The organism is Aeromonas sp. 602658 (assembly GCF_049173005.1).
GTDB classification, from domain to species: Bacteria; Pseudomonadota; Gammaproteobacteria; order Enterobacterales; family Aeromonadaceae; genus Aeromonas; species Aeromonas veronii_A.
In genome coordinates this window covers 1-93,001 of record NZ_JAAKRF010000015.1, presented here as the reverse complement: position 1 = coordinate 93,001, position 93,001 = coordinate 1, and the positions used below count along the sequence as shown (strand labels likewise).

Here is a 93,001-nt window from a genome sequence, read left to right as displayed (position 1 = left end):
TGCGCCGTGCTGATGGTCTCCCACGACCTGCATCTGGTGATGGCCAGCACCCACGAGGTGATCTGCCTCAATCGCCACGTCTGCTGCCATGGCGAGCCGGAAAGCGTGGCCCGCCATCCCGAATTTGCCCGCCTGTTCGGGCGCCCGGAGCAGGAGGTGCTGGCGGTCTATACCCACCATCACCACTGCGACGGCGAACACCATCATCATGAACCGCAGGCCCCCGTCATCCGCCTGCCTTCTCGCAACAACGCTCACAGTAAATAGCGCAAGCAACAGGACATTCAAGTGGACAGCTTTCTGTTATACGCCCTCGCGGCCGGTCTCGGCATTGCCCTGCTGGCCGGCCCCCTAGGTAGCTTCGTGGTATGGCGCAAGATGGCCTACTTTGGCGACACCCTCTCCCACGCCTGCCTGTTCGGCATCGCGCTGGGCATCCTGCTGCAGGTCGATCTCACCCTGGCGGTGGTGGTCTGCTGCCTCGCCATGGCGATGCTGCTGGTGATCATGAGTCGCAACCAGCAGGTGGCCACCGATACCCTGCTCGGCATTCTGGCCCACAGTGCCCTGTCCCTCGGTCTGGTTACCTTGAGTTTTATGGATAACGTGCGGGTGGATCTGATGGCCTACCTGTTTGGCGACCTGCTCTCGGTACAACCGATGGACCTGCTCTGGATCTACGGCGGTGGCGCGCTGGTACTGCTCACCCTGTGGCGACTGTGGGATCCCCTGCTCTCCATGACCATCTCGGAAGAGCTGGCACGAGTAGAGGGGATCCGGGTCGATGTGCTGCGCTGTGTATTGATGCTGCTGATCGGGCTGGTGATTGCCGTGGCGATGAAGTTTGTCGGGGCGCTGATCATCACCTCCCTGCTGATAATCCCCGCCGCTACCGCCCGCCGCTTCAGCCAGACGCCGGAGCAGATGGCCGGCTTTGCCGCGCTGATTGGCTGTCTCGCCGTGCTGGGTGGATTGACCCTCTCCTGGTATCAGGACACCCCAGCTGGGCCTTCGGTCGTCGTCTGTGCCACCAGCCTGTTTGTGCTGAGCCAGTTCAAGAGAGCGTAACGGTGCAGGCTAGAGCGGCATGCTCTGGCGTGTCTCCATCATCAGCCACTGGCGCAACCGGCTGATGGCGGGCTCATGGGCCCGCGAGCGCTTGCAGGTAAAGTAGAAGGCATCCCCCGTCTCCAGCTGGTGTACCGGCAAGGCCACCAGCTGGGGATCATCGGGCCGCAGCATGTAGTCATTCACGAACGCCACCCCCTGATCCCAGGCCGCCGCCTCCATCGCCAGCAGCACATGGCTGAAATGGTGCATCCGCGCCTCGTCCGGGATCACCAGCCCGCCCGCCTTGGCCCAGCGCTGCCAATCCTCGCCCCGCGCCTTGTAAATGGACTGCACCGACAGCAGCGGCAGCTGCCAGATGGCCTCAGGCCACTCACCGCTGACCTGCTGCAACAGACGGCGACTGCAGACCGGAAAGAGCCGCTCCTGATAGATAAGATCGTGGCAATAGCCACGCCCGTGGGGTGAGACTGTGATAAAGCAGTCCGCCACTCTATCGGAGAGTTCGGGGTCTTCCGCCACCATCTCCAGACTCAAATCCAGCTCGGGGTAGAGCTGGCGCAATCCAGCCAACCGCGGGATCAGCCACTTCACCGCAAACGAGCTGTAGACCGCGAGCCGGACTCGCATCTCGCCGCCCCCGCGCAACTGTTCGCTGCTCTGGGCAATCTGGCTGAGCCCGGCGGCAATTCCCTCGAAATAACTCTCCCCCTGGGTTGTCAGCGAGAGCAGCCGCCCCTGACGCAGCAGCAAGCGCTCACCCAGAAAATCCTCCAGCAGGCGGATCTGGTGGCTGACCGCACTCTGACTGACGTTCAATTCAAGGGCGGCACGAGAGAAGCTGAGCAGCCGGGCCACCACCTCGAAATATTGCACCGCACGCAGGGGAGGAAGCTTCATTATCTAAATATCTCATGAGTGGTCATTTTTTATCATTTTACTGGATATCAACCGGCACGCTACCCTCCGCTCATCTGAAGTGGGAGGTGGTATGAATGCAGTAGGGATCGGCATCCTTTATCTAGTGCTGGGCAATATGGTGGCGGTTTTTTCCGATGCGCTGGTCAAGGTGCTGGAGCCGGATCAGCCCATCTTCCAGTTTGTCTTTTTCCGCCAGCTCTCGGCCGCCATTCTGCTGATGCCCTGGCTGCTCTGGTCATGGCGCCGCAACCCACCGGTGGCCATCAAGTGGCACCTGCTGCGGGCCCATATTTGGGCGGTCGGCGTCTGCCTGATGGTGGTGGCCCTCACCCGCTTGCCGCTCGCCACTGCCAATGCCCTCTTCTATGCCGCCCCCCTGATGATGGTGCCGCTGGCAGTGTGGATGGCGGGGGAAGCGATCTCGCGCCAGAAGGTGCTGACCGCTGTTATCGGGTTTATCGGGGTACTGATCGTGCTGCGCCCGACCGAAGTGAACTGGGCCGCGCTGGCGGCGCTCGGGGTGGCGCTGTCGATGGCGCTCAACAATCTGCTGATCAAGCGGATCCCGCTTAAGCAGCCCATCGCCCAGACCCTGTTTTTCACCAACGTGCTGAGCATGCCCTTCATTCTCGCGCTGGCCTTGTGGGAAGGGGGCGACTGGCAGTGGCAGATGTGGTGGCCCGCCTTCGGCTCCTCGGCGCTGATCATGGTCTATGCGGGATTGTGCGTGGTGGCCTATCGCAAGGCGGAGGCGAGCAAGATCGCCTCGGCGGAGTACACCGGTCTGCTGATGGCGGTAGCCATCGGGGTATGGCTGTTTGACGAGCAGCCGGGTCTGCCGCTGCTGCTGGGCTGTATCTGTATCGTCCTGCCGCTTATCGCCATGGCGCGCAGCAAGCCAAAGCCGCTGGCCGAGCCAGCGGTCTAATACTCAGGGTCGTTTCAGCAAAGGGGCGACCCTTTGCTGCAGATGAGGGATGACCTCCTGCTCGAACCAGGGATTCTTTTTGAGCCAGAGGGTGTTGCGCGGTGAAGGGTGAGGCAACGGCAGCCAGCCTGGGCCATAGTCAGCCCAGCTGCGCACCGTGTCGGTGAGCGATCCCTTGGCAGCTCCCCGCAGGTAATGGGCTTGTGCATACTGGCCGATCAGCAGGGTCAGTTCGATATTGGGCAACAGCATCAATACCTTGTCGTGCCAGGTGGGCGCACATTCTGGGCGCGGCGGCAGATCGCCGGATTTTCCCCTGCCGGGATAACAGAGCCCCATCGGCATGATGGCGATGCGGGATTCGTCGTAAAAGGTGGCCTTATCGACCCCGAGCCACTGACGCAGCCTGTCACCGGAGGGGTCATCCCACGGGATACCGCTGGCATGCACCCGGGTGCCGGGCGCCTGACCGATGATCAGCAAGCGGGCACTCTCGGCCCCGCGGATCACCGGACGAGGCCCCAGCGGCAGATGAGCCTCACACAGACGGCAGGCCCTGATTTGCTCAAACAACTTATCGATTCGCTGCATGACGTTGATAGTAACAGCATTTCCCTGTTTTCCCTCTTGTGGAAACAGGGCGCGCCCCCTACTATCGCCATGAGTGTTTAATTTAATAAACGGACAATAATGAAAAACTGGCTAGGTACCGGCACCGCGACCCTCTCCTTCATCCTGTGGGGGATGCTGCCGCTCTATTATCAATTCATGCCTGAGGTCAACATGTGGGAGCTGATCTCCCACCGGGTGCTCTGGTCTGTGGTGCTGCTGGGTGCCCTGTTTTTGCTGCTTGGCCACAAGGTGCCCTGGGCACAACTGCGCAGCGAGCCGCGCCAGCTCGGCCTCATTCTGCTGGCGGGCCCCGTGATGTCCATCAGCTGGTGCATGTTCACCTGGTGCCTCACTACCGGGCAAGTGCTGACCACCAGCCTCGCCTTCTTTATGACCCCGCTGTTCAATATCGTATTCGCCGTCATCTTCCTCAAAGAGCGACTCACCCCGCAAAAGCATCTGGCGGTCGCCCTGGCACTAGCGGGGCTCGCCTACATGCTCTTCTGCTACGGCCAACTCCCCTGGTTCTCCCTCATCATGGGGGCCAACTTCGCCTGCTATGGCCTTATCAAGAAGAAGATCCACTACGACACCGGCACCAGCCTCTATCTGGAAGCCATGGTGCAACTGCCCGTCGCGCTGATCATCATCGGCACACTGGCGTGGCACGGGGAAGGGGCATTCGTGAACGGGGATTTGGCCGACAAGCTGCTGCTGATGGGCAGTGCGCCCGCTACTCTGCTGCCGGTGGGGCTCTTCTGCTATGCGGTGGCGAGAACCCGGATGAGCACGGTGGGGCTGCTGCAATATATCGAGCCCAGCCTCGCCTTCCTGCTTGCCATCTACTGGTTTGGTGAGGCGCCGGACCCCATCAAGGCGGTCGGTTTCGCCTTTGTCTGGGCAGGTCTGCTGGTGAGCCTGTTGCCGCTGCACCGACTCAAGCGCCGCCCTCAGGGCTTACCGCGATAGGACTCCAGCACCTTGTGCCAGCGGGGATCCTTGTCCATCTGCTCGGCGATGTCGTTGAGGGTGGCATGCAGCTCTGGGCGAGATTTGGGCAGCAGGATATGGCGGGTATAGCTGGATTGGGGGAATGGCGAGATAAACAGCTTGCCCTGATAGTGGTTTGAGTCGATGAAAAAGCCCAGCGCGGAGCCAGGCACCATGGTCACATCGATGCGGCCGCGCACCAGCAGCTCAAGATTGGTCTTCACCTTCTTGGCATCGTGACGCTCCAGCTCTCCCCTTGCTGCCGCATCGTCGATCCCCTGATAGCGGTAGCCCTCCACCCCGCCGAACACCAATCCCTTGAGGGAGTCGGGTCCGCGATAGGTGATCGGCTTGTCGATGTTCGAGATTAGCTCGTTGGTGTCGCGCATCACCGGAAAGGTCCAGAGATAACGCTCGCGATGGGGATCCCCTACCCAGGCGGGATTGACCCAGACCACCAGGCCATCAAAGTCGGGATCCGCCATCTCCAGCGCCAGCCGGGCGCGATTAACCAGCCAGAGCTCGATTCTGGGTTCCCCCCCCAACTTTTCATTGAGATACTTGACCAGCTCGCGGCTCAGCCCTGCATCCACTCCGGTATTGAAGGGCGGATGCTGATGGTAATCGTAGAGACGGATCGTCTCCCCCAGAGCCGGGACCGACAACAGTAACCACAACCAAAACCAGACTCTCATCGCACCTCCTTGAGCTGCCTCTGAGTTTGGCACAGAGAATTTGAATGAGAGAACCCGCGACCACCACTCCAGCGCCGCAACCATCCGCCCCTTCCCGCTGGTCTGTCTATATGGTGCGTACCGCCACCGGCCTGCTCTATACCGGGATCAGCACGGATCCGCTGCGCCGCCTGCGCCAGCACCAGAGTGGCAAGGGCGCTCGCGCCCTGCGCGGCAAGGGGCCACTGACGCTGGTGTGGCAACAGGAAGTCGGCGAGAAGGGGGCAGCCCTGCGCATCGAATATCGCCTCAAGCAGCAGCCGAAATCCTTCAAGGAGCAGCTGATCCACAGCCCGGCACTCTGGCAGAGCTGGAGCCCCCAGTGGTTACCCGCAGCCACCCAGCCTTGAGGACGACAGGCAAAAAAAGGCCACTCGATGAGTGGCCGGAAAGGGGAAATCAGGGAGCATCACACAACGTCTTGCACAACCTCAGGCGGGTTAGAGGTAGGTATTGGAACGCTTGCTGCGGTTGCTGATCAGCCAGCAAACCGCCAGCACCAGCAGCAACCAGGGGGCCAGCTTGATGATCAGAGCAAGCATGCCGCCCAGTGCCCCAAGCAGCACGAACAGGCCGCTCACCAGCAACATGGCTACCAGGGTAAAACCGGTCAGTGCCATGACCAGCAGCACCACCAGCAAGATGAAAAATTCCAGCATAACTTGCTCCTTATCAGTACCTTGTCTGCCGGCTGATCAACCCTTGGGTCAATCCAGCCAGCGTTTCAATTCATAACGGGGCGGCATCACCAGCACCGCCAGCAGATAGGCAGCCAGAGCCAGCGGCGGCACCAGGATCAGGGCGAGCAGGGCCACCACCCGCACCGTGACTCTGGAGACCCCCAACCGCCTGGCAATCCCGGCGCAGACCCCGGTCAGCTTGCGATGCACCAGATCCTTGGGCCAGGGGCTCATGATTACACCTCCGCCTTCTGGCCTTTGAGGCGAGCCAGCTCGCGCTCGATCTCGTCATTGAGCTCCAGCTCGCGGAACTGGGCCTCCAGCGAGGGATTCTGCCCCAAGGTGGCCGCCTCCAGCTGGGCTTCCAGCTGATCGACCCGGCCCTGAAAACCATCAAAGCGCGCCATCAGCTCATGCATCCGCTGGTTGTCCACCTGGGCGCGAGCACGAATGCGGCTGTGGGCCGTCTGCTCGCGCAGGGTCAGCAGTTTCTGCTTCTCGCGCGCCTCGGTCAGCTTGGCTGCCAGCCGCTCGCTGTCGGCGGTGAGCTGGGCCAGCACCTCGGCCACCCGAGCCTTGTCCTGCTCCAGCTGTTCACATTTTTTGACCTCCGCCAGCTTCTCGGTGAGGGCGGCGCGGGCCAGATCCTCACGTCCCTTCTGGATGGCGAGCTCGGCCTTGGCCGACCACTCCAGGATCTGCGCCTGCAACGCCTGCTGGTGACGCTCCAGCTGCTTCTGTTCGGCAATCACGCGGGCGGCCTGGGTTCGCATCTCGACCTGCACCTGCTCCATCTCTTCGATCATCAGGCGCAGCATCTTCTCCGGCTCTTCACTCTTGTCGAGCAGGCTGTGCAGGTTGGCATTTATCACGTCAGTCAGGCGGCTGAATACGCTCATGGTCTGGCTCCTTGTTGATGGGATGGCTATCTCTTCCCATAGCATTACAAGAGCCGTACCAAGAAAAATTATTGTTGTTTTACATATAGATGGGAATTTAATGAGGAAATTCAAGAAGGGTTTATTGGTGAAAATAGCCAACCAGGTGGTGATTTTCACCAACAAAAAAGGGAGCCTCTGGCTCCCTTGTCGATTCGTCTGCGCTATCCGTCAGGCGGCGTGGCTGTGGCCCAGCTTGCTGTCCAGTTCGGCCAGCTTGGCCTCCATCCGGGCGCGGCAGGTGTCGGAGAGATCGCGAATGCCGCTGGCACCGTGCTCCTTGCTGCAGACCGGCGCCATCACTTCCACCAGCACTTCGCCGTTGTCCCAGCGATTGAGGTCGACCTGACCGAAGTAGCTGGAGCAGACGATGGGCACCACGGGCACTTCAGCCTGTACCGCAGTGTGGAAAGCGCCCGCCTTGAATGGCAGCAGGCCACGTCCCTGGGAGCGTGTCCCTTCCGGGAACATCCAGATGGAGGTGCCGCGGTTCTTGATGCGATCCACCACCTGACCTATGGTGCCGATGGCACGGGAGCGGTTGGAGCGGTCGATCAGCACGTTGCCGGAAAGCCAGAAGATGAGGCCGAACAGCGGCAGCCAGAGCAGGCTCTTCTTGCCCACCGCCACCACACCGGGCTGCACCGCACCGGTCACGGTGAAGATGTCGAAGTTGCTCTGGTGGTTGCAGACGTAGACCGCCGGGCCGACCGATTTGACCTCGTCGGCCACCGTCACCTTGACTCGCAGCCCGATCAGCGGGCAGACCGCGTGATACATGCGGGCGAAGACATAGACGTTGTTGGGATGGCGCGGACGAGCCAGACAGAGCAGCAGGCCGAACAGGAACCAGAAAATGAGCAGCAGACCAAGCAGCAGCACACGGGCAATTTTGAGCATCGAACACCTCGAGTTTTAACTCGGCGCAGTATACTGATCCCCCTTTTAGCGAACAAGCGTTCGCCAAACAGAACCGACCACCCTCCCCGTCGCGCCACCCACAGTACTGCTCATCAATACGCCGCCGACTTGCCCCACCCGTCATTGGTCGTTAGGATGGCCCCATCTTGATGGACGGGGCGAACATGATGTTGCAACAACGGGTAGCGAAACATCTCCTGCTGCTGGTCTGCCTGCTGGTGCTCAATTGTGCGGCCCAGCCGCTGGCCCGGCTTGCCCTGCTCGATCACGCCCTCAGCTGTCAGACACTGCCCGTTCCAGGCTCGGCAACGGATCAAGAGGATGCCAAACCGGCCAGCCCGCAGCCCACCAGCTGCCAGCTCAACGGCAAGTGGCTAAGCGCCGCCACCCTGCTCTGCGTCGAACAGCTCTTCTTTGCCGTGGCCGTGCTGATCGCCCTGCTGGCTCCCCTTTGGCGCTACACACCGCCACTGCCCCCTCCCAGAGTCATCTCGCCGCCCGAGCGGCGTCTGCACCTCACCCTCTGCGTCTGGCGGGAATGAGTTCGGCAGCGTTCTTTCGTTAGCTGTCACTCAATTTTTGCGAGACCAAAAAGATGTCGAATCTCTTCAAGGCGGCCCTGCTACTGGGCGGTCTGCTGTGGCAATCCATGGGATTGGCCAGCGACACGGGCTGGCTCACCAGCCCACAGAATGATCACGCCCGGGTACGGCTGCAGGCCGACCGCAGCACGGCAGATCAGACCCGCATCCTGCTCGATGTCGAGCTGGAGTCAGGCTGGAAAACCTACTGGCACAGCCCGGGCGAAGGGGGCATTGCCCCCCAGATCCTGTGGGACGAGCCGGTCGGTGCCTTTCAGTGGCGCTGGCCGGTGCCACGCCACTTCGAGGTAGCCGGGCTCAACACCCAGGGTTATCAGGGTGAGGTGACCTTCCCTCTGAGCCTCAACTATCCCGCCGGGCAACCGCTCAAGGGGACTCTACGCCTCTCCACCTGCAGCAATGTCTGCATCCTGACCGACTTTCCCTTCACCCTCTCGGTGGATGGGCAGGCCCCGGCCGACTTCGATTTTGCCTGGGCGAAGGCGATGAGTACCCTGCCCCAGCAATTGCCTGCCGCAACCCGGGTCGAGCTCGGTTATCAGCACAACCAGCTGCAACTGCGCGCCGAGCGGGCAGAAGGTTGGCAATCACCAGCGCTCTTTATCGACGCTCTGGAGGGTGCCGAATTTGGCAAACCGGCGCTTGAGGTCGAGGGCAACACCCTGATCGCCCGGGTGCCGGTGAGCGATGGTTGGCAGGGGGATGCGCCGGATCTGCGCGGCCAATCCCTCGGCCTGCTGCTCACCAGTGGCGAGCAGGCGTGGCAGGGCAAGGGGACGATCGGCGCGCCACTCGCAATGCCCGGCCAGAGTCATTCGCTGTTCTGGTTGCTGGGAGCAGCGCTGCTCGGCGGCCTGATCCTCAACCTGATGCCCTGCGTGCTGCCGGTGCTGGCGCTCAAGCTGGGAACTGTGTTGCAACATCAGAAGCGTGAACAGGGAGCGGTGCGCAAGCAGTTCCTCGCCGCCAGCGCCGGGATCATCGCCTCCTTCTGGGTGCTGGCGGCCATGAGCAGCCTGCTGCGCGCCACGCAAGGGGCCGTCGGCTGGGGCATCCAGTTCCAGAGCGCCGGTTTTATCGGCTTGATGGTGCTGGTCACCCTGCTGTTTTGCGCCAACCTGTTGGGGCTGTTCGAGATCCGCCTGCCCAGCGCCCTCTGCACCCGCCTCGCCACCAGCGGCGGCAACGGCCTCGGCGGTCACTTCCTGCAAGGGAGCTTCGCCACTCTGCTGGCGACCCCCTGCTCGGCACCCTTTCTCGGCACTGCAGTGGCCTTTGCGCTGGCGGCGCCGATCGGCCAGCTCTGGCTGATCTTCACGGCATTGGGGATTGGCATGAGCCTGCCCTGGCTGCTGGTGGCAGCCCTGCCACGGCTCGCCCTCTGGTTGCCGAAACCGGGGCGCTGGATGAACCATCTGCGCATCCTGCTCGGCCTGATGATGCTGGGCTCCAGCCTCTGGCTCACCAGCCTGCTCGACAACCATCTCGGCAGCTATGCCACCGGCTGGCTGATGGCTGCCATGCTGCTGGCACTGCTGGCTGGCATCATCTGGCGTTACGGCATCCGCGGCTTCACGCTGGCGATCGCCCTCACCGCCCTGATTGGCAGCCCCCTGCTGCTGAGCGGCGCCTTTAGCGCGCAGGGCTCGGCCAGTGTTGACAAGGTGGTCTGGCAGCCGCTCTCTGAACGCGCCATCACAGATGCGCTGGCCCAGAACAAGCGGGTCTTTATCGATGTCACCGCCGACTGGTGCGTCACCTGCAAGGCCAACAAATACAACGTGTTGCTGCGCGATGAGGTGCAACAGGCCCTCTCGGCCCCCGATGTGGTGGCCCTGCGCGGCGACTGGAGCAAACCAAGCGACACCATCGCCGCCTTCCTGCGTAAGCGGGGCGCGGCTGCGGTTCCCTTCAACCAGATTTACGGCCCGGAGTTGCCGCAGGGGGTCACGCTGTCACCCCTGCTCGACAAGGACGATCTGCTGACCACATTGCACAAGGCTGGCCTGCTTCAGGCTGGCACCACCCGATTTTAAGGAGTAACCATGAAACCGACTCTGAGCGCCCTGACCCTGCTGGCCTCCCTTTCCGCAGCCCTGCTGGCTCCGGCCCTGCACGCCGCCCCCTTCACCCCGGAGCAAGAAGCGCGCATCAAGGAGCTGATCCGCGAGACCCTGATCGCCAACCCCAAGATCCTCGACGAGGCCGCCGAATCCTGGGAGAAACAGAACGCGGCAGCCCAGGAGGCGCAGCTTGGCAACTTCATCAAGGGCAACAAGGATGTGCTGTTCAACAGCGCCACCAGCCCGCGCCTCGGCGCCAAGAACCCCAAGCTGACGCTGGTGCTGTTCACCGACTACAACTGCCCCTACTGCAAGCAGTTCGATCCCCAGCTGACCAAGCTGCTCAAGGCCTATCCGGACGATCTGGGACTGGTGATCAAGCTGCTGCCGTTCAAGGGGCAGACCTCCGCCAAGGCGGCCCAATACAGCCTGACCCTGTGGCAACAGGATCCCGCTCGCTTCCTCACCCTGCACGACAAGCTGATGAGCAAGCAGGGGATGCTGACCGAGGCGGACATCAACAAGGCGCTGGCCGCCACCGGCAACACCGCGCTCAAACCGGCCGCCAAGGCGACCGAGGAGCTGCGCAACAGCCTGCGCATCGGCACCATTCTGGGGGTACAGGGCACACCGGCGACGCTTATCGGCAACCAGCTGGTACCGGGCGCCATCCCCTATGAGGAGCTGGAGCAACTGGTGCAGGCCGAACTGGCCAAGCAGGGGTAAGGGATGGCCACCAATCCTCAACCCCGCTGGCGCCGCTGGGGCAAGGAGGCGCTCTGGCTGCTGCTGATGGCGCTGATCATCTCGACCCTGCTCGATCTGTGGCGCAGCCCAACCCTGCCAGAGGGGGCGATGAGCGCCCCCGTCACCCTGCAGAATGGCAGCAGCACGGATCTCGCCACCCTGAGTCAGGGCAAGCCGCTGCTGGTCTACTACTGGGCCAGCTGGTGCGGTGTCTGCCGTTTCACCACCCCGGCGGTACAGCAGCTGTGGCAGGAGGGTGAAAACGTGCTGACGGTGGCGCTGCGCTCCGGTAATTCGGAACAGTTAGCCAAGGGGATGAGCAAGAAGGGGCTCACCTTCCCGACCCACAACGACGAGTCGGGAGCGCTGGCCGCCCAGTGGCAGGTGGGGGTCACCCCGACTTTTCTCGTCATCAAGGATGGGACGCTTGTGAGCAGCACCACCGGCTGGAGCTCGAAGTGGGGCCTGCAGCTGCGGCTCTGGTGGGCGTCGCTCTAGCCACGCAACAACATTGCCTTCAACAGGGCCATCCCACCGGATGGCCCTTTTTTATGCCGACATTTTTATCCTGACATCAGGCGGGGAGCTGCATCCCGCGCACCTGAGCCAGCAGGGCGGTCACCGCCGCCGAGCGCAACGCATCGGGGGCGTAGCAGAGCCCCACCCGCCGCTTGAAGGAAGAGGCCGCCAGCTCGGCGACCGTACAGCCGTGCGGACAGAGGGAACGAGGCAACCAGGCGATCCCCGCCCCGGCGGCCACCATAGTCGCCGCCAGTCGCAGCGACCCCGCCCGCCGTGGATAGAGGGGCGCCTGATTGCCGAGAATGGCGATCAGCCGCAGGTGAGAGTCATGGCGCGGGCAGGTGACCCAAGGCTCGTCCGCCAGCGCATCCGGGGTGAGCGATCCCTTGCCCGTCAGCGGGTGATCCGGCGGCAGCACCAGCACAAACTCCTCCTCCAGCAGGGGGATAAAGAGCTCGTCACCGCAACGCAGGGATTCACACCCTAGCCGCACATCGCCACAGCCCCCCTCCTCCAGAGTCAGCAGGATCTCCTCGTGGGCGAGCGCCCCTTGCACCAGCGCCCCCACCACGCCATCGCCAAGGTCTGCCTCAATCCCCACCGTCAGCTCGAGACAGGGGGAGGTTTCACGAAACTCGCGGGCGAGAGAGTCGGTATCGGCGATCAGCCGCTTGGCGCGGGGATAGAGCCGGTGCGCCGCTTCGGTCCCCTCCACCCCGCGCGCCTGCCGCACAAACAGGGTCACCCCCAGCTCATCCTCCAGCGTCTTGATGGTGGTGGAGAGGGTGGGCTGGGTAATGAAAAGGCGGGTGGCGGCCGCCGTGATGTTGCGCTCCTCGAAGACAGCCACAAACGCACGCAAGGTTCGCACATCCATAGAATTCACCTATACCAGACAGTCATAAAAGCCATTTTTCACGGCGACACGGGGCAAATATAGTGACTTACCTGCCACAAGGCATCCCAATTTTCTATATCAGCGTCTATCAACACTGTCAGGAGCCATCATGCGCCATCTATCTGTCATCGGCCTCGGGGCCATGGGCTCCGCCCTCGCCACCACATTGCTCAAGGCGGGCCATCCGGTCACCGTCTGGAATCGCAGCGCCGCCAAGGCAGCCCCGCTGCAAGCGCTGGGTGCAACACTCGCCCCCTCGGTTGACGCAGCCATCGCCGCAAGTGATATCACCCTTGTCTGCGTCGATAACTACGCCGTCAGCCAGCAGTTGCTGGACGAGGCGAGCGATGCGGTGGCGGGCAAGCTGCTGGTGCAGCTCTCCACCGGCAGTCCGCAGGGGGCCAGAGCGCTGGAGAGCTGGTGCCACGCCCGCGGCGCCCGCTATCTCGATGGCGCCATCCTCTGCTTCCCGGATCAGATCGGCACCACTGATGCCAGCATCATCTGCTCCGGTGCCAGCGCTGCCTTTAGCGAGGCCGAGCCGGTGCTGCGCCTGCTCGCCCCAACCCTCAACCATGTGGCCGAGGCGGTTGGCGCCGCCGCGGCGCAAGATTGTGCCGTCGCCGCCTACTTTGCCGGTGGCCTGCTCGGTGCTCTGCACGGCGCGCTGATCTGCGAGGCGGAAGGGTTGCCGGTAGCCAAGGTGTGCGCCCAGTTCAGCGAGCTGTCGCCGATTTTGGGGGGCGATGTGGCCCACCTTGGCAAGACGCTGGCGAGCGGCGATTTCGATCACCCCTACGCCAGCCTGAAAACCTGGAGCGCCGCCATCAGCCGCCTCGCCGGTCACGCCACCGATGCCGGGATCGACAGCAGCTTCCCGCGCTTTGCCGCCGATCTGTTTGAGGAAGGGGTGGCGCAAGGATTTGGTCAGCAGGAGGTCTCGGCTCTCATCAAGGTGCTGCGGGCGCGCAATGGAGCAGCACAATGAACGAGCAGACCAACCAACCCCAAATTGCACTGGTCACCGGCGCCGCTGGCGGGATTGGCCGCCAGCTCTGCATCGGGCTGGCCGAGGCGGGTTATCGGGTGATCGCCACCGATCTGGCCCCTCACGCTTTCGACCATCCCGAGATCCACTTTCATCCCCTCGACTTGCGCGATGAGCAGGCCATCGTGCGGCTCTTTGCCGAGGTTAGCGCGCAGCATGGCGGCATCCATCTGCTGATCAACAACGGCGCCATCAGCAAGTTCCACACCCGCTTCGAGGATCTGAGCGCAGCCCAGTTCGATCAGGTGATGACGGTCAATGTGCGCGGCGCCATGCTCTGCGCCCGCGCCTTTGTGCAGGCCAACCGCGGGTTGCCCTATGGCCGTATCATCAATATTGCCTCCACCCGCTGGCAGCAGAACGAGCCGGGTTGGGATGCCTATGGCGCCTCCAAGGGGGCGCTGGTCGCCCTCACCCAGTCCCTCGCCAACTCACTGGCCGACTACCCCGTCACGGTCAATGCCATCAGTCCGGGCTGGATCCAGGCGGAGGATTACCACACCCTGACCGAGGCGGATCACCGCCAGCACCCGAGCGGCCGGGTCGGGCGCCCCGACGACATCACCCGCGCTTGCCTCTTTCTGGCGGATCCCCAGAACGACTTTATCAACGGTGCCAATCTGGTGGTCGATGGCGGGATGAGCAAGAAGATGATCTACCACACCTCCGCCTCCTTCTGGGAGGAGTAACCCCTGCGGCGGCAGCCTCGCCCCGGCCTGCCGCCCATGCCTTTCCTGCCCGTTTTTTCATCGCTTTTGCCCTGCCGCCCTTGCACTGGCCAGACCGACTGGCAACAATAGACGCTCAACTGACCCCTCTTCATTTCGCCCGTTAATTGATCGCCCAACTCATCGCGTTGGCGGGCTGTTTCCGTTAAAATGACGGGTTTTTGCCGTGCCTGGTTTGCCAATCCCCACCATCAGGCACTCGCAGCGTGAATCCTATGATGCCAGTGATGCAGGATCTGCCATGAACAACTACTTTCGGGTGCTGGGCGTCAAGTCCAACGCCAGCGAAAACGACATCAAGAAAGCCTATCGTCGGCTGTCGAACCAGTACCACCCCGACAAGCTGCACGGGGCCAGTGAAGAAGAGAAAGAGCAGGCAGCCATCAAGCTGCACCAGGTAAAGCAGGCCTATGAAGTGCTGTCCGATCCGAAACAGCGGGCCGCCTTTATCAAGGATTTCAACAACGTCATCGTGACCGACCCCGCCTCCGCCATGCAGGAGATGTGGGATCAGTTCTACCCCTGAAACAGCAGGCAGAAAGAGCAACTATGCAAAAGAGATGGGACCAGGCGCGGCTCAAGTCGCTGCAAAGCGATGCCAGCGAAAACATCGGATCCTACCGGGATCAGGACGACCCCAAGGGGCTGGAACAGTTCACCGACCAGATGAAGAGCCTGCTGCTGGCCGACATGAGCATGCTGGAGTTTATGCCCGAGTATCTGCCGCTGGCCCTCTATGGCCGGGTGCAGTTCCCGGCAAAGGCCAAGTCGCAGTGGAACAAGTGGCTCGCCAGCGGCGAGCAGCCAAGCTGGGACGAGTTCAAGGTGAGCGTCGGCTTCAACAACGCCGCCCTGCCGCTGGTCAAGGCGGTGCGGGCCCAGAGCGAAGATCAGCTGATGGAAGCCTGCGCCGTGCTGTTCCTGCTCGACAACCCGCTGCCGCGCGGTAGCCACCGCGGCGATGACGACTATGAGCTGCGCGACGAAGAAGATGAAGACGGGGAAGATGCCGACGCCGACTACCATGGCGGCAGTAACCGCTATGGTGATGACGACGGCGATCAGGATATGTACGACGAAGTCCGTTTCTAATTGGGGCAAGGCATGAGCAACAGTCTGATAGAAATTACCGCCATCGAGATCAAAGAGCTGGCCGTTATCGAGCCGAAGCAGGCCAGCGAGAAGTTCGAGCTGATCGCCAAGACCATGTCTGACGACCAGCTGGCAGAAGTGATTGAAAACATTGATATCGTTACCCTGACCCAGATCAACGGCCAGCACGATATCTCCTTCCCCTCCATCATCTCCGAGCTGATGACCCCGGAGCGGATCCGCGACATCGTCTGCCAGCAGCCGCTCTACTGGGAAGAGGCGATCAAGAACAACGCCGATGAGCTGCAACAGCACACCTTCGACTTCCTCAACTACCTGATCCGCACCCAGGATAGCGAAGCCAAGCAGCGCGAGATCCTCGAGTGCGTGGCCGAAGATCCGGCCGGTCTCTTCTACCTCGCCATCCCCTTTATCGAGTTCTATCGCGGCGATCGCTATGAAGAGGACGAAGGCTATCGAGACGTGTTACATGCCGAAGAGGAAGATCTTGAAGAGTCCCAGCGTTACAGCGAACGCCAGCAGAGCGAGGATCTCCACGACTACGCGCTGGATGACCCGCGCAGCCTCTTGATGCTCATTCGCGAGCTGACCCCCGAGGTGGAGAAAGCCATCAAGGCGCTGCTGCGCAACGAGCACTCAACCTGGGATGGCATCATCAACAAGTTTGCCGCCGAGCTGGTGATGCAGGCCAAAGAGAAGAACAAGGTCGAGGAAGACGAGTACGGCGACGTCGACGACATGTTCAGCTTTCTGGATTAAGGAGCCCATTCATGCAGTTAGTCATTCGCGATGCCAACCAGGGCCCCTTTCTGACCCAGGTGCTGCGCTTTGGCCGCGACAACGAACTCTTGAGTCAGCAGCAGCTGGCCGCCATCAAGGGCAAGGCGGTGCTGATGAGCCTCAAATTCGCCGACAAGTACTACAACAAGTACAAGATACACCTGCTGGAGCAGGCCGCCCACGACGTCATCGGCGTGGTGAGCCTCGGCCTGCAGGAGCTCTCGGCGCGGGATCCGGCCAAGGCGCTGGCGCTGCTGCAGGCGCCGGAAGGCCCCATCAAGCCCTTCCAGAAGGGCTGGTCGATGCTCATTACCGTCAGCCCCAAACAGGCTGGCAACAGCCTCTACGGTGACGTGGATGCGCGCCTGCTGGACAAGATCTCGAGCCCGCCCGATGTGGAGGAGTGGCAAGGGTGGCAAGAGTACGAGAAGGCGCTGACCGAGCACAACAAGAGCCGCCTGATGGAGCTCATCGACCAGCACTTTTTCGCCTGCGAGAGCGACCACCCCACCATGGAGGACAAGCTGGCCGAAGCGCTGCTCTACCGCATCCTCTGCGGCAAGGGCAGTGGCGCCGCCCCGCTCAAGGTGAAGCAGGATCTCAAGCGCAAGCTGGCGCGGGAGATTGAGCTCGACGAGAGCTGGTACGACACCGACTACCTCGCCGCTCAGCTCGCCCTGATGCTGAACGCGCTGCCCGCCGACATGGCCGCCGCCCTGCGCCAGGAGCTGAGCCCGGGCTTTGTGCCCAATCTGCTGCACACCCTCGGCTTTGTGCGCCAGTACCAGCTGCTGCAAAAAGAGAACGCCTCGCCGGAGAAGCTCGACAACGTCGAGATGCGCGCCGGTCTCAAGCACCCGCTGCTCGGCTGGCCGCTCTACCACAACTTCTAGGGCACGCTTCGCCGCCTCTGTTGTTGCCCCCAATGTGGGATAACCCAACGCCCGGCCCGCCGGGCGTTGTTATATCTACGTCATCAGCCCCCACGATTGACGTAACAAATCGGGATGCAACCAGTTCAGATGGCTTCATTCAAACCTTGTTCGCAGCTATACTGCGCCCCTGATTCAGGGCTGAATAAACCGGTCATAATACAGGTCAGATTTTTATGCTGCTGCCACTTTTAATGCTTATCAGCGCCAATACTCCGCTACTGTCAGATACCCGCCTTTATAAAGAAGTCGCCAATAATTGTAAAAATGTAGATTTTGGAAATTGGCAACATCCGACCAGAAAGGTATTACTGGAACGAGGCGTTATATTAAAGAGAGTCGAGTTATGTAACGATGGTAAATATCCAATCTATCATGTTCGACTCCCGTATGACCCGGGTGGGCAGACTCAAGATTATTTCAACCCACTCTATGTGGCCATGTACGGAGCCAACGGAAAATGGCCATATGCCATGGTCGATGAGGAAGGAACCATTGTGTATATGACCTATCGGAAAGGTTCTATTATCACACCGGACTACGAGCTTTTCTCACCATAATCAGATTTTATCTCTGAGGGAAATACTAAAGGCAAGCAAAGGAAATATATTTCCCTAAAAGATAGCATCACGATTTACAGCTCCAAAATGCTCTGGTTGATATATTATCAGGCTATCTTAAGTCACCTATCTGTCGAAACTAATATTTACCACGTTATTACAACAAGAATATATATTATTCCCCTGCGATGAAACGCTCAACAATCCCCCACACCATCAGGCTCTGATCAAGCCTTTATTTTCAATATTTATTCACTCAACGGGTGAAACTGAATAAATAAGCTACCACTCAACATGTCGGCGGCGATGGCGAAAAGGCAGCCAAAAGCGGGATGGCGATCTCACTATTAAATCAGTCAAGGCCATAAAAGGCTCCGTTTAACCCCTCTCAATATGATTGCAGCCCTGCCAGCGCCAGCATCCCTGAAACAAAAACCGCATAAAAAGGCGGAATAGATCAATAAAAAGCAATTAATCGCGCCGGATTAAATTTCAGGTATGGCTATTTGCACCGCTTGGCCGCTAAATGACAGACCGGCCTTTAGACCAGCATGGAAGCGCACAAGGCTAGCCGGCAGCAGACCGGTACGCTCTCAGGACGAGTTATGACTTTCTTCTCTCACAGGAGACAGACCGTGAGCGCTTCGAATCAACACCCCACCATTCTCCCCGGCTCCGGGGCGCTGTTCTTTATCCAGACCTTCTCGACCCTGGGGTTTGCCGTGCTCTACTCCACGCTGGTGCTCTACGCCACCAAGCGGCTCGGCTTCAGTGAATCCCAGGCCAACGCCATGATGGGGGTCTTCGGGGCCTTCAACTATGGCCTGCACCTGTTTGGCGGTTATCTCGGCGGACGCTACCTCAGCAACCGCAACCTGTTCGTGATGGGGATGGTGCTGCAGGTGATCGGCTGCTACTTCATCGCCGAGATGGGGATCACCGGCCTCTACTGGGGACTCGCCATGTTCCTCACCGGCAGCGGCCTCAACGTCACCTGCCTCAACATGATGCTGACCCAGCGCTTCGCTCCGGATGATCACCGCCGCGAGAGCGCCTTCCTGTGGAACTACGCCGGGATGAATCTGGGCTTCTTTATCGGCTTCACGGTGGCGGGCTACTTCCAGCTCACCGAGGATTACCGCACCCTGTTCCTGTTTGCGACGCTGGGCAACATCATCGCCATCATCGCCACCTTCGCCTGCTGGCCGATTCTGGCGGATATCAGCACTCCACTGCGCCATGTCAAAGGGAGCGGCTTCTACCGCCGCATGCTGGCCGGTATCGCCATTCTGGCCATGCTGGTGCCGGCGCTGCGCCTGCTGCTGACCCACGCCAGCTTCAGCGGCAGCTTCGTGCTGATCCTGGGCGCTGTAGTGCTGGTGCTGCTCTGCGTTATGACCGCCCGCCACCCGGACGCCGCCGAGCGCAGCCGCATGGTGGCCTACCTGATCCTCGCCCTCGGCTCCCTCATCTTCTGGTCGCTCTACCAGCTGGCGCCCATGGGGCTGATGCTCTTCTCCGAGCACAACATCAACCTCAATGTGTTCGGGCTGCGGGTCGCCCCCCAGTGGATCCAGAACATCAACACCCTCGTCATCGTCATCGGTGGCCCCCTGATGGCGCTGCTGTTCAAGCGACTGCGTGAACAGGGCTGGAATATCGACATCCCCTCCCAGTTTGCCGCCTCCCTGTTCTGCATGGGGCTCGGCATGCTGGTGCTGCCGCTCGGCATCCATCTGGCGGGGGCCGACGGGCTGGTCGCCTTCAAGTGGATCGCCATCAGCTATGTGCTGCAGAGCTTTGGCGAGCTGCTTATCTCCCCCATCGGTTACGCCATGATCGGCAAGCTGGCCCCCGCCAGCCTGCAAGGCTTGATGATGGGCTGCTGGATGATGGTGACCGGCATCGCCTCGGTGCTGGCGGGCTATGTCTCCGGCGCCATGCCGCAAAATATCGGCAGCACCCCGGTCGCCACCAACCCGGGTTACAGCTCGGTATTCAATATGCTCGGCTGGGGTTCGCTGGCAGGCGGCGTGGTGTTGCTCCTGCTGGTGCCCCGCTTGCGCCAGCTGATCGCCTCCAAAATCACCCCGTCACCGGCAGCGACAGCCATTCCTGTCTAATCGGGTTCGGGCCAGCCATTTCAGTGGCCCCTGCCAGTGCGAACGGTTGAATCGGCAACGCAGCTGATAATGCAAGGGGCCCCGCCATCATGGATGGCGGGGCCCTCTCTTTTGGCGGGATGGATAGCTCTTTTTCAGGTTGGCAACCTTGCGCTTGCTATGGTGTTTACCCCTATCGTCGGCTCCCCTCACCCTAACCCTCTCCCAAAGGGAGAGGGGATCAGCACCTGCCACTCTGTAGCCGAAGCTGTCACGCTTAGCTATCACGCCATACCACGGTCACTATCAATGGCTGCGATCTCTGCTCCCTGCTCCCACTCTTTGCCATAGATAAGGGGAGAAGAGTCGGGGATGAGGGGAGCAAACCATCGACATGCAGCAGAACGTTAAAGAAAACAGAGAGAAGTAGGGTCGATTAGCGAAGCGTAATCGTCCACACCGCAATCTCGGTGGCTATAGACATAGAGAAGAGATCAGCTGGAGCACCAGCAGAATTACGGCAACCGGTTTTCGCGATCGTCTGATTACGCTTCGCTAATCAGACCTACAGCCCTTCACTAATTAGATATATAATCCGCTATAGGGGCCAAAGATACGTTTACAATTTCTTCAGCACTAAATAATATGTACTTAAAGCATAGGAGGCACCATTGCAATCAACATTTAGGAAGTCGGAAAAACATGCTTTTATATTAAAGGCTGAAGACACAACGAAAATTTGGACAAAGCTGGAAAGCTACAATAAATCAGTAACCGCAAGTGTTACATTTAGTGATTCTGTAGTTAGAGAAGTTGACTCGTTGTCAGAGCTCTTAAGCTTTGAAAACTCCAATAGTAAGAAGTTTCTGCAGATTGAATTTAAAGCCGTTTCTTTTGACTGTGCTAATATAACGAGAGTTGAGTTGAGTGATAGCCAGTATAATCCAGTATCCATTTCGTCATCAGGTAATGATGAAATTGTTGCAAAGGTAGCATCTGAAATACCAGAGATCATCAATGGATTGAAACCATGGTACTCAAAGGCAAGCCGTATAGATATATCTATCTTATTATGCATACTCTTAGCGATAGGTGGAATGCTCATTACCCTCATGATTCCTGAGTCAGATAAGAAAAAAGTAGTAACATTTATGGAAGCCATAACCCTTTTAGGGATTACTACTCTATTCTTTATCTTTATATATTATTTACACAAGATACTCACGGCTTTTAAAAACCATATATGTCCTATTGCAACATTTGCAATAGGACAGGGTTTACAGCGGTATAATTTACAAGAGAATATTAGATGGGGAGTTGTTATTGCACTGATAGTTTCAATGGCAGCCTCATTTTTATATGGTTTGGTTACATAAGCATTCATAAACAACCAATATAGAAATACTGCTTTTAATTTATAATGAAATACCGCTGCAAATTTAATTTAATTTTTTAATTATAGTGAGCAATATAATAAAGGGCGCTTTCGCGCCCTTCTATATTAATTACCTGTACAGATCTAGTTATCACCTGACACCGGCCTCAAACCGGTGTCTTGTTTACGCTACTTTAGCGTGTATGGTCGATTAGCGCAGCGTAATCGTCCGCGCCATTTGCCCATTGGTGTTTGGAAAACGGGAAGATAAGATGGGCTACAGCAGGATAGGGGCAACCGGTTTTCGCAATTGCCTGATTACGCTCCACTAATCAAACCTACGGCCCTACCAGAATGGCAGGCTTTACAACATATCGAAGAGGAGCTTCAAAGCCCTGTCTTTTTAGAGTATGTTTATCTTAGCCCAATTAAATCCACAATTAATATATTACATAGGAAAGCTATATGTATAAATATTTAAGCTCATTTTTTGATGAAATACTGACGGAACCTTCATTAAGAATGACACATGTAAGCTTATTAAATGATACTAATGAGAAAAAAACGCATAGCGATTACTCACAACTTATTAGTGAACTCCCAGCATTCAAATTCATTATCAATGAGTACAAAAAAAGAACTCCTCTTAAATCAGAAGAGGAATTAATAAAAGAGGCAAAGGAAATATCGCTAAGCATTATAAATAATGAAATTCAAAATATGGGGGTTATATCTCTTTGTCCAAACCCAACAAATGATATGATGTGGGGAATGTATGCGGACGGACAAGCCGGAGTTTGTGTAGAATACAATATTTCTGAATTTAGTAAAAACTATATGCTACACAAAGTGCAATACTGTGAGTCAAAATATAATGATGATTCTTTTGCGCCAGAAGGGATGTCATTACCCTATCTGTGGGATTATGTTATAAAAACTGCTTTAACTAGGAAGAAACCAAGCTGGAGCAATGAGGAAGAGTCCAGATTTATTATCAAACTATATGAAGCTGATGAAATTAGAGCAAGAGTACCATCCAGTGAACTGAGGAATTGTTTATTAAAGAATAATCACTCATATGTAGAACTCTCCGATGGCAGTTTAACTATTGAGCCTTACGGAAGTTTATCCTTAGGTGAAGTGGCAAAACACAAAGAAGTTCTCTGTCTAAAGAAATTGAAAAAAAATCATTTAAAGTCAATATGTTTTGGTGAAAATTCGCCCAAAGAACATATTGAAAGAGCAAAAACGATAATCCATTCTGATAGCGAAGTAAGGCATGTATCGCTATATATATTTAGTGATGGACAGATGCATAAAATAGACTGATTTACCGACGATGCTTTTATTAGATAGAAAGGGCGCTTTCGCGCCCTTCTATATTAATTACCCTTCCTGATTTTCTCCGGCAGCCGGTTCGGCACCGGCGGCGGGTTCAATCTCGATACGATCGACCCGCTGCAAACCGCGGGGCAGCTTGGCGCCACGGCGGCCGCGCTCGCCGCGGTAGTAGTCGAGATCAGAGGGTTTGAGGGTCAGTTTGCGCTTGCCGGCAAACAGGGTGACCGACTGGCCCTGCGGGATCACGGCAGCCATCACCACAAACTCCTCCCGCGCCTTCACGCGAGCAGAGGGGATGCTGATGAGCTTGTTGCCCTTGCCCTTGCCGAGCACCGGCAGGGTGTTCATCGGGAACAGCAGCATGCGACCCTCGTTGGAGATGGCCATGCAGAGATCGGTCTCCGGCGAGCCAATCTTCTGGGGTGCCATCACCAGACCCCCTTCCGGCACAGTGAGCAGCGCCTTGCCGTTCTTGTTCTTGCCGATGAGATCGTCATAGGTGCAGACAAAGCCGTAACCGGCGTCGCTGGCGATCAGATACGGCTCGCCTTCGTTGCCCATCACCAGATGACGCACCTCTTCACCGGCACCCAGCGCAAAGCGGCCGGTGAGCGGCTCGCCCTGACTGCGGGCGGAGGGCAGAGTGTGCGCCTCCAGCGAGTAGGTGCGGCCAAAGCTCGACAGGAACACCGCCTGCTGGTTGCTGCGGCCAAAGGCGTGGGTGAGGTAGTTGTCCCCCGCCTTGTAGGAGAGCCCCTCGACATCCACATCGTGGCCCTTGGCGGCGCGCACCCACCCCTTGTCGGAGAGGATGACGGTGACCGGCTCGCTCGGCACCAGTTCTTTCTCGGTCAGCGCCACGGCGGTGGCACGCTCCACCAGCGGGGTGCGGCGATCGTCGCCGTACTTCTCGGCATCGGCCAGCAGCTCTTTCTTGAGCAGGGTGTTGAGACGGCGCTCGGAGCCCAGGATCAGCTCCAGCTTGTCGCGCTCTTCGGCCAGTTCGTTCTGTTCGGCACGCAGCTTGAACTCTTCGAGCTTGGCCAGATGGCGCAGTTTCAGCTCGAGGATTGCTTCGGCCTGGGTCTCGGTAATGTTGAAGCGCTCCACCATCACCTTGCCCGGCTCATCCTCGGTGCGGATGATCTCGATCACCTCGTCGATGTTGAGGTAGGCGATCAGCAAGCCTTCGAGGATGTGCAGGCGAGCCAGCACCTTGTCGAGGCGGAACTGCAGGCGGCGACGCACCGTCTCGCGGCGGAACTGGATCCACTCGCTGAGGATGGTCTTGAGGCACTTCACCTGCGGCCGGTTGTCGAGGCCGAGGATATTGAGGTTGACCCGGTAGTTCTTCTCCAGATCCGTGGTGGCGAACAGGTGGGCCATCAGCCCCTCCACATCCACCCGGTTGGAGCGCGGCACGATCACCAGACGGGTCGGGTTCTCGTGGTCAGATTCATCCCGCAGATCGGTCACCATCGGCAGCTTTTTCGCCACCATCTGGGCGGCGATCTGCTCCATGATCTTGGCGCCGGAGGCCTGATGGGGCAGCGCTGTGATGACGATGTCGCCATCCTCCTCGCTCCAGACCGCCCGCTGCTTGATGGAGCCCTTGCCGGTCTCGTAGATTTTGCGGATATCGTCGCGCGGGGTGATGATCTCGGCGTTGGTCGGGTAGTCCGGCCCCTGAATGTGCTGCATCAACACATCCAGCCCCGCATTGGGGTTGTCGAGCAGCTCGGCACAGGCGTAGGCCACTTCCCGCGCGTTGTGGGGCGGGATGTCGGTCGCCATGCCCACCGCGATACCGGTCACCCCGTTGAGCAGGATGTGCGGCAGACGGGCAGGCAGCACCACCGGCTCCTTCATGGTGCCGTCGAAGTTCGGCGTCCACTCCACCGTGCCTTGTCCCAACTCGGAGAGCAGCAGCTCGGAGAAGCGCGACAGCCGCGCCTCGGTATAACGCATGGCGGCGAAGGATTTGGGATCGTCCGGCGCCCCCCAGTTGCCCTGACCATCCACCAGCGGGTAGCGGTAGGAGAAGGGCTGGGCCATCAGCACCATGGCTTCATAACAGGCGCTGTCGCCGTGGGGGTGGTACTTACCCAGCACGTCACCCACGGTACGGGCGGATTTCTTGTGCTTGGAGAGCGCCGACAGACCCAGCTCGCTCATGGCGTAGATGATGCGCCGCTGCACCGGTTTGAGGCCGTCGCCGATATGCGGCAGGGCCCGATCCATGATGACGTACATGGAGTAGTTCAAGTAAGCCTGTTCGGTAAAGGTGCGCATTGGCTGGCGCTCTACCCCGTCCAGACTGAGCTCGATAGCATCACTCATGTGATTTTCTCTTTCGGTTCGGGAGCCGCCTCAGGGCGACTCCGGCTAAATGCTTGCCAGCCCCGAGAGGGCTGGCCGACGGCTTAGATGATGGCGAGGTTGCCCTTCTCTTCGAGCCATTCGCGACGATCGCTCGCCCGCTTCTTGGCCAGCAGCATGTCCATCAGCTGCAGGGTCTCGTCAGCCGCATCCCCTTCACTCTCCCCTGCCGGATCCATGGTGAGCTGCACCAGACGGCGGGTGTTGGGATCCATGGTGGTTTCCCGCAGCTGTTTCGGGTTCATCTCGCCCAGGCCCTTGAATCGGGTCACCATCACCTTGCCCTTTTTCTTCTCGGCCTCGACCCGCTGCAGCACGCCGTTCTTCTCATCCTCGTCGAGGGCGTAGTAGACCTCTTTACCGATATCGATCCGGTAGAGGGGCGGCATGGCCACATAGACGTGGCCTTTCTCCACCAGCGTGCGGAAGTGCTTCACGAACAGGGCGCAGAGCAGGGTGGCGATGTGCAGACCGTCCGAGTCCGCATCCGCGAGGATGCACACCTTGCCGTAGCGCAGGCCGCTGAGATCCTCGGAATCGGGGTCAAGGCCGATGGCCACGGAAATATCGTGCACCTCCTGCGAGGCGAGCACCTGACCGGCCTCAACCTCCCAGGTGTTCAGGATCTTGCCGCGCAGCGGCATGATGGCCTGAAACTCGCGATCCCGCGCCTGCTTGGCACTGCCGCCCGCGGAGTCACCCTCCACCAGGAACAGCTCACCCTGCATGGGGTCGGCGCAGTTACAGTCGGTCAACTTGCCGGGCAGCGCCGGGCCTTGGGTAATCTTCTTGCGCACCACCGTCTTGGCGGCGCGCATCCGGCGCTGTGCGCTGCTGATGCAGATCTCGGCGATCTGCTCCGCCAGCTCGGTGTTGCTATTCAGGTAGAGGCTGAAGGCATCCTTCACCACGCCGGAGACAAATGCCGAGCTCTGGCGCGAGGAGAGTCGCTCCTTGGTCTGACCGGCAAACTGCGGATCCTGCATCTTGATGGAGAGGATATAGGCGCAGCGATCCCAGATATCTTCCGGAGTCAGCTTGACCCCGCGCGGCAGCAGGTTGCGGAACTCGCAGAACTCACGCATGGCGTCGAGCAGGCCCTGACGCAGGCCGTTGACGTGAGTACCGCCCTGGGCGGTGGGAATGAGGTTCACATAGGATTCGGCGAGGCATTCGCCCCCTTCCGGCAACCAGCAGAGCGCCCAGTCCACCGCCGATTGTTCGGAGCTGAACGAGCCGATAAAGGGCTGCTCCGGCAGGCAGGTGAACTGCTTGACCGCATCGACCAGATAATCCTTGAGGCCATCTTCGTAGCACCACTCCAGCTTGATGCCGGTGTTCTTGTCGAGGAACTTGATGGTGAGGCCGGGGCAGAGCACGGCCTTGGCTTTGAGCAGGTGCTCCAGCTTGGTGACCGAGAACTTGGGCGAATCGAAGTAGCTCGCCTGCGGCCAGAAGCGCACCCGGGTGCCGGTGTTGCGACGGCCGCAAGTGCCGGTGATGGTCAGCTCCTGCACCTTCTCGCCACGCTCGAAGGCGATGTCGTAGACCTGACCGTCGCGACGCACCGTCACCTCGACCCGATCGGAGAGGGCGTTTACGACCGAAATACCCACCCCGTGCAAACCGCCGGAGAACTGGTAGTTCTTGTTGGAGAACTTGCCGCCCGCGTGCAGCTTGCAGAGGATTAGCTCCACCCCGCTGACACCCTCTTCCGGGTGGATATCGACCGGCATACCGCGGCCGTCGTCGATCACTTCGAGGGACTGGTCTTCATGCAGGATCACCTCCAGATTGCGGGCGTGACCTGCCAGCGCTTCATCGACGCTGTTGTCGATGACCTCCTGGCCGAGGTGGTTGGGCCGGGTGGTGTCGGTATACATGCCGGGGCGGCGACGCACCGGTTCAAGGCCATTGAGGACCTCAATGGCATCCGCATTGTATTGAGTAGACATGGAGGGCCTTGCGAATTGACGTTTGGGGAGAATCTTACTCGTTGGGAGGGTATTGGACAAACTTGGCTGCGGGAAAGGGTGATCCGGAGGGGATTGTGCCCCTCCCAAGGCTGTTTCAGCTCCCCTCGGCGGGGCCCGGCAGCGCCTGTTGCAGCTGGGAGAGCGAACTTTGCAGCCGCCACACCATGCCTGCCAGCTCTCGCGCCGTGCCATCGCCATGGTTGGCCAGCCCCTGACTGATCCGCTGCAGCTCGGCCAGCGTGCGATCCAAGGAGGCGTGCTGCACCCCCTGCTCGGTGAGGATCCCCTTCAGGCTGCGGATACAGTTGTCGCGCACCAGATAGAGGGGGTGCTCGTCACCGCGCCACTGGCGCAGCTGCCAGACGATATGGCTGCAGTTGAGCAGCACCACGCCCCAGCGCAATACCCAGAGGCGGGCGGTCTGATCCTGACTCTGGCCGAGCTGGCTGATGCAGTGGTAGATGAGCGACTCGAACTGGCTCTCGCTCTGGCGCGGGGCGGGCTCCAGTTGCTCCATGAAGTGGCGGCGCAGGGAGCGGATGAGGCGGCGGCTCTTGCGCCGATCCGAGCTGGGTCGCAGCAGCTGAAACGCCAGCGCGGCGCTCATCACCCCCAGCATCTGGGCAAGGCTGCTGTTGATGAACTGCTGATAGTCGTAGCTGGGCGGATTGGTGATGGCGAGAAACGAGCCGAGCAGCACGATCATCTGGCCCCAGAGGCCCGCCTGCCGCACCTGCTGTTGTTTGCAGAGCTGCATGGTGAGCAGCGCCGGAAAGAGCAAGAGGCAGAAGATCCAGAAATCGTCGATGCGGATCATCAGGCCAAACTTGACCGTAAAGCAGATGAGGCTGAGCAGCAGGATCGCCCTGAGCATGGTGTTGGCCCCCTGAGCCGGCGCCGGGGTCGCCGAGTAGAGCACGCAGCAGATGGAGAGCATGGTGAGCGCCGAGCTGCCCGCATCCCACTGACTGTTGATCCAGAAAGTGCAACCGAGCAGCACGCAGAGGAAGGTGCGCCCGCCGTTGTAGGCGGCCTCCAGCGTGTCGGTATGGCTGGTGAGGGAGGTGTGACGGGGCGGCGCCGGCCACTCCTGATCGTCGTAGCGGGTCAACCGGTCGAGCCAGCGCTGGCACTCCAGATAGCTCCAGCAGAAGTGGCGCAGCCGCAGCAAAAAGGTGCGCAGCCGGTAATCATGCTCGCTGGTCGGCATCAGGGGAGCCAGCAACCTCGCGACCCGATACTTGTCGCACTCCGGCTTGCCAAGCTCGGCCAGCAGGGTGGCGAGCAGCGCCTGAATGCCTTCCGGTTGTTCCGGCCAGTTGTGCAGCATGCGGCGCTGGCTGGAGATAAGGCTGATCAGGCGCAGCTGGCGATGGAGCAGGAAGTTGAGCAGCCGGCTCTGGCGCCGCAGCCGGTGATGGCTCCAGACCGCCTGAATGCGTAGTACGTTCATGGTGAGGATCTGGCCGATCAACCCCTCGTGGGAGCTGCGTACCTCGTGCGTCATCTCCCCCAGCCAGAGCAGCTGGGCATGCTCCAGCAGGCGGGCTTGGCTCTTGCGCAGGGATTCCAGCAGGGTTTCGCTGTCGGAGGTGCTGGGCAGGATCATCATCATCAGACCGCCGCAGAGGATGCCGATGATCACCTCGCTCACCCGCGCCTGGGCAATATCGAAGATATGGTGGGGATCCGCCACATTGACGCAGGAGAAGGCGATGATGGCGGCAGTGTAACCGCCGAGGGCGAAGGCGTAGGAGACGTTGTTCTGATAGTGGTTGGATATGTAGGTGCACAAGCCCAGCCAGAGGGCGATGAGAAAGCTGAACAGCCAGGGATCGCTGATGCCAAGACCGGTGATCACCACCGCAGCCATCGCCCCCATCAGGCTGCCAACCACCCGCCCCAGACTCTTGCTGATCACCCCGCCCACAGTGGGAAAACTCACCACCGCGGCCGAGCTCATCGCCCAGTAGGGGGAGTCGAGCTGCAGCACGAAGGCCAGCCAGAGCGACAGGCACATGGCCAGCGCATTGCGCAGGGCATAGCGCCACTGCCCCCCTGTCGCCTTCCCCCAGGGGGTACGCAGCCAGAATGACTCGCTCACCCTACTCGCCAATGGTGATGGTGCAGGTGGTGCCGGCGATCAGCGTCATGTCCGCCGGCACATCCAGCAGCTTGATCCGCACCGGCACCCGCTGGGCCAACCGCACCCAGGGCACGTTGGGTTTGACGTCGATCAGCAGGCCGTTGCCGCCATCGACGCTCTGATCGTGGATGGCGCGCCCTATGCTCTCCACCTCGCCACGCAACCGCTGCTCACCACTGTAGAGCACCACTTCGGCCGGTTTGCCCGGTGCTATGTGGCCAAGCTTGGTCTCTTCAAAGTAACCCTGTACATAGAAGGAGTGAGTATCCACCAGCGCCACCAGCGGCACGCCGGCGCTGGCATAGTTGCCGACCCGGGTCTGCAGGTTGGTGATGTAGCCATCGCTCGCGGCATGCACCCGGGTCTTGGCCAGCGACCACTCCGCCTTCTCCAGATTGGCCTGTGCCACCTGATAGGCCGCCTGCATCGCCTGGGCATTGAGGCGCGCTTCGTCCATCGTCTCGGCTGAGATGACGCTGCGCGACAGGCCGCTACGGCGGTTCGCCTCGTGCTCGGCCTTGTCGAGATCCGATTTCGCCTTGGCCAGCGCCGCCCGGGCATTATCGAGGGCGATCCGGTAGGGCTCGGGGTCGAGCGTAAAGATCTCCTCCCCCGCCTTCACCAGCTGGTTGTCCTTCACCGCGATCTTGATGATCTTGCCCGACACCTCGGGGGTAATGCTGACCAGCTCGGCGCGCACCTTGCCATCCCGGGTCCAGGGCCCCTGCATGTAGTAGTTCCACAGCCACCAGCCCGCCGCCAGCGCCAGCGCGCAGACCAGCAGGGTGGAGAAGTATTTGAGGGTCGCGAGAGGTGATTTAGCCATGTAACAGCATCCATAGAGCGCCGCTGACGGCGAGGATAAAGAGGGAGAGATCCATCAACAAAGGGTGCCAGACATCCCCACCATAGAGCCAGTCACGCAGCAGATGGTGCACCGGCAGCCAGCAGAGCAGGCCGAGCAGCACCGCCTTGAACAGCGGCGGAAAGTAGAGAGAGGCGCCCAGTACCAGATCCGGCAGCGCAGAAGGAGTTGTCACAAACGTGCTCCCTGTTGGCAGTGAAGTTCAGAAGAGTTCGGCCATTCCCTGCCCCGGGCGAGGCAAAGTAAACAGGCCGCTAAAGATTAACACTGCCCCGCTGGGTGCAACAGGAACATATGAGCCCCTTTTGTTCAGACCTGTCGATCCGCTGGATGGTGCACGCCATCGCGCGTCGGCACCTCCCCCAGCTCGAACGGGTTCACTTCCTCAGATGTCAATCAAACAGGGTATCGCGCCGCCCCTGCAGCAAGTGCTCATGGAGGGTGCGCAACTGGGAGGCCACCACCCGATGGCAGGAGAGCGGGGGCAAGTTGTCGATGGGGAAGTACCCCGCCCCTTTGGTTTCATCGGTTTCGCCCAGCAGCTGGCCGCCGGTCACCTCGCACAGAAAGAAAGCCTTGTGCGCATGGGGCAGCTGGAGCGGATGAGGGTGTTTTAGCTTGTCGAACAGGGCCAGCAATTGCACTGCACGGCACTCAAGGCCGGTCTCCTCCACCACTTCACGCACCACAGCATCCGCCGGCGAGTCACCGATATCGCACCAGCCACCGGGCAGAGTCCAGCAGTCGTCGCTGCGCTCCTGTACCAGCAGGATATGGCCCGCATCGTTCTGAATGAAGGCCCGCACATCGAGCTTGGGGGTGGGATAACCGCTGTCGAGGGCAATCCAGTCGCTGATGGCTTCCGGCGCCAGCTCGCTCTGACTGGCGATAAGGGTCACTGTAGCCGCTCGCAGCGCTTCGAAACGGCCGATATCGAAGGGGTCTTTGGAGTAGGTGAGGCCCGCTTGCGCCGTGGCCAGTACCTGTTCCAGAAAGGCGGCCAACGGCGGTCGCATGATTAAAGCCCGAGGAAACGGATAATCTGGGCGGGGTAACGCTCGAACGCCACAAAGGCGTGGTTGCCGCCGCATTCCAGCGAGAGGCGGGCAAAGCGGTACTCATCCAGCGCCTTGCGATAGTCGAGCACCTCATCCCCCTGCTGTTGCAGGATCCAGAGTCGCTCCGGCACCGTCACCGGTACCGCCAGTGCCCGCAGCTCGTCCATATGTTCAGGCAGCAGTTCGTACTGCTCACCCGTATAGGGATTGGTTTGGGGGCCGAGGTAGTCACAGAGCAGCTCGTGCGGGCGCACCGCCGGATTGATCAGCGCGGCGCGGCAGCCGTACTGCTCGCTCACTCGGGTCGCCATAAAGCCGCCGAGGGAGCTGCCCACGGCGCCGAGCTTGAATTCACTACCATAACGCCCCTGCAGATCGGCGATGGTCTGCTCGATAGCCGCCCAGGCCGCCGCTGGCGTATTGGGCTGGGCCGGAATGATCACCTCGATGTCGGGCCGGTTGGCGGCCACCCAGGCAGCCATCTGCTGCGCCTTGGCGGAGCCCGGTGAGGAGTTGAAACCGTGCAGATAAAGGAGAACCGACTTCATGCAATGCTCTCCTCAATAACCGGTGGCGTTGGGGTCGGGCACAAACTGCCCCACCGGCAGGCGCCACACCTCGCTGGCCACCCGCCCATCCGGATAGAGGGTCAGATAGCGCCAGCCCGGGCCGGATTCATCCAGCGCGAAGCCGTCGGATAGCGGTTTGAACTGAATGCAAGTCGATGGGCTGGCAATCAGCCGCACCCCGCGGTGCACCTCGTCAAACTCCTGATGAACGTGGCCGAACAGGATGGTCTTCTGCTGCGGATGACGAGCCAGCACGGCGAACAGGTCGTCGGCATTCTTGAGATTATGCTGATCCAGCCAGGCGCAGCCCACCGGCACCGCCTGATGGTGCAGGGTGATAAGGGCGTGGCGATCAGGATATTGGCGCAGGGCGCGGTCGAGGGCAGCCAGCTGGTGATCGCCAATCATGCCGTGGGGTTTGCCGCGCACCTGGGTGTCGAGCAGGATCACCTGCCAGTGCTCGCCCACCAGCTGCTTGGATTCACTGATCCCGGCGGCATGGAGATATTCGGTCATCAGCGGGCTGTCATCGTGATTGCCGGGTAGCCAGTAGATGGGGCGGCCCAGGGGCGCCATCATGGAGGCGAAACGCTGATAGGATTCCGGACTGTGATCCTGCGACAGATCGCCGGTCGCCAGAATCACCTCGTAGGGGTGTTCATTGGCCTGCACCTGTTCCAGCACGGCGGCCAGACTCTCTGCGGTGCGCACAGCCAACAGCCGCCCTTCGGCACTCGCGAAGAGGTGGGTGTCGGTAATTTGCAACAGGCGCACACTGCCGTCCTGCGCCTGGGGGAGCTCTGTTTCCAAAATCACGCTTCTTTTTATTTGTTCAACTGGAGATATTGATCGGGCTGGTACCATGTCTGAGACAAAATTTTAGCCATTCGGCCAGAAACAGATTTACCTGCTCCTTTTCGTCCCGCTGGTGCATCTTTTTATTGGGATAATCATAACGTGGTTGCAAACGGGAAATCTGTTGCGCTGCACACACTTCCGCCATCCGCACATCATGATACAAACGAATCTCTATCTGGGCTTGTAAATATTCGGGCAATTCGGGGTTGTGCTGGCTCAGGATCACCTGATTGGTGAAGCGACTCTCGCCAATGATGGTGAGCTGGAACTGCAGATCGTTGCCGACCCGATAGCGGCGCTCGGCCCCGACTTCCCCATCAGGCGGCAGCAGTTTCATCAACGCCATGTAATTGACCTCGCAGGTACGCTGCAAGGACATCAGATCAGGCACATAGCGCCTGCTCTGTTGCAGGGTCAGCGCCACCTCAGCGATCTGCCAGCCAGCGGGCACGCAGCTCGCCATGGTTGAGGGCCAGCCACTGCAGGGCGATGACCGAGGCCGCATTGTCGATGCGTCCCTCTTTGAGCCAGGCGTAGGCCTGTTCGCGGCTCACCACGTGCACCCGGATATCCTCGCCTTCATCAGCCAGACCGTGCAGCCCCTCGGCCTTGCTGGCATCCACCTCGCCCACAAAGACCTCGATCCGCTCGGTGCTGCCGCCCGGGCTCACCAGATAGCTGATGGCATGCTCGCAGCGGGCAACCTCGATCCCGGCCTCTTCTACCGCTTCGCGACGCACCACCGCCTCGGCGGTCTCCCCTTCGTCGATGATGCCGGCCACCAGCTCCAGCAGCCAGGGGGTCGGGCTGGTCTCCATGGCGCCGATACGGAACTGCTCCACCAGCACGATCTGGTCGCGTACTGGATCATAGGGCAGCAGCGCGGCAGCATGGCCCCGCTCGAACAGCTCGCGCACGATGGGCTGGTTCCAGCCGCCCGCAAATAACCGATGCTGCAGACGATAGACATTCACCTTGAAGAAGCCGTTATATCCAGCTGATTTTTCAATGATTTTCACATCATCGGCGGCGTAATGCCGATCTTGCGGCAAGGGTTGCTGCGACATCCGGGGCTCCCGTCAGCTTGACTTGTATCAGTTTGACCATAAAATCCGAGGAACATGAATGAACGTTCATTCACTCGGCGTGCCATGGTAATGAGGGGTGGATTTTAGCAGCCACAGACCATTTGGCTAGGCGCGCGGGGAGAAAACTGCGTCCGGTTCTTGACGTTCCCGTCACCGGACCTGAGACTCTTAGCATTAAATTTTGCTTATAGTAGAGTGATTAAGCTGCAATCAAGCTTGGTCGGTGACAATATTTGCCTCTCCAGCAACCAGTTTGGGTTACTACATAAGGTTAAAACGATCTATGAAAAGAACACTTTTGTCAGTCATGGTGTTGCTGGGCGTCAGTGCCGGTGCCCACGCCGAAAACCTGCTCGATATCTATCAACAAGCCCAGCTGAAAGACCCGCAGTTGCTGCAGTCCAAAGCCGTTCGCGACCAAGCCTTCGAGAAGATCAACGAATCCCGAGCCCCTCTGCTGCCCCAGATCGATCTGGGTGCCGGGCTCAATTATCTGCAAAACAAGAACGACACCCAGAGCAATACCAACGCCAAGGGTGAGGTGACGCTGTCGCAATCCCTCTATCGTCGCAGTAACTGGGTCAATCTGGATATCAGCGAGAAGCAGGCCACCCAGTCTGATGTCGCCTACAACCTCGAAATCCAGAACCTGATGGTGCGCACCGCCAAAGCCTACTTTGATGTGCTCAAGGCGATGGATACCCTGGAGTTCGTCCGTGCCAACAAGGTTGCAGTAGAGCGCCAACTGGAGCAAACCCAGCAGCGTTTCGAAGTGGGCCTGACCGCCATCACCGACGTCCATGAAGCTGAAGCCTCCCGCGACCAGGCGCTGGCTGACGAGATCAATGCCGAAAACTCGCTGGACAACAGCTACGAGACCCTGCGCGAGCTGACCGGTATCGATCACCGCAATCTGGACGTGCTGAACACCGATCGTTTCAGCCCGCAGAAGACCGCCTTCGGCTCCGACAAGTGGCTGGAGCTGGCGCTGGACAAGAACCTGCAACTGCACAGTGCCCGCATCAGCAAGGACATTGCCAAGGAGCAGATCGATCTGGCCAAAACCGGCCATGAGCCGACTCTGGATCTGGGGGCCGGACTGCAAACCAGCAATACCGATTACAAGCTGGATAGTATTCAGAGCGGCGGCAATGACAATCAGGCCAATATCGGTCTGACCTTCAAGCTGCCCATCTACAGTGGTGGCGCCACCAGCTCCAAGGTAAAACAGGCTCAATACAACTACGTTGCGGCCAGTGAACTGCTGGAGAAGAACTTCCGCTCGGTGCAGAGCACAGTGCGCTCCTCCTACAACAACGTGAACGCCAGCATCGGCTCGGTTCGCGCCTACAGCCAGTCTGTGGTCTCCGCCGACAGCGCCCTGAAGGCAACCGAAGCCGGTTACGAAGTGGGTACCCGTACCATCGTCGACGTGCTGGACTCTACTCGCAAGCTGTACGAGGCCAAGCAGAAGCTCTCCGAAGCCCGTTACAACTACATTCTCAATATCCTGAGCCTGAAACAGGCTGCCGGTATTCTGGAAGCGCAGGATCTGGTGGAAGTGAACCAGGGTCTGATGCCTGCCACGGCAAAAGCCAAAGGCTGATAGCCGCTATCGGACATGAAAAAGGCGACCGCAAGGTCGCCTTTTTGTTATCCGTATTTCTGCCGGTTTGCTACCGCCGATAGTGAGCCCCGCCAGATTGCGGGGCTAGCAGAACGTTAGCCGCGCTCGCGGATCGTCTTGATGATGTCGGTGGTGGAGCAGCCATCCTCGAAGTTGAGGACGCGCACCTCACCGCCGTTGGCAGTCACTTCGGCGTAACCGGCGATATCTTCCGGCTTGTAGTCGCCGCCCTTGACCAGCAGATCCGGCAGGATCTCGGCGATCAGGCGCTGCGGGGTATCCTCGGAGAAGGGCACAACCCAGTCCACCGCGCCCAGCGCAGCCAGTACGGCCATACGGCGCTCGGTCGGGTTGACCGGACGACCCGGCCCTTTCAGACGGCGAACCGACTCGTCGGTGTTGACCGCCACGATCAGGCGATCCCCCAGCTTGCCGGCGTTGGCCAGATAGGAGACATGGCCGGCATGCAGGATGTCGAAGCAACCGTTGGTCATCACTACCTTCTCGCCGCGCAGACGGGCGGCACGAACCGCCACTTTCAGCTGGGCTTCGGACATGACGCCGAAGCCGGTCTCCTGCTCGGTGTAGAGGGCATTGGCCAACTCGACCGGGCTGACGGTAGAGGTACCCAGCTTGCCGACCACGATACCGGCTGCGGTATTGGCCAGCGCACAGGCTTCGTCCAGGCTCTTGCCTGCCGCCAGCGAGGTAGCCAGAGTGGAGATGACGGTATCACCGGCACCGGTCACATCATAAACCTCGTGAGCCTGAGCCGGCAGATGCAGCTCCGGCTGACCTTCGCGGATCAGGGTCATGCCGTTCTCGGAACGGGTGACCAGCAGAGCATCCAGCTCGAAGCGTTTGACCAGATCCAGCCCCTTGGCGACCAGCTCCTCTTCGCTCTTCACCTTGCCCACCACGGCTTCGAATTCGGACATGTTGGGGGTCAGCAGGGTGGCGCCGCGGTACTTCTCGAAGTCGGTACCCTTGGGGTCGACCAGCACCGGAATACCGGCGGCTCGGGCGCGCTGGATCATGCCGGGCACGTCGTTGAGAGCACCCTTGCCGTAGTCGGAGAGGATCATCACGTCGCTATTCGGCAGCGCCTGCTCGACCTTGCTCATCAGCAGGGTGGCATCGACGGAGTGGAAGGGCTCTTCAAAGTCCAGACGCAGCAGCTGCTGGTTGCGGGACAGCACCCGCAGCTTGGTGATAGTCGGGAAGTCGGCCAGACGAACGAAATCACAGGCCACCTTGACGCCAGCCATCTGGCCAGCCAAGGCATCGGCTGCCTCGTCCTGACCGGTCAGGCCAAGCAGCACAGCGTGAGCGCCAAGGGCGGCGGAGTTGAGGGCCACGTTGGCCGCGCCACCCGGGCGCTCCTCAATGTGTTCAACCTTGACCACGGGCACCGGCGCCTCGGGGGAGATCCGGCCGGTGGGGCCATGCCAGTAACGGTCCAACATGACATCGCCAACGACCAGAACGCGGGCTTTTTCAAACTCGGGCAGGGTGATCTTCATCTGTATCGACTCTCAAAACCTGAAAAATCAGTCGCCGATTTTATCACACTCTTTTATTTGAGGGAGAAAAAGCAAACCTGCGGTTTCCATTTAAAGGAAACCGATAGTTAGGATTCCCGTAACACCAGTGAACCACAATCAGCCCCTCTGACCAGCACATAGCCATTCGCCCCCGCCCCCCCTTTTCGGCTAGAATCCCCCGATTGTGTTTGCGAATAAGAGATTAGCCATGGCCCACGACAACGCTCCCCGCCTCGAGCCCCGCCTGTTTCATCCCCGTTACTGGGCCAGCTGGTTCGGCCTCGGCCTGCTCTGGCTGCTGACCCTGCTGCCGTGGCGCAGCCAGATGTGGCTGGGCCGTCAGCTCGGTCGCCTCGCCGCCAGGATATTGAAGTCCCGGGTGAAGATTGCCCGTCGCAATCTGGAGCTGGCGATGCCCGAGCTGACCCGGGATGAGCGGGAGAAACTGCTCAAGGCAAACTTCGAGAGCGTGGGCTGTGCCGTGTTCGAGGTGGGGATCGCCTGGTTCTGGCCAGACTGGCGGATGCGCAACCTGATGAAGGTGGAAGGGGAAGAGCATGTCATCGCTGCCATGGAAAAAGGTCAGGGCATGCTGCTGCTCTCCTGCCACTTCCTAACGCTGGAACTCAACGCCCGCTGTTTCGGGCTGGTGCGCCCCGGGGTCGGCGTCTATCGCCCCAACACCAACCCGGTGCTGGAGTATGCCCAGTACCACGGTCGCTGCGCCTCCAACAAATATCTGGTGGACCGGATGGATGTGAAGGGGATGATCAAGGCGCTGCGCAACGGCGACGCCCTCTGGTATGCACCGGATCACGACTACGGCAGCCACGCCAGCGTGTTCGTGCCCTACTTCGCGGTAGAGCAGGCGGCCACCATCACCGGCACCGCCACCCTGGCTCGGGTTAAAAACACCGTCACCCTGCCCTGCTACAACATCCGTACCAGCGAGGGTTACACCCTGCATATCGGGGCGCCGCTCGCCGACTACCCGAGCGGAGATGACATGATTGATGCCGCCCGCGCCAACCGCGAGATTGAAGCTGCGGTGCGCAAGGCGCCGGAGCAGTACATGTGGCTCCATCGCCGCTTCAAGACCCGCCCCTCCTCCGAGGATGCCGGCTTCTACTAAGCCGCAGCCCCCGACTGGGGCCAGATCACCAAAACCGACAAACCGCCTGCTGGCGGTTTGTTTTTATCTGCTGTCTGCCCTGCGCGGCAAGCAAGCACCCCGAACATCTGCCGCTCGATAACATCCTGCATGTTGGCGCCCATTCCCATCAACCGACCTCAAAAGAGACCCAATCACCGACCGTAAAAACTGAAAGCGGGTTACAAATCTATTGATTCATTGGCTAGTAGAGAGAAATTTCGATAGATCCATCGTCACTACCCGCTGATGAGTTATTGAGTGATTTGTCCCATTCGAATACAAAAACTGAATTTGTGAAGTAAATCACCTTTATGCAAAAGCACGGCAAAGCTGATTTAGTGATTTGGATCACAAGAAATGGTCATTAAAAATAGAAAAGATCGAAATGTAGCCGAATTACAGCGAGCGAATGTGATCTTCATCACTGGTTGGAGAGGGGGTGTGATGGGGTATCTGAGAGGTGGATCACAAGACACCCCGTTTTCAGCCTAATTTGATCACAAGCTGGTAGATTGAAGTTGCTTAGACGACAGGGATGGCGGTTCGGCAAAACCGGCCATCCCGACTACCACTATTAATCAAACAGGCTTAAAACGGGGTCCCGACATGTTATCACCGGATACCAAAGTCAAGATACAGAATTTTGGACGCTTCCTGTCCAATATGGTCATGCCCAACATAGGCGCCTTTATCGCCTGGGGCTTTATTACCGCCCTCTTTATCCCCACCGGCTGGCTGCCCAATGAAACCTTGGCCAAGCTGGTCGGCCCCATGATCACCTACCTGCTGCCGCTGCTGATTGGCTACACCGGCGGCAAGCTGATGGGCGGTGATCGTGGCGGCGTGGTCGGTGCCATCACCACCATGGGTGTCATCGTGGGGACCGACATCCCGATGTTTATGGGTGCCATGATGGTCGGCCCGCTCGGTGGCTGGGCCATCAAGCGCTTCGACAAGGCGATGGACGGTCGCGTCAAGAGCGGCTTCGAGATGCTGGTCAACAACTTCTCCGCTGGCCTTATCGGCATGCTGCTGGCGATCCTCGCCTTCTTCGTGATCGGCCCCTTCGTCAAGGTGCTCTCCGGCGTGCTGGCCGGTGGCGTCGGCTTCCTGGTGGATAACCACATGCTGCCGCTCACCTCCATCTTTGTCGAACCGGCCAAGATCCTGTTCCTCAACAACGCCATCAACCACGGCATCTTCTCGCCGCTGGGGATCCAGCAGGCGACCGAGCACGGCAGCTCCATCTTCTTCCTGATTGAAGCGAACCCGGGCCCGGGCATGGGCGTGCTGCTGGCCTACATGGTGTTCGGCCGCGGCGCCGCCAAGCAGTCCGCTGCAGGTGCCTCCATCATTCACTTCTTCGGCGGCATCCACGAGATCTACTTCCCGTATGTGCTGATGAACCCGCGCCTCATTCTGGCGGTGATCGCCGGCGGCATGACCGGGGTCTTTACCCTGACCCTGTTCAATGCTGGTCTGGTCTCCCCTGCCTCACCGGGTTCCATCTTCGCCGTGTTGTTGATGACGCCGAAAGCCTCCCTGATCGGGGTCGCCCTCTCCATCATCAGCGCTACTCTGGTCTCTTTCCTGGTCGCCGCCGTGTTCGTCCGCGCCCAGCAGCCGGAAGCCGACGAGGCCGATGCCCTCGGTGAAGCCACTCGCAAGATGAAAGCCATGAAGGGCGGCAAGCCTGAAACCGCAGCGGCCAAGAAGCCGGGCGGCGAACTGATGGCGGTGCGCAATATTGTGGTCGCCTGCGATGCGGGCATGGGCTCCAGCGCCATGGGCGCCGGCATGCTGCGCAAGCGGGTGCAGGCCGCCGGGCTCGATATCAGCGTTACCAACCGCGCCATCGATCAGCTCGACGATCAGGTGGACTGGGTCATCACCCACAAGGATCTGACCGAGCGGGCCCGTCGCCATGCGCCGAACGCTCACCATATTTCGCTCACCAACTTCCTCGACAACGGCCTCTATCAGGAGCTGGTACAGAGCCTGAGCCGCGCCGCCAACGATGACGTCGCCAACCCACAATTGCTGGTGGCCGCCAACGACGACAGCTACGAGCCGCAGGCAGCCGAAGTCTTTACCCTGAGCCATCATGACGTGCATCTGGGACTGAAAGCGGACAACAAGGAGGCCGCCATCCTGACCGCAGGCCGACTGCTGGCAGAGCGCGGTTACGTGGCGCCCGACTACGTCAACGCCATGCTGGAGCGTGAACAGCTGGTCTCCACCTACCTCGGCGAATCCATCGCCGTGCCCCACGGCACCATCGCCGCCAAGGAGTTTGTGAAGCGTACCGGCATCGTCATCTGCCAGTACCCGGCCGGGGTCGCCTTTGGCGAGGCTGCCGATGAGGTAGCGCGGCTGGTGATCGGCATCGCCGCCCGCAACGACGAACACATGCAGGTGATAACCCGCCTGACCAATGCACTGGATGAACCCGGTCTCATCGACCGGCTGGCCAGCACCACGGATCCCCAGGCCTTCCTGGATCTGCTGGGTGCCGAACAGGCTGCGTAATCATCTTTCATCGTCTTTGGTTCAAGAGGTTAATATCATGAAAACATTACATTTTGGTGCTGGTAACATCGGTCGCGGCTTTATCGGTAAAGTGCTGGCAGATGCCAGCCATCAGGTCACCTTCGCCGACGTCAACGACATCCTGATCGACCAGCTCAACCACCGTCAGGAGTACAAGGTTCATGTGGTAGGGGCGGATCAGAAACTGGACGTGGTGCGCAACGTGGCAGCGGTCAGTTCCGCCGGTCACGAGGTGATCGCCCGTATCATCACTGCCGATCTGGTCACCACGGCAGTGGGCCCCAACATTCTGGACAAGATTGCCAGCACCCTGGCCAAGGGGCTGCAAGCTCGCTTCGATGCCGGCAACCTGACACCACTCAACGTGATCGCCTGCGAAAACATGGTGCGCGGCACCAGCCACCTCAAGCGGGAGGTACTCAAGTACCTGCCGGTCGCGTATCATGCCACGCTCGAATCCTGTATCGGCTTCGTCGACTCGGCGGTGGATCGCATCGTGCCGCCCGCCGCGGCTGCCAACGATGACCCGCTGGAAGTGACGGTCGAGAGCTTCAGCGAGTGGATCGTCGACCAGACCCAGTTCAAGGGGGAGCTGCCACAGGTGGCGGGCATGGAGCCCACCGACAACCTGATGGCCTTCGTCGAGCGCAAGCTGTTCACCCTCAACACTGGCCACATCGTCACCGCCTATCTCGGCAAGCTGCGGGGCTACCGCACAGTGCGCGAGGCGATCGAGGATCCGGTGATCCGCAGCAAGGTACGCCGCGCCATGGAAGAGAGCGGTGCCGTGCTGGTGAAACGCTACGGCTTCGACCCGCGCCTGCACGCCGCCTACATCGAGAAGATCCTGGCCCGCTTCGCCAACCCCTATCTGGTGGACGAGATTGACCGGGTCGGTCGTCAGCCACTGCGCAAGCTGGCGGCGGGAGATCGACTGGTGAAGCCGCTGCTGGGCACCCTGGAGTACGGCCTGCCAAACGAGCAACTGCAGGAGGGGATCGCCGCTGCGCTCCACTATCGCAATGCCGATGACCCGCAGGCGGTGGAGCTGCAAGCCCTGCTGGCGGAGCTGGGCCCGGCCAAAGCGCTGGCCCGCGTCACCGGACTGGATGAAGAGAGCGAGGTGGTTCGCGCCATCGTCGCCCGTTACGAAACCCTGTAATGACCCTGCTTGCGGCGCATTCAGCCACCACTGATAGCGCGCCAAGCGCTTGAATGGCAAGGGAATGTGCCCCATATGATAAAAACCGGGAGAGAGGCTGACTCTCTCCCTGTCAGCTGGACCCAATGCACCTATGACCACACACCAGGAAGATGAAGTACTGGAACGACTGAACGAGCAGGATGGCCCCCGCGGCTTCTTTCTCGAAGCCGTGACCATCCTGGAAGAGGCGGTCGACTCCCTGATGCGACGCGCGTTTCGTCAGGAGGAGTATGCCGTCAAATACGCCATCGAACCCCTGCTCAACCAGAGCGGCCCCCTCGGCCAGCTGGAGGTGCGCCTCAAGCTCATCTTCGCCCTCGGCCTCATCTCACTCGAGCGCTATCAGGATATCGAAGCCTATATCAAGATCCGCGACTTTCTGGTGCGCGACCCCAAGGATTACCGCTTCAGCGACAAGCCGATCCGCGATCTGCTCGACCGCCTGCACGGGGTCAATCAAGGCGGCATGATGAAGCTGGAGCCCCCCGCCAGCGAAGAGGATTGGGCCTTCTACCAGATGCAGCTCAACCGGCTCGATCAGATGGTGCGCTCCGCACTGGTACTGGCGCTGGCCGACTGTGTCGGCGAGCTCCACAAGGAGAGCCCCATCTAATCCGGCCCCAAGGCCAACCCGTCACCACGGTTGGCGTCTGGCTGGCACCCTTCACACCACAGCCAGCCACCATGACGCCGACTGTCGCACATCTCCCCATCCCGGCCATGATGCACGCTCCTTCAGGTGTCAATCTGACCAACTTAGCCACTACACTAGCTCCATACTCATTGCCTGAATCGAGGTCTGCATGATTGCCCTCTCTCTGGCCGGGATCGCCCTGGTCTCCGTGCTGGCCCAATGGCTTGCTTGGTCGCTGCGGGTGCCCGCCATCCTGTTTCTGCTGCTCACCGGCCTGACTCTGGGCCCGGTCAGCGGCCTGCTCGACCCCGATGCCCTGCTCGGGGAGCTGCTGTTTCCGCTGGTCTCCCTGTCGGTGGCCATCATCCTGTTCGAGGGGGCGCTAACCCTCCATCTGGCCGAGCTCAAGGGGATCGGCAAGGTGGTGCGCAATCTCTGCTCCACCGGCATGCTGGTCAGCTTCGCCGTCATCGGCAGCGCCGGTTACTTCCTGCTGGGGCTGGACTGGCGGGTCGCCACCATGCTCGGCGCGGTACTGGTGGTAACGGGCCCGACGGTGATCGCCCCCATGCTCAACGTGATCCGCCCCACCCGGGAGGTGGACCGCATCCTGCGCTGGGAGGGGATCGTCATCGACCCTATCGGCGCCCTGTTTGCAGTGCTGGTGTTCGAGGCGGTACGCCTCGGCAGTCAGGGGGATCTCATCAGCCATACCCTGCTGGCGCTGGGCAAGACAGTGCTGGTCGGTTCCCTGATCGGGGTGGCGGCGGGCTGGCTCACCACCCTGCTCATTCGCAAGGACTGGCTACCGGTCAGCCTGCACAAGTTCGGCGTGCTGGCGCTGGTGCTGGTCACCTTCAGCCTCTCCAACTGGCTGAGCCACGAGTCCGGCCTGCTGGCGGTGACCGTGTTCGGTATCTGGCTCGCCAATCAGGAGGGGCTGGACCTAGAGGAGGTGCTGGCGTTCAAGGAGGATCTCGCGGTCATCCTTATCTCCAGCCTGTTTATCCTGCTGGCGGCGCGCCTCGATCTGGCCCAGCTCTGGCAACTCGGCCCCATGGTGCTGGCGCTGCTCTGCGTGGTGCAATTCGTGGCGCGTCCGCTCTGTATTCTGGTCTCGACCTGGGGCTCGGATCTCTCCTGGCGGGCTCGCGCCCTGCTGAGCTGGATCGCCCCACGTGGCATAGTCGCGGCGGCGGTCAGCGCCTCGTTCGCTATCAGCCTGCATCAGGCCGAGATCCCCGATGCCGACAAGCTGGTGCCGCTGGTATTTGCGGTGATCATCTCCACCGTGGTGCTGCAGAGCCTCACCTCGGCGCCGCTGGCCAGCCTGCTCAAGATGCGCCAGAGCGCCCCCAATACCTGGCTCATCATAGGGGCCAACTCGGTGGCTAGGGCCATCGGCAAGGCGCTGGCGGATCAGGGGGTGCCGGTACAGCTCTGCGATCCCGCCTGGGAGTTCTGCAAACAGGCACGGATGAGCAACCTCCCCTGCTACTTCGGCAACCCCCAGTCGGAACATGCCGAGCTGCACCTGCCGCTCACCAGCATCAGTACCGTGCTGGCCCTCTCCCCCAACCGCCACAACAACGCCCTCGGGGTGCTGCACTTCGCCCACCTCTATGGCGAGGAGCAGGTCTACTCCCTGCGCTCCAGCGAGCAGCACGGCAAGGCGAACCGGGAGAGCGCCACCTTCCGCGCTCGCCAGAACCTGTTTGGGCCCGATATCAACTATGCCAGGCTGAGCGGCCTGCTGAGCCGGGGTGGCCAGATCAAGGCGACCCGCCTGAGCGAGGCGTTCGACTGGGCCCAGTATCAGACCGCCAATCCCGGCGCCATCCCGCTGTTCATCATGGATGGCAAGGGCAAGCCCCAGATCGTTACCGGCCCCGTCACCCCGCAGGCGGGTGAGCTGCTGATCGCCCTGCAACCGCCCAGAGAACAGGGCGCCGAATGAGCGAAGCCAACAATAATCCGCTGATCGCCCCTCTGCTGGTGCTATTGCAACAGGCGGCGGGCAGCTACAAGGTGCACGAGCTAATGGCCTCCCTGCGCCAGCAGGGGGCAATTCCGGTACTGGCTGACGATGAGCAACTACAGCTGTTTCGGGTCAACTTCCTGATCATGAACGCCCTCTACCAGTTGCAGGCCGAGCTCTGGCAAGAGGGATGGTGGCTGGTAATCAGCACCCTGGATATCCGGCTCGAACCGCTGGCCGGGAATCAGGAGGCCAACCACGGCTTTGCCCTTGGCGAAAATCTGCGTAGCTACTATCTCGACTGGCAGGTGTTCTGGCAGACCGACCGTGCCGAAGTTGAAGCCCTGCTCAACCGCTTCTGGCGCGCTTATGACGGTGAGGGGCACAAAGCCGAGGCGCTGGCCCTGTTGGGGTTGAATGAGGGGGCGAGTCAGGAGGCGATCCGCCGCCGCTGGCGGGAGCTGGCATTGCAGCACCATCCGGATCGGGGTGGTAATGCCGAGACCTTTATCCGTATCCGCTGGGCCTGGGAGGTCCTGCGGGGATGATCCGGTTGCCGTCCGCACAAAGAGAGGCATAGACTGGAGCTGAATCCCCCTTCACAGGAGAGCATCATGACAGTCAGTGAACTTCGCAAGCTCTATCAACAACAGATCCTGCAAGAGGCCGAAATACTCCACGACGTGGCCATCCCCGGCTGGCTCATCGAATTCAGAGGCAATGATGGCGCTCTCTACGAGCTGACCGACACCCTCGGCTGCCCGGTCAGTTTCGATACGGTCGAGCAGGCCCGCGATCATGTGCATCTGGTAGCTGACTGCCCGATGCAGGTAGAACACCTCTATCGCTTCTTCGAACGTTAACTCAAACCGTCACATCTCACCCCTAGCCCCGGTGAGGCTTGTACCAGGCACATAGTCAGCACGTGCCTGCCACAGGCCTCCCCAGAAAAAACTGCTTCGATTTACTCGTGTTGCAGAGTACAAGTTGCACGCTATCTGGCATAGACAGCCATAAATCTGGCTATGGAGTGGCTATCTCTATGGTCACATGGACCAGCTCTTCATGTATCGCCAACCGCGCGCGGATCTCGCTGGCGGAGACAGGCGCAGTCATCAGCAGGGAGAGCACGCAGGCATACTGCTGCTGGCCCACCCGCCAGACGTGCAGATCGCGGATCTCGGCATCCGGCAGGTCGGCAATCACCTCACGGATCTCACCCACCAACGGGGTATCCATCTCGGCATCCAGCAGCACCCGACCGGAGTCGCGCAGCAGACCCCAGGCCCACACCGCCACCAGTACGGCCCCCACTATGCCCATCAGGGGATCCAGCCAGTCGGCCCCCCACAGCATGCCCCCCACCAGTGCCAGGATCGCCAGCACGGAAGTGGCCGCATCCGCCAGCACGTGGATATAGGCGGCACGCAGGTTGAGATCCTGATGGCCGTGGTGATCGTCATGGTCATGATGATCGTGGTCGTGATGCCCATGATGGTGGTCATGCCCATGATGGTGGTCATGCCCATGGCCGTGGTGATGATGGCCGTGATCATCCTTGAGCAGCCAGGCACAGGCCAGATTCACCAGCAGCCCCACCAGCGCGATGGCGATCGCCTGTTGATAGTGGATCGGGCTGGGATCGAGCAGCCTGAACACCGACTCGAACAGCATCAGCCCGGCCACCCCCACCAGCAGGAGAGCGCTGGTGAAGCCACCCAGCACCTCGATCTTCCAGGTGCCGAAGCTGAATCTGTGGTCGCGGGCAAAGTGGCGGGCGGCGCGGTAGGCCAGCACCGAGAGGCCGAGCGCCAGCGCGTGGGAACTCATGTGCCAGCCATCGGCCAGCAGCGCCATGGAGTTGTAGAACCAGCCGCCGCCGATCTCCGCCACCATCATGATGACGGTCAGCAGCATGGCCCAGCGAGTCTTCTGTTCGGCCAGCGGATTCCCTTCGTGGACGACGGGTTGGTGGCAGTGGGATGAGGCAAGGGATGACATGGATTTCTCCTGAGGACGACAATGCAATATACTATACCCCAGTATAGTTTTATTGATCGAGAGGATCCTGCATGTCACACACCATTCACGGTAAAAAGAAGCTGCTGGCACGGGTACGTCGCATCAAGGGACAGGCCGGTGCGCTGGAGCACGCGCTGGAGCAGGAGAGCGACTGCGCCGCCATTTTGCAGCAGATCGCGGCCATTCGCGGTGCCGTCAACGGCCTGATGCTGGAGGTGCTGGAAGGGCACATGCGTGAGCATCTGGGTGCCGAAGAGGCGACCCCGGCCGAGCGGCTGGAAGATCTGGATCAAGTAGTGCGGGTATTGCGATCCTATCTGAAGTAGGACCGGTGAATGAGGCTGCGGGCGACCCCGCATCATTCCGTTTACGGCTGTGTGGCGTCTGCCCGCCAGCCCCCGTCCCTTTCGGGCTTGAGCCACCGCCAGCTTTGCGCCATGATGTCCAGCCCGGCTGACCGCCGGTTTTACTGGACAGTCAATTTCAAGGATCCCCCATGTTTGAACACGTCGATGCCTATGCTGGCGACCCCATCCTGACGCTAGTCGAGACCTTCCACAAAGACACCCGCGAGCAGAAGGTGAACCTGGGGATCGGCCTCTATTACGACGAGCAGGGGCGCATTCCGCTGCTGCCGTCGGTGCAGCAGGCCGAAGCCCAGCGCGCGGCCGCCCCTGCCCCGCGCCCCTACCAGCCGATGGAAGGCGCCGCCAACTACCGCACCGCAGTGCAACACCTGCTGTTTGGTGCCGACCATGAAGCGGTCAAGGCGGGACGTATCGCCACCATCCAGACCATCGGCGGCTCCGGCGCGCTGAAGATCGGCGCCGATCTGCTCAAGCGCTACTTCCCGACCTCCGAGGTGTGGGTCAGCAATCCCACCTGGGATAACCACAAGGCGATGTTCGAAGGCGCCGGCATCAAGGTGCACGACTACCCCTACTACGATGCGGCCACTGGCGGCGTGCAGTTTGATGCGATGATCGACTGCCTGAGTACCCTGCCGGCCAAGAGCATCGTGCTGCTGCACCCCTGCTGCCACAACCCGACCGGGGTGGATCTCACCCGTGCCCAGTGGGATCGGGTGATCGCGCTGGTGGTCGAGAAGAACCTGATCCCCTTTATGGATATCGCCTATCAGGGCTTCGGCGACGGGCTGGAAGAGGATGCCTACGCCATTCGCGCCATGGTGGCCGCCGGCGTAAGCTTCTTCGTCAGCAACTCCTTTTCCAAGAACCTCTCCTTCTACGGCGAGCGGTGCGGCGGCCTGTCGGTCATCTGCAAGGATGCCGAAGAAGCCAGCCGCGTACTGGGTCAGATGAAGGCCACCGTGCGTCGCAACTACTCAAGCCCGCCCACCCACGGTGGCCAGATCACCGCGGCTGTGATGAGCCAGCCCGAGCTGCACGCCATGTGGGTCGACGAAGTGACCGAGATGCGCACCCGCATCAAGGCCATGCGCCAGAAGCTGTTCGAGGTGCTGAGCGCCAAGGTGCCGGGCCGCGACTTCAGCTACTTCATCAACCAGCGCGGCATGTTCAGCTACACCGGCTTCACCCCGGAGCAGGTGGACAGGCTGCGCGAGGAGTTCGCCGTCTATCTGGTGCGATCCGGTCGCATGTGCGTGGCGGGCCTCAATAGCCGCAACGTCGACTATGTGGCTGACGCCATGGCCGCGGTGCTCAAGGGCTAATCCGCATCAGCCCCGCTTTGGCGGGGCTTTCTTGTCTTGTCTCTTCCCTTCACTTGTGGAGTACTTATGGATCTGATCGCACTCTCTCGGCTGGGAGGTCGCCATCTGGTCACCCTGCATCTGCTGCTCGACAACCAGAGCGTCACCCGCACCGCCGAGCGGCTCTGCACCACGCCTTCCACCGTTAGCAAGACCCTCAACCAGCTGCGGGGTCTGCTGGGGGATCAACTGCTCTACCGCCAGGGCAACCAGCTGCTGCTCACCCCCATGGCCGAGCGACTGGCTCCCACCCTGCACCGGTTGTTGGGGGAGCTGAACGGCCTCACTCGCCAGAATGCCTTCAACCCCCAGCAGTGGCAGGGCTGCTTGCGGCTGGGATTGCGCGAGAGCGTGATGACCTGGCCGGTGGGCCCCATTCTGGGTCAGCTGATGAAAGAAGTGCCGGGCATGGTGCCGGAGATCTGGAACAAGGATGAGCAGGGGCTGGAGGCGCTGGCAGCGGGCAAACTCGACTTCGTGATCCTGCCCCATGACCAGAGCCAGCCGTTACCGCGCCAGCCCGGGCTGGTGTGGGAGACCCTGCGGGAAGAGAAACTGGTCTGTCTGCTGCGCAAAGACCACCCGGCGCTGGCCAAGCCCTGGGATCTCGATGCCTACCTGAGCTGGCGCCATATCGCCATCCGGGATCAGGAGCTGGCCAACCCCTTCTTCGAGCAGAGCCTTGCCCAGCAACAGGTGCGTCGCCAGATTGGCGCCACCCTGCCCGATTTTGCCAGCGCGGCGGCCCTGCTGCCCCAGACCGATCTGATCCTCACCGCCATCGGTGGCTGGGCGGCATGCATCGCCAGCCAGCCGGATCTGGAGCTGCGTCCGGCACCGTTCGATTACGGCAAGGTGAGTCACAGTCTGGTCTGGTATGGCCCGGCCGGTGATGGCTCGGCCCGCCACTGGTTCCGCCAGCGGATCCTGCAACTGGGTCGCGAGCTGGTCGAGCCCTGAGCCAGGTGACAGCGAGAAGAGATGGATGTTTCGCCACGGCGAAACATCCACGGCAATGAGGGATCAGGGACGCTTGGTATAAATGGGACTGGGGAAGGAGGCGACGTTGCTACCCAGATCCGTAATGCGGGCAGCCCCCTGCTTTTTCACCTGATCGATGCGTAACACCTGATGCATGGGGATAAGGGTGTGACGCACATCGGCAAATTCGCTCTTGAGCTTTTCATGGCTGGGATCGACGATAAGCGCCGTGTGGTTGTCCCAGACAAAATCGGCGATCTCGATAAAACCGAACAGTTGGCCCTGATTCACCTGGCGCACATAGACCTCGTAGCGCTCGTTGTGGCAAATAAACTGAACCCGATATAACGCCTTGCTTTCACTCATGATTTATCTGTGATGGAGGAGGGACGGATGGGCAATATCATAACGAGCCCCAAGGCCCCCTCCAATAGACAGAAGTCACAGTTGTGTGCTTTTACTACACAGCAAGGGAATCGATCAGACCTCTTCAGATCAGCGGTGGCAAGGTCACCGCCCCCACTCCCGCAGCACGCAACCGACTCGCCAGCCACTCCAGCTCGCTGCGGGTCGCCTCTGGCCATTGCGCAGCCTCCCCCTGTACCCCGTGGTGGCGAAAGCCATTGAGGCGAATGGGCACAGGCCCCAGCCGCTGCAAGAAGGCGGCGAGATCCGCGTCCAGCTCACCACTCGCATCCAGAAAATCGCTCTTGCCCGGCACGTGGAGCAGCCGCAGTTCGGTCAGCTTGCCGTGACTTGCCAGCAGTTGCAGCGATGCCAGCACCCGTTCGCGGCTGTAACCGGTCAGCGAGAGGTGTACCGAGTCACGCCACCCCTTGAGATCGAGCATGGCACCATCGAGCATCGGCAATAGCCGCTGCCAGCCGGTTTCGGCCAGCGAGCCGTTGCTGTCGAGAAGGCAAGTGAGATGGGCCAGATCCGGCGCGGCCTTGATGGCGGTAAAGAGCGCAACCACGAAGGGGAGCTGAGTAGTCGCCTCACCGCCTGAGACAGTAATCCCGCTCAGCAAGGGGCCGTAGCGGCGCAGCAGGGCCAGCACCTCGGCCACCGTCATGCTGGCGGTCTTGGGATTGGCACTGCGCGGGCAGGCCTCCAGACAGGCATCGCAATCGGTGCAGAGCGCCTCCTGCCAATTAACCTTACCTTCGCTCATGGAGAGGGCGCCACTCGGACAGACCGCAAGGCAGTCACCGCAATCGTCGCACAGCCCTATGGTGTGAGGGTTGTGGCAGCCGGGGCAGCGAAAGTTGCACCCTTGCAGAAACAGCACCAGCCGGTTGCCCGGCCCGTCGACACAGGAGAACGGCAGCACCCTGCTTACCAGGGCGCTGCGTGTTGGCAAGACATCAGCCATCGGTGCGAACTCAATACTCGCCGATAGTCGATTCGTGGGCGACCACTCGCGGCGCCCGCTGACGAATGGCGGTCACTTCACTCGCCTCCACACCAAGACAGGTGGTCTGCAAGCGCGACCCCTCCTCTGCGAAGCGGGCCACGTCGCTCTTGCGGATCATGTAGCCGGTCACCCGCACCAGATCGCTGTCGGCCACGTTGGCGGTGAACTCGCGCATACCGATGGCGAGCGCCCCCTTGCAGAGCTGCAGCAGCGCCTGCGGGTTCTGGCGGATGGTGGGATCCAGCGTCAGGATCTCGCTGATCCCCGAATGGTAATAAGTGTGGTGCGGTGCCAGCGCCAGCACATGACTGGCGGGATCCGGCTCCTGCCCGTAGGGAATGCGCACCCCGGGGGTGACAGCCACATCGATGCTGAGGCCACCTTGCGAATGCAACAAAGCGCGGCCACCCCAGGCATGGGTTTGCGGCGTCGCAGTGACATATTCCGAGAGTTGGGCCGAGATGCGATAGCCAAGCTGGTTCGCCTCCTCGCCATGGCCGTAGCGATCCGGCAGATTCTCTTTATCCATCAGGATATTGACCGCTTCCGCCATGCCGTAGATGCCGAACATGGGGACAAAGCGATCCTCATCCAGCAGCCCCTCTTTCACCAGGAAGCTGTCGAAGAAACCGGACTCATCGTGGAGGAATGCGGCCCGCGCTTCGATCAGCTGGGAGGCCAGGCGGCAGTAGTGGGGCAGCAGGCAACCGAGGAAGTCGTCGATCCCCTGACACTGCTCGGCGACCCGCTTGAGGGAGATGCGCACCAGGGTATTGGCGCCACCCGCCTGCGGCAGGGCGTTGTAGCAGCTGACGATGCCAAAACCACGCTGGTCAAAGGTATCGCGATGGATCGGGTAGTTGGCGATGTGCGGCTTGCTGCACTCGGCGATGTTCTTCACCGCCTGCAGCAGCAAATCGTCCGGGGTCTGCTCCGGATCGTGGAAAAAGGTGAGGTTCGGCGCCACCTGCTTGAGCTCGTTGTCGATGCGCAGGATCAGGCGGCAGATACGGTTGTCATCCGGCCCGATGTTGACGTGCATGAAGGCGTCCGGCAGCACCCTGTCCAGATAGACCCAGAACCCCTTCAGCTTGCGATAGAGGGTCTCGTCATCCAGTTCGCCGACAAACGGCAACAGCAGATGGTCGAGCCGCCCCAGCCAGACCGGCATGCCGGTGACGGAGGGGACATGGTGATAGAGGATGCGCAGGGCGTTGAGCGCCTCGTCGAAATCCTGCGGCGCCGTCAGCTCCAGCCAGGCAGAGCCCTGAGTCAGGAATTTTTCATAGTCCGGCAGCACATAACGCGGCTTGTAGGGGGCATGCCCTTCGAACATGTCGCAGATAAATCCCTGCTCCATCGCCTCGGCGACTGCGGCAGGCAGGTCGGGGTAGGGCAACGCATTCTCGGCGGCCAGCGCCAGTGCGTGGCTCTTCTGAGCAGCGGAGAGATGGGGATCGCGCACGATGCGCTGACAGGTTTCGGTCAAAGACATGGGACACTCCTTCACGGACAGAGCACATATCCTCACCATTTGCAGGCTTTTTTTGAAGTGACATTCACAACAATGCGAATGTCTCAAAAAGACATCCGTTAAAGGGGATCACAACCAGAACAGAACGGGGGCCTTGTCTGCCGACAAGGCCCCCGTTGTGCGGATCAGGGCTCGATGATGATGGGCGTACCCGGGTCAATGGCATTCCAGAGCTCATCCATCTCGTGGTTAAGTACCGCAATACAACCGTTGGTCCAGTTGGAGGGCTGTACCCGACGGTTACCCATCCGGTTAAGCTGACCATGGATCATGATCATGCCACCCGGGTTCACCCCCAACTCATTGGCGCGCTTGATATCGTCCAGATTCGGGTAGTTGATATGTATCGCTTTATAAAAGCCGGAGTTGCTCTTCTTGTAATCCAGGGTGTAGCGCCCCTCCGGGGTACGTTGATCCCCTTCCCGCTGCTTGTGCCCCTTGGGCGCCGGGCCCAGTGCAACCCAGTAGCGCTTCAGTTCCTTGCCATCCTTCATCAGGGTGAGGCTGTAGGTAGACTTCTTGACCACCACCAAATCGGCTTTTTCGGTAAAGGCAAAACTCAGCGCGGGCCACAGCCCCAGCACACACAACAATACGGCTCTCATTCCATCCCTCGACAAGCCTCTGGCAGGGCTTTTTATGGTTGTCACATCATCTGAATAGGCTCGCCCGTTGGCGAGCGAGCGCCATAATATTGGATCGCCATCAATACTCAATAGACCCAATAAAACATATCTTGGCTGCGAACGGTGAATGGTCCATGAACGACCTGCACAAACATGACTAATTGACAATAAAAACAAAAACATAGCTTACATTTTCTGGCTAGCCATGATGCCGCAGATCGGTAAATATGTAACAATTGAACCTGATTCAGGATGACATCATGCCTCTGCACTTCTTGCCGAACTCTTCGCTGACCCGCCTGCTGCTGGTCAGCGCACTGCTCTGGCTACCCGCCAGTGTCGCCGCCGATGCACTCTGGCTGCGCGAGCCCGCCCTCTCCCCCGATGGCAAGCAGCTTGCCTTCACCTGGCAGGGGCGCATTTTTGTTGCCAGTGCCGAGGGTGGCCCCGCTACGGCGCTCACCGGCAGCGACTACCTGAGCCAGCGGCCAATCTGGTCGCCTGATGGCAAACAGCTCGCCTTTGCCGCCAATCTCTACGGCAACGAAGATGTGTTCGTGGTGCCCGCCAGCGGCGGCGAGATGGTGCGCCTCACCCGCGATTCGCGCACCGATCTGCCGCAAGCCTTCAGCGACGATGGCAAACGGCTGCTGCTGAGCAGCCAGCGCCTGGGGGCGCCCGATGCCGACCATTTTGTCGCGGAAGGCTACCAATGGGGCGAGCTCTACTGGACCCCGATCACCGGCGGCACCTTGCAGGCCGATCTGCCGCTGCCTGCAACTCTCGCCCGCCCCCACGGGGAGCGGCTCGCCTATCAGATGCCCGCGGCGGATCAACCCTTTCGCAAGCATCAGCACTCGTTTGCGGTGCCCCGTCTCTGGTTGTTTGATGGCAAGCAGCACAAGCAGCTGACCGAAGATCGAGTGGCGGCCACCGATCCGGTCTGGAGCGACAAGGGAGATACCCTCTTTTACCTGAGCGAGCGCAGCGGCGATTTCAACGTCTGGCGTCGGGATCTCGCCAGCGGCAAGGAGCAACAGCTGACCCACTATCAGGGCCATCCGGTGCGGGGGCTCAGCGCCTCTCGCAATGGCGATCTGGTCTGGTCATGGCTGGGTGAACTCTATCGCCTCGATGCCGGTAGCAGCGAGCCACGCAAGCTGACCCTCACCCCGCAAGTGGCGAGCACGCCGGATGAGGCGAGCGAGACCCTGACCCTGGCAGACGAAGCGCTGGTCAGCGAAGAGGCGGACGAGCAGATCCTGGTGAGCGAGGGCAACCTGTTTGCCGTCGACCCCGAGCGGGAGCGGGTGCGCCAGCTGACCCGAGATCCGAGCGAGCAGTCCAGCCCCCTCTTCGCCGAGCAGGGCCGCGCCCTCATCTATCTGTCGGAGCAGCAGGGGCACGCTGCCCTCTATCGCCTGCGCAAGGGGGATCCGGATCTGCTGTTCAGCGATCCCGGCACTCTGACCGAGAGCCTGCTGCTGGCGATTCCCGGCAAGGGGATCAGCCGTCCGGTGCTCTCCCCCGATGGCAAACAGCTCGCCTTCGTGGTAGATGGCCAGGCCATCCATCTGCTCGATCTGGCAAGCAACAAGCAGCGGGAGCTGGTGCCTGCCAGCTTCAACCCGTCGCGCCACGAGGTGCATCTCGCCTTTGCCCCCGACTCCCGCCATCTGGCGCTCACCTTCCGCCCCGATGCGGCAGAGCAGGAGATCGCGGTGATCGACACGGCCAATCCCAAGGCCAAACCGGTCAATGTCAGCCTCAACGGCTATCAGGATGGGCAACCGGGCTGGAGTCAGGATGGCGCCATCCTCTACTGGCAATCGACCCGGTTTGGCGCCCTGGGGCCCGATGGCGAGCCCCTCGTCACCAACCTGCTCGGCATTTACAGCAGCCGCGCCGCCAGAGCCGATGCCATTGCCGAGCTGGAACCGCCGAAAGGGGGATACGGTTTTGAGAGCGATCGACTCAACCATAGAGAAGCACTGCTGCTGCAACCCACCGGCACCCTGCTCGCCAGCCGCATCATCGGCGACCAGCTGATCTATCTGGTGGAGGAGATGGGGGTCAACAGCGAGAGCGAGATCAAGGGCTACAGCCAGGATCTGCGCAAGGGCAAAACCAGCGAACTGTTTGGTGAACAGCCCGGCCCAGCGCTGGCAAGCCTCAACCAGCAGGGCACCCTGGCTACCCTGGTGCGGGATGGGGAGATCACCCGGATCCATCTCGACTCCGGCGAGGCCACCAGCGCCCCCTTCGCCTTGCAACCCACCAGCCGCTGGCAGGAACGCATGACCGCCGCCTTCGATCAGATCGCCCGCCTAACCCGGGACGAGTTCTATCTGGACGATATGAACGGAGTAGATTGGGAGAGCTATGTTGTCGCTTACCGCCGCCTGCTGCCGGGCATCGGCAACCCGCGGGACTTTGGCAACCTGCTGGCGGAGCTGGCTGGCGAGCTCAATGTCTCCCACACCTGGGGCAGCGGCCCCGCCCCCTTCCCGCGCATGGCGGACGAGACCGCCAGCCTGGGCGCCTACTGGCAGGATGGCGAGCAGGGGGTGATGCTCACCGCCATGCTCTCTGGCGGCCCGCTGGATCAGGAGAGCGATATCGCCCCGGGCGCCCGCCTGCTCGCCATCAACGGTGTCCCGATTGCCAATCTGACCGAGCTGGATCGGGCCCTCAACCATCAGGCTGGCGCCCGGCTTGCCCTCACCTTCCAGCAGGAGGGCAACAAGCAAACTGACGAGGTGGTGCTTACCGCCATCGATAAACAGCAGGAGTACCAGCTGCAACAGGATCGCTGGATTGAGAAACGGCGGGAGCTGGTGGCCAGCCTGAGCGGAGGACGGGTCGGCTACGTCTATCTGCCAGCAATGAATAGCGAGGTCTACGATGCAGTGGTGGCGGATGCCCTCGGCAGACAGCGTAATCGCGATGCGCTGATCGTCGATGTCCGCTTCAACAGCGGCGGCTATCTCGCCAATACCCTGGTGGAGTTTTTGACCGGCAGCGGCAGCACCAAGGGGATGGCCAGCAGTTGGCCCCGTCAGGGCAAGGGTGAAACCGACGCCGCCACTCGCCAGTGGACCAAGCCTTCGGTGGTGCTGGTCAACGCTGGCAGCTACTCGGAAGGATCCGCCTTCCCCGAGTACTACCGCGCCCTCAAGGTCGGCCCCATCGTCGGCGATCCGATACCCGGCACCGGCACCATGGTCTACAGCCACGACTCCCGACTGATCCCGGGTCTCTCCTACGGCATTCCGACCCTGGGGCTGCGCAAACCGGACGGCGCCTTCTACGAGAATCAGGAGCTGATCCCGGATCTGCAGGTGCCCCTCACTCCCGCCGACATGGTGGCCGGGCGCGACCCGCAACTGGAGGCGGCAGTACAGGCCGCCCTCAAGCAGTTGCCAGCCAGCACCAAATAACTGCGCTCAACGAAAGCGAAACAGCTCGCGATGCAGATGCCCGTCCGGCAACAGCCGGGTCAGGGCATCTGCCATCCCCTCCGGCCCGCAAAACCACACCTGCTCAGGCGCATCCTGCGCGATGCGAGCCAGATCCAGTCGCCCGGCCGCCTTGTCCAGATGCAACTGATAGCGCACGCCGGTACGATGACAGAGCTCCGCCAACCGCCGATGGTAAACGGCCCCCGCCAGATCCGGCGCACACTGGATCAGGGTGATCCCCTCGCCCCGCTCCCCACGGGCAGCCAGCCCCTCCAGCCAGGCAACAAACGGCGTGATACCTATCCCGGCCCCCAGCCAGAGGGCTCGGCCTCCCCTCTGCGGGGCGACAAAGGCGCCATAGGGCCCGGTCACCACCACCTCATCCCCGGCACGAGCTTCTGCTACCAGCTGGCGGGTATGATCCCCGAGCGCCCGCACCGCGATCACCAGCTGGCGCCGATCCGCTGACACCCGCACCAGGGTAAAGGGGTGCGGCCCCTCCTTGGCATCAAATTCGAAGAAGGCAAACTGACCCGGGCGGTAATGGGCGAGCGGCCGCTCCAGCTCCATGGTCAGCTCGCAGGTGTGATCCGCCAACGCCCGCACCGCAATGACCCGGCCGGGATGGCGATCCCTCGCCCCCACTTGTCCCAGCAGGGAGTAGAGGGCCCCGATAGCACCGATCCCGCCGATCAACCAGATCGATACCCCAACAGGCGTCATGGCCCCTGCCTGAGGCAACAGGCAAAGCCCGTGTCCCCATCCCGCCAGATAGATGAGCGGCGCCAGCCGGTGGATCAGCCGAAAACGGCCATAACTCACCAGCGCCAACAAGCTCACTACCACCAGCGCGATTAGCAGATAGAAACTCCACTCACCCAGGGTATTGCCAAGGGCATGGAGCGAGATGCCATTACCTGCATCAGCCCCAGCACCGCTGGCCCCACGCCGCGCGGGACGACTCAGCCAACCCGCCGAGACCGCCCACTTCGGCGCCTCCACCAGCAGCCAGTGAACGGTCAGTGCCAATGCGCCGCCGATGGCCGTCTGGCGGTGCAATCGCAACATCCGGTCCAGACCGCCACACCATACTTCCAACTGCGGCAGACGCAACGCCAGCAACAGCGAAATGGCCATATAGGTCATCCCCAGCAGACCCGTCAGCAGCAACATCTCATGGCGCCAGGGCCACACCCCGTTGGCATCCCCCGCATAACCGAGCCACCAGACCCCGACCGCCAGCAGCGGCAACAGCCACCACACCCATTTGTTCGTCATAACATGCTCCCTGGTTCCATCTCGGCAGGGCCTAATCTCCCTGCTCATGGCACCATTGCACACCTGTCTGGTCACAAGACTTTGCCAGAGGGGGAAGCTTGTGTGGCAATGTGTGACAAACGGCAACAAAAGAGGGGCCGACTGGCCCCTCATGATCACCCTTGTTGGCTCGTCCCTTTTCACAGGAGATGGCGCACAATTCGCCTCCGCTGTGATTGACGACCTGCCAGAAAAAGGAATCAAAATGGGAACGACATATATCTGCGGCGAACAACCTGCTGCCCACTCTTCCGGACAAGGAGATCCCCCTTGCTTTCATCCACCGAACAACGCTACTGCCCGAGTTGTCAGTGCGAGACCAACCATGTCGTAGTGCTGGTCGACAAATCCTATGGAAAAGAGGTGAAACCAGAGCAAAAGCGCACTGCATTTATCAAAGACTTCATTACCGGCTGGGCCGCCGGCCCCTTTCTGGCCAACATGGATCGCTTTGAACGACATGCCATCTGCGAGCATTGCGGAAATAAAGTCATTGATGAATGAAAAAGGGAGAGGCAATCGCGGGCTTCCATACACCAGCCACCTTTTATGGCCGAAACCCAAAAGAAGGCGTTGCGATTCAGGATCACAACGCCATAGACGTCAATCAAACAACACGGTCACTGGCAACCCTTCCACTTGCAGGTTCGGGGGTAATTTTTCATCCAGCGAGAGTGCGACCTTGAGGGTTGCTTTCTCCCCTTCAAACGGAGCGGCTAACTGAGCCGGCAACTTGTCCGCCAGCTCGACCTGTCTGGCGACCCTGGCAGCCAGACGCTCCCCGCTGGGCAGCTTGACGACAGCCTTGTGTCCAGGAGCCATTGAAGAGAGATATTTGGGCTGCACATAGGCTATCACCAGCGGGTCTTCTCGCTTCGAGATAAGTGCCAGAGGAGCCCCCGAGAATACCCAGTCCCCCTCCTGTACCAGCACATCTGAAACCTTGCCAGTCGCCGGAGCTCTTGGCTGTTGATGGTACGCCATCGCTTCCATCTCGGTCAGCTCCTGATCGAGCAAGTGACGAGCACTGGCTAGCGGTCCGGTCAGTTGGTCCTCACTGATTTGCAGTTCCTGCGCTATCTTCTCTGCCCTTGCCTTCTGCAGAGCTATGCGTGACTGAGTCCAATTCAGCAGGGCCGTTGCGTACTCTGCACTGGATACCAGCTTCTCTTTTTTATAACCGGCATACTCCTGATAGATGACCTCCTGCTCCCGGCTCCCCCGTTCGGCAATACCAATCTGTTCGTCCAGATTGCGCAAGATAGCCTGTTCAGCCTCAGCCTTGCTCAATTCGATGGCCGCTCTGCGCGCTTTTCGTTCCGCCATGTTGGCCTTGAGGGTTGGAGATTCGAACTGCATCAGGGCATCGCCTTGTGACACCCCCTGGCCGGGAGCTGTGTAGATGTGTCGAATAAAGCCATCCCCATTGGCAACAACCAGTTGCGGCTCGGTGGTAATGATGGCTGGCGCCTGGGTCAGCCACCACTCGCGCCCCAGATACCACAGCAGAATAATAACGGGACTGAATGCCAGTAACAGGATGAGATACCAGCGAGCCTTGAAGGCGACACGCTTGGCGGGGGCATACAATACCCGGATCCCTTCATCCGACGTGGCATCCTGCTTCTTGGGGGGATTGAATGTGACTTTCATCAGAATTTATTTCCTCGTTTTAATACCCACCAGGGGGCCATGCTGCTCTCTTCATGACCGCGCCGGAACATCTCATTCAACAGTGCGATGGCGCACCACAAGCGCATCAGCAAGGTGTACACCGGGTAAAGACACAACCATGGCAGCAGACGTAGATCTGCCTCCGGGCGTTCAGATATAGCCAGCAAAAACACGGCGAAATTAACCAGGGTAAGAAACAGGTAAACCAGATAGAGACAGATCATCAACGCAGCGACAAACTGCCCCGGATAGCTAAGCACCAACCACCAGCTATAACCCATGACCAGCAGGGGCAGCACCACGTTTTGCGCCACCCCGTAGATCAAGGTAAACAAAAAGGTCTTCCAGCCCAGAATACGCGGCGTCAGGGAGAGCTTGTGCTTGCGCAGATAGAGAAACAGCAGATCTCCATCCCAGCGTAAACGCTGCTTGGCAAGCGTGATCACGTCTGCGGGCGCATCGGTGTGACCAATGGCACGAGGGGCGAACCCTATCTTTAAAGCCGGATGGCGTTTGAGGTAATGCTTAATACGGACTGTCAGATCCAGATCTTCTGCGGTATGGGTATCCCACCCACCAATCTGGCGCAAAAAATCACGACGAAACGCACCGAAGGCTCCCGAGATATTGTTGATGAGGTTCCACTCGCTCAGTCCCGTCTTGCCCCCCTGCATGGAGATCATGTACTCAATGCTCTGCATCCGGGTCAGTACGCCATCGTTCAGATTCCGCACCCTTAATGCCCCTCCCACAGCAGGCACATCAGGATCATCGAAACAAGCCACGATCTCATCGATCATGTTGTTGTCAAAGGAGGTATCTCCGTCCGCGTTCATCACTATCTCGCCAGTCGCAGCGGAGAGACCGGCATTGAGAGTGGAGACCCGGCCTCCCCTCTGCCATTTCGGTAGCAGGACCAAACTTCTGTTCTCGCACCCCTCGAATTCACGAACACAATTGAGCGCAGCCTGATAGGTATGCGCGTTGGCCTTGGCGCCATCAATCACAGCAATGATTTCCATTTGACCGCGATAAAGCTGTTCCTTGAGCGTCAATATGGTGGAGCGGATCGCCTCCCCTTCCCCATAACAGGTGATGATGCAAGACACTTTGGGACAGCGCCGAGATCGCGGCAGTTCAGATGCCCTGGGAACCTGGCGCGCATACCATTTCAGGATGCCGGTCAACGTCAGCGCCATCAGTGGCACCTCCATCAACAGCAACATGGGCAACAGCAACAGAATCATCCGGGGAGAAAACTGGAGGCTACCCAGTATCTCTATCAGGATGTAGTGCACCGTATTCATCCACTCATGCATCCGGGCTATCTCCATCCAGCCACTGGCCGAGCCATACCGCTGTATCGTCGCCCAACAGGGCGGGCAAAGGTTGTACTTTCACCGCCAGCGTCAGAGCATCCAGTCCCTCGATGAGATTCAATGCCTGAATGCGCTCCTGCAGAATGCGCCAGTCGTCGGCATCCGTATGCGGCAACAGCAATAACAATCGGTCATCGGCATACTGGCAAACGACATCGGTATCACGGAATAGAGCTTGCAAACGGCTGAGCAGAGCGGCCAGTCGCTGCTGAGTCTTTAGCATGCCCAACTCGGCACGCAACTCAGCCAGATGCTCAACCCGAATAGCCAGCAAGGTATGGCAGCCACCATGGCGTTGCAGCAAGCTATTGTTCCATTGCAGCAACCAGGGGAAGTGCTCCATGGCCATAGGGGTACCCCAGGTCAACGGCAGATGCAGTTGTTGAGTTCCTTCCCGTGCGATGTGGCGGGCCAGCTTGCCGATGCGATATTCATAGATGGGCGCAACCACCAGATCATCGGGTTTGTGCGCCTGGCCACATTCATGGCAACGCGCCTGGACGGCAGCCTCCATAAAACGGGCATGGCATGACAAACAACGGAATTTCTCAAGGGGCCTGTCATAGTCAACACCGATGTGACGCAGAGTCGTGACGCACTTGGGACAACGCAGCACACCCTGTCGCATGAATGCATCCTGATCATCCACGTGCCCGCAGGTGAAGCAGTGCACAGCTGGCTTGGCCTGGATGGCGATATGAGCGCATTCGGGACACACATCGACAAAATTGAGATGTGCCGAGTTGCAACTGTGACAAAGACGTACCCGGTCCACCAGCTGCTCACTCTGCAATAAACGCTCTGCAACCAGCTGCGGGAGGGCATCCCCTGCTTCGCTGCCCAGCAGGCAATCCAGCAGGGGATAGCTGTACCCCTGACGGCAACCAGCCTGCCAACGTGGCAACAAGCGAAAATGGGAGCGAGGCCAGCTGTACCAAGCCAGCTTTTCCATGTCATCCGGATGCTCTCGAGGGGTCAACAACGCCAACCGTTCAAGCATGTCAGAGGCCCGTTCATCCAGCTGTGTCAGGAGACCGTCGGCCAACATGGGAGAGAGCGAGCTCTTCACAACACAAAATACCGGCTGCAAATAGCGTATCGGGTCACGCCGCACAGCCTGCAATACCCTGTCCTGCTCATCTGCAGGCAGGTTGAGCAGTAATACCGGCTGCTGCAATGGATCCCAGCAGGACAGATCGAGAAGTGGCAAGGCAACACGATCCACCGAGCCTCCCAGCAGCGCAATCTGACCGGGGTGTTCACTCGTGCTCATCATGGGGAAATAACCTCTTTCCATTCACTGACAAATAGATACCAAGCCAATAAAACGGACCCGCCTGTTACCATGCATCGGCAGACTCAGGCAATGTCGCGAGATGCGCATTGCCCTGCACGGACAGCACAACAGCAGTGTCAACGTTATCGACGGATAGCATGAAGCAGGCGAACGCGCAGAAAGAGTTGAGAGCTGACGCCATTTTCATGTGCGGCTCAGCCATCTCGGGGGGAAGAGATCTGAAGCTTTCCGAGCCCGACTCACATCGGGGGTGGCAAGGTGGGCGATTTTGCAGTTGTGGACAATTTAGTCAACCCGGAAAGATGAGAATAACTAGCAGATAGTTGAATGGATCAATCTTTATGCACAAAGATGACTACAAAAAGCACTATTAACAGAAAAGACAAAAGAGCGTAACTCAGTGAATCTACTATCTTGCAGCCTGCAATTCCTATTCATGTTCATATGAATACATATCTGATGGCAAAATGCGGACCCAATCGGCAAGGCGACAAACTGTGTCGCGCACCTGCCAATAATATGGCAGCGTCTGCCACGGTTACGACAACGAATAACCATGAAAAGCACAGCTCCCGGCCTGATCACCGGGAGCTGTGCGGATTATTCGGCTGAAACCGGTTGGTAATGGTTGACGATCCACGCCTCGAAGTCGGCCAGCATGCGGGTTTCCGACTCGTTGTTGTCGGCGATAAGCTCGGCGCCGTGGACCACCCGGATATGGGCATCGAGCGGGCTTCCCTCGCCAGCCGCGGGGCGCTGCTGGGCGGCAGCCATGCAGGCTTGCGCCTGTTGCCACGCCTCAGCGGCGCTCAGGTTGCACGCCTCGGCCAGCGGCACGGCACTGAAGCCTTCACCAGTCAGGCTGCGCAGGGTCTCATCATGAGTCATGCCGTTGCCCGGCCCCCAGTAGTGGGCGGCCAGATCCGGCCCGATGCGCGGGTTGTCGGTGAGGTAGCCATCGCGCTTGAGGAAGTAAGCGCGGGTCTGCTCCACCGCCATCAGCGCCAGCAGGTAGCCGTGATAGGCGCAGGCCGACTCCTGATTAAGGAGGTGCGGAATGGCCAGCAGCGGGCGCGGGCTCTCGACACCGAGGATCTTGCGCTCCCACTTGCGGGCCAGCGCCAGCACAGCCTCGGGAGTACGTTCAGCCTCATCCATGGCGTAGAGATCCCGCTCGAAGTAGGCCACCAGCGCGATCTGACGTTCGTTAAAAGCGCGAAACGGCTGACGGGCGGCGATCATCTCCTTGATAAGCGCATCGGGGATCGCCTCTCCTGCCGCATTTCTGGCGTAGCGTTTGAGCCAGTCGGCATCGTCCAGCAGGCTGTCGCAGAACATCGACTGGGTCTCGGCATAAGCCATAGAGGTGGGCGGAAACTCCTGTGAGAAGCAGGGGGCATTGCCGGTGACATTGGCAAAATGCGCGGCGTGGCCCCCCTCGTGGAACAGGGTGTTGAGCCCGCTCCAGCCGCTGCCCACCTGCGCCGGATCGGCCAGGCTGGTGAAATTGACCACCGCAGGTATCCACTCCCCCTGCTGGAAGAAGCTCGGCACCGGGCCGTGGCAGAAGCCGTTCTCGTATTTCCCCTCCCGGGTCAGCAAGTCCAGGGTGAGGGTCGCCCCGCGATACTGGATGCCGAGACGACGGAAGCTCTCGACCCAATCCTTCAGCGCCCGCGAGAAGGGCACATAAGGATCGAGCTGGCGGGTTACATCACCACTGATGGCGTAGCGCAGGTTATGGGGCAGCAGGGCCGCCTCCCCCTTGGCCGCTTTCAGCTCGGCAAGGCTTTGCTGCAGCCGGGCGTCGGTGCGGGAAATGAAGTCGTCGAGGATGGCGAACAACTGCTCCGGGCTCATCTGCTCGTTCTTGCGCACCTTGTAGGCGAAGTAGTCGCGATAGCCCATGGCGCTGGCAAAGCGGTTGCGCAGCGCCACCACCTCGAGAAAACCATTGCCGACCACCCACTGCTCCAGGGTGTGGAACATGGCGAGCGCGCTCTGGCGCACCGCCTCGCTCGGGCTGGCGGCAAGGGAGGTACTGGCGGCGGGTAGGCTACCAGCCACCTGCTGGCCCTGCTCATCCAGCAGGGTCAGTTTCAGCCCCTTGCGGCGGGCGAACAGCGCCGCCTCGGCAGCCACCAGCTCATCCATCAGGGCGGCAGCGGCGGGATCTTCAATCACATTGCACTCGAAGAAGGCGCTCCAGCCTTGCAGACCGCGCTTGATATCATCCTCGTCGGCCTGCGCCAGCATCTCCCGCAATTCGGGCAGACGGGCCGGATTGGCGCAAAAAGCCTTGTAGGCCTGCTCGGCCGCGGTAAAACCGGCCTGATCGTCGCTGGTACCCATATAGGTGGACCAGAAGAGATCCTCCTTGCGCCTGTGTACCTGCAGATAGTCGGCGTTGAGCTGGTTGAAGTAATTCCTGGCAATGGAACTCATAAATTCCCTCTTGTTATGGGGTCACCCGCAGCGGGGCCCACTCCTTTTTTAGTGAAATGCCAAATGATTCACACTCTTTGGCAAAAATTGCGCAGGGATGCGCCTGAACACGCTACCAAAAAATGGGGAGTGCTGTCTGCTGGCTATACTGTTGTCAAAACGCTCATTTAAGGGCGCGCGACCACTGGTTAATAGTAAATAAGTTGTTACATCAAGCAATTGGCTGCCGCAGTAACGAGCCATAGAAAATCAACAGGGAATGAGGGTTTCGTCATGTTCAAGCTCGGTGATATCACCGTGAGCCGCAAATTGTTTTTGCTGCTCACGTTGGCGTTTGTCGGTTTTGTCTCGCTGCTGTTCATCTCGGCCAACGCGCTCCAGCGCAATCTGATGAGTGAGCGAGAGGCGCGGCTCAATGCGGTATTAAGCCAGGCCATGAGCCAGATCCAGTTTCTGGCCAGCACCCTGCCTATGGAGCAGGCGCAGCAAGAGGCACGCAAGCTGCTGACCAATATGCGCTTTGACGACAACAACTATCTGTTCGTGATCAATGAGAACCGCCAGATGCTGGTGCACCCCATCCGGCCGGAGCTGGTCGGCCAGACCATGGGGGAAGGAACAGGTGCCACCGCCGGGCAGTTCTGGCTGCAGATGGTCGATATTGCCAAGGGAGGCAAACAGGGCACCCTGCAATATGTCTGGAGCGGCCCATCGGGCGAAACTGCTGACAAGCTCTCCATGGTGTCAGGCTATCAACCCTGGGGCTGGATCCTCGGTTCCGGCATGCTGCTGCAGGATATCCAGCAGACCATCTGGGCCCAGTACATGAAGATGGGTAGCGCCACCGCCATTGTGACCCTGCTGATGGGGCTGCTGGGCTGGCGCATCACCCGCTCCATCGTCTCCCCCCTCAACCAGATCAACAACGCCATGCAACGGGTCGCCCAGGGGGATCTGGTGGTGAGCATCCCGGTACATGGCAAGGATGAGCTGGGCATGGTCGCCCGCTGTACCAATCAGAGTCTCGATGCCATTCGTCACGCCCTGCTGGAGGCCAGTCTGGGTGCCCGCAACGTGGCCGATGCAGCCCTGCGCATCGCCGCCTCCGCCGAGCAAACCAATCAGGCGGTGACCAGCCAGCGGGATCAGCTGGCCCAGCTCGCCACAGCCATGAACGAGATGAGCGCCACCATCTCCGATGTGGCCGGGCATGCCGAAAATACCGCGCGGGATACCCAGGAAGCGACCGGAGAAGCTGGCCTCGGCAACCGTGACGTTCACGCCAGTGTGCACGGCATCAAGGCGCTGGCTACCGAGGTGGAGCAGGCCACCCTGCAGGTCAACCAGCTCAAAGAGGGGGTCATGCAGATCGGTGAAGTGACCGCCGTCATCAGCTCCATCTCGGATCAGACCAATCTGCTGGCTCTCAACGCCGCCATAGAGGCCGCCCGTGCTGGCGAGCAGGGGCGTGGCTTTGCCGTAGTCGCCGATGAAGTGCGCCAGCTGGCCAGTCGTACCCGCCAGTCCACCGAAGAGATCCAGAGCACCATCGCCCAGTTGCAGCAACGGGCCGTCACTGCTGCCAATGCCATGGATGCCAGCCGAAAACTGGCCGAAAGCAGCGTCAACCAGTCACAACAAGCGGGTCAGGATCTCACTCTGATCGTCAACCATATCCAGCATGTGAGCGACATGGCGACCCAGATCGCTACCGCCGCCGAACAGCAGAGCATGGTGGCCGAGGATATGAATCGCAACGTCAGCGGCATCAACGACTCGGCGCTCGAGATGTCCCAGTCCGCCTCGCAACTGGCGCAGGAGAGCGAACTGCTGGCCGGTCTCTCCCGCAGCCTGGATGAGCGGCTTGCGGTGTTCAAACTGGGCAAGGAGTCCACCAAGACCCCGATGGCACCAACTCTACATCACACCAATAGCGAGCAGCGCGCCCGTCATTGATGGCGTCAATCCGTGTCGCCTTGTCACCCAACCTGCCAGCCAAGCTGGCAGGTTTTTTTTACGTCAGCAACATGCAATCAACATGCATCTTATCGGCATATTCAACGTTAATCGGTGCCATTCACAGATAAGAGAACAATTTAAAAACAGCCAGTTAGAATGATTTGCGCGCCATTGAATGGCGCATTTAAACATTTAACTTCAAATAATTAATCAATGCAGTGCACAATGCTGATGGCCGAACATTTGGCCCATCACTAACCATCTAGTCATTTGGCAAACTGACCGAAAGGTCGGGACGCAAAGCCTCCGGTCTACAGACGTTTTGTCCAGGATAGCGGGGTTGCCACACGCAAGTGTGCATCGGGGAACTCCCTGGCCAACTGACTGCCCACATCTATCGAACAGAGGAATGTATGGCAGCAAAAATCCAACTCAATCACATCGCAACGGTGCTGGCCCTGCTGGCCAGCGGCAGCGCCCTGGCTCATGGCTACATCAGCCAGCCCGAGAGCCGCAACTACCTGTGCAAAACCGGCGGCAACAGCCAGTGTGGAGGCGTACAGTGGGAACCCCAGAGCGTGGAGGGGCCATCAGGCTTCCCGCAAACCGGCCCGCAGGATGGTCAAATCGCCTCGGCGGGCAGCCCGCGCTGGAGCGAGCTGAACATCCAGACCAGCGACCGCTGGACCAAGCGTGAAGTACAGCCCGGCCCCTTCGCCATCAGCTGGACATTCACCGCAAACCACGTCACCCGCAACTGGCGCTACTACCTGACCAAGCAGGACTGGAACCCCAACCAGCCGCTCACCCGTGCCTCGTTTGACCTTAATCCCTTCTGCGTCATCGACGGCAACATGGTGCAGCCGCCCAAGCAGGTAACCCACAACTGCATCCTGCCGGAGCGCACCGGTTATCAAGTGATCCTCGGCGTGTGGGAAGTGGGCGACACCAGCAACAGCTTCTACAACATCATCGATGCCAAGTTCAAAGATGGCAGCCAGCCACCGCTGGAGTGGAGTCAGGCAGGCACCATCTACCCCTCCATCGACCTCGCGGCAGGCGACAAGGCGATGACCCGGGTATTCGATGCCAATGGCGAGCGCCCCGATCTGCAAACCGTGCTGACCATCACCACTACCGAACAGGGCCAGAAGAATAACTGGGCCCATGCCCTCGCCAGCAAGATCAACGCCGAACAGAGCCTGATCCGCGCCGGTCAGCAAGGAGCCGATGGCCAGTTCAATCCGGTCTACGGTATGAACCCCATTTATCTGAAGCGAAACAGCGAGTTGAAGCGAGTCGAGATTGACCTGCAACAGCAGCAACCGCCGGTGGTGGACAGTATCAGCGTCAGCGGTCTGGCCAGCGACTATGTGCTGGACAACGGCAAGGCAACCCTCGATTTCACCGTCACCGCACAGGGCGATCTGGCCGTCACCAGCACCCTCTATGACCACGGCGGCGTCGCCAAGGGTGAAAGCAGTGCAGATATCAAAGACAGCAGCCACACCTTCACCATGGCGCTGGAAGGACTCAAGGCAGGTCACCACCAGCTGGTGATCAAGGCCGCCCCGAAAGCGGGCGGCGAGACCATCCAGCAGACCATGGATCTGATGTTCAAGGAGCAGAGCAGCGGCGAATATGACTTCGTCTTCCCGAACAACATCAAGTCCTACACCGCCGGTACCAAGGTGCAGCAGCCGAAAAATGGCAAGGTCTATCAGTGCAAGCCCTTCCCCTACAGCGGCTACTGCCAGCAGTGGACCACCACCGCCACCCAGTACGAGCCGGGCATCGGCTCCCACTGGCAAGAAGCCTGGATTGAGCTGAAGTGATCCGCAGCGGGTCATGACGCCATCAATACAACGGGGAGCCATTGGCTCCCCTTTTGCTATCTCTTCTCATTCAAATCTGGAAGTCGAGGGCAGGCTCGCTGCCCATAGCGCGGGCCTGAATATCCGCCAGTGCCAGCTCGGGGTTGCAGAGCTGGATAAACTGCCAGGCAAAGTTGTGCTGGAACTGCCCCTGCTTGAGGCCAATCCAGGCGGTATGGGGGGCAAACAGATGGCTGCCGTCGAGCTGTACCAGCCCCTGATCACGCTGGGCGTCGAACGCCATGTCGGCCAGTATGCCGACCCCCATCTCCAGCTCGACATAGGTCTTGATGACATCGGAGTCCTGCGCCGTCAGCAGGATCTGCGGCTCGATGCCAGCCGCAGCAAAGGCTTCATCCACCCGCACCCGCCCGGTCAACCCGGCTTGATAGGTGACGATGGGCCAGTTGGCCAGCGCCGCCAGCGTCAGATCCCGCTCGCCTGCCAGCGGATGTTGCTCGGGCACCACGATATTGTGGTGCCAGCGGTAGTAGGGAAATGCCACCACCCCTTCGCTCTTGTCGAGCTGCTCGCTGCTGATGCCGATATCCACCTCGCCGGTCTGCACCAGCCGCACTATCTCCTCCGGGCTGCCCTGACGCAACTCCAGCTGCACCAGCGGGAACTGCTCGCGAAACGCCTTCACCACCCGCGGCAGGGCATAGCGCGCCTGGGTATGGGTGGTCGCCACCAGCAAACGGCCCGAGTCGCGGTTGGCAAAGGTGCTGGCCAGTTTGCGGATGTTGTTGGCGTCATTGAGAATGCGCTCGGCAATCACCAGCAACTCCTTGCCCGGCTCGGTCATGCCGAGCAGCCGCTTGCCGTAGCGGATGAACAACTCAATCCCCAGCTCCTCTTCCAGCTCGCGGATATGGCGACTCACCCCGGATTGCGAGGTAAAAAGGGCGTTGGCCACCTCGGTCAGGTTGTAATCCCGCCGCGCTGCCTCCCGGATAATTCGTAACTGCTGAAAATTCACCTTGTCGCCTCCTGCGAAGAGTGGGCGACACAATCTGGTCACCCCCTCATTTTTGTTATTTGGCCGGATCATGCCCCGGCAGAGCGCCTGAACCCGGGCAGCCATGCCACCCGCAACAAAACATCAAATCTGGTAATCGGGATAGAACTGCGCCTGCCTGGCCACCAGCCTAACCCCCTGTCCCGGGGCAAACAGTTTGGCCGCCTCCTTGCTCAGCTCCGCTTCGTAGTGAGCCCCTTTGGTCTCGCCATCACCACGCAGCTCTACCCGAATGCGTGGCCCCATGGGCAGCAGACGGGTGATGGTGGCGCGGATCCCGCCCGGCGCATCAGCTGGCAGAATCTCCAGTTCATGGGGACGGACATAGGCGATGGCGGCACTGCCGTGAGCAAGATGAGAAGCCGACGGCCCGCCGAGCAGCTGCTCGCCGATGCCAAATCCCTGCTCCGCCACCCGACCGCGGAACTGGTTCACACTGCCGAGGAAGCTGTGGACGAAGGAGCTGGCAGGCTGGTCGTAGACCTCGGCCGGGGTGCCAATCTGCTCGACCCGTCCGGCGTTCATCAGCACCACCCGATCCGCTACCTCCAGCGCTTCTTCCTGATCGTGGGTGACGAACAGGCTGGTGACGTGCAGCTCGTCGTGCAGCTCGCGCAACCAGCGGCGCAGCTCCTTGCGCACCTGCGCATCGAGGGCGCCGAAGGGCTCGTCCAAGAGCAGTACCTTGGGCTGCACCGCCAGCGCGCGGGCCAGCGCGACCCGCTGACGCTGGCCGCCGGAGAGCTGGGTCGGATAGCGCTCGGCCACGTGGCTGAGCTGCACCAGATCCAGCAGCTCCTTGACCCGGGCGCGAATGGCCGCCTCGGCAGGCCGCTCGCTGCGCGGTTTGACCCGCAGGCCAAACGCCACGTTCTCAAACACCGTCATGTGGCGAAACAGGGCGTAGTGCTGGAACACGAAGCCGACGTTGCGCTCGCGCACATGCAGGTCGGAAGCGTCCTCACCACGGATGATGACGCTGCCACTGTCGGCCTGCTCCAGCCCGGCGATGATCCGCAGCAAGGTGGTCTTGCCACAACCGGAAGGGCCAAGCAGGGCCACCAGCTCACCGTCGTGAAAGTCGAGGTTGATGTCTGCCAGCGCCGCGTACTGATTGAAATGCTTGTTGAGTTGTTGAACCTGAATGCTCATGGCTGCCTCTTTAAAACGGTGATTCAGTGAGATTTGGTGGGCTGGGCACGCAGCCGGGCCAACAGGGTTTCCCCCAGCAGGGTGAAGATCCCGAACAGAGCCAAGAGGCTTGCCACCGCAAAGGCGGCGCCGGTCTGGTACTCGTTGTAGAGGATCTCGATATGCAGCGGCAGGGTATTGGTCTGGCCGCGAATATGACCGGAAACCACCGACACGGCGCCAAACTCCCCGACCGCACGGGCGGTACAGAGCAGCAGGCCGTACATCAGGCTCCAGCGAATGCCGGGCAGGGTGACGCGCCAGAACATCTGCAGGCCGCTCGCCCCCAGCATGATGGCCGCCTCTTCCTCTTCCGGGCCGCGCGCCTCCATCTGGGGCAGCAGCTCGCGCACCACGAAGGGCACGGTAATGAAGGTGGTGGCCAAGATGATCCCCGGGGTGGCGAAGATGATCTTGATGTCGTGTTCGCTCAGCCAGTCACCGAACCAGCCGCGGCTGCCGAACATCAACACCAGCATCAGACCGGCGATCACCGGCGACACCGAGAAGGGCAGATCGATGATGGTGATGAGCAGCTGCCGACCGGGGAAGCGGAAACGGGCGATGGCCCAAGCCGCCGCGATCCCGAACAGCAGATTGAGTGGGACGGCGCAGAGGGTCACCAGTGCGGTGAGACCGAGGGCGCTCAGGGCATCCGGCTCGCTGATGGCGTGCCAGAAAAAAGCCAGCCCCGGCGTTAACGCCTGAATAAAGACGGTGGCCAACGGCAGCAGCAACAGGGCGGCAAACCAGCCCAAACCAACGGTGATGAGCAGCCACTTGACCCACTGGGGTTCACGGATCACGACCGGCGCCTTGCGAGCGGGGGTCGCCTCCACAGAGGCCGCCTCAATGGCGATAGCAGATGAACTCATATCCGGCTCCCTCCGATGCGAGACCAGCTCCAGGCCTGCAACTTATTGATTAGCAGTAACAAAATGAATGAGATCAGCAGCATCACCACGGCAATGGCAGAGGCACCGGCGTAGTCATACTCCTCCAGGTGGCTCATGATCATCAGCGGCGCGATTTCCGAGACCATGGGCAGGTTGCCGGCGATAAAGATGACGGAGCCGTACTCCCCCACCCCGCGGGCAAACGCCAGCGCAAAGCCGGTGAGCAGGGCCGGGATCAGGGTCGGCCAGAGCACCCGGATAAAGGTCTGCCAGCGATCGGCGCCGAGGCTGGCGGCGGCCTCCTCTTGCTCGGTTTCAGCCTCCCGCAGCACCGGCTGCAGGGTGCGCACCACAAACGGCAATCCGATAAAGGTGAGTGCGATAACGACGCCGATGGGGTTGTAGGCGAGCTGGATGCCGAGCGGCGCCAGCAACTGGCCGATCCAGCCGTTGGGGGCGAAGATGGCGCACAGGGCGATGCCGGAAACGGCGGTCGGCATGGCAAATGGCAGGTCGATCAACGCATCCACCAGTCGACGACCGGGGAAGGTGTAGCGCACCAGGATCCAGGCCAGGATCAGGCCAAATAGGCTGTTGAGCAGCGCCGCGACAAAGGCCGCACCGAAGCTCAGGCGAAAAGAGGCGAGCACCCGGGGTGAACCGATCACCTGCCAGAACTCGGCGGCGGTCAGGTTGTTGATCGCAAACAGTACCAGGGCCGAGAGCGGCAACAGCACCAGCAGGCCCAGATAGAGCAGGCTGAACCCCAAGGTGGGGCCAAAACCGGGCAGGACAGAATAAGAACCAAATCGCATAACACATCCATCTGTTATGAAGAATTTTCGATATGGTGATTCTGCGCACTCCCCTCATCGGCAACAAACATCAATTGCGACTTTGCTAATCACTTTTTTGTCTAACCGCAGAGTCACAAGGCTCTTGGCGCACTCCAAATAAAAAAAGGTCTTTTATATAAATAAAAGACCTAAAAAATGGAGCAATACGGAGCGGAGCATTCAAAGAACGGGGGCATGGAGTAGCCAGCGAACAGCGCGATCGCCAACCCTCCAACCACTTCACAGATACCTAGCGAAAGCCCAATACGACCGGCCGGGGCGATGCGGCCTTGACCGGTGCCACTACCAGCTCACCACGGCGGTAGAGAGCCCCCAGCAAATGCAGCCCCTGATGCCAATCCCCATGACCGGACTGGGCATTGATATGGCCCGCCTCACCGGCATCGAACAGCGGCACCTGCCACTGACGACTCCAGTATTCGGCCCGTTCAAAGCTCATCCAGGGATCGTTGCGGCTGGCCACCAGCTGGGCCGACACCTGCAGCGGCCCGGCCAAGACCTCATCCGCAATGCCAAAACGGGCGGGATCGGCGGGCGCCACCAGAAAGATCGAGGCCACCTTCTCCGGCTGCAAGCGGGCCGCCGCGATGGCGGTCAGGGCGCCGAAAGAGTGGGCCACCAGATGGACCCGGCTGCGGCGACGTTTCAGCTTGCTCGCCAGTTTGGCACTCCAGACCCTGAGGTCCGGCTTGTCCCAAGGTAGCCCGGTCATCCGCTGCCATTGGGGAAAATGATCGTGCCAGCGGCTCTGCCAGTGATCCGGCCCACTGTTGTGCAGACCGGGAACCAGGAGGATCTTGTTCATCTTGGTGCTCCTATCGGCTGGCACAGTGGCCAGTTCAGTGATGGATAACGAAGCTATCAACGACCCGGCTGATAGATCTGGTCAAACAGACCGCCCTGGGCGAAGTGTTTCTTCTGGGCTTTCTCCCAATCCCCTTCCAGATCCTTGACGGTAAAGAAGGCAAGCTGCGGGAACTGGGCTGCCGTCTCCTTCAGGATCGCCGGGTTGCTGGGGCGATAGTGATGTTTGGCGACGATATGTTGCCCCTCGTCAGAGTAGAGATAATCGAGATAGGCCTTGGCCACCGCTTCGGTACCGTGCTTCTTGGCCACCTTGTCCACTACCGCGACCGGCGGCTCCGCCAGAATGGAGACCGAAGGCACCACCAGCTCGAACTTGTCGCTGGCCCCCGCCTGACCAATCACCAGCAGGGCTTCGTTCTCCCACGCCAGCAGCACGTCACCGAGACCGCGCTCGGTAAAGCTGGTGGTGGCACCGCGGGCGCCTGAGTCCAGCACCTTCACGTTCTTGAAGAGATCGCCGACAAACTGCTTGGCCCCCTCTTCACTGCCGCTCTTCTTCAGGGCATAGCCCCAGGCGGCCAGATAGTTCCAGCGTGCCCCGCCAGAGGTCTTGGGGTTGGGAGTCACGATGGCGACATCCTTGCGCACCAGATCATCCCAATCCTTGATCTGCTTGGGATTGCCCTTGCGCACCAGGAAGACAATGGTGGAGGTATAGGGCGAGGCGTTGTTGCCGAGGCGACTCTGCCAGTCGGCAGCGGTCAGCCCCTCCTTGGCGATGGCGTTGACATCGTAGGCCAGCGCCAGCGATACCACGTCGGCCTCCAGTCCATCCACCACAGCGCGGGCCTGCTTGCCGGAGCCACCGTGAGACTGGCTCACCACCACGTCGTCGCCGGTTTTGGCCTTCCACTCCTTGGCAAAGGCGGCATTGTACTCCTGAAACAGCTCGCGGGTCGGATCGTAAGAGACGTTGAGCAGGCGGATCTCGGCGGCATTGGCCTGACCAAATGCCAGCAGAGAGAGTAGGGTCAGGGCGGTCATTCGCAGTTTCATGGTGATTCTCCATATCTTGTTGGGTTGAGAACAGCATGCCGTGGAGTTGTTATGCCCAGAAGAAAGAAATAACTCTTTGCTTATCTCTTTTGCTCATATCAACTCAGCCACCCGCACCGGGAGCTGGACGCAGACTCTGTGAGCCATGCCCCTCTGTGACCTCAAGCGCTGTGCCATCATGGGAACAAGGCAGGCAGATGACGAAAAGGAAGTCGTTATGTGGATCAATGCAGAACCGGTCAACGGTGCCCTGGTCTCGCTGGCCATCGGCCTGATTATCGGACTGGAGCGGGGCTGGCAGGTGCGCCAGCTGGGGGATAACCAGCGCATCGCCGGGATGCGTACCTACGGCCTTATCGGCCTGCTTGGCGGGGTCTGCGGTTTGCTGCTGCCGACTCTGGGCCCCTGGCTGCCACTGCTCGGCCTGCTGGCGGTGGTGATCGGCTGCGGCCTCTCGGTCTGGCTGGCCCAACGCTGGCAGGGGGAGTTCGGTCTCACCAGCTCGGTAGCCATGCTGCTCACCTATCTACTGGGGCTGATGTCGGTACTGCTGAGCCCGAGCGAGGCGGTGGCCTGCGCTGTGCTGGCCGCCCTGTTGATGGGCTTGAAGGGACAGATCCAGCAGGGGATGCTGTTTCTCAGCGAAACCGAATTCCACGCTACCCTGCGCTTTTTGCTCATCTCGCTGGTGCTGCTGCCTGTGCTGCCCAACGAGGAGATGGGGCCCCTCGATGCTTTCAATCCCTTCAAAATCTGGCTGATGGTGGTGGTGATCGCCGGCATCTCGTTTTGTGGCCACTTCGCAGTACGTCTGCTCGGCACCCGCGCCGGGCTGGTGCTCACCAGCATACTGGCGGGATTGGCCTCCTCCACCGCCCTTACCCTGCAGTTCGCCCGTCTCAACAAGGAGCAGGGCGGGCTGGAGCGACTGCTGGCCACCGGCATCCTGCTGGCAGGGGCCACCATGTGGCTGCGGCTGCTGGTGCTGGTGCTGCTCATTCACAGCGAACTGGCGATGCGCCTCATCGCCCCCCTGTTGCTGCTGGCCACCACAGTCTACGGCTTTGCCTTCTGGTTCTGGCGCCAGCGCGAGGAGCTAACTGACGGCCCGGTACAGCCGGAAACCAGCAACCCGCTCGATCTGTCCACCGCCATCAAGTTCGGCCTGCTGCTGGCGCTGATCGGCTTTATGGCAACGCTGCTGCAAGACAAGGTGGGCAACTCCGGGGTCTATCTGCTGTCGCTGGTGTCGGGGATCACCGATGTGGACGCCATCACGCTGTCGCTCTCCCAGCTTTCCCACAAGGAGCTGGCGCTGGAGGTGGCGGCCCGCGGCATCCTGCTGGCCGGTCTGGTCAACTCGCTGGTGAAGGGGCTGCTGGCCCTCGGCATCGGCGGGCGCAGTCTCGGGCTGCGGGTATTGCTCCCCTACTTCGTCTCGGCCCTGCTGATCCTGCCCCTCGTCTGGCCCACAGGTTGACGGGGATCACCTGCAACAAGTGACAGACTGACGGCGCCCCTGACAGTCACGTATACTGCCTGCTCTTGCAGCATGAGGAGGTAGCAATGGCGAGCGACTGGGACAAGGTACTGGCAGGCGGGGCGCTGGATGACCAGAGCGAGGAGATAGCGAACGACCGGATCCGCGGTCAGGCGCTGCTGGCCAAACTCAACAGTTCATCGGCGGGCGATGCCCCTCTGCGCCAGCAGATCTGCCGCGAGCTGTTCGGCCACTGCCCCGACTCCTGCTGGATCAGCACGCCATTTACCTGCGAGTTTGGCCGCAACATCCATATCGGCGAGAAGACCTTCTTCAACTTCAACGTCACCATTCTCGACGTGGGCGAAGTGCACATCGGCAGCCATGTGCTGCTGGCCCCCAACGTGCAGATCTACACCGCCACCCACACCATGAACTATCTGGAACGACGCAACTGGACTGCCTACAACAAGCCAGTGCGGATCGGTGACGACTGCTGGATTGGCGGCGGCGCCATCATCTGCCCCGGCGTCACCATAGGGCCGCGCTCCATCATTGGCGCCGGCGCCGTGGTCACCCGCGACATCCCGGCCGACTCGGTGGCGGTGGGCAATCCGGCCAGGGTGATCCGCACCCTCAAGCAGGACGAGGAGCGCTGCTGGGAGCTGGCCCAGTGATGGCGCTGGCACTGCTGCCACTGGGCGCAGCCCTCTGGCTCGGCCTCGGCGAGCAGCAGTGGTGGCCGCTGGCCGTGTTGCTCACCATGAGCCTGCTCACGGTGGCCGCCTACGCCTGGGACAAGCGGCAGGCAGTGCGCGGCGAGTGGCGCATTCCCGAATCGAGGCTCCATCTGCTGGAGCTGTGCGGCGGCTGGCCGGGCGCACTGGTGGCCCGCCAGTGGTTGCGTCACAAGACCCAGAAGCGCAGCTACCGGCTGGTCTTCTGGTTTATCGTGCTGCTGCACCTCACCCTGTGGGCCCTCTGGCTTGGCCGCCCCCTCTGGCAGCAATAGCCACCCGGGTAAGCAAGGTGGTGGCTTGGCCGCCCTCTCTGGCAGCAATAGCCAACTGCATCACAAAGGCGAAACGGGGCCCATTGCGGCCAATTGGCGGCTATGAGAAAACAGAACGGATCCATCAGCGTTTTCGCCGTTTATAGACGACAAGGAGTCGTGACATGACCATGTGGACAGGCATAGTCCTGATCGTATTTATCAGCATATTGTTCGGATATCTCGGCAAACGGGCTCGCTACCAGATGGGGGATGCCCGCATCACCGATCGCCTCGGCAAGCAGGATATGATCATAAGAGAGCTACAGGAGCGGATCGCCAATCTGGAGGCGATCGTCATCGAGGAAGAGAAACGGCGCCCGTTTCGGGAGCTGTGATTTTTCGCCATCAGGCGTCAGATAACCAAAATTCAAATCAAAGAAAGAGGGCTGCATGATGCAGCCCTCTCTCGTTTCAGCAAATTCAGATTGCCAGCGGCAGCAACTCCGCATAATCGCGGATCGCCGGAAAAGCGGTGATGTTCTGCTCCGGCTTGCAGCTGTCCGGATTCTGGATCGCCAGCTGATAGCCGATGCCATAGTCGGCGGCGGCCCGCAGGATCCGCTCGCTGTCATCCACAAACAGGGTGCGGGCCGGATCGAACACCAGCCGCTGTGCCAGCGCCTGCCAGCAATGCTGGCTCTCCTTCGACCAGCCCAGCTCATGGGTACTCACCATCAGATCCAGATGCTCGCTCAGCCCCAACTGCGCATCCTTCACCGACAGACTGGCGGGGTGGGCGTTGGTGAAAAGCACCAGCTGCTTGCCCGCGGCACGCAACTCGGCCAGAAAGGGGATGGCATGGGGTCGCCACTGGATCTTCGCCAGCAGCTCCTGCTTGAGGGCGCGAATATCGAGCCCCAGGGTCTCGCTCCAGTAATCCACGCAGTACCAGTTGAGGGTGCCGTTGACCGCCTGATAGTGGACGTCGATCTGCGCTTTGGCTTCATCCAGCGGCAGACCGAGCCGCTCGGCGTAACGCTCCGGCACCAGCTGCTGCCAGAGGTGGTTGTCAAAATGCAGATCGATCAGGGTGCCATCCATATCGAGCAAGACGGTATCTATCTGGTGCCAGGGCAAGGTGGTAGCGCGGGAGTGTGGCATCGGGTCTCTTGATCTCGGTGTCGCGAAAGAAATGGAGCGGCAGTATAGCGGATTTTTCCTCCCCCTTTGCCATCCCTGGCCCGTGGTGTTCGGTGTGAGAGTCGTTTACTCTTGAAGCACGATTTTTTAACGAGCTGCCAGCGTCCGATGAGCGACCCCCACAAGAGCAAACCCGAGCACATCTCTGCCGACCAACTGGATCATCCCAAGAGCAAACCGGAGATCCTCAAGGCCGATATCGTGGCCGAGAGTCGGCTGTTCAGAGTAGAGTCCCTCCACCTCAAGTTCTCCAACGGCGAAGAGCGGGTCTACGAGCGGATGCGCGGCGGCAATCGTGGCGCCGTCATGGTGGTGCCGCTGTTCGATGCCCACACCCTGCTGCTGGTGCGCGAGTATGCCGCGGGCACCCACTCCTACGAGCTGGGCTTTCCCAAAGGGCTGATCGACCCAGGCGAAGATGCCTTCGAGGCGGGAAACCGGGAATTGATGGAAGAGGCGGGCTTTGGCGCCAACAGCCTGACCCTGCTCAAACAGGTGTCGCTGGCGCCCGGTTACTTCTCCAGCAGGATGGACATCCTGCTGGCCCGGGATCTCTTCCCCGAGCAGCGGATCGGCGACGAACCCGAACCGCTGGAGGTAATCCCCTGGCCGCTAAACCGGATCGACGAATTGCTGGCACGGCCCGACTTCACCGAGTCGCGCAGCATCAGTGCCCTGCTCTTGGCCCAGAAGTGGCTGGCGGAGCAGGCAGAGTAGCCCGCAGACGGGCAGTTAACAGACAGAGGATAACGAGATGCAGGAGTTGTTGGCCTGGGTGCCGGGGGTCAAGGAGATTGCCCGCGAAGCCGGAAGGATCCTTCACGACATCTATCATGGCGGTCAGTTCGAGCGTCAGCTGAAGGAGGATGCGACCCCGGTCACCAGTGCCGATCTTGCTGCCGATGCCTACCTCAAACAGGCGCTCTCGGCGCTCACCCCCCATGTGCCGGTACTGACCGAAGAGGCGGCCGACATCCCCTTCAGCCAGCGATCCAACTGGCGGCAGTACTGGCTGGTGGATCCCCTCGACGGCACCGGCGAATTTATCGCGGGTAGCGGCGATTTCGCCACCCTGATCGCCCTGGTGCGGGACAATGTGCCGGTGCTCGGGGTCATCTATGCTCCCGAGTCCAATGTGCTCTACTGGGCGGTGCGCGGCTACGGCGCCTTCAAGGAGGTGAATGGCGAGGTACTGCCCATCAGCGCCATGCATCACGAGCATGACCAGCCCGACTCGCTGGTAGTAGCCATCAGCCGCCGCCAGAAGCTGGAAAACCTCACCCGCCGTCTCAACCCGGCCATCAACTACGAGCTGATCCCGCTCGGCTCCAGCTCCCTCAAATCCTGTCTGGTGGCGGAAGGAGCGGCCGATTGCTACGTGCGACTAGGCCCCACCGGCGAGTGGGACACCGCCGCCGCCCAGTGCATCGTCGAGGCAGCCGGTGGCCGTATCCTCAGCCTGGCGTTGCAGCCACTCAGTTACAACGAAACCGAGTCGCTGGAGAACCCTGACTTTATCGTGATGGGGGATCCGGATCTCGCCTGGGGCAACATTCTGGCCCACTAGGCGGATAGCGATGTCATCACAGCAGACAAGCAGGCGGCCCGATGGCCGCCTGCTTTTTCAGGGAAGTTGCCCCGGGTGATGGCCGGTGTGATCCGCTGGTCAAGGTGCTCTTGAACAGCGTGATACGCTGGCAAAGCGGCAAAATGATAGTGAAACATCACAATCGGTCGGCGAGAAATGGTGCGATTTTTCACGTAATTCTGAAAACGCCTGATTAGCCAAAATAAAAAAATGGCAGTAGATCAAATTTTGGTTTTATATTTCACAAAAATCACCAATATCAGTTTTGTTTCATTCTGCGGTCCAGATTCCATTCCCAATCTCGCTGGCTAAACCCCGCAATGGCAGTGATATGTTTCAGTCTCGCTTTTTGAGAATTAAATCCCGATAAACCACAATTAACTCAGATTAAAACACTAACAAAAAGTGAATTAGTAATGAGTTTATCTGTAGAGGCTACCAAGGAGCTATCCGGTTCCTGCTCCACCACGGCCAGCATCACCCGCTGGCGCCGTCACGACACCCACTGGGTTATCAGCCTGTTTGGCACCGCCGTTGGCGCCGGCATCCTGTTCCTGCCTATCAATCTGGGTCTGGGCGGGATCTGGCCCCTCGTTATCGTCGCGGTACTGGCAGGCCCCATGACCTTCCTCGCCCACCGCGGGCTGGCGCGCTTCGTGCTCTCCTCGTCACGCCCCCACGCCGACTTCACCGAAGTGGCGGAGGAGCACTTCGGCAAAATGGCCGGCCGCCTTATCTCTGCGCTCTACTTCCTCTCCATCTTCCCGATCCTGCTCATCTACGGGGTCGGGCTGACCAACACGGTGGAGAGCTTTATGGTCAACCAGCTCGGCATGGCGACCCCGGATCGGGTGATGCTCTCCGGCCTGCTGGTATTTGCCATGATCGCCGTGATGCTGGCGGGGGAGAAAGCGATGCTGCGCGCCTTCGCCTTTATGGTCTATCCGCTGGCGGCCATTCTTGCGGCCCTCTCCTGCTACCTGATCCCTCAGTGGCAATGGCCGGAAGTGACCGCGTTTGAAGGAGTCAGCTTCCTCAACACCGTCTGGCTGGCGCTGCCAGTGACCGTGTTCGCCTTCAGCCACGCCGCCGCCATCTCCGGCTTTGCCAACGTGCAGCGTCGTGAATATGGCGAGCAGGCAGAAGCCAAGAGCGGCCTGATCCTGCGCAACACCACAGTAATGCTGGTGGGCTTCGTGCTGTTCTTCGTCTTCTCCTGCGTGCTGAGCCTCTCGCCAGCCCAGCTGGCTGAAGCCAAGGCCCAGAACGTCTCTGTGCTCTCCTATCTCGCCAACATCACCGACAACCCGGTGATCGTGACTCTGGGGCCACTCATCGCCTTTATCGCCATCAGCTCCTCCTTCCTCGGCCACTTCCTCGGTGCCCGTGAAAGCCTGAAAAGCCTGATCGCCAAGCCTACCGGCCTGCCGCTGGCCAAGGCGGACAAGCTGGGCATCGCCCTGATGTTCTTCTCTATCTGGGGGGCCGCCGTCATCAACCCGGGCATTCTGGGGCTGATGGAAACCCTCTCCGGCCCGGTCATCGCCATGATCCTGTTTATCATGCCGGTGATTGCCATCTACAAGGTGGAGGCGCTGGCCCGCTTCCGTCACGGCTGGACCAACGGCTTTATCCTGCTGACCGGTTCGCTGGCGGTATCGGCGCTGATCTTCAGCCTGTTGAAGTAAAGGCGAGCAACAAGCAAAAAGAGAGGCGACCCCGGGGTCGCCTCTCTTGTCTCTGTTCGGGTGTGAACTCAGCCCAGCCTGGCGCCGTTCTCCACCGCCCGCTCGGGAATAGCCATCACCACGGCGCCATCCTGCCGGTAGAATCCGGTCAGCAGAAACTCCGACTGAAACGGCCCTATCTGTTTGCTCGGGAAGTTGACTACGGCGATGATCTGGCGGCCCACCAGCTGCTCTGGCTGGTAGAGAGCGGTGATCTGGGCGCTGCTCTTGCGAATCCCCAGTTCAGGGCCAAAATCCGCCCACACCTTGTAGGCCGGTTTGCGCGCCTCGGGGAACGGCTCGACCCGCACCAGAGTGCCCACCCGGAGCTCCACCATCTCGAAATCCTGCCAGCTAATCGTCTCCATTTCGGCTCCTGTTTATCGTGCACTTGCATGACCCGCAGCATGGCCCAAAGAGAGCATCCCGTCTTCGGCGATCAGCCGTTTCGTTGCGGCAGGTGGCCGTTTTGCTGGCGCCAGAGGGACGGAGTAAGCCCGTTCTCGGCCAGGAAGCGCTCGCCGAAGGCCCCCTGATTCTGGTAGCCGCAGCGGCTGGCAATCTCCCCAACGGGCAGTTGCGTACCGGCAAGCAGGGTGCGCGCCAGAGCTATGCGCCGACTGCGAATGTAGTGGGAGACGCTCACCCCCAACTGCTGGCGAAAGGCTAGCTTGAACTGGCTCTGGCCAAGGCAGGCGATGGCGGCGAGTTGCTGATTGGTCAGCGGGGCGGCGAGGTTGGCATCGATATGGCGTTGCACCTTGAGGATGCGGGCGGCAAGGCGTGGAATGACAGCGCTCTGCATCCCCTGCCCTTCAGCCAGCAGGGAGAGCCACACCTGCTCCATGCCCGCCACCTGCCGCCCTTCGGCCACCATGCGGTGCAGAAAAGCGAGGTAGTGGCGCTGGGGCTCATCCAGCTCGATAAAGGGGCAGGCCGCCAGATCGCCGGGTAGCCAGTCGCTCTCCTGCACCAGAAACGAAAGCGCAGGATCAGCGGCGTAGTAGTGCCGCTCGCCGGGGGCGATGACGCAGACAGAACCGGGGGCAAGCCTGCGCCCCCGGCCCTGCACCTCGATCTCGAGGGGGCCGTCGAGGGGGATCACCAGCTGGGCAAAGTCGTGGCTATGGCTGCAGACGTGGTGGTGATAGTGGCGCAGGCTGAAGCGGGACATGGCAGATAGCAATGACGCGGCCAGGGCCGCGTCATTGGGGGTTATTCCTTGTCGAAATCTTCGATCTCTTTGCCCAGCGCTTCCATGATGGCGCGCGCTTCGGCCGGGACACTGTCCGGTTGATCCTTGCGCAAGTCTTCGTCGCAAGGGAGCGGCTGGCCGGTGAAAGCGTGCAGGAAGGCTTCACAGAGCAGCTCGCTGTTGGTCGCATGACGCAGGTTGTTCACCTGACGGCGGGTGCGCTCATCGGTCAACACTTTCAACACCTTGAGCGGGATCGAGACGGTAATCTTCTTGACCTGTTCGCTCTTCTTACCGTGTTCCGCGTAGGGGCTGACGTAGTCGCCGTTCCACTCTGTTCCCATGACTCACCTGTTCTCATTTAGCCGTGAGCGCGGATTTTAACCCTTAAGGAAATTAATGGCAATCCAACAGCAAAGCCATTTAGACGTCTGGAAGTGTTGACGGCTTTTTTGAGCTGGCGTAGTGTGGTTGTCCATGAGCCCGCAGTGACGGGATGGCGCGTGGCAGCAAGATGCCGGCGTGTGAAGAGACATCAAGGAGAGTGATATGACCCACAAGGCTACCCTGGCGGTTCGCACCGGGATTGAGACAGACACACAGCACGGTGCCGTGGTGCCCCCCATCTACCTCTCCAGCAACTACACCTTTGCCGACTTTGGCGAGCCCCGTCAATACGATTATGCCCGCTCCGGCAATCCGACCCGCACCAATCTGGCGGACGCGCTGGCGGCGCTGGAAGGGGGCGCTGGCGCCGTGGTCACCGGCACCGGCATGGGCGCCGTCCATCTGGTCACCACAGCACTGCTCAAGGCTGGGGATCTGCTGATTGCCCCTCACGACTGTTACGGCGGCACCTGGCGCCTGTTCGAGTATCTGGCGGCCAAGGGCCACTACCGGGTGCAGTTTGTCGATCAGGGGGATGAGGCCGCTCTGGCCGCCGCACTGGCGCAAAAGCCTGCACTGGTATGGGTCGAGACCCCCTCCAACCCGCTGCTGCGGGTGGTGGATATCAGCGCCATTGCCAGCGCCGCCCACGAGGTGGGTGCACAGGTAGTGGTGGACAACACCTTCCTCTCCCCCCTGCTGCAACAGCCGCTGGCCCTCGGTGCCGACGTGGTGGTGCACTCCACCACCAAGTACATCAACGGTCACTCAGACGTGGTGGGCGGAGTGGCGATTGCCAAGGAGGCCGCACTGGCCGAGTCGCTGGTGTGGTGGGCCAACTGTCTGGGACTCACCTCCGGGGCGTTCGACTCCTACCTCACCCTGCGCGGCCTGCGTACTCTGGCCCCCAGATTGCGCGCCCATCAGGAGAACACCGATCGCATCCTCGCCTTCCTGCAACAGCAGCCGCTGGTGAAACGCATCTATCACCCCAGCCTGCCGAGCCATCCGGGCCACGATATTGCGCGCCGTCAACAGTCCGGCTTTGGCGCCATGCTAAGTTTTGAACTCGATTGCAGCGAGGCGGGCATTCGCGCCTTCCTTGCGGCCCTCACCCTCTTCTCGGTAGCCGAGTCCCTCGGCGGGGTGGAGAGTCTGGTGGCCCATCCGGCCAGCATGACCCACAGGGCCATGACCCCGGCGGCGCAGCAAGCAGCTGGCATCAGCGCCCAGCTGCTACGGTTGTCGGTCGGTATTGAACACGGTGAAGATCTGGTGGCCGATCTGGCACAGGCTTTTGCACAGGCGCAGCAGGCAGAACAGGTAGCGAAGTAATGGAACAGCAGCAACAAGGAGAGATCGCGGTGGCAGCAGAAACAGGCTTGAAGCGACGTCACGTCCACAAATTCGGTGGCAGCAGTCTGGCGGATCCGGTCTGTTATCGCCGGGTCGCCAGCATCGTTGAACAACAGGTGGGCGGGGATGAACTGATCGTGGTCTCCGCCGCCGGCAAGACCACCAACCGGCTAATCCAGCTGGTGGAGCTGGCCGAAGCGGGGGACGAAGCCGCCGGTGAAGCCATCTCGGCCCTGCAGGCCTATCAGCAGAGCCTGATCGACGGCCTGCTGGAGGGCGAGCTACAGCTTGATCTGAGCAAGCAGCTGGCCGACGACATGCAGCTGATCGCCAAAACGCTGGAGGGACAGTTTGACCGCTTTGCCCGCAACGGACTGCTCGCCTTTGGCGAAGTGTGGTCGGCGCGCCTGCTGGCAGCCCTGCTCACCAGCCGCGGCGACAAGGCTATCTGGCTCGATGCACGCAGTTTCCTGCGCGCCGAGGATGGCGCTCTGGTCAAGGTAGATACTGCGCTCTCCAGCGAACTGCTCAAGGCGCGACTGGCGGAGCATGCCGGTCGCATCGTGGTAACCGGCTTTATCGCTGCCGACATGGAGGGGCGCTCCCTGCTGCTCGGTCGCAATGGATCCGACTACAGCGCCAGCCTGTTGGCGCTGCTGGCGGACGGCGAATCCACCACCATCTGGAGTGACGTGGCCGGGGTCTACAGTGCCGACCCGCGTCGGGTGAAGGAGGCACGCCTGCTGGAGCGCCTGAGCCTCGCCGAAGCGAACGAGCTGGCCCGTCTCGGCTCTTCGGTATTGCACTCGCGCACCCTGCAACCTGTGGCCGACAGCCGCCAGCGCCTCACTTTGCGCTGCAGCTACAACCCGGATGAGGGCTGCACCCATATCCTGCGCCGCGCCCCCCGCTCCGGCGGCGCCCGCATCGTCTCCTCGGTGGATCAGATCGCCCTCATCGAGCTGAAGGTGCTGCCGCAGACCAACTATGAACAGACGGTGGCCACCATCGAGGCCCATCTGGCCCGTCACCGCCTCAACCCGCTCACCCTGCAGCGCCAGCCGGATCGCCGGATCCTGCGCCTCGCCTACACCCTCGAGGTGGCACAAGGCGCCTTCGAGCTGCTGCGCGACTTCCAGCTGCAAGGGAGCTTCACTGGCCTCATCCAGAAAGAGGGATACAGTCTGGTAGCGCTGGTCGGCGCCGGTGTCACCGACAACGCGGAGCAGTGTCACCGCTTCTATCAGCTGCTGGCAGATCAACCACTGGAGTTCGTACAGGTGGCCCGAGATGGCCTGAGTCTGGTGGCCGTGCTGCGTCAGGTAGTGCTGGAGCCGCTGCTCATCGCCCTCCACAGCGCCCTCTTCAGCCGCCCGACCCGGGTTGGACTGGTGGTGTTCGGCAAGGGCAATATCGGCGGCCACTGGCTGAGCCTCTATGCCCGCGAAAAGGCACGGCTGGAACATGAACTCAATCTGGCGCTCACCCTCTACGGGGTGTTCAGCTCGGAAGGGGGCCTGCTGGATGAAGAGGGACTCAACCCCCTCAAGGTACAGGACAACTTCAATCCCAAGCCGCTGATCTGGCCGGAGTTGCTCTCCCAGCTTGAGCAGCACGGCTTCGATGCGCTGATTGCGCTGGACATGACCGCCAGCGAAACGGTGAGCCGCTACTACCCCGACTTCGCCCAGCTCGGCATTCATATCATCGCCGCCAACAAGTTTGCCGGTGCCGCCGACAGCGAGTTCTACCAGCGCATCAAGCAGACCTGCCGTGACCATCAGGTGCAGTGGCGCTACAACGCCACCGTGGGCGCCGGGCTGCCAATCCAGTCCAGCATCCAGATGCTGCGCCAGAGCGGCGACCGCATTCAGGGGGTCTCCGGCATCTTCTCCGGCACCCTCTCCTGGCTGTTCCAGCAGTATGACGGCACTCGCCCCTTCTCCGAGCTGGTGGACGAAGCATGGCAGCACGGCCTGACCGAGCCGGATCCCCGCGAGGATCTCTCCGGTCAGGATGTACGGCGCAAGCTGCTTATTCTGGCGCGGGAAGCAGGCTTCGAGCTCGACTCCGCCGATATCGAGCTGGAGAATCTGGTGCCCGTCACGCTGCGCAAGGTGACCGCCGATCAGTTCATGGACAGACTGAAAGAGCTGGATGGCCCGATCCAGACCGCCTTCGAAGGGGCCAAGCGCCTCGGCAAGGTACTGCGCTACGTGGCCCGCTTCGAGCATGACGGCAAGGCGCGGGTCGGACTGGAGGCGCTGGAGCCCCATCACCCGTTTGCGAACCTCTTGCCGTGCGACAACATCTTCGCCATCGAGAGCGACAGCTACCGCACCAACCCGCTGGTGATCCAGGGGCCGGGGGCGGGTCGGGAAGTGACCGCCGCCGCTATCCAGTACGATCTGTGGCAGATCTGCGCCAGCCTCTAAGGTGATATGCAAAGGGAGCAGCACTCAGCTCCCGCGCACAATAAAAAAGCCCGAGTCGATGACTCGGGCTTTTTGCAGAATGCCGCTTCGATTAGGAGAAGCAGGCCTGCAGCACGTAGAAGATGGCGATAGCCAGAATGGCACCTGCAGGCAGGGTGATGATCCAGGAGACCACGATGTTGCGCAGTACCCCCAGGTTCAGCGCCGCAATGCCGCGCGCCAGACCGACACCCATCACAGCACCGACGAGGGTCTGGGTGGTGGAGATGGGCAGACCGGTACCGGAGGCAATCACTACGGTCGCGGCAGTCGCCAGCTGGGCGGCAAAACCACGGCTCGGGGTCAGGTGAGTGATGCCGGTACCGACCGTCGCCATCACCTTCTCGCCCATGGTCGCCAGACCGATCACGATACCGATACCGCCGAGGGGCAGGATCCACCAGGCAATGGCTGCCTGACTGGAAATCTCGCCACCGGAAGCCACGATAGAGGCCACCGCAGAGAGCGGGCCAATGGCGTTGGCCACATCGTTGGAGCCGTGGGCAAAGGCCATGGCACAGGCGGTGATCACCATCAGGATGCCGAACACCTTCTCCACGTTGGCGAAGTGCATCTTGCTGTCATCCTGCGGGTTGTACTTCTGACCGCGAATGTAGATCCAGCCGGCAAACGCCACTGCGATGGAGATGGCGATGGAGAGCAGAATGCCCTCGCCATCGCTCAGGTGCAGACCGACGTGGGTCAGCCCCTTCTTGATGGTCACCAGACAGATCACCAGCGCAGTCAGGAACATGTAGAACGGCACATAGCGCTTGGCGTTGTTCAGGGGATCATCAGTGTTGAAGATAAGCTTCTGCACGCTGATGAACATGAAGTAGGCGATGACACCTGAGATGGCCGGGGTGATGACCCAAGAGCCGACGATGCCGCCAAACTTGCTCCACTGCACCGCTTCCGGGCCAATGCTCACCACCGCAAAACCGACGATGGCGCCGATGATGGAGTGAGTGGTGGATACGGGCCAGCCGAAGTAGGAGGCGAGGATCAACCAGGCGCCTGCCGCCAGCAGGGAGGCGATCATGCCGAGCACCAGCAGATCCGGTGTATCGGCAAAGGCGTTGCTGTCGATGATGCCGTTACGGATGGTGGCCGTCACTTCGCCACCGGCCAGATAGGCACCGGCAAATTCGAAGATCATGGCAATGATGATCGCCTGACGGATGGTCAGGGATTTGGTGCCGACCGATGTTCCCATGGCGTTGGCCACGTCATTCGCGCCAATGCCCCAAGCCATCAAAAAGCCGAACAAGGCCGCCACGAGCACCAGAGTGGTGCCGTAATTCGCGATAATGTCCATTAATAGTGTTTACCCAGTCAGTCGATTACGAACGAGCCAGCATCAGTTCCAGACGGGCGCCTACGCGCTCGGCCTGATCTGCCAGGTCACCTACCCATTCGAGGATCTTGTAAAGGAACATCACATCAATCGGATTGTAGTTCTGCTCAACCGCTTGCAGCTGTTGGCGCAGTCCAATCTGCATGGTGTCTGTATCGTCCTCGATCAGATCCAGCTGGTGGATCATCTCGGCAACCATTTCCACTTCCCGTCCTTTGAAGCCGGTCTCGAGCAGCTCGTCGAGCTCCCCGATCGCTTTCTCGGCCTGAGCGGTCGCATCAATACAACGTTTGAGGTAAGCCATGAAATCCGTCCGCATTTCGGCGGGGAACTCCATGCGACGACCAAGCATGCGGCCGGAGATATCCTTGGCACGGTTGGCAATCTTGTCTTGCTGGGTCAACAGCTCCAGCAGGTCGGTACGTGCAACCGGCAGGAACAGGCCGCGAGGCAGTTTCAGACGGATTTCACGCTTGAGGGTATCTGCCTCTTTTTCCAGTTGGGCGATCTGCTGCCGGATCTTCTCGGCATCTTCCCAACGGTCTTCGGCAACGGCGTCAAAGAAAGGAACCAACTGCTGGGAGCACTGGTGAACCTTGACGATATGCTTCTGCAGCGGCTTGATGGGGGACTTGGCAAAAAGCCCCAAAATAGTATTTACTGGCATGGCCAAACCTGTGTCGGTGAAAAAACACTCGATACGATTTTATGAGGCGCGCATGGTAACCGAACTGCGCCCTCAATTAAACCGCGAATTAATCTAGTCGTCTCGCGGGCATTATATCCCCGCGACCCGAATCCTGCCCCCCAAAGTTGCCTGCCAGCCCGGAATGACTATGCAAACTGAGATCGAGATAAAGTTTTTTGTCGCCCGCGACATTCAAGCCGAGTTATCCAACCTGCTGAATTCTCTTGAGATTAAAGAATCGTCACAACAGCAGCTCGGCAACGTCTATTTCGATACGCCGACCCTCGACCTGCGTCGTCTGGATATGGGGCTACGCATTCGCCGCTGCGATGCCTTCGCCGAACAGACCATCAAATGCCGCGGCCAGGTGGTGGGCGGCCTGCACGCCAGACCCGAGTACAACACCCCCGTGAGCGGCGATCTGCCGACCCTCTCGGCCTTTCCCGATGAGATTTGGCCGACCCTGAGCGAGCGCGACCACATTCAGCAACAGCTGGTCGCCCAGTTTCGTACCGACTTCCTGCGCCGCCACTGGCTAATTGCATTCGAGGGGGCCGAGATTGAGCTGGCCTGGGATCAGGGAGAGATAGTCGGCAGTCAGGGCAGCACCACCATCAACGAACTGGAACTGGAGCTCAAATCCGGCGATACCGCGGCGCTATTTGCACTGGCCCGGCGCCTCGCCAGGATCGGCGGGCTGCGCCTTGGCGCCCAATCCAAGGCCCAGCGCGGCTATCGACTGGCTGGTCTTGGCAAACCGCTGGCCCTGCAGGCGCTGGTCGAACATGAAGGTATGGATGGCATAACGGGGGTAAGCGAGGGGCTGCGCCACTGGCAGCATCACGAGCAGCTCAGGCTGGAGCATCCTCAGGATAAAGGCATTCAACAGCAGGCACTCGCAGCCCTGTGCCAGGGGATCGATCTGGTCGCCCGCAGTGCGGCCGCGCTGCCACAACCCGCACCTTGGCTGCCAGCTCTGACCAGCCTGCACGCCCATCTGCAAGCCCAATCGGACGAGCAAAACGAGTGGCCTGCCGAACTGGCCGATCTCTTCCTCTATCCGGCGTATGTCGAGTTGCAGCTGGCCATCGCTGCATGGCTGCATCACGCAGCCTGAGTGGGGCCATACCGGTACTAAAGGTCGGAAATAAAGACCGGAAACAAAAGCCGAAAACAAAACGGGTGAGCCTTGGCTCACCCGTTTTGCATTACAGCAGGTTGAGCTGCTGCATGGCGCTGCGAATGCGCTCGCGGGTCGCTTCCGACAGCGGCATCACCGGCAGTCGGCACTCCTCGCTGCAGAAACCGAGCAGGGAAGCGGCAAATTTGGCACCAGCCGGGCTCGGCTCGGCAAACATCGCCTGATGGAGCGGAATGAGCTTGCCTTGCAGCTCACGCGCTTCTTGCCACTTGCCCGCCAGCGTGAGGTTCTGCACCTCGGCTACCAGCTTGGGGGCCACGTTGGCGGTCACCGAGATACAGCCTTGGCCGCCGCCGATGTTGTAGGCCACAGCCGTGGCATCTTCACCGGATAGCCAGGCGAAGGGCTTTTTGATCAGCTGGCGCTCGGTCCAGGGGCGCGCCAGATCGCCGGTGGCATCTTTCACCCCGGCAATGCGCGGCAGCTCGGCCAGACGGGCCAGGGTCGCGGGTTGCACGTCAACGATGGCGCGCGGCGGGATGTTGTAGACGATGATCGGCTTGGCGGAGGCATCGTGTACCGCCTTGAAGTGGTGGTAGAGCCCCTCCTGATTGGGACGGTTGTAGTAACCGGCTACATGCAGAGTGGCATCAGCCCCCACCCGCTCGGCATGGAGGGTGTACTCGATGGCTTCGACCGGATTGTTGGAGCCCGCTCCGGCAATCACCGGAATACGGCCAGCGACCTGTTTGACCACCAGCTCCACCACTCTGCAATGCTCGTCGTGGGTAAGGGTCGGACTTTCCCCCGTGGTACCCACCGGCACAATGCCGTGAGTACCCTGCTCGATATGCCACTCCACCAGACGCAGCAGCGCCTCTTCATCCAGCTTTCCCTGTCGAAACGGGGTGATCAACGCAACGATTGAACCTTGAAACATGGGATCTCCTTCTCCTAAATGACGCGCATATGGCAATAAAAAACCCCGGTACGATGTGCGCAACCGGGGTTTGAAGCTTCTCAGGGATGAGAGGTTACGCGCGAACGTCGGCAGGCCCGAATTTCAGGCTTTTTTTGTGCTTTCGTTTCAACCCGTTGAACCGCATTTCGTCATCTCTGGTCAAAAAATGGTGTCTGGGCATATTTCGGGAACACGGCATAAATGTCAAGGCGAAAGGGGCTATGTATAATGGCCGCCCAAAATTGCGTGGAGAGACCCGATGAGCAGCCCAATCAGTGCCGTCAGCCAGATGCTGGAACGAAACCAAGCCCTCTTTGTCGGCAAGCGGCTACTTGTCTGCGGCGCGCTGGAGGATGACTACCCCCGCCAGCTGGCGAGCCTGGCCCAGACCCTGACCGTCTTTACCACCGATTACTGCTACTACCGCAGCCAGCAGGCGGCCCTCGGCGAGGCCATTCTGTTCGACCACCAGCTAGGCGGAACGCCCCGCTTCGATGCCCTGTTGCTGCTGATGCCCAAGGCCAAGGCCGAGGCACAATATCTGCTGGCCATGATGACCCCCTTGCTCGAAGCGGGTGCTGACCTGTTCCTCGCCGGTGAAAACCGCGGCGGCATCAATGGCGCCGACAAGCTGCTGGCCCCCTATGGCGAAAAGCCGATCAAGCGCGATTCGGCCCGCCGCTGCTCCCTCTATCATGGTGAGCTCTGCAAACCGGTCGCCCCGTTCGATCTGGATAGCTGGTTTGGCCGCTATCAGTGCAAGGCGGGTGATACCGAGCTGACCGTGCTGGCGCTGCCCGGCGTCTTCAGCGCCGCCGAGCTGGACCTCGGCACCCAGATGCTGCTGGCCGCCGTGCCGCCGCTGAAGGGCGAGCTGCTCGATTTCGGTTGTGGCGCCGGAGTGATTGGGTCTGTGCTGGCCAAGCGCAATCCGGATCTGCAGGTCAACATGGTGGATATCAGCGCGCTGGCGCTCGAATCGAGCCGCCGCACCCTGGCGATCAACGGTCTGCAGGGCAAGGTCACCGCTTCCGATGTCTATTCGGATGTATCCACCCGTTTCCAGCACATCGTCTCCAACCCGCCATTCCATGCGGGTCTCAAAACCTTCTATGCGGCAACCGAGCAGTTCCTGGCCAAGGCGCCGGAATTTTTGCTGCCAAATGGTTCGCTGACCATTGTTGCCAACGCCTTCTTGCGCTACCAGCCTATACTGGAGACACACTTCAAACGGACTGAAGTGATCAGCAGTGATGCCAAATTCAAGGTCTATCTGAGCAAAATGTAAATAAGTGTAAGCAGCACAATAAAACAGCTAGAGAGCGCCATCCGGCATCTGATAAGGTATTAAGCGCACGATTAAAACCACCCCTTTAGGGGTGTTTTTATACCGAACATTGAAAACCTTTTCATGTTGTTAATTCAGGGAGAGAAATACGATGGCAGGCATATTGACCATGATCCTGGCTGGTGGCGAAGGTACTCGCCTGCAGCCTCTGACCACTACCCGCAGCAAGCCTTCCGTCCCCTTTGGTGGCAGCTACCGGCTGATCGACTTTGTCCTCAACAACTTCGTCAACGCCGACTTTCTGCGCATCTATGTACTGACCCAATTCAAATCACAGTCCCTCTACCTGCACATGAAGAAGGGCTGGAATATCGTCGGCATCACCGACCGCTTTATCGATCCCATCCCGGCCCAGATGCGGATGGGCAAACGCTGGTATGACGGCACCGCCGACGCCATTTACCAGAACCTCGGCTTTATAGAGCGGGCCGAACCGGATCACGTCTGCATCTTCGGTTCCGACCACATCTACAAGATGGATGTGAGCCAGATGGTCACCTTCCACAAGCAGAAGAACGCCGCCATGACTGTCGCGGCCCTGCGCATGCCCATCGAAGAGGCGAGCGCCTTCGGGGTGATCGAGGTGGATACCGAAGGGCGGATGATCGGTTTTCAGGAAAAACCGAAGCAGCCCAAGCACATTCCCGGCGATCCGACCCAGGCGCTGGTCTCCATGGGCAACTACATCTTCGAGACCGATGCCCTCTGCCGCGAGTTGAAACGGGATGCCGCCGAAGAGAACTCCAGCCACGACTTTGGCAAGGATGTGATCCCGAGCCTCTACCCGCGCGCCCCCGTCTATGTCTATGACTACAGCACCAACGTCATCCCCGGCGAGAAACCGCACGTCTACTGGCGGGACGTGGGCACCCTCGACTCTTATTGGCAAGCGCACATGGACCTGGTGGCCGACAATCCCCCCTTCTCCCTCTATAACCGCAAGTGGCCCCTGCACACCCACTATCCGGCGCTGCCGCCTGCTACCTTCATCGACAGCGACGAGTGCAAGGTGAAGATCGCCAACTCGCTGATCTCCGCCGGTTGCTTCATTCAGGGCAGCCAGATCCAGCGATCCATCCTTGGTTTTCGCTGCAATATCGGCGCGTGCAGCCATATCAGTGAATCCGTGCTGCTGGGGGATGTGAAGATTGGTGAAGGCTGCTCCATCCGGCGCGCCATCATTGATAAAAACGTTGAAATTGCGCCCGGCACCGTTATCGGTGAAAATCTGGACCACGATAGAGAGCGATTTACCGTATCCGAAGGCGGTATCGTGGTGGTACCTAAGGGAGCAAGAGTTGGCTATTAACCCACTGAAAATCCTGTTTGT

At 60.4% G+C, this 93,001-nt stretch carries 87 protein-coding genes, 1 pseudogene and 1 riboswitch; of the genes and pseudogenes, 46 read left to right on the top strand and 42 right to left on the bottom strand.

Features of this window, described 5'->3' with window-relative positions; all coding sequences use genetic code 11:
- Together znuC and znuB are read left to right on the top strand one after the other, a co-directional pair.
- A pseudogene (gene znuC / locus G5253_RS12640) lies at positions 1–267 on the top strand (zinc ABC transporter ATP-binding protein ZnuC); the annotation flags it as partial.
- Positions 268–288: 21 nt separating this feature from the next.
- Positions 289–1,068, top strand: coding sequence for a zinc ABC transporter permease subunit ZnuB (gene znuB / locus G5253_RS12635; protein WP_005354863.1), 780 nt, complete (start codon positions 289–291; stop codon positions 1,066–1,068).
- Between the two features lie 9 nt (positions 1,069–1,077).
- On the opposite strand, the gene G5253_RS12630 is transcribed toward znuB, so the two are convergent.
- Positions 1,078–1,968, bottom strand: coding sequence for a LysR substrate-binding domain-containing protein (locus G5253_RS12630; RefSeq protein WP_075116033.1), 891 nt, complete (start codon positions 1,966–1,968; stop codon positions 1,078–1,080).
- Between the two features lie 91 nt (positions 1,969–2,059).
- Here G5253_RS12630 and G5253_RS12625 point away from each other — a divergent pair, with 91 nt between their 5' ends.
- Positions 2,060–2,917, top strand: coding sequence for a DMT family transporter (locus tag G5253_RS12625; protein ID WP_040067030.1), 858 nt, complete (start codon positions 2,060–2,062; stop codon positions 2,915–2,917).
- Positions 2,918–2,920: 3 nt separating this feature from the next.
- On the opposite strand, the gene G5253_RS12620 is transcribed toward G5253_RS12625, so the two are convergent.
- Positions 2,921–3,508 carry a uracil-DNA glycosylase family protein gene (locus G5253_RS12620; protein WP_043826081.1) on the bottom strand — a complete coding sequence of 196 codons (588 nt, stop codon included), beginning with the start codon at positions 3,506–3,508 and terminating at the stop codon, positions 2,921–2,923.
- Between the two features lie 99 nt (positions 3,509–3,607).
- Here G5253_RS12620 and rarD point away from each other — a divergent pair, with 99 nt between their 5' ends.
- On the top strand, positions 3,608–4,498 hold the full coding sequence (gene rarD, locus G5253_RS12615; protein WP_216979526.1) for an EamA family transporter RarD: 891 nt from the start codon (positions 3,608–3,610) through the stop codon (positions 4,496–4,498).
- Here the strand turns inward: rarD and G5253_RS12610 are convergent.
- Positions 4,480–5,214 carry a substrate-binding periplasmic protein gene (locus tag G5253_RS12610; protein ID WP_216952096.1) on the bottom strand — a complete coding sequence of 245 codons (735 nt, stop codon included), beginning with the start codon at positions 5,212–5,214 and terminating at the stop codon, positions 4,480–4,482. The two genes, rarD and G5253_RS12610, sit on opposite strands and share 19 nt — an antisense overlap.
- 44 nt (positions 5,215–5,258) lie before the next feature.
- Here G5253_RS12610 and G5253_RS12605 point away from each other — a divergent pair, with 44 nt between their 5' ends.
- Positions 5,259–5,603, top strand: coding sequence for a GIY-YIG nuclease family protein (locus tag G5253_RS12605; protein ID WP_139735541.1), 345 nt, complete (start codon positions 5,259–5,261; stop codon positions 5,601–5,603).
- Between the two features lie 90 nt (positions 5,604–5,693).
- On the opposite strand, the gene pspG is transcribed toward G5253_RS12605, so the two are convergent.
- The 4 genes from pspG to G5253_RS12585 all read right to left on the bottom strand — a co-directional run bounded on the left by pspG (position 5,694) and on the right by G5253_RS12585 (position 7,771).
- A complete protein-coding gene (gene pspG / locus G5253_RS12600; protein WP_005335871.1) occupies positions 5,694–5,912 on the bottom strand; it encodes an envelope stress response protein PspG in 219 nt (72 codons plus the stop codon).
- A gap of 48 nt (positions 5,913–5,960) precedes the next feature.
- Positions 5,961–6,167, bottom strand: a complete 207-nt coding sequence (locus tag G5253_RS12595; RefSeq protein ID WP_266135338.1) for a PspC domain-containing protein — start codon at positions 6,165–6,167, stop codon at positions 5,961–5,963.
- Between the two features lie 2 nt (positions 6,168–6,169).
- A complete protein-coding gene (pspA, locus tag G5253_RS12590; RefSeq protein ID WP_019446683.1) occupies positions 6,170–6,832 on the bottom strand; it encodes a phage shock protein PspA in 663 nt (220 codons plus the stop codon).
- 210 nt (positions 6,833–7,042) lie between these two features.
- Positions 7,043–7,771, bottom strand: coding sequence for a 1-acylglycerol-3-phosphate O-acyltransferase (locus G5253_RS12585; protein ID WP_266135337.1), 729 nt, complete (start codon positions 7,769–7,771; stop codon positions 7,043–7,045).
- 185 nt (positions 7,772–7,956) lie between these two features.
- On the opposite strand from G5253_RS12585, the gene G5253_RS12580 reads away from it, so the two are divergent.
- From G5253_RS12580 to G5253_RS12565, 4 genes are read left to right on the top strand one after another with little or no spacing between them, the layout of a single operon-like run.
- Positions 7,957–8,334, top strand: a complete 378-nt coding sequence (locus G5253_RS12580) for a hypothetical protein (RefSeq protein WP_266135336.1) — start codon at positions 7,957–7,959, stop codon at positions 8,332–8,334.
- A 53-nt stretch (positions 8,335–8,387) separates the two neighbouring features.
- Complete coding sequence (locus G5253_RS12575; RefSeq protein WP_266135335.1) at positions 8,388–10,430, top strand: protein-disulfide reductase DsbD family protein; 2,043 nt, start codon at positions 8,388–8,390, stop codon at positions 10,428–10,430.
- A gap of 9 nt (positions 10,431–10,439) precedes the next feature.
- Entirely contained in the window at positions 10,440–11,183 is a 744-nt protein-coding gene (locus G5253_RS12570) for a DsbA family protein (RefSeq protein WP_064341631.1), read from the top strand.
- Between the two features lie 3 nt (positions 11,184–11,186).
- Entirely contained in the window at positions 11,187–11,702 is a 516-nt protein-coding gene (locus G5253_RS12565) for a protein disulfide oxidoreductase (protein ID WP_266135334.1), read from the top strand.
- Positions 11,703–11,778: 76 nt separating this feature from the next.
- Here the strand turns inward: G5253_RS12565 and G5253_RS12560 are convergent, their stop codons facing one another.
- On the bottom strand, positions 11,779–12,603 hold the full coding sequence (locus tag G5253_RS12560; RefSeq protein WP_266135333.1) for a LysR family transcriptional regulator: 825 nt from the start codon (positions 12,601–12,603) through the stop codon (positions 11,779–11,781).
- Between the two features lie 130 nt (positions 12,604–12,733).
- Here G5253_RS12560 and G5253_RS12555 point away from each other — a divergent pair, with 130 nt between their 5' ends.
- From G5253_RS12555 to G5253_RS12510, 10 genes are all read left to right on the top strand, one after another.
- Positions 12,734–13,612, top strand: a complete 879-nt coding sequence (locus G5253_RS12555) for an NAD(P)-dependent oxidoreductase (protein WP_266135332.1) — start codon at positions 12,734–12,736, stop codon at positions 13,610–13,612.
- On the top strand, positions 13,609–14,361 hold the full coding sequence (locus G5253_RS12550; RefSeq protein WP_266135331.1) for an SDR family NAD(P)-dependent oxidoreductase: 753 nt from the start codon (positions 13,609–13,611) through the stop codon (positions 14,359–14,361). The genes G5253_RS12555 and G5253_RS12550 overlap by 4 nt, the downstream gene beginning before the upstream one ends.
- A 280-nt stretch (positions 14,362–14,641) precedes the next feature.
- Positions 14,642–14,926, top strand: a complete 285-nt coding sequence (locus G5253_RS12545) for a DnaJ domain-containing protein (RefSeq protein WP_005343121.1) — start codon at positions 14,642–14,644, stop codon at positions 14,924–14,926.
- Positions 14,927–14,949: 23 nt separating this feature from the next.
- Entirely contained in the window at positions 14,950–15,492 is a 543-nt protein-coding gene (gene atcA / locus G5253_RS12540) for a cold adaptation protein AtcA (RefSeq protein WP_266135330.1), read from the top strand.
- 12 nt (positions 15,493–15,504) lie between these two features.
- On the top strand, positions 15,505–16,272 hold the full coding sequence (atcB, locus tag G5253_RS12535; protein WP_266135329.1) for a cold adaptation protein AtcB: 768 nt from the start codon (positions 15,505–15,507) through the stop codon (positions 16,270–16,272).
- An 11-nt stretch (positions 16,273–16,283) separates the two neighbouring features.
- The gene (atcC, locus tag G5253_RS12530; RefSeq protein WP_266135328.1) at positions 16,284–17,186 is read left to right on the top strand and encodes a cold adaptation protein AtcC; all 903 of its coding nucleotides are present in this window, start codon (positions 16,284–16,286) and stop codon (positions 17,184–17,186) included.
- 215 nt (positions 17,187–17,401) lie between these two features.
- Positions 17,402–17,785, top strand: coding sequence for a hypothetical protein (locus tag G5253_RS12525; protein ID WP_266135327.1), 384 nt, complete (start codon positions 17,402–17,404; stop codon positions 17,783–17,785).
- Between the two features lie 635 nt (positions 17,786–18,420).
- Positions 18,421–19,908, top strand: a complete 1,488-nt coding sequence (locus G5253_RS12520) for a peptide MFS transporter (RefSeq protein ID WP_266135326.1) — start codon at positions 18,421–18,423, stop codon at positions 19,906–19,908.
- Positions 19,909–20,558: 650 nt separating this feature from the next.
- A complete protein-coding gene (locus tag G5253_RS12515) occupies positions 20,559–21,263 on the top strand; it encodes a hypothetical protein (RefSeq protein WP_167557660.1) in 705 nt (234 codons plus the stop codon).
- A gap of 464 nt (positions 21,264–21,727) precedes the next feature.
- Positions 21,728–22,591, top strand: coding sequence for a DUF2971 domain-containing protein (locus G5253_RS12510; RefSeq protein ID WP_421203419.1), 864 nt, complete (start codon positions 21,728–21,730; stop codon positions 22,589–22,591).
- A gap of 57 nt (positions 22,592–22,648) precedes the next feature.
- Here the strand turns inward: G5253_RS12510 and parC are convergent, their stop codons facing one another.
- The 10 genes from parC to nudF form a co-directional block, all read right to left on the bottom strand.
- The gene (parC, locus tag G5253_RS12505) at positions 22,649–24,943 is read right to left on the bottom strand and encodes a DNA topoisomerase IV subunit A (RefSeq protein WP_069554656.1); all 2,295 of its coding nucleotides are present in this window, start codon (positions 24,941–24,943) and stop codon (positions 22,649–22,651) included.
- Positions 24,944–25,026: 83 nt separating this feature from the next.
- Positions 25,027–26,937 carry a DNA topoisomerase IV subunit B gene (parE, locus tag G5253_RS12500; protein WP_167557663.1) on the bottom strand — a complete coding sequence of 637 codons (1,911 nt, stop codon included), beginning with the start codon at positions 26,935–26,937 and terminating at the stop codon, positions 25,027–25,029.
- A gap of 115 nt (positions 26,938–27,052) precedes the next feature.
- Complete coding sequence (locus G5253_RS12495) at positions 27,053–29,062, bottom strand: FUSC family protein (RefSeq protein ID WP_266135324.1); 2,010 nt, start codon at positions 29,060–29,062, stop codon at positions 27,053–27,055.
- A 1-nt stretch (position 29,063) separates the two neighbouring features.
- A complete protein-coding gene (locus G5253_RS12490) occupies positions 29,064–29,930 on the bottom strand; it encodes an HlyD family secretion protein (protein WP_266135323.1) in 867 nt (288 codons plus the stop codon).
- Complete coding sequence (locus tag G5253_RS12485) at positions 29,923–30,165, bottom strand: DUF1656 domain-containing protein (RefSeq protein ID WP_033113020.1); 243 nt, start codon at positions 30,163–30,165, stop codon at positions 29,923–29,925. The genes G5253_RS12490 and G5253_RS12485 overlap by 8 nt, the downstream gene beginning before the upstream one ends.
- A gap of 196 nt (positions 30,166–30,361) precedes the next feature.
- On the bottom strand, positions 30,362–30,985 hold the full coding sequence (locus G5253_RS12480; RefSeq protein ID WP_266135322.1) for an NUDIX hydrolase: 624 nt from the start codon (positions 30,983–30,985) through the stop codon (positions 30,362–30,364).
- 2 nt (positions 30,986–30,987) lie between these two features.
- On the bottom strand, positions 30,988–31,575 hold the full coding sequence (locus tag G5253_RS12475; protein WP_127006058.1) for a YqiA/YcfP family alpha/beta fold hydrolase: 588 nt from the start codon (positions 31,573–31,575) through the stop codon (positions 30,988–30,990).
- 12 nt (positions 31,576–31,587) lie between these two features.
- Positions 31,588–32,406 carry a 3',5'-cyclic-AMP phosphodiesterase gene (gene cpdA / locus G5253_RS12470; protein WP_069526926.1) on the bottom strand — a complete coding sequence of 273 codons (819 nt, stop codon included), beginning with the start codon at positions 32,404–32,406 and terminating at the stop codon, positions 31,588–31,590.
- Positions 32,407–32,428: 22 nt separating this feature from the next.
- Positions 32,429–32,917, bottom strand: a complete 489-nt coding sequence (locus G5253_RS12465; RefSeq protein ID WP_234917221.1) for a DUF1249 domain-containing protein — start codon at positions 32,915–32,917, stop codon at positions 32,429–32,431.
- Positions 32,880–33,521, bottom strand: a complete 642-nt coding sequence (nudF, locus tag G5253_RS12460; RefSeq protein WP_005335901.1) for an ADP-ribose diphosphatase — start codon at positions 33,519–33,521, stop codon at positions 32,880–32,882. Before nudF ends, G5253_RS12465 begins: the two co-directional genes overlap by 38 nt.
- Positions 33,522–33,825: 304 nt before the next feature.
- Here nudF and tolC point away from each other — a divergent pair, with 304 nt between their 5' ends.
- A complete protein-coding gene (gene tolC, locus G5253_RS12455; protein ID WP_266135321.1) occupies positions 33,826–35,148 on the top strand; it encodes an outer membrane channel protein TolC in 1,323 nt (440 codons plus the stop codon).
- 116 nt (positions 35,149–35,264) lie between these two features.
- Here tolC and hldE read toward each other — a convergent pair whose 3' ends face one another.
- The gene (hldE, locus tag G5253_RS12450; RefSeq protein ID WP_043849643.1) at positions 35,265–36,692 is read right to left on the bottom strand and encodes a bifunctional D-glycero-beta-D-manno-heptose-7-phosphate kinase/D-glycero-beta-D-manno-heptose 1-phosphate adenylyltransferase HldE; all 1,428 of its coding nucleotides are present in this window, start codon (positions 36,690–36,692) and stop codon (positions 35,265–35,267) included.
- 229 nt (positions 36,693–36,921) lie between these two features.
- Here hldE and lpxL point away from each other — a divergent pair, with 229 nt between their 5' ends.
- The 7 genes from lpxL (at position 36,922) to G5253_RS12415 (ending at position 45,095) form a co-directional block, all read left to right on the top strand.
- Positions 36,922–37,845, top strand: coding sequence for an LpxL/LpxP family Kdo(2)-lipid IV(A) lauroyl/palmitoleoyl acyltransferase (gene lpxL, locus G5253_RS12445; RefSeq protein WP_216952110.1), 924 nt, complete (start codon positions 36,922–36,924; stop codon positions 37,843–37,845).
- 627 nt (positions 37,846–38,472) lie between these two features.
- Positions 38,473–40,395, top strand: a complete 1,923-nt coding sequence (locus tag G5253_RS12440; protein ID WP_266135320.1) for a PTS mannitol transporter subunit IICBA — start codon at positions 38,473–38,475, stop codon at positions 40,393–40,395.
- A gap of 37 nt (positions 40,396–40,432) precedes the next feature.
- Complete coding sequence (locus tag G5253_RS12435; protein ID WP_266135319.1) at positions 40,433–41,578, top strand: mannitol-1-phosphate 5-dehydrogenase; 1,146 nt, start codon at positions 40,433–40,435, stop codon at positions 41,576–41,578.
- 133 nt (positions 41,579–41,711) lie between these two features.
- Complete coding sequence (locus tag G5253_RS12430) at positions 41,712–42,233, top strand: MltR family transcriptional regulator (RefSeq protein ID WP_005335907.1); 522 nt, start codon at positions 41,712–41,714, stop codon at positions 42,231–42,233.
- 190 nt (positions 42,234–42,423) lie between these two features.
- Positions 42,424–44,211: a cation:proton antiporter gene (locus G5253_RS12425; protein ID WP_136502365.1), complete on the top strand. Its 1,788-nt coding sequence runs from the start codon at positions 42,424–42,426 to the stop codon at positions 44,209–44,211.
- Positions 44,208–44,780 (top strand): DNA-J related domain-containing protein, encoded by a 573-nt coding sequence (locus tag G5253_RS12420; protein WP_266135318.1) that lies wholly within the window; start codon positions 44,208–44,210, stop codon positions 44,778–44,780. The genes G5253_RS12425 and G5253_RS12420 overlap by 4 nt, the downstream gene beginning before the upstream one ends.
- A gap of 66 nt (positions 44,781–44,846) precedes the next feature.
- Complete coding sequence (locus G5253_RS12415) at positions 44,847–45,095, top strand: hypothetical protein (RefSeq protein ID WP_266135317.1); 249 nt, start codon at positions 44,847–44,849, stop codon at positions 45,093–45,095.
- 160 nt (positions 45,096–45,255) lie between these two features.
- Here the strand turns inward: G5253_RS12415 and dmeF are convergent, their stop codons facing one another.
- Positions 45,256–46,233: a CDF family Co(II)/Ni(II) efflux transporter DmeF gene (gene dmeF, locus G5253_RS12410; RefSeq protein ID WP_266135316.1), complete on the bottom strand. Its 978-nt coding sequence runs from the start codon at positions 46,231–46,233 to the stop codon at positions 45,256–45,258.
- A gap of 71 nt (positions 46,234–46,304) precedes the next feature.
- Here dmeF and G5253_RS12405 point away from each other — a divergent pair, with 71 nt between their 5' ends.
- From G5253_RS12405 to G5253_RS12395, 3 genes are all read left to right on the top strand, one after another.
- Complete coding sequence (locus G5253_RS12405) at positions 46,305–46,580, top strand: metal/formaldehyde-sensitive transcriptional repressor (protein ID WP_005343089.1); 276 nt, start codon at positions 46,305–46,307, stop codon at positions 46,578–46,580.
- Between the two features lie 170 nt (positions 46,581–46,750).
- Positions 46,751–47,947, top strand: a complete 1,197-nt coding sequence (locus G5253_RS12400) for an aromatic amino acid transaminase (RefSeq protein ID WP_266135315.1) — start codon at positions 46,751–46,753, stop codon at positions 47,945–47,947.
- 66 nt (positions 47,948–48,013) lie between these two features.
- The gene (locus tag G5253_RS12395; RefSeq protein ID WP_216952117.1) at positions 48,014–48,946 is read left to right on the top strand and encodes a LysR family transcriptional regulator; all 933 of its coding nucleotides are present in this window, start codon (positions 48,014–48,016) and stop codon (positions 48,944–48,946) included.
- 63 nt (positions 48,947–49,009) lie between these two features.
- On the opposite strand, the gene G5253_RS12390 is transcribed toward G5253_RS12395, so the two are convergent.
- The 4 genes from G5253_RS12390 to G5253_RS12375 form a co-directional block, all read right to left on the bottom strand.
- Positions 49,010–49,333, bottom strand: coding sequence for a DUF1820 family protein (locus G5253_RS12390; protein WP_216952118.1), 324 nt, complete (start codon positions 49,331–49,333; stop codon positions 49,010–49,012).
- A gap of 124 nt (positions 49,334–49,457) precedes the next feature.
- A complete protein-coding gene (locus G5253_RS12385; protein WP_266135314.1) occupies positions 49,458–50,342 on the bottom strand; it encodes a YjjW family glycine radical enzyme activase in 885 nt (294 codons plus the stop codon).
- Between the two features lie 10 nt (positions 50,343–50,352).
- The gene (locus tag G5253_RS12380; protein WP_266135313.1) at positions 50,353–51,879 is read right to left on the bottom strand and encodes a YjjI family glycine radical enzyme; all 1,527 of its coding nucleotides are present in this window, start codon (positions 51,877–51,879) and stop codon (positions 50,353–50,355) included.
- A 164-nt stretch (positions 51,880–52,043) separates the two neighbouring features.
- The gene (locus G5253_RS12375) at positions 52,044–52,523 is read right to left on the bottom strand and encodes a L,D-transpeptidase family protein (protein WP_227341454.1); all 480 of its coding nucleotides are present in this window, start codon (positions 52,521–52,523) and stop codon (positions 52,044–52,046) included.
- 281 nt (positions 52,524–52,804) lie between these two features.
- On the opposite strand from G5253_RS12375, the gene G5253_RS12370 reads away from it, so the two are divergent.
- The gene (locus tag G5253_RS12370) at positions 52,805–55,984 is read left to right on the top strand and encodes a S41 family peptidase (RefSeq protein ID WP_266135312.1); all 3,180 of its coding nucleotides are present in this window, start codon (positions 52,805–52,807) and stop codon (positions 55,982–55,984) included.
- Positions 55,985–55,990: 6 nt separating this feature from the next.
- Here G5253_RS12370 and G5253_RS12365 read toward each other — a convergent pair whose 3' ends face one another.
- Positions 55,991–57,283 carry a ferredoxin reductase family protein gene (locus tag G5253_RS12365; protein ID WP_266135311.1) on the bottom strand — a complete coding sequence of 431 codons (1,293 nt, stop codon included), beginning with the start codon at positions 57,281–57,283 and terminating at the stop codon, positions 55,991–55,993.
- Between the two features lie 309 nt (positions 57,284–57,592).
- On the opposite strand from G5253_RS12365, the gene G5253_RS12360 reads away from it, so the two are divergent.
- Positions 57,593–57,826: a hypothetical protein gene (locus G5253_RS12360; protein ID WP_266135310.1), complete on the top strand. Its 234-nt coding sequence runs from the start codon at positions 57,593–57,595 to the stop codon at positions 57,824–57,826.
- Between the two features lie 99 nt (positions 57,827–57,925).
- Here the strand turns inward: G5253_RS12360 and G5253_RS12355 are convergent, their stop codons facing one another.
- From G5253_RS12355 to G5253_RS12340, 4 genes are all read right to left on the bottom strand, one after another.
- Complete coding sequence (locus G5253_RS12355; protein ID WP_216952122.1) at positions 57,926–58,975, bottom strand: HlyD family secretion protein; 1,050 nt, start codon at positions 58,973–58,975, stop codon at positions 57,926–57,928.
- A complete protein-coding gene (locus tag G5253_RS12350; protein ID WP_266135309.1) occupies positions 58,975–60,315 on the bottom strand; it encodes a glycosyltransferase family 2 protein in 1,341 nt (446 codons plus the stop codon). The genes G5253_RS12355 and G5253_RS12350 overlap by 1 nt, the downstream gene beginning before the upstream one ends.
- Positions 60,308–61,651 (bottom strand): diguanylate cyclase domain-containing protein, encoded by a 1,344-nt coding sequence (locus G5253_RS12345; protein WP_266135308.1) that lies wholly within the window; start codon positions 61,649–61,651, stop codon positions 60,308–60,310. Before G5253_RS12345 ends, G5253_RS12350 begins: the two co-directional genes overlap by 8 nt.
- 621 nt (positions 61,652–62,272) lie before the next feature.
- On the bottom strand, positions 62,273–64,117 hold the full coding sequence (locus tag G5253_RS12340) for a M3 family metallopeptidase (protein ID WP_266135307.1): 1,845 nt from the start codon (positions 64,115–64,117) through the stop codon (positions 62,273–62,275).
- Between the two features lie 273 nt (positions 64,118–64,390).
- On the opposite strand from G5253_RS12340, the gene G5253_RS12335 reads away from it, so the two are divergent.
- Both G5253_RS12335 and gbpA read left to right on the top strand, forming a co-directional pair.
- Positions 64,391–66,073 carry a methyl-accepting chemotaxis protein gene (locus G5253_RS12335; protein WP_227341460.1) on the top strand — a complete coding sequence of 561 codons (1,683 nt, stop codon included), beginning with the start codon at positions 64,391–64,393 and terminating at the stop codon, positions 66,071–66,073.
- 265 nt (positions 66,074–66,338) lie between these two features.
- A riboswitch (cyclic di-GMP riboswitch) is annotated at positions 66,339–66,424 on the top strand.
- A gap of 65 nt (positions 66,425–66,489) precedes the next feature.
- Positions 66,490–67,911, top strand: a complete 1,422-nt coding sequence (gbpA, locus tag G5253_RS12330; protein WP_266135306.1) for an N-acetylglucosamine-binding protein GbpA — start codon at positions 66,490–66,492, stop codon at positions 67,909–67,911.
- A 70-nt stretch (positions 67,912–67,981) separates the two neighbouring features.
- Here gbpA and cbl read toward each other — a convergent pair whose 3' ends face one another.
- The 6 genes from cbl to G5253_RS12300 form a co-directional block, all read right to left on the bottom strand.
- Complete coding sequence (cbl, locus tag G5253_RS12325) at positions 67,982–68,929, bottom strand: HTH-type transcriptional regulator Cbl (protein ID WP_040067353.1); 948 nt, start codon at positions 68,927–68,929, stop codon at positions 67,982–67,984.
- Between the two features lie 123 nt (positions 68,930–69,052).
- Positions 69,053–70,120, bottom strand: coding sequence for a sulfate/molybdate ABC transporter ATP-binding protein (locus tag G5253_RS12320; RefSeq protein ID WP_266135305.1), 1,068 nt, complete (start codon positions 70,118–70,120; stop codon positions 69,053–69,055).
- 23 nt (positions 70,121–70,143) lie between these two features.
- Positions 70,144–71,034: a sulfate ABC transporter permease subunit CysW gene (cysW, locus tag G5253_RS12315; protein WP_005343065.1), complete on the bottom strand. Its 891-nt coding sequence runs from the start codon at positions 71,032–71,034 to the stop codon at positions 70,144–70,146.
- A complete protein-coding gene (gene cysT / locus G5253_RS12310) occupies positions 71,031–71,870 on the bottom strand; it encodes a sulfate ABC transporter permease subunit CysT (protein ID WP_064337394.1) in 840 nt (279 codons plus the stop codon). The genes cysW and cysT overlap by 4 nt, the downstream gene beginning before the upstream one ends.
- 271 nt (positions 71,871–72,141) lie before the next feature.
- Positions 72,142–72,717 carry an RBBP9/YdeN family alpha/beta hydrolase gene (locus tag G5253_RS12305; protein WP_266135304.1) on the bottom strand — a complete coding sequence of 192 codons (576 nt, stop codon included), beginning with the start codon at positions 72,715–72,717 and terminating at the stop codon, positions 72,142–72,144.
- 56 nt (positions 72,718–72,773) lie between these two features.
- Complete coding sequence (locus tag G5253_RS12300; protein ID WP_266135303.1) at positions 72,774–73,775, bottom strand: sulfate ABC transporter substrate-binding protein; 1,002 nt, start codon at positions 73,773–73,775, stop codon at positions 72,774–72,776.
- A 217-nt stretch (positions 73,776–73,992) separates the two neighbouring features.
- On the opposite strand from G5253_RS12300, the gene G5253_RS12295 reads away from it, so the two are divergent.
- The 4 genes from G5253_RS12295 to G5253_RS12280 all read left to right on the top strand — a co-directional run bounded on the left by G5253_RS12295 (position 73,993) and on the right by G5253_RS12280 (position 76,644).
- On the top strand, positions 73,993–75,255 hold the full coding sequence (locus G5253_RS12295) for an MgtC/SapB family protein (protein WP_245148107.1): 1,263 nt from the start codon (positions 73,993–73,995) through the stop codon (positions 75,253–75,255).
- 86 nt (positions 75,256–75,341) lie between these two features.
- Positions 75,342–75,932: a sugar O-acetyltransferase gene (locus G5253_RS12290; RefSeq protein ID WP_245148108.1), complete on the top strand. Its 591-nt coding sequence runs from the start codon at positions 75,342–75,344 to the stop codon at positions 75,930–75,932.
- Positions 75,929–76,267, top strand: coding sequence for a DUF1294 domain-containing protein (locus tag G5253_RS12285; RefSeq protein ID WP_139442953.1), 339 nt, complete (start codon positions 75,929–75,931; stop codon positions 76,265–76,267). The genes G5253_RS12290 and G5253_RS12285 overlap by 4 nt, the downstream gene beginning before the upstream one ends.
- A 164-nt stretch (positions 76,268–76,431) precedes the next feature.
- Positions 76,432–76,644 carry a hypothetical protein gene (locus tag G5253_RS12280; RefSeq protein ID WP_245148109.1) on the top strand — a complete coding sequence of 71 codons (213 nt, stop codon included), beginning with the start codon at positions 76,432–76,434 and terminating at the stop codon, positions 76,642–76,644.
- 85 nt (positions 76,645–76,729) lie between these two features.
- On the opposite strand, the gene yrfG is transcribed toward G5253_RS12280, so the two are convergent.
- Entirely contained in the window at positions 76,730–77,410 is a 681-nt protein-coding gene (gene yrfG / locus G5253_RS12275; protein ID WP_266135302.1) for a GMP/IMP nucleotidase, read from the bottom strand.
- A 147-nt stretch (positions 77,411–77,557) separates the two neighbouring features.
- Here yrfG and nudE point away from each other — a divergent pair, with 147 nt between their 5' ends.
- The 3 genes from nudE to G5253_RS12260 all read left to right on the top strand — a co-directional run bounded on the left by nudE (position 77,558) and on the right by G5253_RS12260 (position 80,725).
- The gene (gene nudE, locus G5253_RS12270; protein ID WP_168769989.1) at positions 77,558–78,166 is read left to right on the top strand and encodes an ADP compounds hydrolase NudE; all 609 of its coding nucleotides are present in this window, start codon (positions 77,558–77,560) and stop codon (positions 78,164–78,166) included.
- 37 nt (positions 78,167–78,203) lie between these two features.
- Positions 78,204–79,016, top strand: coding sequence for a 3'(2'),5'-bisphosphate nucleotidase CysQ (gene cysQ, locus G5253_RS12265; RefSeq protein WP_005357849.1), 813 nt, complete (start codon positions 78,204–78,206; stop codon positions 79,014–79,016).
- Positions 79,017–79,453: 437 nt separating this feature from the next.
- Positions 79,454–80,725, top strand: coding sequence for an aromatic amino acid transport family protein (locus G5253_RS12260; RefSeq protein WP_266135301.1), 1,272 nt, complete (start codon positions 79,454–79,456; stop codon positions 80,723–80,725).
- Between the two features lie 68 nt (positions 80,726–80,793).
- Here G5253_RS12260 and G5253_RS12255 read toward each other — a convergent pair whose 3' ends face one another.
- From G5253_RS12255 to metJ, 3 genes are all read right to left on the bottom strand, one after another.
- Positions 80,794–81,132: a tRNA-binding protein gene (locus G5253_RS12255; protein ID WP_266135300.1), complete on the bottom strand. Its 339-nt coding sequence runs from the start codon at positions 81,130–81,132 to the stop codon at positions 80,794–80,796.
- A 71-nt stretch (positions 81,133–81,203) separates the two neighbouring features.
- Positions 81,204–81,938, bottom strand: coding sequence for an AraC family transcriptional regulator (locus tag G5253_RS12250; protein WP_266135299.1), 735 nt, complete (start codon positions 81,936–81,938; stop codon positions 81,204–81,206).
- Positions 81,939–81,979: 41 nt separating this feature from the next.
- Positions 81,980–82,303 (bottom strand): met regulon transcriptional regulator MetJ, encoded by a 324-nt coding sequence (metJ, locus tag G5253_RS12245; RefSeq protein WP_005340251.1) that lies wholly within the window; start codon positions 82,301–82,303, stop codon positions 81,980–81,982.
- Positions 82,304–82,508: 205 nt separating this feature from the next.
- Between metJ and metB the strand changes: the two genes are divergently transcribed.
- Positions 82,509–83,681: a cystathionine gamma-synthase gene (gene metB / locus G5253_RS12240; RefSeq protein WP_266135298.1), complete on the top strand. Its 1,173-nt coding sequence runs from the start codon at positions 82,509–82,511 to the stop codon at positions 83,679–83,681.
- On the top strand, positions 83,681–86,137 hold the full coding sequence (locus G5253_RS12235; protein WP_265061607.1) for a bifunctional aspartate kinase/homoserine dehydrogenase II: 2,457 nt from the start codon (positions 83,681–83,683) through the stop codon (positions 86,135–86,137). The genes metB and G5253_RS12235 overlap by 1 nt, the downstream gene beginning before the upstream one ends.
- A 91-nt stretch (positions 86,138–86,228) precedes the next feature.
- Here G5253_RS12235 and G5253_RS12230 read toward each other — a convergent pair whose 3' ends face one another.
- Both G5253_RS12230 and G5253_RS12225 read right to left on the bottom strand, forming a co-directional pair.
- Positions 86,229–87,494: an inorganic phosphate transporter gene (locus G5253_RS12230; protein WP_042053268.1), complete on the bottom strand. Its 1,266-nt coding sequence runs from the start codon at positions 87,492–87,494 to the stop codon at positions 86,229–86,231.
- Positions 87,495–87,519: 25 nt separating this feature from the next.
- On the bottom strand, positions 87,520–88,200 hold the full coding sequence (locus G5253_RS12225) for a TIGR00153 family protein (protein ID WP_100654622.1): 681 nt from the start codon (positions 88,198–88,200) through the stop codon (positions 87,520–87,522).
- A 169-nt stretch (positions 88,201–88,369) separates the two neighbouring features.
- Between G5253_RS12225 and G5253_RS12220 the strand changes: the two genes are divergently transcribed.
- On the top strand, positions 88,370–89,338 hold the full coding sequence (locus G5253_RS12220) for an inorganic triphosphatase (RefSeq protein ID WP_266135297.1): 969 nt from the start codon (positions 88,370–88,372) through the stop codon (positions 89,336–89,338).
- 91 nt (positions 89,339–89,429) lie between these two features.
- Here the strand turns inward: G5253_RS12220 and dapA are convergent, their stop codons facing one another.
- Positions 89,430–90,302, bottom strand: coding sequence for a 4-hydroxy-tetrahydrodipicolinate synthase (gene dapA, locus G5253_RS12215; protein ID WP_266135296.1), 873 nt, complete (start codon positions 90,300–90,302; stop codon positions 89,430–89,432).
- Positions 90,303–90,582: 280 nt separating this feature from the next.
- Here dapA and rsmC point away from each other — a divergent pair, with 280 nt between their 5' ends.
- Complete coding sequence (gene rsmC / locus G5253_RS12210) at positions 90,583–91,611, top strand: 16S rRNA (guanine(1207)-N(2))-methyltransferase RsmC (RefSeq protein ID WP_266135295.1); 1,029 nt, start codon at positions 90,583–90,585, stop codon at positions 91,609–91,611.
- Positions 91,612–91,762: 151 nt separating this feature from the next.
- Positions 91,763–92,980, top strand: a complete 1,218-nt coding sequence (gene glgC / locus G5253_RS12205) for a glucose-1-phosphate adenylyltransferase (RefSeq protein ID WP_005340236.1) — start codon at positions 91,763–91,765, stop codon at positions 92,978–92,980.
- Positions 92,981–93,001 lie beyond the last annotated feature (21 nt).

Bases quoted from the DNA above. Each gene is read 5' to 3' on its own strand.
- G5253_RS12630 (WP_075116033.1), bottom strand. From the start codon at position 1,968: ATGAAGCTTCCTCCCCTGCGTGCGGTGCAATATTTCGAGGTGGTGGCC.
- G5253_RS12625 (WP_040067030.1), top strand. From the start codon at position 2,060: ATGAATGCAGTAGGGATCGGCATCCTTTATCTAGTGCTGGGCAATATG.
- G5253_RS12620 (WP_043826081.1), bottom strand. From the start codon at position 3,508: ATGCAGCGAATCGATAAGTTGTTTGAGCAAATCAGGGCCTGCCGTCTG.
- rarD (WP_216979526.1), top strand. From the start codon at position 3,608: ATGAAAAACTGGCTAGGTACCGGCACCGCGACCCTCTCCTTCATCCTG.
- G5253_RS12610 (WP_216952096.1), bottom strand. From the start codon at position 5,214: ATGAGAGTCTGGTTTTGGTTGTGGTTACTGTTGTCGGTCCCGGCTCTG.
- G5253_RS12605 (WP_139735541.1), top strand. From the start codon at position 5,259: ATGAGAGAACCCGCGACCACCACTCCAGCGCCGCAACCATCCGCCCCT.
- pspG (WP_005335871.1), bottom strand. From the start codon at position 5,912: ATGCTGGAATTTTTCATCTTGCTGGTGGTGCTGCTGGTCATGGCACTG.
- G5253_RS12595 (WP_266135338.1), bottom strand. From the start codon at position 6,167: ATGAGCCCCTGGCCCAAGGATCTGGTGCATCGCAAGCTGACCGGGGTC.
- pspA (WP_019446683.1), bottom strand. From the start codon at position 6,832: ATGAGCGTATTCAGCCGCCTGACTGACGTGATAAATGCCAACCTGCAC.
- G5253_RS12585 (WP_266135337.1), bottom strand. From the start codon at position 7,771: ATGCTCAAAATTGCCCGTGTGCTGCTGCTTGGTCTGCTGCTCATTTTC.
- G5253_RS12580 (WP_266135336.1), top strand. From the start codon at position 7,957: ATGATGTTGCAACAACGGGTAGCGAAACATCTCCTGCTGCTGGTCTGC.
- G5253_RS12575 (WP_266135335.1), top strand. From the start codon at position 8,388: ATGTCGAATCTCTTCAAGGCGGCCCTGCTACTGGGCGGTCTGCTGTGG.
- G5253_RS12570 (WP_064341631.1), top strand. From the start codon at position 10,440: ATGAAACCGACTCTGAGCGCCCTGACCCTGCTGGCCTCCCTTTCCGCA.
- G5253_RS12565 (WP_266135334.1), top strand. From the start codon at position 11,187: ATGGCCACCAATCCTCAACCCCGCTGGCGCCGCTGGGGCAAGGAGGCG.
- G5253_RS12560 (WP_266135333.1), bottom strand. From the start codon at position 12,603: ATGGATGTGCGAACCTTGCGTGCGTTTGTGGCTGTCTTCGAGGAGCGC.
- G5253_RS12555 (WP_266135332.1), top strand. From the start codon at position 12,734: ATGCGCCATCTATCTGTCATCGGCCTCGGGGCCATGGGCTCCGCCCTC.
- G5253_RS12550 (WP_266135331.1), top strand. From the start codon at position 13,609: ATGAACGAGCAGACCAACCAACCCCAAATTGCACTGGTCACCGGCGCC.
- G5253_RS12545 (WP_005343121.1), top strand. From the start codon at position 14,642: ATGAACAACTACTTTCGGGTGCTGGGCGTCAAGTCCAACGCCAGCGAA.
- atcA (WP_266135330.1), top strand. From the start codon at position 14,950: ATGCAAAAGAGATGGGACCAGGCGCGGCTCAAGTCGCTGCAAAGCGAT.
- atcB (WP_266135329.1), top strand. From the start codon at position 15,505: ATGAGCAACAGTCTGATAGAAATTACCGCCATCGAGATCAAAGAGCTG.
- atcC (WP_266135328.1), top strand. From the start codon at position 16,284: ATGCAGTTAGTCATTCGCGATGCCAACCAGGGCCCCTTTCTGACCCAG.
- G5253_RS12525 (WP_266135327.1), top strand. From the start codon at position 17,402: ATGCTGCTGCCACTTTTAATGCTTATCAGCGCCAATACTCCGCTACTG.
- G5253_RS12510 (WP_421203419.1), top strand. From the start codon at position 21,728: ATGTATAAATATTTAAGCTCATTTTTTGATGAAATACTGACGGAACCT.
- parC (WP_069554656.1), bottom strand. From the start codon at position 24,943: ATGAGTGATGCTATCGAGCTCAGTCTGGACGGGGTAGAGCGCCAGCCA.
- parE (WP_167557663.1), bottom strand. From the start codon at position 26,937: ATGTCTACTCAATACAATGCGGATGCCATTGAGGTCCTCAATGGCCTT.
- G5253_RS12490 (WP_266135323.1), bottom strand. From the start codon at position 29,930: ATGGCTAAATCACCTCTCGCGACCCTCAAATACTTCTCCACCCTGCTG.
- G5253_RS12480 (WP_266135322.1), bottom strand. From the start codon at position 30,985: ATGCGACCGCCGTTGGCCGCCTTTCTGGAACAGGTACTGGCCACGGCG.
- G5253_RS12475 (WP_127006058.1), bottom strand. From the start codon at position 31,575: ATGAAGTCGGTTCTCCTTTATCTGCACGGTTTCAACTCCTCACCGGGC.
- G5253_RS12465 (WP_234917221.1), bottom strand. From the start codon at position 32,917: ATGGCGAGCTGCGTGCCCGCTGGCTGGCAGATCGCTGAGGTGGCGCTG.
- nudF (WP_005335901.1), bottom strand. From the start codon at position 33,521: ATGTCGCAGCAACCCTTGCCGCAAGATCGGCATTACGCCGCCGATGAT.
- tolC (WP_266135321.1), top strand. From the start codon at position 33,826: ATGAAAAGAACACTTTTGTCAGTCATGGTGTTGCTGGGCGTCAGTGCC.
- hldE (WP_043849643.1), bottom strand. From the start codon at position 36,692: ATGAAGATCACCCTGCCCGAGTTTGAAAAAGCCCGCGTTCTGGTCGTT.
- lpxL (WP_216952110.1), top strand. From the start codon at position 36,922: ATGGCCCACGACAACGCTCCCCGCCTCGAGCCCCGCCTGTTTCATCCC.
- G5253_RS12440 (WP_266135320.1), top strand. From the start codon at position 38,473: ATGTTATCACCGGATACCAAAGTCAAGATACAGAATTTTGGACGCTTC.
- G5253_RS12435 (WP_266135319.1), top strand. From the start codon at position 40,433: ATGAAAACATTACATTTTGGTGCTGGTAACATCGGTCGCGGCTTTATC.
- G5253_RS12430 (WP_005335907.1), top strand. From the start codon at position 41,712: ATGACCACACACCAGGAAGATGAAGTACTGGAACGACTGAACGAGCAG.
- G5253_RS12425 (WP_136502365.1), top strand. From the start codon at position 42,424: ATGATTGCCCTCTCTCTGGCCGGGATCGCCCTGGTCTCCGTGCTGGCC.
- G5253_RS12420 (WP_266135318.1), top strand. From the start codon at position 44,208: ATGAGCGAAGCCAACAATAATCCGCTGATCGCCCCTCTGCTGGTGCTA.
- G5253_RS12415 (WP_266135317.1), top strand. From the start codon at position 44,847: ATGACAGTCAGTGAACTTCGCAAGCTCTATCAACAACAGATCCTGCAA.
- dmeF (WP_266135316.1), bottom strand. From the start codon at position 46,233: ATGTCATCCCTTGCCTCATCCCACTGCCACCAACCCGTCGTCCACGAA.
- G5253_RS12405 (WP_005343089.1), top strand. From the start codon at position 46,305: ATGTCACACACCATTCACGGTAAAAAGAAGCTGCTGGCACGGGTACGT.
- G5253_RS12400 (WP_266135315.1), top strand. From the start codon at position 46,751: ATGTTTGAACACGTCGATGCCTATGCTGGCGACCCCATCCTGACGCTA.
- G5253_RS12395 (WP_216952117.1), top strand. From the start codon at position 48,014: ATGGATCTGATCGCACTCTCTCGGCTGGGAGGTCGCCATCTGGTCACC.
- G5253_RS12390 (WP_216952118.1), bottom strand. From the start codon at position 49,333: ATGAGTGAAAGCAAGGCGTTATATCGGGTTCAGTTTATTTGCCACAAC.
- G5253_RS12385 (WP_266135314.1), bottom strand. From the start codon at position 50,342: ATGGCTGATGTCTTGCCAACACGCAGCGCCCTGGTAAGCAGGGTGCTG.
- G5253_RS12380 (WP_266135313.1), bottom strand. From the start codon at position 51,879: ATGTCTTTGACCGAAACCTGTCAGCGCATCGTGCGCGATCCCCATCTC.
- G5253_RS12375 (WP_227341454.1), bottom strand. From the start codon at position 52,523: ATGAGAGCCGTATTGTTGTGTGTGCTGGGGCTGTGGCCCGCGCTGAGT.
- G5253_RS12370 (WP_266135312.1), top strand. From the start codon at position 52,805: ATGCCTCTGCACTTCTTGCCGAACTCTTCGCTGACCCGCCTGCTGCTG.
- G5253_RS12365 (WP_266135311.1), bottom strand. From the start codon at position 57,283: ATGACGAACAAATGGGTGTGGTGGCTGTTGCCGCTGCTGGCGGTCGGG.
- G5253_RS12355 (WP_216952122.1), bottom strand. From the start codon at position 58,975: ATGAAAGTCACATTCAATCCCCCCAAGAAGCAGGATGCCACGTCGGAT.
- G5253_RS12350 (WP_266135309.1), bottom strand. From the start codon at position 60,315: ATGCATGAGTGGATGAATACGGTGCACTACATCCTGATAGAGATACTG.
- G5253_RS12345 (WP_266135308.1), bottom strand. From the start codon at position 61,651: ATGATGAGCACGAGTGAACACCCCGGTCAGATTGCGCTGCTGGGAGGC.
- G5253_RS12340 (WP_266135307.1), bottom strand. From the start codon at position 64,117: ATGAGTTCCATTGCCAGGAATTACTTCAACCAGCTCAACGCCGACTAT.
- G5253_RS12335 (WP_227341460.1), top strand. From the start codon at position 64,391: ATGTTCAAGCTCGGTGATATCACCGTGAGCCGCAAATTGTTTTTGCTG.
- gbpA (WP_266135306.1), top strand. From the start codon at position 66,490: ATGGCAGCAAAAATCCAACTCAATCACATCGCAACGGTGCTGGCCCTG.
- G5253_RS12320 (WP_266135305.1), bottom strand. From the start codon at position 70,120: ATGAGCATTCAGGTTCAACAACTCAACAAGCATTTCAATCAGTACGCG.
- cysW (WP_005343065.1), bottom strand. From the start codon at position 71,034: ATGAGTTCATCTGCTATCGCCATTGAGGCGGCCTCTGTGGAGGCGACC.
- cysT (WP_064337394.1), bottom strand. From the start codon at position 71,870: ATGCGATTTGGTTCTTATTCTGTCCTGCCCGGTTTTGGCCCCACCTTG.
- G5253_RS12305 (WP_266135304.1), bottom strand. From the start codon at position 72,717: ATGAACAAGATCCTCCTGGTTCCCGGTCTGCACAACAGTGGGCCGGAT.
- G5253_RS12300 (WP_266135303.1), bottom strand. From the start codon at position 73,775: ATGAAACTGCGAATGACCGCCCTGACCCTACTCTCTCTGCTGGCATTT.
- G5253_RS12295 (WP_245148107.1), top strand. From the start codon at position 73,993: ATGTGGATCAATGCAGAACCGGTCAACGGTGCCCTGGTCTCGCTGGCC.
- G5253_RS12290 (WP_245148108.1), top strand. From the start codon at position 75,342: ATGGCGAGCGACTGGGACAAGGTACTGGCAGGCGGGGCGCTGGATGAC.
- G5253_RS12280 (WP_245148109.1), top strand. From the start codon at position 76,432: ATGACCATGTGGACAGGCATAGTCCTGATCGTATTTATCAGCATATTG.
- yrfG (WP_266135302.1), bottom strand. From the start codon at position 77,410: ATGCCACACTCCCGCGCTACCACCTTGCCCTGGCACCAGATAGATACC.
- nudE (WP_168769989.1), top strand. From the start codon at position 77,558: ATGAGCGACCCCCACAAGAGCAAACCCGAGCACATCTCTGCCGACCAA.
- cysQ (WP_005357849.1), top strand. From the start codon at position 78,204: ATGCAGGAGTTGTTGGCCTGGGTGCCGGGGGTCAAGGAGATTGCCCGC.
- G5253_RS12260 (WP_266135301.1), top strand. From the start codon at position 79,454: ATGAGTTTATCTGTAGAGGCTACCAAGGAGCTATCCGGTTCCTGCTCC.
- G5253_RS12255 (WP_266135300.1), bottom strand. From the start codon at position 81,132: ATGGAGACGATTAGCTGGCAGGATTTCGAGATGGTGGAGCTCCGGGTG.
- G5253_RS12250 (WP_266135299.1), bottom strand. From the start codon at position 81,938: ATGTCCCGCTTCAGCCTGCGCCACTATCACCACCACGTCTGCAGCCAT.
- metJ (WP_005340251.1), bottom strand. From the start codon at position 82,303: ATGGGAACAGAGTGGAACGGCGACTACGTCAGCCCCTACGCGGAACAC.
- metB (WP_266135298.1), top strand. From the start codon at position 82,509: ATGACCCACAAGGCTACCCTGGCGGTTCGCACCGGGATTGAGACAGAC.
- G5253_RS12235 (WP_265061607.1), top strand. From the start codon at position 83,681: ATGGAACAGCAGCAACAAGGAGAGATCGCGGTGGCAGCAGAAACAGGC.
- G5253_RS12230 (WP_042053268.1), bottom strand. From the start codon at position 87,494: ATGGACATTATCGCGAATTACGGCACCACTCTGGTGCTCGTGGCGGCC.
- G5253_RS12225 (WP_100654622.1), bottom strand. From the start codon at position 88,200: ATGCCAGTAAATACTATTTTGGGGCTTTTTGCCAAGTCCCCCATCAAG.
- G5253_RS12220 (WP_266135297.1), top strand. From the start codon at position 88,370: ATGCAAACTGAGATCGAGATAAAGTTTTTTGTCGCCCGCGACATTCAA.
- dapA (WP_266135296.1), bottom strand. From the start codon at position 90,302: ATGTTTCAAGGTTCAATCGTTGCGTTGATCACCCCGTTTCGACAGGGA.
- rsmC (WP_266135295.1), top strand. From the start codon at position 90,583: ATGAGCAGCCCAATCAGTGCCGTCAGCCAGATGCTGGAACGAAACCAA.
- glgC (WP_005340236.1), top strand. From the start codon at position 91,763: ATGGCAGGCATATTGACCATGATCCTGGCTGGTGGCGAAGGTACTCGC.